The organism is Streptomyces sp. NRRL WC-3626 (assembly GCF_000718785.1).
Taxonomy (GTDB): Bacteria; Actinomycetota; Actinomycetes; order Streptomycetales; family Streptomycetaceae; genus Streptomyces; species Streptomyces edwardsiae.
The window spans coordinates 230,414-345,756 of the sequence record NZ_JOCA01000005.1 but is presented as its reverse complement, the minus strand read 5'-3'; the positions used below and the strand labels follow the sequence as shown (position 1 = coordinate 345,756).

Here is a 115,343-nt window from a genome sequence, read left to right as displayed (position 1 = left end):
ATCGACAGACCTTCCTGTACGGCGGAGTGCAAGACCATGGCATCATGATCTTGTATCATGGGATTAAAAGATTTACCTCTCCACATCGCCTTGAGTCTGGTCTGAATATCATCCACTCCTTCGGGGGTGGCGTCAGGACCCATTCGACCTTGCCGTTCCATCAGCCAGGCATTGACCCCCTCTGACGTGTGGCCACCTTCGAGCAGTTCACGGAACGCCTGTGGTGACAGAACGGGTGACCGGCCATTCAGGGCCGAATCCACTTCGGCAGTTCGTATCCCATTGAGGGCATCGGTAACAGGGTTCGTATCTACGGCGACATAATCGGGGGCCAGGCCAACAGAGTCGGTTCTGCTGTGCGGATTTTCGACATAGGTGGCGGGGTTCGGGGCAGCATTCAGACCCAGGGGGTCAGGAGTGAGGTACCGCGCTGATTCCGGGTCGTAGTGGCGGAAGTAGTTGTAGTGCAGGCCCGTTTCCGGGTCGTAGTACTGGCCGGGGAAGCGTAGGGGGGTGTAGGTCGGGCTGGTGGTGGGCCATGTTGTGGTGCCCCAGAGGGTGGTGCGGGTGCGCCACGCTATGTCGCCCCGTTCGTCGACGAGTTCGGTGGGGGTGCCGACCAGGTCGGAGACGATGGCGAAGAAGCGGGAGTCGATCTCGTCAGGAGCGGTGATGCGTTCCGTCTGGGTGATGGGGTGGAGGCCGCGGTGGTTCCACGTCAGGGTGACCGGGGCGGGGAGGGACGGGGATGTCGTCGTCTGTTCGCAGAGGGTCGTGCCGTCCCAGGTGAAGAGGACCTGCTCCACGACCGTTTCGCCGTCTTCGGCCAGGCGTAGTTTGGCCGTACGGCGGCCCAGGGGGTCGTACCGGTAGCGCCAGCGGGTGCCGTCGGGCGTGGTGACCGAGGTCAGGCGGTCTTCCGCGTCCCAGGTGTAGTGCCAGGTGTCCGGCTTGCGGGAGAGGCGGGGCTTCTGGCGGAGGGTGGTGCGGCCGAGGGCGTCGTGTTCGTAGCGGACGCGGCCGGCTCGGGTGATGCGGGTGCCCGCGTAATCCCGGGAACCGGTTGCTTCGCCGCCCGGATGCGACGTCGGCCACGACGCGGAGGTCTGGTTGCCGGCCTCGTCGTAGGCGTAGCGCTCCGTCCAGTTCGTGGCGTGTACGGCCGTCACACGGCCGGTCGAGTCCAGGTCGAAGCGGCGCGGGCCGGAGAGCTGGTCCTCGACGCCGGTCAGGTTGCCGTCGGCGCGGTACGTGTACGCGCGGTGCTGCGCCGTACGGCCGTCTCCGCCCGTGACCGACTGGCTCGTCAGGCGGCCCAGCGGATCGAAGGTGTGGTCCAGGGTGACCGTTTCGTCTATGCGTCGGGTCAGTTCCCGGCCTGCCGGGTCGTAGGTGAAATCGATGGTGTGGCCCGACGCCGTCATGGCCGTGCTGCGGCCCGTCGCGTCGTAGGCCCAGGTGGTGGTCGCACCGGTGGGGGTCGTACGGGAGGTGCGGCGACCGAGGTCGTCGTAGGTGTGGGACAGCGCGCGGCCGTCGACCGTTTCGGCGAGGACTCGGCCGTATGCGTCCCGGTCGATCGTGAGGGTGGTGCCGTCGGGGGCGGTGGCTGCGGCCAGTCGTCCGGTGGTGTCGTAGGCGTAGGTGGTGACTCCGTCGGGCGTGCGTTTGGTGGTCACCTGGCCCAGGGCGTCGCGTTCGTACGACAGGGTCTGGCCCAGTGCGTTCTCGCGGGATGTCAAGCGGCCCGCCGCGTCGTACGTGTACGTCAGGACGCGGTCGTCGAAGTCGGTTTCCGTGGCAAGGCGGCCGCCGGGGTCGTAGGTGTAGGTCCAGGTCAGGCCCTGCGGGTTGGTGACCTTCGTGAGGTTCAGTTCCGCGTCGTGCTCGAACTCGTAGCGCACTCCGTCCGGGCCGGTGCGGGCCGTCAGCAGGTCGAAGTGGGTGTATTCGAGGTGGGTGGTGCCGCCCAGTTGGTCGGTGTGAGTGGTGCAGTTGCCCTCGCCGTCGTACGTCCACGCCTCGGTCGTGCCGTCGGCTGCGGTGCGGCGGGCCAGGCGGCCCTCCACGGTCCAGGCCAGGCGGGTCGCCGCGCCCGTAGGGTCGGTGATCGTGACGGGACGGCCGAAGGCGTCACGTTCGTACGACGTGACGGCGCCCAGGGGGTCCGTGATGCGTACGGGGAGGCCGGCGTCGTCGTACTGGAACGTGGTGGTGTGGCCGAGGGGGTCGGTCATCGAGGTGACGTGACCCGCCGCGTTGTGCGTGAAGCGGGTCGTCAGGCCCGTCGCGGCGGTCACCGAGGTGCGGTTGCCCCGGTCGTCGTAGGTCTGGCGTATCTCCGTGCCGTCCGGGTTCACCATCCGTACCGGGAGCCCCGAGTCGTTGTACTCCGCCGTCGCCTCGCGGCCGTCCGGGCGGATCACCGAGGTCAGGTTGCCTTGTTCGTCGTAGCGGAAGCTCGTGGTGTGGCCGAGCAGGTCCGTCCGGGACAGAAGGCGGTGGTGACGGTCCCGGACGTGGCGGGTCGTCGCGCCCAACGGGTCGGTCTCGGCCACCACCTGGCACAGGTCGTTGACGAAGTAGCGGTAGACGTGGCCCGTGCCGGTGGTGGCGGTGGTGGTGCGCAGGCCCGTCTCCGGGTCCCGGTCGGTGTAGTCCAGACGCAGGCTCATATGGCCTGCGGCGCCGCCCTCGGCGACACAGCGGTCGCGGTCGTCGTACTCGTAGGTGTAGCCGCGGTCGTTGGTGTCCGTCCAGGAGGTGATGCGGCCCGCCTCGTCGTACGTGAACCGGAGCGGCAGGGCGGAGGAGTTGATCACCTCGCTGAGGTCGCCCGCGTCCGAGTAGCCGTAGCGGACCAGTTGCTGGTCGTCGAGGTGGAGGGCCGTGATCCGGTGGGCCTCCGTCGTGATGCGTATCCGGTAGCCGCCGCTGTGGGACACCCCCGTCGGGACGCCGTCCGTATCGTGTTCGAACGTGATCCGGTTGCCGTTGCGGTCCTCGATGTGGTCCAGCAGTGCGTGGTCGTCGGCCTGTCGGGAGAAGTGCCAGGTGCGTCCGGCGGCCGGGTCCGTGATCGTGTAGCCGTCGGGGGCCGTTCGCAGTGGCCAGCGTGGGCCCTCCGTCGGCAGGCCGGAGCCGCCCTCGGCCGGGTGGGGGTAGGCCAGGATGAGGCCGTCCTCGTGCACGAAGACGATCCGGTCGGCCTCGATCTCCAGCCGCTGGTCCACCGTCGAGGACCAGGAAGGACCGAACCAGCGGCCCGCACGGTAGCCGGATTCAGCGCGGCGTCTGAAGAGCAGAGGGAGCGCGCCGGGCAGGTACACGTCCGTCTGCGGCAGGTACATCCTGCCGGTGGCCAGGTCGACCGGGTCGGTGGGATTGTGCTGGGTGGCATGGCCGCCGGGGTCGCTGCGGCTGCCGGGGTCGCTGGCGTCGAGGTGGGCGCCGGCCGTGCCGAGGCCGGTCGGGCCGCGGCCGTCCATGTGGCGCGCCAGGCCGCCCGCTCCTTTGAAGGCCGCTCCCCCGGCCACACTCGGGGCCATGTGGCCGAGCATGCGGACCGGGTCCTTCTGGAACTCGTCCCAGGTGTTGGAGACGCCCTGGTAGACGTCCTTCGAGAAGCCGACCGGGTCCCTGACCGCGCCGACGACGCCGTCGATGACCATCGCCCCGTCGTGGAGGTAGGCCTTCGGTTCGGTCAGCAGGCGGCCGGGGTTGACGGCGAGCCCGAATTCGACGAGGTCGTTCCAGCCCTCCTTGGCGCCGTCGGTCAGGCGCTGCCAGCCGCTCGGGCGTTTCGGCGCCTTCTCGGCCGCCTTGTGCAGCGTGCGCTTCGCGGCGCCTGCCGCCTCCGCCACCTCGCCCTGCGCGGTGTTGATCCGCTCGACCAGTTCCGCCATCGCGGAGCGGCCCGGGTCGGTCTCGGGGGGCCGGGTGGGCAGGGTCGTGTCGCCGGCCTTGATCGCCGCGTTGTAGCCGTCCACGGCCTTGGCGTACTGGCGGGAGAGGTCGCGGGCGAGGGGCGCCTCGTGCTCGAGGATCCGCTGGGTGAGGCGCTGGGCTCCGTCGAGGATCTCGCGGTAGGCGAGGACCGCGACACCCGCCTCGACGAACGCGTCCATCGCGCCGTCGAGTTCCTTGGGGAGCTTCTTGACCGTCTTGCGGAACTCCTCGGCGGCCTCGCCCTGCCAGGGGTCGGTGTCGAGCTTGCGCAGTTGCTCGGCGCCCTCGCCGAAGTGTGCGGCCGCGCCGCCCAGTTTCCTGATCAGCCGGTCGAGCTCGGCGGGTTTGCCCGGGACCCAGTCCTGGACGGTGTCCGTGGGGGAGATCCATATACGGCGGAAGAGGAACCGTTTGTCCGTCATGCTGGGTGTTCCTGCTCCTGCCTCTACTTCTTGCCCGGGTCCACCGGCTCCATACGGGCGCGGAACTCCTTGCGTTCCTCGGCGATGCCGTGGTCCTCCAGGAATCCGGTGACCGGGTGGTCGTCCTCGAACCTCTGCTGCCGTTCGAGCATCATGGCCTTGTAGCGGGTCTTGGTCTCGGTGACGAGGAAGTCGTTGATCGTGGCGCTCAGCGCGGAGACGATCACGTCGGCGTCGTCGGCGATGCAGCCCAGACCGTGGCACCACCTGTCGAGGAAGTCCTCGACGGCCTCGGTGACTTCGGCCGTCCCGGTCTGGTCCTCGGTGACCTGGAAGGGGGAGTCGAGCGCGTGCTCCGCGCGTTCGCCTGCGATCTTCCGGGCGGCCGCAGTGGACTCTTCGAGGGGCCGGGCGATCGACTGGAGGAACTGGACCTCCCACGTGAACTCGCCGCCGTCCGCACCCAGCGGGATCAGCCACCCCTGTCCGCCGCTCATGCCGCACCGCCCCGGGGACGGTACGAGATGTGCAGCACCGGTTCCACGGCGACGGCGGCAGAGGCGAGTCGTACGGTGTGCTCGGCGGCCGGGTCCAGCCACGCGTCGACGCCCGGCGGGAGAAGGCCGAGGAGGTCGGTGCCCGTGGTCGAGAACCAGGCTCCTCCGCCCGTGAACAGCTGGAACTGTTCCAGCGACGTGAACACCGGCACCAGCCGGGCCTGGGGCGGTTCAGGGACGGTGGCGGTGGCGAGGTCGAGGATGCGGGAACGCGGCGAGGCGTCGGCTGCCGGGGAGTCCGGCGCGATCACCGTCAAGAAGCCCGGCACTTCGGGCCGTTCGCAATACACCCGGGTCCGGAGGAACGTGTCGAACACGTCCTGCGGCGATGCCTCACCGCACTTGGCCCGTCGTACGGTCTCCACCAAGTCGACATCACTGGTCGCTGTCATGTCGGCGCCGCCCCCGTTCGCACGCGTGTACTCAAAGATCACATACGCGGAGTGCCATGTGCGCCTTTGCCAACCGACATGTGGTCAGGCGCACATGCGGGGAGGCGGCCCGTCGTCGGGCCGCCTCCGTTCTCCGCTCTGCCCGGCTCAGCCCATCAGCATGCGGAAGCGGGCCGCGTTGCCGTGGTCGGTGTCCTTGTAGCCGATGACCGACTCGTCGAGGAGCTGGGCGATCCGGGCCAGCTTCTGGCACATCTGGTCCATCTCCGCGTTGCTGCTGCGCTGGATCTCGGAGTACGCGGTCTTCGCCTCGCCCTCCCAGGTCTCGGCGACGGCCTTGACCCTGCGCATGAGGATCTCGAGCTGCTCGCTCATCTCCCTGGCCGTCTTGCGCACGTCCTGCGCGGCCTGGGTGACGGTGTCGAAGTTGACCGCCGTGCGGTCGTGGCTGACGCTCACTGGTGTCTCCTGGGTGGCGGCGGTGTCGGTCAGGCGAGGTCGGTGATACGGCTGGTGACCTGGTAGGAGTTGTCCACCTTGCGGATCTCCGAGACGCGCTCCTGCTCGTGCGAGCTGAAGCCCTTGACGCTCATGCGCATGACCTCCTCCAGGTCGACGAGGTCGTCCTGGAGCTTCTTCAGGTGCTGGTTCACACCGCGCTGGACGCTGTCGAACTCCTTGCCCGCGGCACCCTGCCAGCCCGCCTGGATCATGTCGACGACGGTGTTGAGGGACGTCACCCTGCTGCTCACGTCCGTGTGGAAGTCACGGATCTTGTCCGCGAGGTCCGTAAGATCCGAGTCGCTGTAGTCGACGCTCATGGTCTCGTGCCCTCCTCATGAAGTGCTGGACGGATGTCCAGGCGTCCTGGCGGGCAAGAACCGCTGCCTCCCTGCGCGACGCGTGGTCGCAGCGCCGCGCCGCCCCCGTGCGGTACCACATGCATGGCACCCCGAGCCACATTAGTCACTTGCTGTGGGTGTTCCAACTGCAAAGCGGATACGAGCCAGTTCAGGGCGGGTAATCTCCGGCAGAACCGCGAGATCCGGTCACCGCCGCGGACGCCCTCCTCGGGGGGTGCCCAATACTGTGACCGAGGATCGTTCGTACGTCGTGAGAGGACACCGCTGCGCCATGGCTGAACTGCCCGACCGGGAGCGCGAGACGCCCGAGGAGATCAAGGCGCGCAAGGAGCGTGAGCGGGACGAGCTGTACGCGCTCGACATCTCGGGGGTCGAGTGGCACTCCGCTCCGGGCACCGAGGAACACGAGGAGCGGGTCGAGATCGCCTATCTGCCCGACGGTGCGGTGGCCATGCGGTCCTCGCTCGACCCGGAGACCGTGCTGCGCTATACGGAGGCGGAGTGGCATGCCTTCGTACTCGGCGCGAGGGACGGCGAGTTCGACCTCGAACCGTCGCCGGGGAACGGCGCGACGGGCGAGTGACGCCGGGGAACGCCCTGGCCGCCCGGTGACGCGAGGGGGCATCAGACCCCCCGCTCTCCCCCACGGCGCCGGCGCAGATCGCGCAGGGTCACGGCCGCACCGGTGATGACGGTGATCAGGACCGCGGTGATGCCCAGCGCGTAGGCCGCGCGGCGTCCGTCGCGTTCCGCCGGGGTCTCCGCCAGGGTGAACGGGGCCACGTCCGGGGCCTCGGCCCTGGGCACCCCGGGATCGGGCGTGGGCGACGACGGAGGATCCGCGAGGCCGGACTCCTGCACGGCCCGGACCGGATCGACCACGCCCCAGCCGACGAAGTCGTCGTGGCCGTTGACCGGGCGCTCCGCCGTCTGCTCGATCCGCGTGACGATCTGTGCCGTGGTCCAGTCCGGGTGCTTCTCCTTGAGCAGGGCCGCGACGCCCGCCACGAAGGGGGCCGAGAAGCTGGTGCCGCTGTCGGTGCACTGGCCGCCGCCTGGGACCGTGGAGACGATGTCGACGCCGGGCGCGGCCACCCCCACGAAGTCCCCGGCCTGGGAGAAGGCGGCGCGTTCGTTGTTCCGGTCCGAGGAGGCCACGGCGAGTACGCCGTCGAAGGCCGCGGGGTAGGTGTTCTTGACCTTGCCGTCCAGGCCGTCATTGCCCGCGGAGGCGACCACGACGACGTCCGCCGCGATCGCCTTGCGCACCGCCTCGGCCAGGGCGGAGCCGGCGGACAGCGGCTTGGTGGTGTCCTGCGAGATGTTGATGACGTCGGCGCCCCGGGCCACGGCGTGGTCGATGGCCCTAGCCATGGAGTCGGAGTCGCCGCTGCTGCCGGCGTCGTTCTGACGGATCGGGATGATGGTGGCGTCCGGGGCCAGGCCGACGAATCCGGTCCCTTCACGGGGCCGGGCCGCGATGATGCCGGCGACCTTGGTGCCGTGGCCGACCTCGTCGGTGGTGGCGTCGCCGCCCCTGCCCTTGGTGAGCAGGTCCAGTCCGGCCGCTTTGTCGACGGCGCCGGCAAGTTGGGGGTTCCTGTCGTCGACGCCGGTGTCGATGACGGCCACGCGTACGCCCTTGCCCTTGTCCGTGCCCTCCCACAATTCGTCCAGCAGGACCCGTTGCAGGGGCCAGGGCCGGGCCTTGAACTGCCGCTTGCCGGGATGGGCGCACTCACCGCTGCCGTCGAGGCGCAGGCGCTGCGGCGCGTCCTGGGCCGGGCCCAGTGCGGTCAGGAGTACGGCGGTGGCCAGCAGGGCGGCCTTGGTCGGCGACACCGGTGCGGTCCCTTCCTGTTGTACGTCTGCGTGGGCGGGCGGTCACGAACCCTGGGGCTGACGTGCGCCGTTGGTGTCGAGGCGCGGACCCTTGGCGAGGAACTCGGACCAGGCCAGCGGGATCCGTGCCGGACGGACGTTCTGGTAGCCGAGTTTGACCTGGGCCTCGCTGGGCTCGGGGGCCTCGGCGCCCTCGCCGGGGTCCGCGGCGCCGATGTCGGAGGTGTCGCTGTCGCTGTCGCCGTTGGCCTGGACGGCGTACCGCAGTCCGGTATCGGTCACGAGGAAGAGGGATCCGGCGTCGGAGGCGGTGCCCTGGATCTGGGTGTAGAGCTGGCCCGTTCCCGGGGTGACATAGGTGCTGGTGCCGTCGGCCGTGATGTCGACCGGGTAGCCGCTGCCCGCCCAGGTGCTGAGGACCGTCGAGTTGTCCCGGCCCACGTCGCGCAGCACGCTGCACACCGTGTCGCGGCCGCCGTCGGGCGAGTTGACCTGGCGGGCCCTGCGGTCCGGCCAGTCGGCGGGCTGGCCGGCGAACGGCTCGGGGGCGGCGGTGAAGTCCTGAAGGCCCACGGTGCGGGCCCTGCCGTTCATGTCGAGGGGGGCCGTCTGCGGCGAGGAGATCAGCAGCCAGGCGGTGAACTCGGTGACCGGCCGCACCTCGCCGGGCAGGACGACGTAGTACCGGGTGCCTTCGCCGGTCTCGGTCCGCAGGACCATGCCGACCCTGTTCTCGTCCGCGGACAGCTGTCCCGGGACGTTCGCCGGGTCGCCGACGCCGGTCGGCAGCCGGGGGAAGCGGATGGGGGCGCCCTCGTGGAGGGTGGACAGCCATTCCCTGGCGACGGGTTGGGGCTTGCGGGAGCCGACGAGCGCGATGGTCAGCGGGTCCGTCTCCGTGCCGGTGACGGCGTACGAGGTGCCGCGGGCGTCCACGAGATGCCGCTCACCGGTGCGGGTCCTCACGTACAGCGTGTCACCGCCGGACAGCCGGCCCTTGCCTTCGGTCTTCTCCCGGTCGGCACCGGCGAGCACGAACGTCGCCTGCTGGACCGTGCCGTTTCCGTCCTTGCCGCCGGGCTGCGCGCAGACGGCCCAGCGTTTGGCCCGGCCGGCCTCGTCCGCGGAGGGCAGCCGGTCGGGTGCGTAGGGGATGCCGAGGATCGGTCCGCGCGGCAGCTCGCCGGAGTCGAGGATCTTGTCGTCGACCTGGACGACCTTGTATCCCGCGTCCTTCATCAGCAGGCGTGCCGAGGTGAGGTTGAGCACCGGGTGCAGGCGGGTGACCCCGTCGGTGTCGAGCACGACGTAACGGGTCGTCGACTGCTTGCCGACGATCACCCGTGCCCCGGGCTCGTCCCAGCCGGGAGGGGCGGTGGGCTGGAACATGCCCCAGGCCCCGAACACGCCCAGTACCAGAGCGCCGACCACCAGACTGGGGACGACGGCCCGCAGCGGCCGCGGTGCTCCCTCCTCGGTGCCCGACGGCGAGGGCTGGAGGAAGGCGGCCAGCATGCGCCGCTTCGCGAACGTGTAGGCGTTGAGTTCGTCCCGCCGTGATGCCATGAGTGAGTACAGCTCCCCCGCTACCGCCCCCGGGGACCGAATCCCGGGCCGCCCGTTGTCGGACCGGCCCCCTACTATGCCTGGTGATCGCCGGTGCGTGTGGAGCAGGTAGGGTACGGGCTTTTCCGGGCCGTGGCAGGGCAGTTGCCCGGGCGGTGACCAGAGCGGGGGGATGGAGTGCGGGCTTCGGGGACGCGGGTGCGCGGGCCGGCGGGGGCATCGGCGGGCGGTCCGGAAGGCGCGGGCCGGCCGGCGGCGGGCGAGGCGCCCGTACGGGGTTCGCTGCGGCTCCGAACACGTCCGGGCCAGGGGGGTTCGTTCCGGTTGCAACGACTCGTGCTGCTGGAGATCGCCGCGGCCGTGCTACTGGTCGGCTGGGTGGCCGGTGCGGTGGTCCTGGTGCCGGCCGTGGTCGTCGCCGTGGTGCTGGTGGCGCTGGCCGTCGTCCGCCGTCGCGGTCGCTCACTGCCCGAGTGGCTGGCCACGGCACAGGCGTTGAAGGCGCGGCAGCGGCGGGCCGCGACCGCCGAGGTGCCGCCGGGGACCGAGCCGGGGCTGGCGCCGGTGCTCGAATGCGCCCCCGCGCTGCGGACGTACTCCCACGGTGTACGGGACCGGCGGCCGGTGGGGATCATCGGCGACGGCACCTTCGTCACGGCGGTCGTGCAGGTGGAGGCCGACTTCACCGCGCTGCGCGCGGAGCCCAGCCGGCAACCCCTGCCGCTCGGTCTGGTGCGGGACGCGCTCGAAGTGGACGGGATCCGGCTGGAGTCGGCGCAGATCGTCCTGCACACCCAGCCCGCTCCCGCGCCGCATCTGCCGCCGCAGTCCGTGGCGGTCGCCAACTACGCGCCGCTGCAGGAGCGGACGGAGGTCCCGGCGGTGCGCATCACGTGGATCGCGCTGAAGCTGGACCCCGAGCTGTGTCCCGAGGCCGTGGCCGCGCGCGGCGGCGGTCCGGTCGGGGCGCGGAAGTGTGTCGCCCGCGCGGCTCATCATCTCGCCAGCCGGTTGACGGGGGCCGGTTTCCGCACGACGGTGCTGGACGAGGAGGAGCTGATCGCCGCGCTCGCCACGTCGGCGTGCGCCAATCCGCTGGTGACGGCGGAGGCCGGGCGGGCCGGGACGAGGGAGCGGCGGACCGAGGAGTCCGGCCGCAGCTGGCGCTGCGACAACCGCCGGCACACGACGTACTGGATACGGCGCTGGCCCGGGACCGGTGGGAGCGACGGGCCGGCGCTGCCCCGGTTCGTCGCCCGGGTCACGGCCGTTCCGGCGCTCGCCACCACCTTCAGCCTCACGCTGGCGCACACGGAGGGCCAGGAGGTGTCCCTGTCCGGGCATCTGCGGGTGACCGGCCGCGCTGACGACGAACTGGTGGCGGCGCGCCGCGCGTTGGAGGAGTCCGCGCGGCAGGCCGGGGCGGGCCTGACGCGTCTGGACCGGGAGCAGATGCCCGCGATGCTGGCCACACTGCCGCTGGGAGGTACGCGGTGACGACATCGACCACGGCGGCGGCCGGTGGGCCGCCGGTACCCGGCGAGGGCGACGCGGGCCCGGGTGGTCGGGGGCCGGTCCGGCATCTGCTCAGCGGCTTCGGACCGGCCGGGCCCCGGCACGGACGGCACACGCTGTCCGTGGACCAGGTGGACGCGCTCGCGCTGCCGATCGGCGACGACGGGGTCATCGCGGGTGTCGACGCCCACGGCCGGCCCGCGGTGCTCGGGCTCAACCGGCCCACGCCGTACGACGTCGTCCTGATCGGCGGGCTGTGGACGGCGCAGGTGCTCGCGCTGCGGGCGGCCGCGACCGGCGCGCGGGTCGCGGTGGAGACGGGGCGCCCGCAGGCCTGGCAGCGGATGCTGCACGCCATGGGAGGCGGGCAGAACGGGCTGACGGTGTACGACGTGGGGCGCGTGCCGCCGCAGGGCGCGTCCGCGGGGACGCCCGTGCTGGTGGTGCGGGACTGCGGCATGCGGCCGCCCCGGGGGCGGGTCGTCTCGGGGCCCTGGCAGTCGCTGCTGACGCTGCTGCCGTATCTGAGCCCTGTCGCGCCGGGGCTGCTCCGGAAGGCGCGGCTGGCGGGCATCCAGCGGGTCTCGCCCGACGAGGCGGCGGAACTGGGCAGGACGATGGGCCTTCCCCGGGCCGAGGTGGAGTCGCTGCCCGCCCTCGCCGACGGGGTGACGCTCTGGTGCGCCGACGGCGACCGGCAGTATGTGACGACCCGTCCCACGGACGCGGAGACCGGTCTGCTGGGCATGCCCCGCCGGATGGACTGAGCGGGCCGGGTCGACGGGGGTGCCGTTTCGTCACCCGGCTTTCACTTCCTGCCCATATGGATGCCGTTGATGCCCGGTTTGCGGGTGGATGTCGGGCGACTGCCCACCGGTTGCGCCCTGTTGCGCCCTGTGGAGGGGGGCGGGCGGGCCTGCCACAGGGGGGCGGGTGGTGATTAGGCTGGGTGTGGGCGTGACGTCGGAACCCGTGAACCGGGCGGCGGCGTCCCGGGTGAGAGCGGGGGAGACCGATGGCATCGGAGGACCTCGCACGATCTCGAGCGGCTTCGGACCACTGCGAAGCACTACGGACGACAAACACGGTCGCCCCAGCGTGGCATGAGGGTGCACGACCAATCAGGAGGAACTGTGAGCAGCGATCGGGACGGGACGCGCGGGGGCTGGGCGACACCCGGCGATGACCAGCCCGACGCCGAGTCCGCCATCGAGACGACGGGCGAGTTCACCATCGACTACGCCCCGCCGGCCTGGTACACGCAGAACGCTTCGGGGAGTTCGGAGCCGGGGGGTTCGTCCGCTTCCTCCGGTTCCTCGGGTTCCTCGGACACGCCGCCGTCCACGCCTTCCGCTCCGGCCCCGGCGCCTTCGTCCGGCGGGCCGATTCCGCCGTTGCCGGGGCTGACTCCGCCGCCGCACGCCGTGGGGGCCGGCGGGCCGTCGGCGATTCCGGTACCGCCGCCCGCGCCCGCGCCGGGGACGCCCTTCACTCCGCCCGCGCCCGTGTCCGCACCGAGCGCCCCGTTCACGCCTCCGGCGCCTGCCGCGCCGTTCACGCCGCCCGCGCCGCCCGCACCGCCGTCGGGGGCTCCCGTGGCCGTGCCGAGGCTGCCGGCGGGGAGCGGGTTCGAGCCGCAGCGGCCGGAGGCGGCGGGCGAGCCCGCGGACTCCGGTGCGGCTTCGCCCTCGGCTGTGCCGGACGTCGCGGCCGGCGGGTTCGGGGACGACAACGGTGATCTGGAGAGCGGTGCGACGATCCGCTTCTCCGTCGCGGCGCTGAAGCGGGAGATCGCGGAGCGTGAGGCGGAGGACGAGCCCGAGGATCAGCCGAAGGCCGAGCCCGAGGCGAGCGCGGAGGCGGAGGACGACGTACGGCCCGAGCCGGCCGCCGAGGAGGAGGAGGAGGTCGAGAGCGACTCCCCATCCGACTCGGACTCGGAATCGGACTCCGAGGAGCCCTCCGGGGAGTCCGACGAGGTCGACGTCACCGACGCCGAGGACGTGGAAACCGGGGACGCCGAGTCCCCGGTGACCGAGGGGTCGGACGACGCGACGCCGGTGGAACCGGAGGACGAGCCGGAGGACGAGCCGGAGGACGAGCCGCAGGACGCTCCGGTGGCGGACGCATCCCCCGCCGGTGAGCCCGAGGACGCCGAGCCGGTGAACGACGCGGTGCCGGCCGACGAGGTGCCCGACGAGGCCCCCGAGGACAGCGCGCCCCAGGACGCCGTCCCTGCCGCGCCCGACGTCCCGCCCGCGTACCCCGCTGCCCCGGCGCCGGCCGGTCAGTGGCCGCCGCAGCCGCCGCAGGCCCCCGTGCAGCCGGCGGACGCGCAGCCCCAGCAGCCGCCGTTCCAGCCGCAGGCACCGCAGCCCGCGCCCGCCGCCTGGAACCCGCCCCCGGCCCCGCAGTCCGGCTACGGCTTCCCGCCCGGCGCCCCGGCGCCGCAGCCCGAGACCCCGCCCGCGCCAGCAGTCGGCGCCGAGACCAGCTTCTACCTGCCGCAGCCGGGCTCCGCCCCGACTCCCCCGGCCGGATACGGCTTCCCGCCCACCGGCGGCGCCCCCGGTGCCGCGACTCCGCAGCCCCAGCCGGGCACTCCGTCCACCCCCGACCCGCAGCCCAACGCAGGCTTCCCCCAGCAGCCCGCCGCGGCACCCCAGACTCCGCCACAGCCCACCCCCGGCCAGCCCGCCGGATACGGCTTCCCGCAGCAGGGTGCCCCGCAGCCTCCGGCGGGCTACGGCTTCCCGCAGCAGCCCGGTGCCGCGGCCCCACCCGCGCCCGGCCCGCAGGCGGACGGCTTCCCGCCCGGAGCCGTGCCGGCTCCCCCGGCCCAGCCCGCCGGGTACGGCTTCCCGCAGCAGCCCGGCGCGCCGGCGCAGCCGCAGCAGCCCGCCGCCCCCGGGCAGCAGCAGCCGCAGCAGCCGCACCCCGGTGTGCCGCCGCAGGGGCAGCCCCCTCAGCAGCCCGTCGATCCCCGCGCCGGTGCCGCCTGGCCGCAGCCCATCCAGCACGACCACCGGCAGCCCACCAACCCCGGTGCCGCGCCCCTCGGTTACACCGCCGCCGTGGAGCTGTCCTCGGACCGGTTGCTCAACAGCAAGAAGCAGAAGGCGAAGAGCAGCCGCCCCGCGTCCGGTGGTTCACGGTTCAAGCTGGGCGGGAAGAAGGAGGAGGCCGAGCGGCAGCGGAAGCTGGAGCTGATCCGTACGCCGGTGCTGTCCTGTTACCGCATCGCCGTCATCAGCCTCAAGGGCGGTGTCGGCAAGACGACGACCACCACCGCGCTCGGCTCCACCCTCGCCACCGAGCGGCAGGACAAGATCCTCGCGATCGACGCCAACCCGGACGCCGGTACGCTCGGCCGCCGGGTGCGGCGCGAGACCGGGGCCACCATCCGTGACCTCGTCCAGGCGATCCCGTACCTCAACTCGTACATGGACATCCGGCGGTTCACGTCGCAGGCGTACTCCGGGCTGGAGATCATCGCCAACGACGTCGACCCCGCCGTGTCCACGACGTTCAACGACGAGGACTACCGGCGCGCGATCGACGTGCTCGGCAGGCAGTACCCGATCATCCTCACCGACTCGGGCACGGGTCTGCTCTACAGCGCCATGCGCGGGGTGCTGGACCTCGCCGACCAGCTGATCATCATCTCCACACCGTCCGTGGACGGTGCGAGCAGTGCCAGTACGACGCTGGACTGGCTGTCCGCGCACGGGTACGCGGACCTGGTGTCACGGTCGCTCACCGTGATCTCCGGGGTGCGCGAGACGGGCAAGATGATCAAGGTCGACGACATCGTGGCGCACTTCCGGACCCGGTGCCGGGGCGTGCTCGTCGTACCGTTCGACGAGCATCTGGCCGCCGGTGCGGAGGTCGACCTCGACATGATGCGGCCCAAGGTGCGGGAGGCGTACTTCAACCTCGCGGCGCTGGTCGCCGAGGACTTCGTACGTCATCAGCAGTCGCACGGGCTGTGGACCTCCGACGGCAACCCGCCGCCGGTCGCCGCGCCGCCGATGCCGGGGCAGCACTTCCCCGGCCAGCCCGCTCCGGGCCAGGCGGGCGCGTATCCGCAGCAGCCGGCGCCCGGGCAGCCCTACGCCCAGCCGGCACCGCCCCCGGCCCAGCCCGGCCACCCGTACCCGCAGATGCCGGGCCAGGTGCCGGGGCAGCCGTACCCGCCCCACCCCGGTCAGCAGTAGGCCACCGCACCACCCACCGAAGCGGCCCCTCCCGAGGGGCCGCTTCGCGTCTGCCGGGTCCGGGCGGGCCCGTCAGGCCCTGGCCAGGAACGCGTCACCGGTCTCGACCAATGGGCGGGCCGCACGCCATCAACTCGGCGTTGTCGCAGGCCACATGGGGTCACATGCGCCGTTGACGGTCGCAGCCGCCGCTGATAGACACACTCATCACTCATCTGATCGACCCGCCCTTCCCGTGCGAGCGATGACGCGAGGTCAGCGACCATGGAAACGAACGATCAGTACAGCGGCCGTCACCGCGTCCGGCTCGTCATGGCGGGCGGTGCCGCCGCACTCACGCTCGGCGCCGGGCTCGCCACGCTCGGCCCGGCGCCGCAGCAGGCCCACGGCGCCGGCGACGGGAACAAGGTGCTCACCGTCGCGGTGGCGCAGAGCGTCGACTCGCTCAGCCCGTTCCTTGCGGTACGGCTGCTCAGTACGAGCATCCACCGCCTCACCTACGAGTACCTGACGAACTACGACGCCGAGGACAACCACGTCATCCCGGGTCTCGCCACCCGGTGGGAGTCGTCGCCGGACAAGCTGACCTGGACGTACACCATCCGCTCGGACTCGAAGTGGTCGGACGGCGAGCAAGCCACCGCGAAGGACGCGGCCTGGACGTTCAACACGATGATGAGCGACCCGGGCGCGGCCACCGCGAACGGCAGCTTCGTCGCCAACTTCGAGAAGGTCACCGCGCCGAGCCCCACCCGACTCGTCATCCGGCTGAAGAAGCCGCAGGCCACGATGACGGCGCTGGACGTGCCGATCGTGCCCCGGCACGTGTGGGAGAAGGTCGACGACTTCTCGAAGTTCAACAACGACAAGGACTTCCCCCTCGTCGGCAACGGGCCGTTCATCCTCACCGACTACAAGGCGGACAGCTATGTGCGGCTGAAGTCGAACAAGGAGTTCTGGCGCGGGGCACCGAAGTTCGACGAGCTCGTCTTCCGCTACTACAAGGACCAGGACGCGGCGGTGTCGGCGCTGCGCAAGGGCGAGGTGTCGTTCGTCGCGGGGTCGCCGTCCCTGACGCCCGCGCAGTCCGCCTCGCTGAAGCGCGACGGGAACATCCGCGTCAACGACGCCCCGGGCCGCCGCTTCTACGCCCTGGCCACCAACCCGGGCGCGAAGGCGAAGAACGGCGAGAAGATGGGTGACGGGCATCCGTCACTGCTCGACCAGCGGGTGCGGAACGCGCTGTTCATGGCGGTGGACCGGAGGACCGTCATCGACAAGGTGTTCCAGGGGCACGCCGTGGAGGGCGCCGGCTACATCCCGCCGCGCTACGCGCAGTACTTCTGGGAGCCGTCGCCCGAGCAGGAACTGGCGTACGACCCGGCGGAGGCGGCCCGGCTGCTCGACCGGGCCGGCTACCGGAAGAACGGCGACGGCGACCGCGTCGGCAGGGACGGCGAGCCGCTCAGCTACCGGGTGCTGTGCCACGCCACGGACCCGAACGACAAGGCGATCGGCCAGTACCTCGAGGAGTGGTGGGGCGACCTCGGCATCGGCGTCGAACTCAACTGCCTGGACAATGTGACCGATCCCTGGCTGGCCGGCGAGTACGACCTCGCCTTCGACGGCTGGTCGGTCAACCCCGACCCCGACTTCGTCCTTTCCATCCACACCTGCGCGGCCCTTCCGGCGACCCCGGAGGAGACCGGCGCGACCGACAACTTCATCTGCGACAAGACGTACGACGAGCTCTACGCGCGGCAGCTCGCCGAGTACGACGCCGGTGAACGGGCGGAGATCGTACGGCAGATGCAGTCGCGGCTGTACGACCTCGGGTACATGAACGTCATGGCCTATCCGAACGCGGTCGAGGCGTACCGTACGGACCAGATCGCGTCGATCACCACCATGCCGGCGAAGGCGGGCAACATCTACGGCCAGGACGGTTACTGGAGCTGGTGGTCGGCGGTGCCCGCGGACTCCGGTGACACGGGCGGCGGTTCGTCGTCGACGGGCGTGGTCATCGGGATCGTGGCGGGAGTCGTCGTCCTCGCGGGGCTGGGCGCGTTCATGGCGCTGCGGCGTCGCGCCACGGCCGAGGACCGCGAGTAGGCGGGGCGGGCGGGGTGGCGACGACCACGGACGCGGCATCCGCACCGGCAGGGGGCGCGGGGGCCGCCCGCAGGGCAGGCACCGCCTATCCGCGGTATGTCGCGGGCAAGGTGGCCGGTGCGGCCGTGTCCCTTCTCGCCGTCCTCGTCACCGGTTTCTTCCTCTTCCGGCTGATCCCGGGCGACCCGGTGAAGTTCATGACCGGCGGACGCCAGGTGTCGGCGGAGCAACTGACCGCGTATCGGCGGGAATTCGGGCTCGACCTGCCGTTGTGGCAGCAGTTCACCGACTACTGCGGCAAGGCGCTCACCGGTGATCTGGGGACCTCGTACCAGTTCAGCGCGCCGGTGGTCGACAAGATCTCGGAGGCGTTGCCGAACACCCTGCTGCTCACGGGGACCGCGTTCGTCCTCTACACGGCGCTCGGCATCGCCCTCGGCACCCGGTCGGCGTGGCGGCACGGGCGGATCGGGGACCGGCTCAACACGGGGCTGGCGCTGACGCTCTACTCCCTGCCGTCCTTCTGGCTGGGGCTGCTGCTGATCACCACACTGTCGGTGGGGATCGGTCCGGTGCCGGGACTGTTCCCGACGGGTGGCATGGAGTCGGGCGGCGGCGAGGAGGGCTTCGCGTACGTGGTGGACGTGGCGCACCATCTCGTGCTGCCCGTGGCGACGCTGGTGGCGGTGGAGTACGGGCAGACGCTGCTGGTGACACGGTCGGCGCTGCTGGACGAGATGGGCAGCGACTATCTGACGACGGCGCGGGCCAAGGGGCTGCGCGACGATCTCGTACGGCGCCGGCACGCCGTGCCCAACGCCCTGCTGCCTACCGTGACGCTGGTCTTCGTCAACCTCGGGCGGACGGTGGCCGGGGTGATCCTGGTGGAGACCGTGTTCTCCTGGCCGGGTCTCGGCGGGCTGTTCTACCAGGCGCTGAGCGTGCCCGATCTGCCGCTGGTACAGGGGCTGTTCCTGGTGTTCGCCGGAGCGGTGATCGTGATGAACACGCTCGCCGACCTGCTCTATCCGCTGTTCGATCCCCGGGTGGGCCGATGACGACCGAGCGGACGCCGGCCGCGCGCGGCCCTCGTGCCCTGGCGTGGCAGCGGCGCCGGGCGTCGGCGCTGCGGTTCTGGCGGCGGTACCGCACGCACCGGGCCGGTCTGTTCGGGCTCGCCACGCTCGCGCTGTTCGCGCTGCTCGCCCTGGCCGCTCCGCTGCTCGTCGGTTCCGACGTGGCCGATGTGACCGGGGCTCCGGGCAGCCCGCTGGAGCATCCGAGCACGCGACTCCCGTTCGGCGCCGACCGGTTCGGGCGGAACCTGCTCGGTCTGGTGATCTGGGGTGCGCGGGTGTCACTGCTGGTGGGGCTGCTCGCGGCGGTGCTGTCGGTGGCGATCGGCACGGTGATCGGGGTGACAGCCGGGCACTTCCGGGGCTGGTACGCGACGGTGCTGATGCGGATCACCGACTGGTTCCTGGTGATGCCGACGCTGGTGCTGGCGATCGCGCTGGCCACGGTGATGTCCCGGTCGCTGCTGACGATCGTGGTGGCGATCGGGGTGACGACCTGGCCGACGACGGCCCGCCTGGTCCGGGCGCAGACGCTGGCCGTGGAGACCCGGCCGTACATCGAGCGGTCGCGGGCGCTGGGCGGCGGGCACTGGCACATCATGTCCCGGCATGTACTGCCCAATGTGATGCCGTTGGTGCTGGCGCAGACGACCCTGATCATCTCCTCGGCGATCCTCGCGGAGGCGACGCTGGCGTTCCTCGGGCTGGGTGATCCGACGGTGGTGTCGTGGGGCGGGCTGTTGCAGGACGCCCGGGAGGCGGGGGCGGTGAGTGCGGGGCACTGGTGGTATCTGGTGCCGCCGGGCATCGCCGTCGCGCTGGTGGCGCTGGCGTTCACGCTGTGCGGGCGGGCCGTGGAGTCCGTCCTCGACCCCAGGCTGGGGGTGTCCCGTTGACCCTGCTGGACGTCAGGAACCTGACGGTGACGTACGCGGGCGGGGCGGCCGCCGTACGCGGGGTGGACCTGCGGCTGGAGGCGGGCCGCAAGCTGGGCCTCGCCGGGGAGTCGGGGTGCGGCAAGTCCACGCTGGCGCTGGCGCTGCTGCGGCTGCTGCCGGCGGGGACCCGGGTCGGCGGGGAGATCCTGCTGGACGGCGAGGACGTGCTGGCCATGAAGTGGGGCCGGGTACGGGCGGTGCGCTGGGCCGGGGCCTCCATCGTGTTCCAGGGGGCGATGCACTCCCTCAACCCGGTGCGGCGCGTCGGTGACCAGATCGCCGAGCCGGTCCTGCTGCACCGGAAGGCCACCCCGGCCGGGGCGCGGAAGAAGGCCGGGGAGCTGCTGGAGCACGTCGGGCTGCCCGCCGCGCGCGCGTCGGCCTACCCGCACGAGCTGTCGGGCGGTCAGCGGCAGCGTGTCATGATCGCCATGGCGCTGGCCTGCGACCCCCGGCTGATCATCGCGGACGAGCCGACGACCGCGCTCGATGTGATGATCCAGGCGCAGATCCTGCGGCTGATCGAGCAGCTCGTCGCGGAGCAGGACGTGGGACTCATCATGATCAGCCACGATCTGGCGGTCCTCGCCGGCACCTGCGACCGGCTCGCGGTGATGTACGCGGGCCGGGTGGTCGAGGAGGGGCCGGCGGCCCGGATCTACGAGGCCGCCCGCCACCCGTACGCGCAGGCCCTGTCGGCGGCGTTTCCCCGCATCGGCGACCCGGCGTCCCGCTTCGCCCCCCGCGGACTGCCGGGCGATCCCCCGGACCCTTCGGCACTGCCGCCGGGCTGCGCGTTCCAGCCACGGTGCCCGGTGGCGCTGACCTCCTGCGCGACGGAGGACCAGCCGCTGCGCGCCGCGGGCCCGCACCGGCGGGCGGCGTGCGTACGGGTCACCCCGGCGGCCGACGGCCCGGCTCCCCCGCGGGACGCTCCGGCCGAGGACGCGGCTGCCCCCTCCCCTGCGGGGCAGGACCCGGCGAACGGCGGCCGTGATGCCCGTGACGACACACCGGGCGACAGTCCGGCCTCCCGGCCGGATCCAGTGGATGCCGGGGAACCGGAGGAAGCGAGGCCCCGTCATCCATGACCCCTGCCCGTGTTCCCCTGCTCAGCGCGCGAGGCGTGCGTGTCGCCTTCCCCGGGCGGCGCGGGGCACCCGACGCCCGGGCCGTGGACGGTGTAAATCTGGACATCGGACCCGGTGAGATCGTCGCCCTGGTCGGTGAGTCGGGGTGTGGCAAGACGACGCTGGCCCGTGCCCTGCTCGGGCTGGTCGAGCCGACCGCCGGCCAGGTCTCCTTCGACGGACGGCCGCTGGAGTACTCCGGCCGCGCCCTGAAGGCGTACCGCAGGCGCGTACAGCTGGTGCTGCAGGATCCGAGCGGTTCGCTCAACCCCCGGCACACGGTGTACGACGCCGTGGCGGAGGGGCTGCGCATCCACCGGTTCGGCGGCGACGAACGCGCCGCCGTCGCAGACGCGTTGTCCCGCGCCGGGCTGCGGCCGCCCGAGCGCTTCTTCCTGCGCCATCCGCACGAACTGTCCGGCGGTCAGCGCCAACGCGTGGTCATCGCGGGCGCGTTGGCGCTGGAGCCCGAACTCCTCGTCGCCGACGAGCCGGTGGCCTCGCTGGACGCGTCCGTACGCGGGGAGATCCTGGCCCTACTGCTGCGGCTGCGCGACCGGCTGGGCCTGTCCGCGCTGGTCGTCACGCACGACCTCGGGCTGGCCTGGAACATCGCCGACCGGGTCGCGGTGATGTATCTGGGCCGGATCGTGGAGACCGGGCCGGTGGAGCGGGTCCTGACGGCACCCCGGCATCCGTACACGCGGGCGCTGCTGTCGGTGCTGCCCGAGGCCACGGGCGATCCGGTGATCCTCACCGGCGAGCCCCCGGACCCGTCCCGGGTGCCCTCCGGCTGCCGGTTCCACGCCCGCTGTCCGGTTCTGGCGGGCGGTGCGGCGGACCGGGCGGGGGTGGCGCGGGCGTGCCGGGAGCGGGATCCGGGGATGCCCGACGGGAGCGGTGCGGCGCAGGTGGCGTGCCACTGGGCGCACGCCCGCGAAGGCTGATCCGCTACGGCTTCTCGGCCGCCGCGACCAGTTCCCGGCAGCGCTGTACGTCGTCGGCCATCTGCACCAGCAGCGCGTCCAGCGTGTCGAACGTGGCCTGGCCGCGGACGAAGGCGAGGAAGTCGACGGCGACGTGGAGGCCGTACAGATCGAGGCCGACGCGGTCGATGGCGTACGCCTCGACGGTGCGCTCGGTGCCGTCGAACTGCGGGTTGGTGCCGACGGAGATGGCGGCCGGCATGGCCTCGCCCTGCGCGTGCAGCCAGCCGGCGTAGACGCCGTCGGCGGGGATCGCGGTGTGCGGGAGGGTCTCGACGTTGGCCGTGGGGAAGCCCAGGTCACGGCCGCGCTGCGCGCCCCGGACGACGACGCCCTCGACGCGGTGCGGGCGGCCCAGGATCTCGGCGGCGCCCTCGATCCCGCCCTCGGCGACCAGTCGGCGGGTGAGCGTCGAGGAGAACGGCTCGCCGCCGCCCGCCTCACCGGACACGAACAGGTCGACGACCTCGACGCCGAAGTCGTAGACCTCGCCCTGCTCGGCGAGGAACCGCACATTGCCCGCGGCCTTGTGGCCGAAGCGGAAGTTGGGTCCTTCGACGACCGCCTTGGTGTGCAGCTTGTCGACGAGGACCTTGACCACGAAGTCGGCGGCGGACAGCTTCGAGAACTCGGTGGTGAACGGCAGGATCAGCACCGCGTCGACGCCCAGCTCGGCCATGAGCTCGGCGCGCCGGTGGTGCGGGGCGAGCAGCGGGGGGTGGGTGCCGGGGCGGACGACCTCGCTCGGGTGCGGGTCGAAGGTGACGACGACGGCGGGGACGCCCAGGGCGCGGGCGCGGTCCACGGCATGCCGGATGATCAGCTGGTGCCCGCGGTGGACGCCGTCGTAGGAGCCGATGGTGACGACGCTGCGCCCCCAGTCCTGGGGGATGTCCTCCAAGCCACGCCAGCGCTGCACTGTGCCTGCTCCTTGTCGAAACCTTGTCGGACGAACCCGGTCCGTGGGTCTTCTCTGCGCAGCTCTAAGGGTGCCATGCCGGGTGCCGGGGGTCCGCATCGGCATGGGGACTGTGTGACGGGGCGCACGTGCCGGATGGCGGGTCAGGCGGTGACGGCGTTCTCGACGACGTCGCGGGTGGCGGGTCCGATGAGCGCGGCCCACTCGCGCGGGGCGTCCGCCAGCCAGCCGGCCACGGCGGTGGCGAAGCCGGGGACGTGATCCGCCAGATCGGCCAGGCAGCGGTCGAAACGGGCGGCGCCCTCCGTGGTGCGGACGAGGAGCAGCCCGGCGCGGTGGACGAGGACACGCGGCTCGGGGCCGGTGGTACGGGCCGCGGCGCGCAGGACCGCCTCCAGGACGGCGGGGTCGGACTCCCGGGCGAGCAGCACGTCCAGCAGCTCGCGGCGCAGCGGGCGGGAGGCGGGGGTCCCGGGGGCGGCGAGGACTCCGGAGAGGGCCAGCCGGAGGGGTTGCGGGCCGCCGTCGAGCAGGGCGGTGAGCAGTGCTCTCAGTAGGGCACGGGCCGCCGGGCCCGCCTCCAGCCGCCCGTCGGCGTACGCGGCGACATGGCCCGTCAGCTCCGGCCGCCGGGCCACCGCCTCCCGTACGAGCGTGGCGACCGTACGGGACGGGACGGGCGGGGTGGCGTCGGCGAGGGCCTCGAACGCCTCACCGGAGTCCGCCGTGCCCAGCCTGGCCCGGAAGGCGTCGAGGACGGGCTCCGGGTGGGTGTCGAGGGCGGGGGTCAGCGCGCTCGGCGGGAGGTGGGGATCGCCGGCCGCGAAACGCTCCAGGGCGCGTGGCAGATGGCGGTCCCTGCTGTTCGGGTCGCGCACGAGGAGGGCGAGGGCGCCGCCGTGCAGTTCGCGGTCGGCGGCGCGGACGAGGAGGGCGAGGGCCGCGTACCGCAGCAGGGTGCGGTCGGTGTCGTCGCGGGCGTACGGCGCGACCCGCAGGCCGTGGGTGACGGCGAGGGCGCGGCGGGCGGGCCGGGCGTCCTTCGCCCACCGGTCGACGGCCCGGCACATCACCGCGGGCTCCTCCTCCGCCAGTGCGGTCAGCAGTTGGCCGGCCAGCCGGTGCGCGCTGTCGGCGAGCGCCTCGGTCAGCGCGTCCGGGGCCGCGCGCCGGTGGGTGTGCAGCAGCGCCTGCGCGGCCGTCGCCACGGTCGCGTGCGGGGTGGAGGGCAGCGGCCGGTCGTCCTCGAACCAGCGGATGAGATACGTGAGTACGGCGACGGGGTCGCCGGTGAGCAGCCGGGCGGCGGCGTCGAGGAACCGGGGGCCGCTCTCGCACGGGGGTCCGTCGGCGTGGACGAGCCGCCGCAGCAGCGCGCACCGTGTCTCGAGCGGCAGCCGGAGTCCGTCCCAGAAGGCGGGCCCCAGCTCGGGCGGCACGCCCCGCGGCTGCTCCCGCCAGGCCACGAGACGGTCGGCCAGCAGCCGCAGTACGTCCGTGTACGGTGCCGCGTCGGGCACCCGCGCGAGGGTTTCGCCGAGCAGCCGGGCGGCCCACCAGGAGCCCGGATCGGCGTCGAGGGCGTGCACCAGATCCGTGAGCCGGGGGGACAGGCGCGGGCTCCCGTGCCGCCGCGCGAGAAACAGCAGCGCCTCGACGACCACGCCGATGCGGTGACGCGGGACGGGGCCGAGAGGGGGCGGGGCGGCGACGGCGGACGGTGCCGAGGTTCCGGCGCCGGCACCTCCGGGCAGCGCACGGCCGGCGGCGAGGGCCGCCGGGCCACCACCACCGGCCCCGGCGGGCGGCTCCTCCGTGAGGAGGTCCACGCCGGCGGGCCGGTACTCGGCATCGGCGACGGCCCACGGGTCGGGCCCGGCGACGGTCCAGGGATCGAGGACGGCAGCGGTCGGACCGGCCACGCCGTGCCGGCGACCGGCCGGCGGAAGGGGCCCGCCGCCGCCCCCGCCCGCCCCGGCATCGGGCAGCGAGCCACCCCCTGATGCCGTCCCCTCGGCCACCGCGTCCTCGTACCCGGATGCCGGGGCGGGCTGTGCGTACTGGTTCCGGTGGACCAGCGCGTGCAGCGCAGCGTCCACGTCGAGGTGGGTGCCCTGGAGCCAGTCGGCCAGTTCCTCGTCGGCGAACCGGTAGCCGGTCGTCCCGGACGGGACGAGGAGCCCCTCGGCGAGTACGGCGGACGCCCAGCCGGACTCGTACGGGAACACCGCGCCGAACGTGCCCGGGTCCAGCTCCCCGTGCCCGGCGCCGAGGCTGCGGCGGGCCGCCTCGTGCACCCGCCCCGCGACCCTGGCGGCCAGCCGGCGTACGGCGGTCCCCCGGGCCCCGCTCCCGTCGGCGAGGCGGACGGCGATCCGCAGGCACATCAGGTCCAGGTGGGCGGAGAAGACCTCGTCACGGCCGACGGGAGCGTCGAAGGCGGCGGCGGCCCGCAGCTCCGCGAGCATCCGCAGGGTCAGCGGGTGCCGGGCCACGGCGTCGGCCACCGCGCCCTCCGGGACGCCGTGCCGGGCGCGCATCTCCCGGGCCTCATCCGGAGTGAGGTCGCCGATGGTCACGCACGCGGGGAGGGCACCGGCGCGCGGCGGCTCCGCCGGGAACCCCCGCCCATCTGGGCGTGCCCCGCCGGTGCGCGGCGGCCCCGCCGGAAGGCCCTGCCCGGCGGGGCGTGCCCCGCCGCCGTACAGCAGCTCCGCCGGGAACCCCGCCCCCTCCCAGTACTCCGCCCGGCACGCCACCACCAGCCGTGCCCCCGTCGCCCGCAGCCAGTGCGCGGTGGCGGCGGTCCACGCGGCCGGCCGGTGGAGCGTGGCCTCCTCGGGCCCGTCGAGGAGCAGCAGCAGCGGCCGGCCCACCGTGCGGGCGAGCCCGGCCAGATGCTCCGGGCTCAGGTCCCCGAGCGCCTCCGGGGCCGCCGGGAACGGGACCCGGGACGCGGCGACAAGGGCGGCGGCCCGGTTCAGGGCCCGCCGGGCGGCGTCCGCGACCGAACCGTCGTCCGCGTACAGGTCGGCACCGCGCAGCCGGAGCGTGGGCGCCCCGGCGCGGTGCCGGCGGGCGGCGAGCGCCGCGAGCTGGGTCGTACGGCCGCTGCCGGGCGGTCCGACCAGGCCCAGCACGGCGGCCTCGCCCCGCTCGAACGCGTCGAGTTCCGCGCGTACGGCCGGCCGGTCGACAGGCTCGGGGTCGGCCGACGGGGCCGTGCACCCGACCTGCGCGGCGGCCTGGCCCCGCTCGAACGCGTCCGGTTCCGCGCGTACGACGGGCCGGCCGACAGGCTCGGTGACGGCCGTGAGCTCCACGAGTGCGGCGGCGTTGAGGTCGGCGCCGTAGGCCGGGACCGTCGCCGCGTTCTCGGCGAGCAGTTCGGCGAGCGGGCCGTCCCCGGTGCGCCCCGGCAGCGGCACGGCGAAGCCCGCGTCGCGGTCGTCCGCGCGCAGGGCGGTGCCGAGGACGCCGAGCACGGTGCCGGTGGTGGCGTCGAGGACCGGTCCGCCGACGGCCCCGCCGCCGAGCCGCAGCGCGTCCCGGCCCGCGGTGCCGACCGCCAACTCCAGGGCGGCGCCCAGGAGATGGGTGCGGTCGGTGGCGGTGTAGGTCACGGCGCCCGTGCCCAGCACGCGCGCCTCGCGCCAGCCTCCGGCGGGGATCCGCACATAGGTGCCGGGCGGCACGCCGCGCCGCGTGGTGACCGGCAGCGGCGGAACGCCGAGGCCCTCGCTGCGGACGAGGGCCAGGCCGAGGGCGGGCAGCGGGGTCACCGCGTCGGCGGTCACCACGCACTGGCGGCCCCCCGCCGCGTGCAGCACGAGCCGGGGCAGTCCGTCGACGGCCTCGTGACCGGTGAGGACCGTGCCGCGGTGATCGGCCACGAAACCGGTGCCGCGCGGCCGGCCGGCGAGGTCGTACAGGCGGACCAGGACGTCGTACGGCATCGTCGGACCCTCCCGTCGCTCAGCCGTGCCTCGCTGCGACAGTAGGCCCAGGATGATCAGCGGGACAGATCGTCCGGGGAACGCGCCCCCTTCCGCTCCCCCGGTTCACTCCGAGCGCCCGCACTTACGGGTGAACAGACGGGGGTGGATGGATACACCCTAGGGGTGGGGGAACCGAGGGGGACCGTGGAGCGGCGGCATGTCCATCCCCGTGGCGCCGCTCCACGGGCGGATCCCCAAAAGGAGACCTCAGCCGAAGACGGCGAGGCTCTTGGCCTTGCCCCGCTGTTCCTCCACGAGGGCCAGGAACCGGTCGTCGGGGCCGAACACGGCCACGGCTCCGGAACCGGCGTACTCCTCGGGCATCTCCAGCCGTACGCCGTTGGTGAGCAGTCCGGCCCGCCGGTCGTCGACGTCCCAGCGGGGGAAGGCGGCGGTGGCGGCCTCGGCGACCGGCATGACCGTCAGCTCCCGCTGGAGCTGGTCCAGCGTCTTCGCGGAGTCCAGCTTGTACGGGCCGACACGGGTGCGGCGCAGCGCCGTGAGGTGTCCGCCCACGCCCAGGCCGGCGCCCAGGTCGCGGGCGAGGGCGCGGATGTAGGTGCCGGAGGAGCAGACGACGGAGACCACCAGGTCGAGCACCGGGGTGCCGTCGTCGGCGACCGCCTCCCGGACGTCGTGCACGGAGAACGACGAGACGGTGACCGGCCGGGCCGGGATGTCGAACTCCTCGCCCTCCCGGGCCCGCTTGTAGGAGCGCACCCCGTCGATCTTGATGGCGCTGACCTTGGACGGCACCTGCATGATGTCGCCGCTCAGTTTCGCCACCCCGGCGTCGACGGCGTCGCGGGTGACCGCGGAGGCGTCGGTGGAGGAGGTGAGCTCCCCCTCGGCGTCGTCGGTGAGCGTGTTCTGCCCGAGCCGGATCGTGCCGAGGTACTCCTTCTCGGTCAGCGCGAGGTGGCCGAGGAGCTTGGTCGCCCGCTCGACGCCGAGGACGAGGACACCCGTCGCCATCGGGTCGAGGGTGCCGGCGTGGCCGACCCGCCGGGTGCGGGCGATGCCGCGCATCTTGGCGACCACGTCGTGCGAGGTGAAGCCCGACGGCTTGTCGACGATGACAAGGCCGTCGGGCGTGGTGTGCTTCTGGGTCATTCGGCGGTGTCGTCCGTCTCGTCGTCTTCCGGCTTGCGGTACGGGTCGGCGTCACCGGCGTACGAGGCGCCCGCGGACGCCTCGCGCACCTTCTCGTCGGACTGGCGCGCCCGGTCGAGGAGGTCCTCGATGTTGCGTGCCGTGTCCGGGAGCGCGTCCATGACGAAGGCCAGCGTCGGTGTGAACTTCACACCGGCCGCCCGGCCCACCTCGGAGCGCAGGATGCCCTTGGCGCTCTCCAGGCCCGCCGCGGCGGCCGTGCGCTCCTCGTCGTCCCCGTACACCGTGTAGAAGACGGTCGCCTCCCGGAGGTCACCCGTGACCCGGGTGTCCGTGATGGTGACGTGCGAGCCGAGCCGCGGGTCCTTGATCCCGCGCTGCAGCTTCTGGGCCACCACCTCCCGGATGAGGTCCGCCAGCCTTTTCGCCCGCGCGTTGTCGGCCACTGGTCCGTCTCCCGTTCTTTCCTGTCTGCGTATCTCTGGGCTGTGGTCGTCAGTCGTCTTCGCCGTGGAAGCGCCGCCTGACGGACAGCAGCTCCACCTCGGGGCGCCCGGCGACCAGCCGCTCGCACCGGTCCAGCACGTCGGTCAGGTGCGCCGCGTCGCCGGACACCATGGCGAGGCCGATGACGGCCCTGCGATGGAGGTCCATGTGATCCACCTCGGCCGCGCTCACCGCGTACTTGCGCTGGAGCTCGGCGACGATCGGGCGGACGACGGAGCGCTTCTCCTTCAGCGAATGTACGTCACCGAGGAGGAGGTCGAAGGACAGCGTCCCCACATACATGTACAACCGGTTCACCCGCCGGTACGGGATCGACGGCCCCGCCGTCCGTGGTGGGCGGGGACATCAGAACCGTACATCGAAGGGGGTGCGCCGATCGACGGATATTGTGTCCGCCGGCCGGCGCCGAAGGCCTGACCTGCGGGCCTTCACGCACAGACGCGCCGGCCGGCGGGACCCGGGTGGGTCCCGCCGGCCGGTACGCACCGTGGGGTGTTACACCCGCGGCTTCTCGCGCATCTCGTAGGTCGCGATGACGTCGTCGACCTTGATGTCGTTGAAGTTTCCGAGGTTGATACCGCCCTCGAAGCCTTCGCGGATCTCGGTGACGTCGTCCTTGAAGCGACGCAGGCCCACGATGTTGAGGTTCTCCGCGATGACCTTGCCGTCGCGGAGCAAGCGCGCCTTGGTGTTGCGCTTGACCTCGCCGGAGCGGATGAGAACACCCGCGATGTTGCCCAGCTTGGAGGAGCGGAAGACCTCGCGGATCTCCGCCGTACCGAGCTCGACTTCCTCGTACTCCGGCTTGAGCATGCCCTTGAGGGCCGCCTCGATCTCCTCGATCGCCTGGTAGATGACCGAGTAGTACCGGACGTCCACACCCTCGCGCTCGGCCATCTGCGCGGCACGCCCGGCGGCGCGCACGTTGAAGCCGATCACGATGGCGTCGGAGCCCATCGCCAGGTCGATGTCGGACTCCGTGACCGCACCGACGCCGCGGTGCAGGACGCGGATGTCGACCTCTTCGCCGACGTCCAGCTGGAGCAGCGAGGACTCGAGGGCCTCGACCGAACCGGAAGCGTCACCCTTGATGATCAGGTTCAGCTGCTGGACCTCGCCGGCCTTGAGCACCTTGTCCAGGTCCTCGAGCGACACACGGCGCGTGCGCTTGGCGAACGCGGCGTTGCGCTCACGGGCGGCGCGCTTCTCGGCGATCTGACGGGCCGTACGGTCCTCGTCCACGACGATGAAGTTGTCGCCCGCACCCGGGACGTTGGTCAGGCCCAGGACCTGGACCGGCGTCGACGGGCCGGCCTCGGCGACGTTGTTGCCGTTGTCGTCGAGCATGGCGCGCACCCGGCCGTAGGCGTCGCCCACGACCATCGTGTCGCCGACCCGCAGCGTGCCTCGCTGGACGAGGACGGTCGCCACGGCACCGCGGCCGCGGTCGAGCCGGGACTCGATCGAGATGCCCTGCGCGTCCTGCGTGGGGTTGGCCCGCAGGTCGAGCGAGGCGTCCGCGGTGAGGACGACGGCCTCGAGGAGGCTGTCGATGTGCAGACCCTGCTTGGCGGAGATGTCGACGAACATGGTGTCGCCGCCGAACTCCTCGGCCACCAGGCCGTACTCGGTCAGCTGACCGCGCACCTTGGTCGGGTCGGCACCCTCGACGTCGATCTTGTTGACCGCGACGACGATCGGGACGTCGGCCGCCTTGGCGTGGTTGAGCGCCTCGACCGTCTGCGGCATGACGCCGTCGTTGGCCGCGACGACCAGGATCGCGATGTCCGTCGACCGCGCACCACGGGCACGCATGGCGGTGAACGCCTCGTGACCCGGGGTGTCGATGAAGGTGATCCTGCGCTCTTCCTCGTTGACCTCGGTCGCGACCTGGTAGGCACCGATGTGCTGGGTGATGCCGCCGGCCTCGCCCGCGATGACGTTCGTCTTGCGGATGGCGTCGAGGAGGCGGGTCTTTCCGTGGTCGACGTGACCCATGACGGTGACGACCGGCGGGCGGACCACCAGGTCCTCCTCGTCGCCCTCGTCCTCGCCGAACTCCAGGTCGAAGGACTCGAGCAGCTCGCGGTCCTCCTCCTCCGGGCTGACGATCTGAACGGTGTAGTTCATCTCGCCCGCGAGGAGCTGGAGCGTCTCGTCGGAGACGGACTGGGTCGCGGTGACCATTTCGCCGAGGTTCATCATGACCGCGACGAGCGACGCCGGGTTGGCGTTGATCTTCTCCGCGAAGTCGGTGAGCGAAGCACCGCGCGACAGGCGAATGGACTCGCCGTTGCCGCGAGGCAGCATCACGCCGCCGACCGACGGGGCCTGCATGGCCTCGTACTCCTGGCGCCTCTGCCGCTTCGACTTGCGACCGCGACGCGCGGGACCGCCGGGACGGCCGAAGGCGCCCTGCGTGCCACCGCGGCCACCGGGACCACCGGGACGGCCACCGAAGCCGGGACGGCCACCGCCGCCGGCGAAGCCACCGCCGCCACCGGGACGACCGGCGAAACCGCCGCCGCCACCGGGACGACCGGCACCGCCACCGCCGCCACCCGGACGGCCGGCGAAGCCGCCGCCGCCGGGACGACCGCCGCCGCCACCGCCGGGACGACCCGCACCGCCCGGACCACGGCCACCGGGGCCGCCACCGGGACGCGGGCCGGCAGCGGGACGCTGCGGCATCATGCCGGGGTTGGGACGCGGACCGCCGGGGCCGCCGCCGGGACGGGGACCGCCCTGCGGACGCGGCATCGAGCCCGGGGTCGGGCGCTGCCCGCCCGGAGCCTGCGGACGCGGACCGCCGCCCTGGCCACCGGGGGCCTGCGGACGGGGACCGGCACCGCCGGGACCGCCGGGACCACCCGGACGCGCGCCCTGCGGGCGCGGAGCCTGCGGACGGGCCATACCGGTGGAGCCACCGGAGGTGAAGGGGTTGTTACCGGGACGCGGACCGGCCGGGCGACCGCCCGGACGCGGAGCGCCGCCACCGGCACGCTGACCCTGGCCGGCCGGACGGCCCTGACCGCCCTGGCCGCCGCCCTGGCCCTGTCCCTGACCGGGACCGGAGGGACGACCGCCGGGCTTGGGGGCGCCGGGACGCGAGCCGGCGGGCTTCGGACCGGCCGGAGCCGGAGCCTCGGCCGCCGCCGCGGGCGGGGCCTGGAACTCCGGGGCCGCCGGAGCCGGACGCGGCGCGGGCCGCGGGCCCGGACGCGGGCCGGAGGCCGCCGGCGCGGGCGCCGACGGGGTGGACGGAGCCGCCGGCGGCTGGGCCGCGGCGGGCTTGGGTGCTGACGGCGGCTTCGGGGCAGCCGGACCCGGACGGGCCGCCTGCGCCGGGGACGGCGCGGCGGGCCTGGGGGCCGCCTTGCGGGGCGCGCCGGGCTTCGCGGCGGACTTGCCGCTGCCCCCGCCCTGCTGGAAGGCGTCGGTCAGCTTGCGTACTACGGGCGCTTCGATGGTCGAAGACGCCGAACGGACGAATTCACCGAGTTCCTGGAGCTTGGCCATGACGGCCTTGCTCTCCACACCGAACTCCTTGGCGAGTTCGTAGACCCGGACCTTAGCCACTTCGCTCCTCTGAGGTCCGGGTTGCGTCCGGACCGTCGCTAGTTCATGGGCGTACTCATCGCGTACTCATCGAGTGCTCATCGCAATCTCGACCTGCTTTCGACTCGCGAGGTACCAGACCGCACGGCTTGTTCCGTACGGCATGTTCGTGCGTGTTGCCTGTCCAGCCGGCGTGAAGCCGCTGCTCAGCAACCTTGTGCCTGCTCGACGTAGTGGCGCAACGCCTTTACGTCGAGCGGTCCCGGGACGCGGAGCGCCCGTGGGAACGCCCTGCGGCGCACCGCCTGGTCGAGACAGACCGGGACGGGGTGCACATACGCACCCCGGCCGGGCAGCGTACCGCGAGGATCGGGGACGCACGCGTCCTCGATCACCACGATGCGCAACAGCTCGCTCTTGACCGCTCGCTCCCGGCACCCCACGCAGGTGCGCTCAGGGCATACGCCAGCACGTGTCCGGCCAGACACTGCTCAGTCTACCTCCCCGGACCGACCTCACCCCTTTGGGGCAAGAATCGAACACTTGCCGCGCGCAAAGCTGTCGTGATCTCAGCGAGCCGCGGCTTGGATCTATTCCCCGGTCTGTTCCGTGTCCGGGCGGATGTCGATCCGCCAGCCGGTCAGACGGGCGGCGAGACGGGCGTTCTGCCCCTCCTTGCCGATCGCCAGGGACAGCTGGTAGTCCGGCACGATGACCCGGGCGGAGCGGGCGGCCATGTCGACGATGTCCACCCTGGAGACCCGGGCCGGCGACAGGGCGTTCGCCACCATCTCGGCCGGGTCGTCGGACCAGTCGACGATGTCGATCTTCTCGCCGTTCAGCTCGCCCATCACATTGCGCACCCGGCCGCCCATGGGGCCGATGCAGGCTCCCTTGGCGTTCAGGCCCGAGCGGGTGGAGCGTACGGCGATCTTGGTGCGGTGGCCGGCCTCGCGGGCGATCGCGGAGATCTCCACGGAGCCGTCGGCGATCTCCGGCACCTCCAGGGCGAAGAGCTTCTTCACCAGGTTGGGGTGCGTGCGCGAGAGGGTGACGGACGGGCCGCGCACCCCCTTGGCCACCCTGACGACATAACTGCGCAGCCGCATGCCGTGCGGATAGGTCTCGCCGGGGACCTGCTCCTGCACCGGCAGGATGGCCTCCAGCTTGCCGATGTCGACCAGTACGTTCTTCGGGTCGCGGCCCTGCTGGACCACGCCGGTGACGATGTCGCCCTCGCGCCCCGCGTACTCGCCGAGCGTCGCGTCGTCCTCGGCGTCGCGCAGGCGCTGCAGGATGACCTGCTTGGCCGTGGTGGCGGCGATACGGCCGAAGCCGGACGGGGTGTCGTCGAACTCGCGGGCCTCCTGGCCCTCCTCGAGGTCGTCGGGGTCCTCCTTCGCCCACACGGTCACATGACCGGTCTCCCGGTCGAGCTCCACGCGCGCGCGGCGGCGGCTTCCCTCGGTGCGGTGATAGGCGATGAGGAGGGCCGACTCGATCGCTTCGACCAGCAGGGGGAGAGAGATCTCCTTCTCCCGCACCAAGAGCCGAAGTGCACTCATGTCGATGTCCACGGTTATGCCTCCTCTTCCTTCTCGTTGTCCTTGCGGTTGAACTCGACCTGTACGCGCGCGCGGGTGATGTCGGCGAAGGCGAGTCTGCGGGCGGTGGGCTTGCGGCCCTTCACCCCGGGCACCTCGAGGTCGAGGCCCTCGTCGTCGGTCGTGAGGATCCTGGCCGTCAGTTCGCCGCCCTCGGCGAGCTGGAACCGGACCAGGCGGCCGGTGGCTCGCGTGTAGTGCCGGTGCTCGGTGAGCAGGCGTTCCGCGCCGGGGGTTCCGACCTCGAGGGTGTACTCCCCGCTGCCCATGGCGTCCGTCTCGTCGAGCTTCGCCGAGAGCGCGCGGCTCACATCGGCGATCCGGTCGAGGTCCGCTCCGGTGTCGGAGTCGACGACGACACGCAGCACACGCTTGCGGCCGACCGCGTCCACGGCGATCTCTTCGAGATCCAGGCCCTGGGAGCTGACGAGCGGTTCCAGAAGTTCTCGAAGCCTCTCGCTCTGGGTGGTGCTCATCCGGGTGACTCCTCGGCCGCGTGTGCTGTTGTGGGACGGTGCGCGTGTCTGGTCAAAGGGTATCCGGTCGCGGAGGGTGTTGCCGTCCACCGGTCACGGAGGGTGCCGCTGGGGGCCTGCGCGCGGGCGCACGGGTACGGTGATCACGGGCCCCGGCCTCCTTTTCGTCGCTGTGTTCGTACGAGCCCCCCGAGGACGTCTGCCGTGTCGTTCCCCTTGTCTCCGCGCGCCCGTTCGGGGCCGCGCAGAAGGAGTCTGCTCGCCGCCGCCCCGGCGGCCCTGCTGGCGGCGGGCTGTTCCGCCGGGTCGGGGGATTCCGGCGCCCCCGCCGGCAGCGGTCCCTCGGCCGCCGACCGGGCACGCGCGCGTGCGGCCCGGGACAGCAGGGAACTGGCCGCGCGGTACGGCGCGGTGGTGGCCGCGCATCCGAAGCTGGCGGCGCGGCTCGATCCGCTGCGCGCGGAGGTCGTACGGCACGCGGAGGCGTTCGGGGACACGGCGCAGCCGTCGCCGTCGCCGTCCGCCTCCGCTCCGGCCTCCCCTTCTCCCGCACCGGTCGTGCCGGCGAAGGAGAAGGACGCCCTCGCCGGACTCGCCGCCGCCGAGCGGGAGATCGCGGGCCGGCGCGAGAAGGAGCTCCTCGACGCTCCGGGCGAACTGGCCCGGCTGCTGGCCTCGGTCGCGGCGGCCGGCGCCGCGCACGTGTATCTGCTGACGGAGGTATGACGGTGGGCGGGACACGCGAGGCGAAGGACGGGGAACTGCGGGCGCTCCAGGCGGCCCTGGCGGCGGAGCACGCGGCGGTGTACGGCTACGGCGTCGTCGGCGGCCGGATCGGCGAGGGGCGGCGCACGGAGGCGCGGACGGCGTACGACGCGCACCGGGCGCGCAGGGACGCGCTGGTCCGCGCGGTCGCGGACACGGGGGCCGAACCCGTCGCCGCCGCCGCGGGCTACGCGCTGCCGTTCCAGGTGACGGACGCGGCGTCGGCGGTCCGGCTGGCGGCGCGGCTGGAGGACCGCGTGGCGGGGGTCTACGGCGATCTGGTGCGGGCGAGCGAGGGTGAGCGGCGCCGGGGGGCCGCCGAGGCGATGCGGGAGGCGGCGGTGCGGTCGGTCCGCTGGAGCGGCGGGAGCGTACCCTTCCCTGGGCTCGCCGAGCGGAGCGGTACGGCTTCGGGGACCCCGGCGCCGTCGGCCTGACGGGGCGGGCCCCGCGTAGAGCAGGAAGGGAACGACTCGCGCATGGTTTTCGAACCGCCGAAGCGTCTGGTGAGGGCGCTCGGTGAGACGGCGCCGGAGGGCGACGACTGGCTGGAGAGGCTGCCGGAGACGGCGCGCGAGGCCGTGGCACAGCGCGAGTTGACCGTGGAGCGGGTGCAGGTGCCGGGCGGCCGCAGCAGCCTGGTGGTGCTGGTGCGTACGGCCGACGGCACGCCCGCCGTGCTGAAGCTGGCCCCGCGCCGGGCCCGCCCGGAGGCCGAGCGGGCGGCGCTGGCCCACTGGGGCGGCCGGGGAGCGGTGCAGTTGCTGGAGCCGGCCTCCGCCGCGGAGGGTGTTCTGCTGCTCGAGCGGCTGCATCCGGATGTGTCGGTGCGCTCGTTGCCGGAGGCGAAGGCGCTGCTGGAGGCGGCCGGGACGCTGCGCCGGCTCTGGGTGGACCCGCCGCAGGAGCACGGCTTCGAGACGGTGACCGAGCGCACGGAGCGGCAGGCACGGGCGATGCGGGCGAGCGCGGCGGCCGATCCGGAGGTGGCACCGCTGGTGGAGGCCGCGCTGACGGCCCGGGAGGAGCTGGTGGCGGCGCCGCCCGAGCACCGGCTGCTGCACGGGACGTTCCGGCAGAGCAAGGTGCTGGGCGGGGAGCGCACGCCGTGGCTGGCGGTGGGGCCGGATCCGGTGGTCGGTGAGCACGCGTTCGACCTGGCGCGGCTGGTCCGTGACCGAGTGGAGGACCTCATCGCGCAGACGTCGGGTGCGTCGACGACGCGACGCCGGGTGAAGCGCCTGGCGGAGTCCCTGGAGGTCGACCGCGAACGCCTGCGCGGCTGGACCCTGTTCCGCGCGGTGGAATCGGGTGTACGGGCCCGCCGCGTGGGCCGCGAACAGGACGCGGAACTGCTGCTGGAGTTCGCGGGCTGGCTGTAGGACCCAGGGGCGAGCTGCGGGCAACCGTGCCGCTGGGCTCCCCAGCTGCGGGCAATCGTGCCGCTGGGGCGGCACGGGTGGGCGCAGCGGCACCCGGCAAACGCCGGCGAGTGAACCCACCCCCGGCACCACGCCCCAGCAAGACGCCCGGCGTCGACGGGGCCCGCCCGTACGGGGCCCCGTCGACGCCGGGCGACAGGTCGGGTCAGGCCGTCAGGCCGTCAGGCGGGACACCGCCTCGTCGACCGTCAACTCCTCGCGCTCGCCGGTGCGGCGGTCCTTGAGCTCGACGACGCCCTCGGCGGCGCGGCGGCCCGCGACCAGGATCTGCGGGACACCGATCAGCTCCGAGTCGGTGAACTTCACGCCCGGGGAGACGCCCGCGCGGTCGTCGACCAGGACGCGGAGACCCGCGGCGGACAGCTTCTCGGAGACGTCCAGGGCCAGTTCGGTCTGCAGGGCCTTGCCGGCGGCGACCACGTGGACGTCGGCCGGGGCGACCTCGGCGGGCCAGCACAGCCCCTTGTCGTCGGCGGTCTGCTCGGCGAGGGCCGCCACCGCGCGGGAGACGCCGATGCCGTAGGAACCCATGGTGACGCGGGTCGGCTTGCCGTTCTGGCCGAGGACGTCGAGCTTGAGGGCGTCGGCGTACTTGCGGCCCAGCTGGAAGATGTGCCCGATCTCGATGGCGCGGTCCAGCCGCAGTCCCGTGCCGCACCGGGGGCAGGGGTCGCCCTCCCGCACCACGACCACGTCGACGTACTCGTCGGCCTCGAAGTCGCGGCCCGCGACCACGTTCTTCGCGTGGGTGCCGGCCTTGTTGGCGCCCGTGATCCAGGCGGTGCCCGGGGCCACGCGCGGGTCGGCGATGTACTTCACCTTGTCCAGGCCCTGCGGGCCGACGTAGCCGCGCACCAGGTCGGGGCGGGCGATGAAGTCCGCCTCGGTCACCATCTCCACGACGGCCGGGGCGAAGTGCGCCTCGACCTTGTCCATGTCGACCTCGCGGTCACCGGGCACGCCCACGGCGACGATCTCGCCGTCGACCTTGACCAGCAGGTTCTTCAGCGTGGCCGAGGCCTCGACGCCGAGGGACGCGGCGAGGGTCTCGATGGTGGGGGTGTCGGGCGTGGGGATGTCCTCGGCGGCCGGGACCCCGGCGGCGTCGACGGGCTTCAGCTCGTGGGCGACCGCCTCGGTGTTGGCGGCGAAGTCGCAGTTCGGGCAGTCGGCGAAGGTGTCCTCGCCGGCCTCGGCGGGCGCGAGGAACTCCTCGGACTTGGAGCCGCCCATGGCACCGGCGGTGGCCGCGCAGATGCGGTAGTCGAGGCCCAGGCGCTCGAAGACCCGCTGGTACGCCTGGCGGTGCAGGGCGTACGACTTCGCCAGGCCCTCGTCCTCGAGGTCGAAGGAGTAGGAGTCCTTCATCAGGAACTCGCGGCCGCGCAGGATGCCGGCGCGGGGGCGGGCCTCGTCGCGGAACTTGGACTGGATCTGGTAGAGGATGACCGGCAGGTCCTTGTAGGAGGACGCCTGGTCCTTCACCATCAGGGTGAAGATCTCCTCGTGGGTGGGGCCGAGGAGGTAGTCGCCGCCCTTGCGGTCCTGGAGGCGGAACAGCTCGGGGCCGTACTCGTCCCAGCGGCCGGTGGCGTCGTAGGGCTCACGCGGCAGCAGGGCGGGGAGCAGCACCTCCTGGGCGCCGATGGCGTCCATCTCCTCGCGCACGACGCGCTCGACGTTGGCGAGGACCTTCTTGCCGAGGGGCAGCCAGCTCCACAGGCCGGCGGCGGTGCGGCGCACATAGCCGGCGCGGACCAGCAGCTTGTGGCTGAGGACCTCGGCGTCCGCCGGGTCGTCGCGCAGCGTCTTCGCCATCAACTGGGACATGCGCTGGACCGGTGCTTTCGCCATGGCTCTCGTACTCCTGCTGCGTCTAGGTGATGGCAAGGAGGTTAGCCGGGCGGGACGGGACGGCGGAAATCGGTTAGCGGCTGTCCGCCGCCGGCCGGCCGCGCAGCAGGGGCAGCGGGGCGCCCATGACGGCGTAGGGCCGGGGGGCGCTGGGGAAGTGCACCTGGCGGGCGAGGTCCCGGTAGCCGAGCGAGCGGTACAGGTGCCGGGCGGGGCTTTCGATGTCGATGGCGGAGAGGATCGAGCGGGGCTCGGCGGCGCCGTCGGTGATGGTGGTGATCAGGGCGCGGCCGATGCCGTGCTTCTGGTGACGGGGGTGGACGTGCAGCTCGGTGATGACGAAGGAGTCGTCGAGCCAGTCGCCCTGGCCCTGGGCCCGCAGATACGGCTCGACGACGGTGGACCACCAGTGGGCGCGGTCGTTGGGCATGCCGTAGACGAAGCCGGCCAGCCGGCCCCGGACGGTGGCGCCGTAGGCGCGGGCGCCCGGGAGGGTCATGTGGCGCAGCACGATCTGGCGGCGTACGGCGACCTCGTCGGGGCCGAGTCCGAACGCCAGCGCCTGCACCGCCAGCGCCTCGTCGACATGGCCGGGGAGGTCGAGGGGGCCGATCACGATGTCGTCGGGCCCTGGGCGTCCGTGACCGGGAAAGCGCAGCATGCCGGGGAGACTACAGGCCGGGCCCGCTCAGAACAGCACGCTCATGAAGGCGCCCGACTCCTGGAAGCCCACCCTGCGGTAGGTCCGGCGGGCGGGGGTGTTGAAGTCGTTGACGTAGAGGCTCGCCACGGGGGCGACGTCGGTGAGGGCGTAGCGCAGGACGGCGGCCATGCCGGGGGCGGCGACGCCCCTGCCGCGGTGTTCGGGGGCGACCCAGACGCCCTGGATCTGGCAGGCGCGGTCGGTGGCGGCACCGATCTCGGCCTTGAAGACGACCCGGCCGTCGGCGTCGAAGCGGGCGAAGGAGCGGCCGGCGCCGACGAGTTCGGCGACCCGGGCCTGGTAGAGGAGGCCGCCGTCGCCGGCCAGTGGGGAGATGCCGACCTCCTCGGTGAACATGGCCACGCACGCCGGCATGATCGCCTCCAGCTCGTCCTTGCGGACGCGGCGGACGTACGGGTCCGGGGCTATGTGCTCGGACAGGCGGTCGGTGACCATGAGGGGCTGGTGGGTGCGGACCTCACGGGCCGGGCCCCACTGGGGTTCGAGCAGCCGCCAGAGGGCGGCGGTGGCCTCGGCGGGGCCGACGATGGAGGAGCAGCGGCGGCCGGCCCGGCGGGCGCGGTCGGCGAAGGCGCGGACGGCCCGGGGGGTGGCGCAGATGGGTACCAGGTTGGCGCCCGCGTAGCACAGTGACGTCAGTACGCCGCCTTCGTACCAGCCCCACATCTCGCCACCGAGCCGCCAGGGGTCGAGGCCCGCGATCCGGACGCGGGCCGTGACGAAGGCGTTCACGACCGGCTCACGGTCGAGGACGGCGAGGGCGGCGTCCAGGTCGCTCGGTTCGAGGACCCGGGATGTGGTCTGCGTCAACAAGTGCGGGGCCTCATACACGGGAGTGTCTGCTGATTTCTCCGCACTGTACCCGTGGAGTCCGGGGGCCGCCGCCCCCGGACGACCGGCCGATTCCGGCGTACGGGGTCAGCCGGCCACCGAGATCTGGGGCTCGCCGGACATCACGCCGTCCTTCTCCATCTGCTCGGCGATCTTCATCGCCTCTTCGATCAGCGTCTCGACGATCTTCGACTCGGGGACGGTCTTGATGACCTCGCCCTTGACGAAGATCTGGCCCTTGCCGTTGCCGGAGGCGACGCCGAGGTCGGCCTCGCGGGCCTCGCCCGGGCCGTTGACGACGCAGCCCATGACGGCGACGCGCAGCGGGACCTCCATGCCGGTGAGGCCGGCGGTGACCTCTTCGGCGAGCTTGTACACGTCGACCTGGGCGCGGCCGCAGGACGGGCAGGAGACGATCTCGAGGCCGCGCTGGCGCAGGTTGAGCGACTCGAGGATCTGGTTGCCGACCTTGATCTCCTCGACCGGCGGAGCGCTCAGCGACACCCGGATCGTGTCGCCGATGCCCTGGGAGAGCAGCGCGCCGAAGGCGACGGCCGACTTGATGGTGCCCTGGAAGGCGGGGCCGGCCTCGGTGACGCCGAGGTGGAGGGGGTAGTCGCACGATCGCGGCGAAGACGTACTTGGGCTGGAAGTGGATGTCGGCGATCACCGGGATCTGCGACTTGCGGGCGATGACCGCCAGCGCGTCCGCGTCGTCCTGGGTCGGACAGGCGACCCGCACGATCTGGCAGCCGGAGGCGGTGAGCTCGGCGATCTGCTGGAGGGTGGCGCCGATGTCGGACGTACGCGTCGTCGTCATCGACTGCACGGACACCGGGGCGTCCCCGCCCACCGCCACGGAGCCGACCTGGATCTGCCGGCTCTTCCGGCGCTCGGCGAGCTTGGTCGGAACGGACGGCATGCCGAGAGAAATCGCAGTCATCTGCTGTGCAACCCCAAGTCGTGGATCAAGGTCCGGCTCCCCGTGAGCAGCGGGCTCCGGGCTCCGAGATTACGGCACTGGCCAACGCTCCAGCACATCGCGCCCGTAAACCCACCCAAAGGGCGACGGCCCGCAACCCCAAGGGTTGTGGGCCGTCGTGAACGGCGGGTGTCGCCGCGCGGGCGTCTAGGAGATCCGCACCGGGTTCACCACGTCCGCGATCAGGACGAGGATCGTGAAGCAGACGAAGATCCCGGCCACCACGTAGGCCACCGGCATCAGCTTCGCCACGTCGAAGGGGCCGGGGTCGGGGCGGCGCAGCACCCTGGCGAGGTTGCGGCGCAGCGACTCCCAGAGCGCGCCCGCGATGTGTCCGCCGTCGAGCGGCAGCAGCGGGAGCATGTTGAACAGGAACAGGGAGAGGTTGAAGCCGGCGAGCAGCATCACGAACATGGCGAGCTGCTGCGTAGCGGGGATGTCCAGGGTGGCGATCTCGCCGCCGACCCGGGCCGCGCCGACGACGCCCATCGGGGAGTCGGGTTCGCGGGGACCGTCGCCGAAGGCCGCGTCCCACAGGGCGGGGATCTTCGACGGCAGGGCGGCGAGGGAGTCGACGGCGTCGCCGACCCGGTCGGTCATCCAGGTCACCGAGTCGCCGAAGTCCTGCCGTACGACTCCGGTGGCCGCGCTGAAGCCGAGGAAACCGGCCTTGACGTACTCGCCCTCGACATAGGTGCCGTTGCCGTCCTTCTTGGCGACCATGTTGGTGGCGATCTTCGCCTGGAGGGTCAGCTCCTGCCCGTCGCGTTCGACGACGATGGGCACGGACTTGCCGGCGCTGTCGCGGATGAGGTCGGAGAGGGTGGCCCAGTCGTCGGTGCGGACGCCGGCGAAGGCGACGATCCGGTCGTCGGCCTTCATCCCGGCGGCGGCGGCCGGGGACTGGGGGTCCGACTTCTTGCAGTCGTCGCGGGTCTCGGTCTGCGAGATGACGCACTGCGAGACGGAGCTGACGGTGGTGGTCTGCTGCTGGATGCCGAAGCCCATCAGCACGGTCAGGAACAGGACGGCCGCGAGGATCAGGTTCATGAACGGGCCGGCGAACATCACGACGACCCGTTTCCACGGCTTGCGCGTGTAGAACAGGCGTTTCTCGTCGCCGGGCTTCAGTTCCTCGAAGGCGGCGGAGCGGGCGTCCTCGATCATGCCGCGCCACGGTGAGGTGGAGCGGGCCTCGAGGCGGCCGTCGGGGCCGGGCGGGAACATGCCGATCATGCGGATGTAGCCGCCGAACGGGATCGCCTTGACGCCGTACTCGGTCTCGCCCTTGTTCCGCGACCAGATCGTGGGGCCGAAGCCGACCATGTACTGGGGCACGCGGATGCCGAACATCTTGGCCGTGGAGAGGTGGCCCAGTTCGTGCCAGGCGATCGAGAACAGCAGGCCGGCCGCGAAGACGACTATGCCGAGGATGAACATCAGGGTCGTCATGCACGCGCCTCCGCGCTAGCCGTCCGGTGGGTCAGTTCCCGGGCCCTCGTCCGGGCCCAGGTCTCCGCTTCGAGGACGTCCGACACGGTCAGTGGGGTTCCCGTCGCCGGGGTGCCGTGTTCCTCGACCACCCGGGTGACGGTCTCCATGATCCCGTTGAAGGGCAGCGTGCCGGCGCGGAACGCCTCCACGCACTCCTCGTTCGCGGCATTGAACACCGCCGGGGCGGTTCCCGCGAGCTCGCCGACGTGCCGGGCGAGGTTCACCGAGGGGAAGGCCTCGTTGTCGAGGGGGAAGAACTCCCAGGTGGACGCCTTGCTCCAGTCGAAGACCGGGGCGGCGTCCGGCACCCGTTCGGGCCAGCCGAGACCGATGGCGATGGGCCCCCGCATGTCGGGGGGCGTCGCCTGGGCCAGTGTCGATCCGTCCGTGAACTCAACCATCGAGTGGACATACGACTGCGGGTGCACGACGACCTCAATGCGATCGAAGGGAATGTCGTACAGCAGGTGTGCCTCGATGACCTCCAGACCCTTGTTGACGAGGGTCGCGGAGTTGATCGTGATGACCGGGCCCATGGCCCAGGTGGGGTGGGCGAGGGCGTCCTCGACGGTGACGTCCGCCAGCTGCTCCCTGGTGCGGCCGCGGAAGGGGCCGCCGGAGGCGGTGACGACCAGCTTGCGCACATCGGCGCGGGTGCCGGCGGCGAGCGCCTGGAAGAGGGCGGCGTGCTCGGAGTCGACCGGGATGATCTGACCGGGCTCGGCGAGCGCCTTGACCAGCGGGCCGCCGACGATGAGCGACTCCTTGTTGGCGAGCGCGAGGGTACGGCCCGCCTCCAGGGCGGCGAGGGTGGGGGCGAGTCCGATGGAGCCGGTGATGCCGTTGAGGACGGTGTGGCAGTCGGCGGCGGCGAGCTGTGCGGCCGCGTCCGGTCCGGCGAGGATCTCGGGCCGCGGCTCCCCCGTCCCGTACTGTGCGGCGAGCGCCTCGCGCAGCGCCGGTACGACGTCCTCGCGCGCGACGGCCACGGTACGCACCCGCAGCCGGCGGGCCTGCTCGGCGAGGAGCGCGACCCGGCCGCCGTTGGCGGACAGGGCGGTGACCCGGAAGCGGCCGGGGTGGCGCAGTACGAGATCGATGGCCTGGGTGCCGATCGACCCGGTGGACCCGAGAATCACCACGTCCTTCGGCCCGTCTCCCACCACGGGGTCGTAGACGAGGTGGGGGTCGGCGAGGGGGGCTGGAGCGTCGGTCATGGACCCCATTGTGTCGCCTCGCGCGCACGGCCGGGGCCCCGCCCCGGCGGGCCGGCCGGGCAGGGGAGCGGATCGTGCGACTGCCCTCCTGCCCGGTGGGCACCTCCGGGGTGGTGTGCGGACCGTGGGGCGCTCCCGGTTCAGCGGATCGGGCGATGGGCGTTCTGGTGTTCGGAGGGGCCCGGGGTGGCGTCGGCGATCCAGGGGCCGTCGTCCGAGGGGTCGATGATGCCCTGTTCCAGCCATGTGTAGGTGCCGGCGAGCACGTTCTTGACGACCTTGCGGTCCAGGTCGTCCGTGTTGCTCCACAGGCGGGTGAAGAGTTCTTCGACGCGGATGCGGGCCTGGCGGCAGAAGGCGTCGGCGAGCTGGTAGGCCTCGCGGCCGTTCTCGCCCCGGCCGCGCAGGAGTTCCGCGCGGACGCACGCGGCGCTCATCGCGAACAGCTCGGCGCCGATGTCGACGATCCGGCCCAGGAAGCCCTGCTTGGTCTCCATCCTCCCCTGCCAGCGGGACATGGCGTAGAAGGTGGAGCGGGCGAGCTTGCGTGAGGTGCGTTCGACGTAGCGCAGGTGCGGGGAGAGGTCGATGCCGTGCCTGAACTCGCGGTAGGTGCCGGGGAGCTGACCTGGTCCGGCGACGAGTCTCGGCAGCCACTTGGCGTAGAAGACACCGGCGCCGGCGCCCGCCTTCGCCTTGTCGCCGAGGGACTTCTCGGGGTCGATGAGGTCGCCGGCGACCGAGAGGTGGGCGTCGACGGCCTCGCGGGCGATCAGCAGGTGCATGATCTCCGTGGAGCCCTCGAAGATGCGGTTGATGCGCAGGTCGCGCAGCATCTGTTCGGCCGGTACGGCCCGTTCGCCGCGTGCCCGCAGGGAGTCGGCGGTCTCGAAGCCGCGTCCGCCGCGGATCTGGACCAGTTCGTCGGCCATCAGCCAGGCCATCTCGGAGCCGTAGAGCTTGGCGAGGGCGGCCTCGATGCGGATGTCGTTGCGGTCCTCGTCGGCCATCTGCGAGGAGAGGTCGACCACGGCCTCCAGGGCGAAGGTGGTGGCCGCGATGAACGCGATCTTCGAGCCGACGGCCTCGTGCAGCGCCACCGGCCTGCCCCACTGCTCGCGGGCCGCCGACCACTCGCGGGCGATCTTCAGACACCACTTGCCGGAGCCGACGCACATCGCGGGCAGGGACAGCCGGCCGGTGTTGAGCGTGGTCAGGGCGATCTTCAGGCCCTGGCCCTCCTCACCGATGCGGTGCGCGGCGGGGACCCGGACGCGGTGGAAGCGGGTGACGCCGTTCTCCAGTCCGCGCAGGCCCATGAAGGCGTTGCGGTTCTCCACGGTGACGCCCTCGGAGGCCGCCTCGACCACGAACGCGGTGATGCCGCCCCGGTGTCCCTCGGACTTCGGTACGCGCGCCATGACCACGAGGAGGTCGGCGACCACCCCGTTGGTGGTCCACAGCTTCACCCCGTCGAGGATGTACGCGTCGCCCTCCGGTACGGCGGTGGTGGCCAGCCGTGCCGGGTCCGAGCCCACGTCCGGTTCGGTGAGCAGGAACGCCGAGATGTCGGTACGGGCGCAGCGCGGCAGGAACGTCTCCTTCTGCTCGCGCGTGCCGAAGATCTTCAGCGGCTGCGGTACGCCGATCGACTGGTGCGCGGAGAGCAGCGCGCCGATCGCGGGGCTGGCGGAGCCGACCAGGGCGAGGGCCTTGTTGTAGTAGACCTGGGTGAGGCCGAGGCCGCCGTACTTGGTGTCGATCTTCATTCCGAGGGCGCCGAGCTCCTTGAGCCCGGTGATCACCTCGTCGGGGATGAGCGCGTCGCGCTCGATCCGGGCGGCGTCGATCTTCGTCTCGCAGAAGTCGCGCAGCTTGGCGAGGAACTCCTCGCCGCGCTGGACGTGCTCGTCGGCGGGCAGGGGGTGGGGGTGGATCAGGTCGAGCCGGAAGCGGCCGAGGAACAGTTCCTTGGCGAAGCTGGGCTTGCGCCAGCCCTGCTCCCGGGCGGCTTCCGCCACTTGGCGGGCCTCACGTTCGGTGACGGTGGGTCGGGACGGAGACCGGGATGTCTCGGGTGCTGCGGACATGAGGCTCACCTCGCCGCGAAGAGGACGGTGTCATGGCATTACCGACTGGTTCTACCCGTTCGTATGTACCCGATCCGTAGCCGCCCCGCCACCCTTCGTGCGGCCGTTCGGCCGAGACTCCCGCCCGCGGCGGGCACCCGGCGGTGAGGGACAATTCCTCCGGTGTCCACCCGGCCTTTCCCGAACCGGATCCAGGCCCTGAAAGAGATTGTCGAAGCGCTTCGACAGCCCTCTGGACACCTGTCATCCTGGGGGACTACTGTCGGACCACCCTCACCCACCCTTGTACATCGCACGCGCTGTCGAAGCGCTTCACAAGCCATGGAGACTGGATGGTCACCCTCGCCGAGGTCGCCCAGCACGCCGGAGTCTCCGCGAGCACGGTGAGCTATGTCCTCAGCGGCAAGCGCTCCATCTCCGTGAACACCCGGCAGCGGGTGGAGCGCAGCATCCGCGAGCTCGGGTACCACCCGAACGCCGGGGCGCGCGCCCTGGCCAGCAGCAGGTCGAACATCATCGCGCTGATGGTCCCGCTGCGTACGGACATGTATGTGCCGGTGATGATGGAGATCGCCATCGCGGTCGCCACGACGGCCCGCGCCCACGGGTACGACGTCCTGCTGCTCACCGGTGAGGAGGGCCCGGACGCGGTGCGCCGGGTCGCGGGGAGCGGACTCGCCGACGGCATGATCCTCATGGACGTCGAACTCGACGACGAGCGGCTGCCGCTGCTGCGGGAGACCGACCGGCCCGCCGTGCTGATCGGACTGCCCGCCGACACCGCCGGGCTGACCTGCGTGGACCTCGACTTCAAGGCCACCGGCGCCTTGTGCGTGGAACACCTGGCACAGCGGGGGCACCGGGACATCGCCGTCATCGGCGAGGCTCCCGCGGTCTACGAACGGCACACCGGATTCGCCGAGCGCACGCTCGACGGACTGCGCGGCCGTGCCCGGGAGCTGGGTCTCGGCCTGCTGCACCGGCCGTGCGAGGGCGGCTATGACGCGATGGCCGTGACCCTGGCCCGCATCCTCGACGAGCGCCCCGGCACCACGGGCTTCGTGGTGCAGAACGAGTCGGCGGTGGAACCGCTGCTCGCCCTGCTGCGCCAGCAGGGGCGGGCCGTCCCGGAGGACGTGTCGGTGGTCGCGATCTGTCCGGAGCAGGTCGCCGTGCAGGCGTCGGTGCGGCTGACGTCGGTCGCCATCCCGGCGCAGGAGATGGGCCGGCTCGCCGTGGAGCAGCTGGTCGCCAAGCTCGACGGCCGGGGCGGCGACGAGGTCGTGCTGATCGCGCCCGAGCTGACGCTCCGGGCCAGTTCGGGCCCGGCGCCCGCCCGGTAGCCACCCGTGAAGGGGCCGGTGCGGGACCGGCCCCTTCCCGTACGTGCTCAGGTCAGCCGCCGCTGACCGTCAGGTTGTTGGTACGGAAGTCCAGCCCGCCCGGCGACGAGGTGATCTCGTAGCCGAACTGCACGTCACCGATGGTCTCGTTGCCCATCCAGCCCTTGGTGTCCTTGATCCACTTGAGGATCGGGAGGATGTTGACGGTGCCGGAGTTCGAGTCCGAGGTGCGCAGGAACGAGAAGACCTCGTTGGCCCCGTTGTTGCCCTTGTACACGTTCCAGGTGTGGCCGCCGAGGCTCACGGTGCCCTGCGAGGAGCCGAGCGGGCCCACGGCTCCGTTGTAGTTCACCCAGAGCATAATCTCGTAGTCGTAGTCCGTGTCCCAGATGTCGTACGAGGTGTTGTACGCGCCGGAGGACGGGACGGTGACGTTGTAGCTGCTGGTGAGCGAACCGAGGGAGGTGATCGACTTGTTGATCACCTTCTTGGCGTTCGGGTAGGACTTGATGCCGCCGGTGCCCGGGTGGTCGGCCCACGCGCCCCAGTTGGTACCGGAGTTGGCCCAGACGCACTGGGCGCCGGCGCCGGAGCCCCAGATGTTGTTGTAGAGGGTGTAGCCGTTCAGGTTCGTGTTGCCCCACTGGTCGCAGGTGCTCCAGATGGCGGCGTGCGCGGGGGCGGAGGCGAGTCCGACCGTCGCGCCGAGCGCGAGGGCGGGCGCCAGCAGGGCCTTGGCGGTCCTGCTCAGGGTGCTTCTTGCCATGGTGTTCCTTCCATGGGTGGGGGGAATCGCGGGGGTCACCGCGTCTTCACCGTGAGGACGCGGTCTTCGCCGGCGACGAGGTCGAGCGGTTCGGCGCCGGCGGAAGTCCACAGGTCGATCCGGTGGGTGCGGGTGGGCCGCAGGACGGCGGTGGCGCCGTCCGGGGCCCAGGTGAGGTCGAGCGAGGCGCCGAACCGGGTGCGGATTCCGTTCAGTTCACCGCTCGGGTACTCCGGGAGGGGCGCCGGCAGCAGCACCAGCCGGCCGGGGGTGGACTGGACGAGCGCCTCGATCAGCACGGCCGGGAGCGTGTGGGCGGCGTCGGCGTTGTAGACATGCCGGTGGGGGTAGTGCGCGCTCATCAGGGAGGCGTGGAAGAAGTCGCCGTCGAGGACCTGGCCGAGGGCGTGGGCGACCCGCTCGCCGTCCCGGAGCCGGGCCGCGATCAGCGCGTGGTGCAGATGGCCGTGGGCGGAGTCGTTCTCGGCGCCGCGCAGTTCGAGGGCGCGGTGGGCGGCGGCGGCCAGTTCAGGAGTGTCGTAGGGGGTGATCTCGTCCAGGGGCCAGACGCCGTAGAGGTGGCTGAGGTGGCGGTGGTCGTAGGAGTCGTCCAGGCCGGGCCACGCCCACTCGGCGAGCGCTCCGTCGGCGTTGATCCGGTGCGGGGGCAGCCGGTCGGCGAGCGCCCGCCGGCGCTCGGCGTGCTCGGGGTGGTACGCGGCGGCGGTGCGCAGGGCGTGCCGGGCGGCGGACAAGTCCATGGCCGCGTTCACCGTGCCCCAACTCGCGTTGGCGGGACGGTTCTCGGGCGAGTACGAGGGGACGACGGCCAGTTGTCCCCCGTCGTCGGTGCGGGTGAGGAAGTCCTCGTAGAACAGGGCGACTTCGGCGAGCGCGGCGGCGGTGTCCGGGTCGCGCCCACCACGGGTCTCGTCGTGGTCGACGAGGGGTTTGAGCAGCCAGTCGGCGCCGGCCGTCCACAGGTGCAGCGGGTACTCGCGGCTGAAGTGGTACGAGTGCCCCGACTCGCCGTCGCTGTGGGCGGGTGCGACGGCGCCCCGGGTGCCGAAGACGGCGTGGGCGTTGTCCCGCCAGTCCGGCAGCTGGCTTCGGACCAGGGCGGCCAGCGCCTCGGTGACCTCGGGGAGGGCGGCCGCGGCGGCGGACGCGGTCTGGAGGTTGAGGTTGGCGTCGTGGGTGAAGGCGCCGGACCAGGCGGTGTCCCAGTCGCCGGTCCACAGTCCGGTGAGCCGGGGCGGGAACAGGCCGCTGGAGGAGAGCAGATGGTAGCGCCCGGCGGCGAAGAGCCTCTCGAGCAGGGCGGCGGAGCGCGGCCGGGTGAGCAACTCGGAGCCGGGCAGGGCGCGTTCGTCCGGGTCTGCGGCGAGATCGAGGGTGACGCGTTCGTAGGCGGTGCGGTGCGCGGCGGTATGGCGGGCGAGGAGGTCGTCGTACGAGGTCCCGGTCGTGTCGTCGAGCAGATCGCGCAGGGCGCGGCTCTCGGCGACCACGTCGGCCTCCCCGGTGTGCCGTCGCACCCGGGTGAGCAGCAGCACGGACCGGGCGCCCTCGATGCGCGCGCCGGGCGGGGCGAGCGCCGTCCTGCCGCCGCCGACGGCGACCAGGGTGACGCCGGTGACGGCGAGGTCGCTGCCGGGGTAGCGGGCGCGCAGGCTCAGCAGGGCGCCCTCGGGGGTGAGGACGGCTCCGTGGCCGACGCTCAGCCCGGTGGGGGCGTTCGGGAGGCGGTGGTCGAGGGAGATGTCGAGGGTGAGGCCGGGTCCGGTGAGGTGCTGGACGATCACGTCGTCGGCACGGGAGACGAAGACCCGGCTGGTCCAGCCGCCGTGGGCGGCCTCCGCGACGCCGGTGGCGAAGTCGAGCGTACGGCGGTATCCGCCCGGGGCCGGATCGCCGCCGTCCGGGCGGCGCACACGGAGCTGGAAGGCGGGGTGGAAGGGCCGTACCCATTGGAGCGGGCGGCCGTCGGTGAAGTCCTCGGCGGCCGTGAGGTCGCCGGACAGCAGCCGGTCCTGGAGGCCGGGCAGCTGATCGGCCAGCAGCGGCGGCCGCCGGCCCCCGTCGTCGCCCTCGCCCGGGCGGACGAGGGTGTGATGGGTGACGATGGTCCGGTCGTCGTTCGGATCACCGAACACGAGGACGCCGTGCCGGCCGTTGCCGCTCAGGAAGGCGTCCTCCCACCGGGCGGCGGGGCGGGGCTCCCAGGTTCCGTGGACGGGTCCGGTGCTCATGGCCTCAGCACCGCCGCTCCGTAGCGGCCGAGGGTGACGCGGTCGGTCACGGTCGCCTCCGTGAGCAGGTCGTGGTGGGTGCCGGGGAGGTCGACGGTGACCGGCTCGCGGCTGTGGTTGAGCAGGAACAGCAGGCCGCCGCGCCGGACCGCCTCCACCGTGTCGGGGAGTCCGTCGAGCACCGGCCGCACACCGGCGCCGGTGGCGACGCGGGTCAGCAGCGCGCGCAGGTCCTCGGGTCCGGGGAGTGTGGAGACGTACCAGGCGCGGCCCTTGCGCAGCACGGCGGGCAGGCCGTCGAGTTCCCCGCCCTTGTAGGGGACGGTCTCGTCGGCGGTGCCGTCGGGTTCCAGTTCCTCGGACCACAGGGTGCCGCGCAGTCCGCCCTCGCACTCGGCGGTCTCCCCCGGTTCCAGGGGCCACCACTCGTGCAGGGTGCGGATGCCGAACAGTTCGCGCAGCCGTGCGTCCATGCCGCCGGGCCGCACCCGGTCGTCCTGGTCGGCGACACCGGTCAGGAAGCCGCAGACGAGGGTGCCGCCGCCGCGTACGTAGGCAAGGAGGTTGTCGACGGCCGCGTCGGTGAGGAGGTAGAGCTGCGGGACGACGACCAGCCGGTAGCCGGTGAGGTCGTGTCCGGGGTGGGCGAAGTCGGTGGTGAGGTGGGCCTGCCAGAGCGCGCGGTGCCACGCGGTCAGGAGCCGCGGGTGGTCGACCTCGCGGGAGGGCCGGGCCTCCTGGTCGCCGGCCCACCAGGAGTGCCAGTCGTGCAGCACGGCGACCTCTGCGGTGATCCCGCCGCCGGTGACGTGCGGGCCGATCCGGGCGAGGTCCGCGCCGAGTTCCCTGACCTCCTGGTACGTACGTCCCCGCGCACCCGCGTGGCTCACCATCCCGGAGTGGAACTTCTCGGCGCCCTGCCGGGACTGGCGCCACTGGAAGTAGCAGACGGCGTCCGCGCCCCGGGCCACGGCCTGGAGGGACCACAGCCGGTTGAGTCCGCGCGGCTTGGGGTGGTTCACGCCACGCCAGTTGACCGGTCCGGCGGCCTGTTCCATGAGCATCCACGGGCCGCGGGCCTGGGAGCGGGTCATGTCCTGCACCAGGGCGCCGCCCTGCGCGCCGTGCGGGTCGCGGGGGTCGGGGTAGAGGTCGACGGAGACGACGTCTTCCTCCTCGGCCCAGCGCCAGGCGTCCTGACCGGCCCACAGCGGCATGAAGTTGGTGGTGACCGGGAGGTGGGGGGTGTGCCGGCGGACGATGTCGCGTTCGGCGGTGTAACACTCCAGAAGCATGTCGGACGTGAAGCGCTTGAAGTCCAGTACCTGGGTGGGGTTCTTCAGGTAGTGGGCGTGCCGGGGCGGCCGCACCTCGGCCCAGTCGCCGTAGCCCTGACTCCAGAAGGCGGTGCCCCAGGCGGTGTTGAGGGCGTCGAGGTCGCCGTAGCGCCGGCGCAGCCAGTCGCGGAAACGGGCGGCGGCCTCGTCGCCCCAGTCGTAGGTGCAGTACTCGTTGTTGACGTGCCACAGGGTGAGGGCGGGGTGGGTGGCGTAACGGGCGGCCAGGTCCTCGGTGATGGCGGCGGCGTACCGGCGGTAGGTGGCGCTGGAGTGAGAGAAGTGCTGCCGCCCGCCCCACCATTCGGTCCGCCCTTCGGCGTCCCGGGGCAGGGTGTCGGGGTGCAGGTGCCCCATCCAGGGCGGCGGAGAGGCGGTGGGGGTGGCGAGGACGACTCCGATGCCATGGTCGTGCATCAGATCCATCACCCGGTCGAGCCACCCGAAGTCCCGCTCCCCGGGTCGTGGTTCGAGCTTCGCCCAGGAGAACACCCCGAGCGTGACGGAGTTGACCCCGGCCCCCACCATCAGCCGGGCATCCTCCGCCCACACCTCCTCGGACCACTGCTCGGGGTTGTAGTCACCGCCATAGAGAAGGCGACCACGGACGACATCACTCAACCTGGGCAAGGGAACCTCTCATCGAGGGGCGAGCGGAGAAACCCGAAGGGGCGCGGGACTGCGTGTGACATGCGGCTCCGCCGCGGGGCGCGACCAGTCACGACGGCCCCGCGGCCACCACACAGGGCAGCCCCCGAAGGGGTCAGGGGCGTCAGCCCTTGACGGCCCCCGTGAGCATCCCCTTCTTGAAGTGTTTCTGGACGAACGGCGACAGCACGGCCACCGGCAGCAACGCCATCACCATCACAGCCATCTGCACGGCCAGCCCGGACAGCTCCCCCGTCTTGATCGCCTGGCCCAGCCCCACCGGCGCCTCCTGCTTCTGCACCAGCTGGATCATGACGTTCTGCAACGGCAGCATGTCCTGGTCGTTGAGATACAGCGACGCGTTGAACCACGCGCTCCAGTACCCGACCGCGTAGAACAGCGTGATCACCGCGACGACCGCGCGGGACAGCGGCAGCACGATCTGCCGCAGGATGCGGACGTCCCCCGCCCCGTCGATGCGTGCGCTGTCGATCAGTTCCTGCGAGATGCCCATGAAGAAGCCGCGCAGCACCAGGATGTTGAAGACGCTGATCGCGCTGGGCAGGATCAGCGCGAGGTAGCTGTCGGTCAGGCCGAGGGACTGGACCAGCAGGTAGGTGGGGATGAGGCCGGCGCTGAAGAACATCGTGGCCAGCAGCACCATGAGGATCCAGCGGTGGCCCAGCGAGCCGCTGCGGGAGAGTCCGTAGGCGCACAGCACCGACACCGTCATCGAGAACAGCGTGCCGACGAGGGTGACGCCGATGCTGACGAGCGCTGCCCGGGTGACCTGGCCGCCGCTGAGCAGTTCCTGGTAGGCGACGAAGGTGATGTCCGTCGGGATCATCACCAGTCCGCCGGCCTCGTCGATGGCCTTGCGGGTGGACAGGCTGGTGACGACGACGATCCACAGCGGGAACAGGATGGCGAGGCAGGCGAGGAACAGCACCAGCCCCTTGCCCGCGAGCCCGGTCCTGCTGGGTGCCTCCTCCCACACGGGCCGGGGCGGGGCCGCCCAGCGGCCCGGTGGGCGTGCGGGCTTGTCGATGACGGCGGTCACTTCTTGTACACCCCCTGCTCGCCCATGAGATGGGCCACCTTGTTCGCTATCAGGACCAGGCCGAGACTGATGACGCCCTTGACGAGTCCCGCGGCGGCCGCGTAGCCGAAGTCCTGGTTGCGTACGCCGTTCCACCACACGAAGGTGTCGAGGACCTCCGAGGCGCCCGGTCCGACGGCGTCGCGTTGCAGCAGGATCTGCTCGAAGCCGACCGTCAGGGCGTCGCCGACGCGCAGTACCAGCAGCAGGGCGATGACCGGGCGCAGCGCGGGCAGGGTGACGTGCCACATACGGCGCCAGCGGTTGGCACCGTCCATGGCTGCGGCCTCGTACAGGTCGGGGCTGACCGAGGCGAGTGCGGCGAGAAAGACGATGATCCCCCAGCCGGCGTCCTTCCACACGCTCTGCGCGGTGATCAGGAACTTGAAGGTCTCCGGGTCGGTCATCAGGCTGAGCCCGTCGTACCCGTGGTCGCGCAGGATCTGGGAGAGCAGTCCGGCGCCGCCGAACAGTTGCTGGAAGACGGCGATGACCAGCACCCACGAGAAGAAGTGCGGCAGGTAGAGGATGGCCTGCGAGATCGCCCGTACCCGGGGCCTGACCACGCTGTTGATGAGCAGCGCGAGCAGGATGGGGATGGGGAAATAGAGGATCAGCTGGAGGAAGAACAGGACCAGTGTGTTCTGGACCGCGTTCCAGAAGGCGCTGTCCTCGAAGATCCGCTGGAAGTTCTCCAGGCCGACCCAGGGGCTGTGCAGGATGGAGACGACCCCGTTGTCGCTGATGTAGGGGTCGTACTCCTGGAACGCGACGACGTTGCCGAGGATCGGCACATAGTTGAAGAGCAGGACCAGCAGGACGGCCGGCAGGGTCATCAGCAGCAGTACGCGGTCGCGCCGCAACCGCACCCGCAGGCCGAGCTTTCCGGCGGGTCTCTTCCCCGTGGCCCCGGTGGCGCCGCCGTGCGCCGCCGGGGGGTTCTCCTTCGGTTCGGCCTCGGTGTGGGTCCGAGGCACCGTGCTGTGGGACACGGCGGTTCTCCTTGCCTCGGTACCTGGTCAGCCGGCCGCCGAGCCGTTCTCGTCGAGGATCTTCCGGTACCAGTCCCGGAGTTTGTCGCCGCCCTTGCTCTTCCAGTCGGAGACGGCCTGCTGCACGTCGCCGACCTTCTTGCGGCCGCGGACGACGTCGTCCTCCAACTGCTCGAAGTCGTTGGAGAGGTTGGTCCAGCGGGCGGGTTCGGTGATCTGCATGCCGTAGAAGGACGGCTTCTTCGTGAAGGCGCCCATCCGCTGCTGCCACTCCACCTGGCCCTTGGCGACGTCGGGGAAGTCGGGGTGGGCGATGGTGGCGGCGGGGCTCGCGACCATCACATAGGCGTTCATCACGTCGATGTTGCCCTGGTCGGTCTTGGTGGGCACGCCGTCCTTGACGGTGTAATGGGTGCCCTCCACACCGTAGTTGGTGGCCATGTACTCCTTGGTGCCGTACGGCGCCGCGGTGACGTTGGCGACGGCCAGCACGTCGCGGATCACGGACTCGGGGGCCTTCTTGTTGACGAAGGCGAAGATGCTGGCCGGGTTCTGCGCCCACAGGGCGGGGTCGCCGCCGTCGTGGCCGAAGATGTCCATCCCCCAGATCCTGAACTCGGGGTTCTGGGTGGCCTGCTCGGCGGTGCGGCTCCACCACTGGGAGGAGTCCTGGTTGTAGATGAGGAACTCACCGGCGGCGAACTTGGGTCCGGGGTCGGCGGCGTTGCTCTTGCCGAGCCTGGCGTCGGGGTGCACCACGCCGGCGGCGAACAGCTTGCGCGTCCACTCCAGGGCCTCGAGGTACTCCTCGGTCTCGATGCGGTAGACGAGCTTGCCGTCGACCTCGTTCCAGCCGAGGGACTTCTCGTTGCCGGAGAGCACGCCGAAGGCGTTGAAGGCGGTCCACTTCATGTCCAGGCAGGCCCAGCGCTTGGCCTTGGCGTTGGTGGCGTCCTTGGCCAGCGCCAGGAATTCGTCGCAGGAGCGGGGGACTTCGTAGCCCTCCTTCTCGAAGATGTCCTGGCGGTAGAGCGGCACGATGCCGGTGACGTACGAGGACGGCATGGGCAGGCCCCGCAGCTTGCCGCCGAAGATGGAGCGCTGCCAGGCGTCCGTGGGGATGGCCGCGAGGTTCGGGTACTCCTTGACGGCGTCACCGGACAGATACGGGCCGAGGTCGGCGAACTTGCCGATGATGGCGCTGGGTATCTTGCCCGTCATGTTCCAGCCGGGCACGACCACCACGTCGGGCACCTCGCTGGAGGCGAGGACCGCGCCGAGCTTCTGGTCGTAGGTGTTGCCGTCCTGGTTCTGCCAGACCACGTCGACGCCGATGAGGTCGTTCATCGAGGTGTAGTAGGCGTTGTCGTCCTTGGGCGGGGAGCCCCAGAACGGCGACATGACCGTGACCTCGCCGCCCTTGCCGAGCTTCTTCGGCACCGACGTCTTCAGGTCCGCCAGGGCGAGCCTGCCGGTGAAACCGACCGCCGAACCGTTCTTGCTCGGGATGTCGGGCGTGACCACGTTGCTCGCCACGTACGCGGGGAGGATCTTCTTGGCGTCCTTGCCCGACGTGGTGCCGTCCCGCGAGCCTCCGTCGGACCCGCCGCACGCGGCGAGCAGCGGCATTCCCCCCGCCACCGCTGCGGTGGCGACCGCCGAGGAGGCGAGGAAGCTTCTCCGGCTCGGCCCGGAGGACGTGGAGGCGGCGTTCGGCGTCATTGCGTCAACCCTTCATGGCGCACCAGGACACCCGGCGGTGGCCGTCGGCTGCGGTGTCTTCAGTGGAACTGGCTGAGCCGAAGCGGTCGTTCGGCGGAAGGTGCGCCGGAAAGGCGGGCCTCGCAGTCGAAGCGCTTCGATGTGGTGCGAGGTTAAGTGAACACCCAGGGGCACACAAGGGTCAGATCCAAGATTCCTCGGATGTATGCGTGATCGCGACGCGGACATACCACAGGGTGATCGCACGCGAGGCGTCCGATCTGTTGCTCTCGAATCCCTTGACACCCGCCCCCGCCTCGAATGAGCATCGAAGCGCTTCGAAAGCGCCTCGTCGCTCCATCCCGAGGGGAACACCACGTGACCGCAACCACGCCGCCCACGCCGCCTTTCCGCGATACGGGTCTGCCGTTCGCGAAGCGCATCGACGACCTTCTGTCGCGGCTCACCCTCGACGAGAAGATCGGATTTCTGCACCAGTTCGGGCCGGCCGTCCAGCGGCTGGGCGTCGCCGCGTTCCGCACCGGCCAGGAGGCCCTGCACGGGGTCGCCTGGATGGGTCCGGCGACCGTGTTCCCGCAGGCCGTCGGTCTGGGCGCCACCTGGAACGAGGAGCTGGTGCGCCGGGTGGGCGAGGCGGTGTCCCGCGAGGCCCGTGCGATGCGGGTCCAAGACGAGCGCGTCGGCCTCAACGTCTGGGCGCCGGTGGTCAATCTGCTGCGCCACCCGCTGTGGGGCCGCAACGAGGAGGGGTACTCGGAGGATCCGAGGCTGACTTCGGCGATCGCCACCGCCTACACCCACGGCCTGCGCGGCGACCACCCGCTCTACTGGCGCACGGCCCCTGTGCTGAAGCACTGGCTGGCGCACAACAACGAGACGGAGCGCGACACCACGTCCAGCTCCGTCCGTCCGCGCGTGCTGCACGAATACGACCTGCGGGCCTTCCGCGACACCGTGGAGGCGGGCACGGTGGCCGGGGTGATGCCGGCGTACAACCTGGTCAACGGGCGTCCCAACCACGTGTCCCCGTATTTGCGGGAACAGTTGCGCACCTGGACCGAAGAGGACCTGCTGGTCTGCTCGGACGCCGGGGCGCCGTCCAACCTGGTCGACTCCGAGCACTACTTCGACACCCACGAGGAGGCCACGGCGGCGGCCCTGCGGGCCGGCGTCGACAGCTTCACCGATCACGGCACCGACAGCTCGACTGTCATCGGACGTGTGCGGGGCGCGCTGGAGCGGGGACTGCTGACGGAGGCCGACCTCGACACGGCCGTACGCCGTCAGCTCTCCGTGCGGTTCCGGCTCGGCGAGTTCGATCCGGGCGCCGATCCGTACGCGGGAAAGCAGCCCTTCGACACCCCGGAGCACCGGGCGCTCGCCCAGGAGGCCGCCGAGCAGGCGATCGTCCTGCTGCGCAACGAGGACCTGCTGCCGCTCGCCCCTGACACCCGGATCGCGGTCGTCGGACTGCTGGCCGACGAGTGCAAGCTCGACTGGTACAGCGGCAGCCTCATCCACCGCTCCACCCCGCTGGAGGGGCTCTACGAGCGTTTCGGCGCCGACCGTGTGGAGTTCGCCGAGGGCGTGGACCGGGTGCTCCTGAAGACCTCCGCGGGCACGTTCCTGCATGTCCCGCCGGCGCCCGAGGCCCCCGAGCCGGCCCGCGGCGCCGAGGGCGCGCTCGACCCGGCGCTGCTCGCGGGCCGCACCGACCTGCCACCGCTGACCGCCGGGGCGGCCGGCAGCGAACTCGCCCTGGCCGACTGGGGCGAGGGCGTGCTCACCCTGCGCGCGCCCGACGGCCGCTATCTCTCGGTCGCCGAGGACGGCTACGTCCGCGCCTCCGCCGACCAGCCGGGCGGCTGGGTCGTGCAGGAGACGTTCCGGCTGGAACCGCACGGGGACGGTCACCTCCTCAGGCATGTGGGGACAGGACGCCATGTGCGGGTCGCCGCCGACGGCGTGAAGGTTGCCGACGACGATCCGGAGATCTTCGAGCTGATCGTCGCCGAGCGCGGAGAGGACGCGGTCACCCGTGCGGCGGCCCGCGCCGACGTGGTCGTGGTGGTCGCGGGCAACGATCCGCACATCAACGGCCGCGAGACCGAGGACCGGACGACACTGCGGCTGCCCGCCCAGCAGGAGCGGCTGCTGCGTGCGGCCCGCGCCGCCAACCCGCGCACGGTGCTGGTGCTGACCTCCGCCTACCCGTACGCGGTCGACCCGGCGGACCTCCCCGCGATGCTGTGGACCGCGCACGGCGGCCAGGCGGCCGGCACCGCGCTGGCCCGGGTCCTCGCCGGTGACGTCTCCCCCGCCGGGCGGCTGCCGCAGACCTGGTACGCCGACGACGCGGATCTGCCGGACCTGCTGGACTACGACGTGATCGGCGGCCGGCAGACCTATCTGTACTTCGAGGGGACACCGCTGTTCCCCTTCGGACACGGACTGTCGTACGGGGCGTTCTCCTACGGGGAGTTGACGGCCTCTGTCGTCGACTCCGCGGTGCGGGTCTCGTTCACCGTCACCAACTCGGGGGACGTGCCCGCCGACGAGGTGCCCCAGCTGTACGTCCGTGCCGTGGACCCGTCGGTCCCGCGTCCGCGCCGTGAGCTGCTGGCGCACCGGAGGGTGGGGCCGGCGCCCGGGGAGACGGTGGAACTGTCCTTCGTACTGCCGCTGTCCGCGTTCGCGTTCTGGGATGTGGCGGTGGGCCGGTGGCGGGTGGAGCCGGGGGCGTACGAGCTGCTGGCCGGTGCGTCCAGCGAGGACGTGCGGTCGCGGGTCACGCTCACGCTGGACGGTGAACCCGCCGCAGCGCGTGCGGTGGTCGAACGCGGGCTGGACGGGGCCGACTTCGACGAGCAGAGCGGTGTCGAGATCGTCGACCGGGACAGGTCGGCGGGCGACGCGGTCACGGCCGTGGCCGGGAAGGAGGGGGAACTCCTCTTCCGCCGCTGCGACTTCGGTGACGGGGTGACGGGGGTCGCCGTGGAGGTGTCCGGCGAGGGGTCGGCCGAGGTCTCGGTGGGTGACGGGCCGGTGCTCGCGTCGCTGTCACCTTCGGCACCCACGTCGGGCCCGTACGACTACAGCACGCTCCGCGCGTCCTTCGCCGTCGTCGGCGGTGTGCACGACGTGCGGGTCCGACTGCGCGGGCCGCTGCGGCTGGCGCGGGTCGGCTTCTCCGGTTGAGGGTCCGGGGAGGGCCGGCATCTTGGGCAGGGGCCCGGCATCGCGGACATCCGTGCCGGGTCCCTGCCGGGGTCGCAGGAGTCGCCGCCGGCCCGGGGCGCTGATCCCCGGGCGGGCTCCTCGGGTTCCGTCCGTGGTCCGCCTTCCCGGCCCGACGTGCCGCTCAGCCGGTGCGCAGCCTGCGGCGGGCCTCCATCAGCGCGAACCCCAGCAGGTTCGGGCCCCGCCAGCGTTCCGGGTCCAGTGCGCCCTCGTCGCCGGCCGCGAGCCCGATGCCCCAGACCCGGTCCACCGGGCTGGCCTCGACCAGGACGCGGTCGCCGGTGTTCAGGAGGAACGCGCGCAGGTCTTCGTGGGCCGTGAACTTGTGCACGCTGCCTTCCACGACGATGGGGAGGCGTTGGCTTCGCCAGGTCGTCTCGTCGAAGCCGCGTACCTGGCGTCCCGCCTTCTTCGCCTGTGAGGGGTGTTCTGCGGCGAGGACCCGGCGCTCGCCCTCCGGGTCGTCGAAGAGGCGGGCCTTCGCGGCCATCATCCAGTGTTCGGCGGTCGCGTAGTGCTTGCCGTCGACGGTGAACGGGGACGGCCACCACTGGCTGAGGCAGGTGGGGCCGATGCGGCCGTCGGGGAGGGGGCGGTGGCCCCAGAAGTGCAGGTACTTGACCTTCTTGCCGGCCCGGACCGCCTCGATCAGGGTCGCGTGTGAGTCCATGGGTGCGCTGCCTCCGTGTCGTTCGGTCCGCCCCCGCCGCCCCTTCCCGTCCCGTCCCTGGGGATGCGCCCCAGACCCCCTGTCGGCCCTTCGGGCCTCGTCCTCAAGCGCCGGACGGGCTGGAAACAGCCCCTCCGGCGTTTGAGGAGCGGGGGTCCGGGGGCAGCGCCCCCGGTTCGGGACGGGAAGGGGCGGCGGGGGCGGAAAACCCGTCGTCTCCTCCGCGCCGGAGTCTCCCAGCAACCACCGACGCCCCGCCCGGCCATTTCCGTCGCCGCCCCCGACCCGACCAACAGATTCCGTCGCGTAACCAAAATTCAACAACGGAATCCCTTGTTGGACTCCCCTCCCTCTGCCAGGATCGGCACTCAAATCGAGCCGGCGCCACGCCGCCCCTCGCGCACGGAGGAGAGCGACATGCACCATCCGGACGGAGCCCAGTTCATCGCCGGCCGCCCGGCCAAGGGCACCTCGGGCCGTACCCACACCGTCGTGAACCCGGCCACCGGCCAGGACGTGTACACCTACGAACTCGCCGGCACGGCGGACGTGGACACCGCCGTCACCGCCGCACGCCACGCGCTGACCACGTGGGCCGCGGCCACTCCCGCCGAACGCTCGGACACCCTGCACCGCTTCGCCGCAGTCGTCGCCGACCGCGCGGAGGACTTCGCCCGCACGGAATCACTCCAGTGCGGCAAGCCGCTGAAACTGACCCGCGAGTTCGACGTCCCCGGCACCATCGACAACATCGCCTTCTTCGCCGGCGCCGCCCGCCACCTCCAGGGCCAGGCGGCCGGCGAGTACTCCGGCGACCACACCTCCTACGTCCGTCGCGAGCCCATCGGCGTCGTCGGCTCCATCGCCCCCTGGAACTATCCCCTCCAGATGGCCGCCTGGAAGATCCTCCCGGCGATCGCCGCGGGCAACACCGTCGTCCTCAAGCCCGCCGAGCTCACCCCGCTGACCTCACTCCTCTTCGCGCAGGCCGCGACCGACGCCGGCATCCCGGACGGTGTGATCAACATCGTCACCGGCACCGGCGGGGAGGCGGGCGAGCACCTGGTCGGCCACCCCGAGGTGGCCATGACCTCCTTCACCGGCTCCACCGCCGTCGGCAGGCGGGTCGCCGAGATCGCCACCACCACCGTCAAACGCCTCCACCTGGAACTCGGCGGCAAGGCACCCTTCCTCGTCTTCGACGACGCCGACCTCGACGCCGCCGTCAACGGCGCGGTCGCGGGCGCGCTGATCAACACGGGACAGGACTGTACGGCCGCCACCCGCGCCTACATCCAGCGTCCGCTCTACGACGCGTTCGTGGAGCGCACCGCAGCCCTGATGGAGACGGTCCGGCTGGGCGACCCCTTCGCCCCCGGCACCGACCTCGGCCCGCTCGTCTCGCACGCCCAGCGCGACCGGGTGGCCGGCTTCGTCGACCGGGCCCGTGCCTACGCACGCGTGGTGACCGGCGGCGAAACGCCTCTGGGCGAACTGGAGGGCGGCGCGTACTATCTCCCCACCCTCATCGCCGGCGCACCGCAGGACAGCGAGGTCGTGCAGTCCGAGATCTTCGGTCCGGTGCTGGTCGTGCTGCCCTTCGACTCCGACGACGAGGGCATCGCGCTGGCCAACGACACCCCGTACGGACTCGCCGCCTCCGCGTGGAGCAGGGACGTGTACCGGACGGGCCGCGCCACCCGCGAGATCAGGGCCGGGTGCGTGTGGATCAACGACCACATCCCGATCATCAGTGAGATGCCGCACGGCGGATACCGGGCGTCCGGCTTCGGGAAGGACATGTCCGCCTATTCGTTCGAGGAGTACACGCAGCTCAAGCACGTCATGTTCGACAACACCGCGGCGGTCCGCAAGGACTGGCACCGCACCGTCTTCGGGGACCGATAGCAGCCAGGCCGCCCGACCCGCGGCCATCTCCCGAAAGGGCACCACGCGCATGGAGCAGTACGAGCCCGACCGCCTCTCCCCGGCCCAGGTCGCCGCCATGCGGCGCAGCTTGCGCACCGGCAGGGCGGGCCTGTCCCGCCGTTCGCTGCTGCGCGCCTCCGCGGGCGGGGCGCTCGCGGCCGGCGGACTCGGTGTGCTGAGCGGCTGCGGCATCCCCGCGGCCGGCAGCACACAGGGCGGTGTCTCCGCGGAGGACCACTCGAAGGAGGAGAAGACCGTCAGCTTCTCCAACTGGACCGAGTACATGGACGTCGACGACAGCGGGCGCGCGCACCCCACGCTGGACGCGTTCACGCAGCGCACGGGCGTCAAGGTCAAGTACACCGAGGACATCAACGACAACACCGAGTTCTTCGGCAAGATCAAGCCGCAGCTGGCGGCGGGCCAGGACACCGGCCGCGACATCATCGTCCTCACCGACTGGCTGGCGGCCCGTCTGATCCGTCTCGGCTGGGTCCAGAAACTGGACCCGTCCCATCTGCCGAACGCCTTCACCCATCTGTCGGCCCAGTTCCGCAACCCCGACTGGGATCCGGGACGCTCCTACTCGTACCCGTGGCAGGGCATCTCCACGGTCATCGGCTACAACAAGAAGGCGCTCGACGGCGTGGAGGTACGCACCCTCTCCGACCTGCTGGACAATCCGAAGCTCAAGGGCCGGGTCGGTCTGCTCACCGAGATGCGCGACACCGTCGGCATGACCCTGCTCGACATGGACAAGGACCCGGCGAAGTTCGCCGCGGACGACTACGACGCGGCGATCGCCCGACTGCAGAAGGCCGTCGACAAGGGGCAGGTCCGCCGCTTCACCGGCAACGACTACACCTCCGACCTCGCCAAGGGCGACTTCGCCGCCTGTCTCGCCTGGGCCGGCGACCTCGTCCAGCTCAAGGCGGACAACCCGGACATCGAGTTCCTGATCCCGGACAGCGGCTACATGACGTCCAGCGACAACATGCTGATCCCCAACAAGGCCCGGCACAAGACGAACGCCGAGCGGCTGATCGACTACTACTTCGAGCCGAAGCCGGCCGCACGGCTCGCCGCGTACATCAACTTCGTCTGTCCCGTCGACGGGGTGAAGGACGATCTCGCGCAGATCGACGAGGACGCGGCGAACAACCCGCTGATCCTCCCCGACCGGGCCATGCAGGCCAAGTCCCGTGCCTTCCGCTCGCTGAGCTCCGAGGAAGAGACGGAATTCGAAGAGAAGTTCGCGAAGCTCACTGGGGCGTGACGAGATGAAGACGACCGAAGACACCAGCACGGCCGGCCGCGGCGGGGACGTCCGTCTCACCGGTATCGGCAAGACGTACGGCTCCTTCACCGCCGTACACCCCCTGGACCTGACCGTCCCGCAGGGCTCGTTCTTCGCCCTGCTCGGCGCGTCCGGCTGCGGCAAGACCACCACCCTGCGCATGATCGCCGGCCTGGAGGAGCCCACGTCCGGCACCGTCCACCTCGGCGACCAGGACGTCACCGCGCTGCCGCCGTACAAGCGGCCGGTGAACACGGTCTTCCAGTCCTACGCCCTCTTCCCGCACCTCGACATCTTCGAGAACGTCGCCTTCGGTCTGCGCCGGCGCGGCATCAGGAGTGTGAAGAAGCAGGTCGGGGAGATGCTGGAGCTGGTCCAGCTGGGCGAGCAGGCCCGTAAGAAGCCGCATCAGCTCTCCGGCGGCCAGCAGCAGCGGGTGGCGGTGGCCCGCGCGCTGATCAACCACCCGAAGGTGCTGCTGCTCGACGAGCCGCTGGGCGCCCTGGACCTGAAGCTGCGGCGTCAGATGCAGCTGGAGCTGAAACGCATCCAGACCGAGGTCGGCATCACGTTCGTGCATGTCACGCACGACCAGGAGGAGGCCATGACCATGGCCGACACGGTCGCCGTGATGAACGCGGGCCGGGTCGAGCAGCTCGGCTCCCCCGCCGACCTGTACGAGAACCCGCGCACCACGTTCGTCGCGAACTTCCTCGGCACCTCGAACCTCATCGAGGCCGAGGTCGACTCGGCGTCCGGCGGTGAGCTGACACTGAAGGCGGGCGGCGGCAAGCTGGTGCTCCCCGAAGCCCGCAACAGCGCGGCGACGACGACCGGCGGCCGGGTGCTGGTCGGGGTGCGCCCGGAGAAGATCTCCCTGACGCACGCCGACGACGCCGGCGAGATACCCGGGGGCCGCAACCGGATCACGGGGCGGATAGCCGACTCCAGTTTCATCGGCGTGTCCACGCAGTTCGTCGTCGACAGCCCGGTCTGCGCCGGCTTCGAGGTCTACGTCCAGAACATCGACCGCGACGTCCGGCTGGTGCCCGGCGCCGAGGTGGTCCTGCACTGGAATCCGGCGCACACCTTCGGTCTCGACGCCGGGCAGTCCCTGCTTGCCGGGACCGTGGGCTCCGCGGGCGTCGGGACGGTCGAGGAGGAGGTCGCCCGATGACGACGGTCACCGAGGCGCCACCCCCGGCGCCCGCCCCGCCGGAGGGGAAACCGCCGCGCCGGCGGGGCCGATGGACGCCTTACTGGCTGCTGCTGCCCGGTCTGCTCTGGCTGGTGGTGTTCTTCGCGCTGCCGGTGATCTACCAGGCCTCCACGTCCGTGCAGACGGGCTCCCTGGAGGAGGGCTACCGGGTCACCTGGCATTTCGCCGCCTACGGGGACGCGCTGTCCGAGTACTGGCCGCAGTTCGTCCGTTCGGTGCTCTACGCGGCCTCCGCGACGGTGCTGTGTCTGCTGCTCGGCTATCCGCTCGCGTATCTGATCGCGTTCCGCGCGGGACGCTGGCGGAATCTGATCATGATCCTGGTGATCGCGCCGTTCTTCACCAGTTTCCTGATCCGCACCCTCGCCTGGAAGACGATCCTCGCCGACGGCGGATGGGTCGTCGGCACCCTGGACACGCTGCACGTCCTGGACGTCACGGCGTGGCTGGGCTGGACCGTGGGTGACCGGGTGCTCGCCACGCCGCTCGCGGTGGTGTGCGGTCTGACGTACAACTTCCTGCCCTTCATGATCCTGCCGCTCTACACCTCGCTGGAACGCATCGACCCGCGGCTGCACGAGGCGGCGAACGATCTGTACGCCAGGCCGTCGACCACCTTCCGCAAGGTCACCTTCCCGCTGTCGATGCCGGGCGTGGTCTCCGGGACGCTGCTCACCTTCATCCCGGCCACCGGCGACTACGTCAACGCGGATCTGCTCGGCTCCACCGACACCCGCATGGTCGGCAACGTCATCCAGTCGCAGTTCCTGCGAATTCTCGACTATCCGACGGCCGCCGCCCTTTCGTTCATCCTGATGGCCGCGATCCTCTTCATGGTCACCTTCTACATCCGTAAGTCGGGGACGGAGGATCTGGTCTGAATGCCCTTCATCAACTGGCTGAAGCGCCGTCTCGTGGTGATCGCGGGGCTGGCCACCCTGGCCTATCTCCTGCTGCCGAACGTCGTCGTCACCGTGTTCTCCTTCAACAATCCGAAGGGGCGCTTCAACTACGAGTGGCAGGAGTTCTCCACCGAGGCGTGGCGGGATCCCTGCGGGGTCTCCGGACTGTGCGGTTCGCTGACGCTGAGCCTGCGGATCGCACTGTGGGCGACGCTCGGCGCCACCGTCCTCGGCACGATGATCGCCTTCGCGCTGGTGCGTTACCGCTTCCGCGCGCGCGGCGCGGTGAACTCGCTGATCTTCCTGCCGATGGCGATGCCCGAGGTCGTCATGGCGGCCTCGCTGCTCACCCTGTTCCTCAACATGGGTGCCCAGCTGGGCTTCTGGACGATTCTGATCGCCCACATCATGTTCTGCCTCAGCTTCGTCGTGGTCGCCGTGAAGGCACGGGTGATGTCCATGGACCCGAGGCTGGAGCAGGCGGCGCAGGATCTGTACGCCGGCCCGGTCCAGACGTTCCTGCGGGTCACGCTGCCGATCGCCGCCCCCGGGATCGCGGCGGGCGCGCTGCTCGCCTTCGCGCTCTCCTTCGACGATTTCATCATCACCAATTTCAACGCCGGTTCGACCGTCACGTTCCCGATGTTCGTATGGGGCTCCGCACAGCGCGGAACCCCCGTGCAGATCAATGTGATCGGTACGGCCATGTTCGTGATCGCCGTTCTGCTGGTGCTGGTTTCCATGGCTGTCGGCAATCGCCGCAACCGGCGGAAGGCGTGAAGCACCGTAGGGAGTTGACATCATGGCCGCTGACGCCATGAGCCGTTGGACGAAATCCCTTGCCGAGGCCCGGCCGTCCGCCTACTGGCTGGACGACCCCGGCAGGCCCGATCCCGAGCCTGCCCTCACCGGTGCCGAGACCTGCGATCTGCTGGTCGTCGGCGGCGGTTACAGCGGACTGTGGGCCGCGCTGACCGCCAAGGAACGCGACCCCGGGCGGGACGTCGTCCTGGTGGAGGGCCGCGAGGTGGGCTGGGCCGCCTCCGGCCGCAACGGCGGCTTCTGCGCCGCCTCCCTCACCCACGGCCTGCCCAACGGGCTCGCCCGCTGGCCGGACGAGATCCACACCCTGGAGCGGCTGGGCGCCCGCAACCTCGACGCCATCGAGGAGACGGTGGCCCGGCACTCCATCGACTGCGACTTCGAACGCACCGGCGAAATCGACGTCGCCACCGAGCCCTACCAGGCCGGACAACTGGAGGCCTGGTACGAGGAGATCCGCGCCAAGGGCCTCGCCGACGGCATCGAGTACCTGGACGCCGACGCCGTGCGGGAGCAGGTGAACTCCCCCACCTTCCGGGCGGGCCTGTACGACCGCCGGGGCGTGGCCATGCTCCACCCGGCCCGGCTCGCCTGGGGACTGAAGCGGGCCTGTCTCGGTCTGGGCGTCCGCGTGTACGAGCACACCCCCGCCCTCACCCTGCGGGCCTACGGCGCGGGTATGGCCGTACGCACTCCGTACGGGAGGATCCGCGCCCGTGCGGTGGCGCTCGGCACCAACGTCTTCCCCAGCCTGGTCAAGCGGGTGCGCTCCTACACCGTCCCGGTCTACGACTACGCCCTGATGACCGAGCCGCTCACCGCCGGCCAGCTGGCGTCGGTGGGCTGGAAGAACCGGCAGGGGCTCGGGGACAGCGCCAACCAGTTCCACTACTTCCGGCTGTCCGCCGACAACCGCGTCCTGTGGGGCGGCTACGACGCGGTCTATCCGTACGGCGGCCGGGTGCGCGCCGAGTACGACGACCGGCCGGAGACGTACGCCAAGCTCGCCGGGCACTTCTTCACCTGCTTCCCGCAGCTAGAGGGCGTGCGCTTCACCCACGCCTGGGGCGGTGCGATCGACACCTGCTCCCGCTTCTCGGCGTTCTTCGGCACGGCGCACGCGGGAAGGGTCGCGTACGCGGCGGGCTACACGGGACTCGGCGTGGGCGCGACGCGTTTCGGCGCGGAGGTGATGCTGGACCTGCTGGCGGGTGAGCGGACCGAGCGCACGGAGCTGGAGATGGTGCGCAGAAAGCCGCTGCCGTTCCCGCCGGAGCCCTTCGCCTGGACCGGTATCGCCCTCACCAAGTGGTCGCTGGCCAGGGCGGACTCCCATGGCGGGCGGCGCAATCTGTGGCTGCGGACGATGGACCGGCTGGGCCTGGGCTTCGACAGCTGAGCCGCGCGGGGGCTTGACAACCGAATTGGTCTGGACCAAATTGAGCGCACTCCGCCCTCCAACTCCCCCATGCCCGGAGGCCCTTGTGGAACGCTCCAGACCTCTCGCGCGCCGGCCCCTCGTGGCGCTGCTCACCGCCACCGCCCTCGCCGCCACCGGAATGACCGCGCTGTCGTCGGCCGCCCGCGCGGCCGACGCGGACCTCGCCAGGAACGGGGGCTTCGAGTCCGGCCTCGACGGCTGGAGCTGTACCGCCGGTGCGACCGTGAACTCGCCTGTGCACAGTGGCAGTTCGGCGCTGAAGGCCACGCCGGCCGGCTCCGACAACGCCCGCTGCGCGCAGACCGTCACCGTGCAGCCGAACTCCCAGTACACGCTCTCGGGTTACGTCCGCGGCAGCTATGTGTACCTGGGGGCGGACGGCACCGGCACCACCGACGTGTCCACCTGGACCCAGTCGGCCCCCGACTGGCAGCGGCTCACGACCACTTTCCGCACCGGCCCCTCCACCACCCGCGTCACCGTCCACACCCACGGCTGGTACGGCACCGGCGCCTATCACGCCGACGACATCACCCTGGTCGGCCCCGGCGGCGAGACCGGCCAGCCGCCCGCCCCGCCCACCGGACTGCGGGCCGGCACCGTCACCTCCACCAGCGTGGCCCTGTCCTGGTCACCGGTGTCCGGCGCCTCCGGCTACGCGGTCTACCGCGACGGAGCCAAGATCCGGACGGTGAACGGGACTTCGGCCACCGTGTCGGGGCTGTCGCCCTCGACGGCGTACGCCTTCCAGGTCGCGGCGGTGAACGACGCGGGTGAGTCGGCCCGTTCGGCCACCGTCACCGCGACGACGGCCACCCCCGACTCCGGCGGCGGCGACTCCGGTCTCCCGGCGCATGCCCTGGTCGGCTACCTGCACGCCAGTTTCGCCAACGGTTCCGGCTACACGCGCCTGGCCGACGTCCCCGACAGCTGGGACGTCATCGACCTGGCCTTCGGTGAGCCGACCTCGGTCACCTCGGGCGACATCCGCTTCGACCGCTGCCCGGCCGCGGAGTGCCCGGGGGTGGAGAGCGACGCCGAGTTCAAGGCGGCGATCAAGGCCAAGCAGGCGGCCGGGAAGAAGGTGCTGATCTCCATCGGCGGCCAGAACGGCCAGGTGCAGCTGACCACGACCGCCGCCCGCGACCTGTTCGTCTCCTCCGTCTCGAAGATCATCGACGAGTACGGGCTCGACGGCCTGGACATCGACTTCGAGGGCCACTCGCTCTCCCTGAACGCCGACGACACCGACTTCAGGAACCCGAGGACGCCGGTGATCGTCAACCTGATCTCGGCGCTGAAGACGCTGAAGGCCAGGTACGGCGACGACTTCGTGCTGACCATGGCCCCGGAGACGTTCTTCGTCCAGCTCGGTTACCAGTACTACGGCACCGGCAAGTGGGGCGGCCAGGATCCGCGCGCGGGCGCGTACCTCCCGGTGATCCACGCCCTGCGTGACGACCTGACGCTGCTGCACGTCCAGGACTACAACTCCGGACCGATCATGGGCCTGGACAACCAGTACCACTCCATGGGCGGCGCCGACTTCCACATCGCCATGACGGACATGCTGCTCACCGGCTTCCCGGTCGCGGGCGACGCCGACAACGTCTTCCCGCCGCTGCGCGCCGACCAGGTCGCCATCGGCATGCCGGCCACCGTCAACGCGGGCAACGGGCACGTGTCCCCGGCCGAGGTCACCAAGGCCCTCGACTGCCTCACGAAGCGCGCGAACTGCGGCTCGTACACGACCCACGGGACGTGGCCGGGGCTGCGCGGGCTGATGACGTGGTCGATCAACTGGGACCGGTTCGGGGGCTGGGAGTTCCAGCGGACGTTCGACGGCTACTTCGGCTGAGCGTGAGCCGGAGCCCGATCAGCAGCATCGCGCCGAGGCACCAACTGGCCGCCACGTCCAGCGGCCAGTGGTAGCCCCGGCGCACCAGCCCGTACGAGACGCCGGCCACCAGGACGGCACAGAGGACGACGAGCAGACGGCGGACGGCCGGTGACCGCAGCAGCGGAAGCAGCAGCAGCGTCGCCGCGCCGTACGCCACCACGGCGGTCGCCGTGTGCCCGGAGGGGTAGTAGCCGACCGCCGGGGGCACGGCGGGGGTGCCGGGCCGGTCGGTCCACGCCTTGAGGGGCACGACCAGTACGGGCACCAGCACCATCGCCAGCAGCCCGCCGGCGGGCGGCAGCCACCAGCGGTCCGCACCCGTGGCCCGGCCGTGCCGGGCGGCGTACGCCAGCGCGATCAGCAGGACCGGTACGGCGATCTGGACGTTGCCCAGGTCGGAGAGGAGTTCGGAGGCCCGGTCCGGGTGGACCAGCTCCCGGCTGAGCCGCTCGTCGAGGACCGTCAGCGGGCCGTCGGCGACGACCTGCCAGGTGATCAGCGCGAAGAGGACGGCGCACGGTCCGAGCAGCAGCATGCCGCACAGCATCTCAGGTGGGTTCGCGTACGCCGAAGGGCCGGCGCAAGGGGGGGTGAGCGCCGGCCCTTCGGGGAACGGCTTGCCGTGTCAGGTGCCCGGGTGGCCGTCCTGACCGGAACGCCGCGCGCCCCGGGGGGTTTGGGGCGGGCGACCGTCCGATCGTGAGGAGACCCGAAGCCCGTCGGGGCCCCGGTTTTGTGTGCGCGAGGCACGACCAGGTCGAAGCTGGGGAGGCCCCGGCCTGAACCCGTCCACAGTCCCCTGTGGACGGGGTGTATCTCTCATCCGCGGAGAAACCTACGGCAGGGGGTGGCCCCGCGACAGGCCGAACGGGCTCCTGTCATCCACCTCGCACACCTTCTTCACACGCTCTGCCGCTGACCGCTCCCCGCGGCCGTCCGGCGCGGCTCACCTGGATCGATACGGACTCAGATGCGTGTGAACGCCTGCTCGATGATGTCGAGGCCCTCGCCGAGCAGGTCCTCGCCGATGACCAGCGGGGGCAGGAAGCGCAGCACGTTGCCGTAGGTGCCGCAGGTCAGGACCAGCAGGCCCTCCTGGTGGCAGGCCTTGGCGAGCGCGGCCGTCGCCTCGGGGTTCGGCTCCTTGGTGTCACGGTCCTTGACGAGCTCGATGGCGATCATCGCGCCCCGGCCGCGGACGTCGCCGATGATCTCGAACTTCTCGGCCATGGCGGTCAGGCGGGCCTTCATGACGGCCTCGATCGCCTTCGCCCTCGCGTTGAGGTCGAGCTCCTTCATCGTCTCGATGGCGCCGAGCGCGCCCGCGCAGGCCACCGGGTTGCCGCCGTAGGTGCCGCCCAGGCCGCCGGAGTGCGCGGCGTCCATGATCTCGGCGCGGCCGGTGACGGCGGCGAGCGGCAGGCCGCCGGCGATGCCCTTCGCGGTGGTGATCAGGTCGGGGACGATGCCCTCGTCCTCGCAGGCGAACCACTGGCCGGTACGGCAGAACCCGGACTGGATCTCGTCGGCGACGAAGACGATCCCGTTGTCCGCGGCGAACTCGCTGATCGCGGGCAGGAAACCCTTGGCCGGCTCGATGAAGCCGCCCTCGCCGAGCACCGGCTCGATGATGATCGCGGCCACGTTCTCGGCGCCGACCTGCTTGGAGATCTGGTCGATCGCCTGCGCGGCGGCCTCCGGGCCCGCGTTCTCCGGGCCGGTGGGCCAGCGGTAGCCGTAGGCGACCGGGACGCGGTACACCTCGGGCGCGAACGGTCCGAAGCCGTGCTTGTACGGCATGTTCTTCGCGGTCAGCGCCATGGTGAGGTTCGTACGGCCGTGGTAGCCGTGGTCGAAGACGACGACCGCCTGCCGCTTGGTGTACGCCCGCGCGATCTTGACGGCGTTCTCGACGGCCTCGGCACCGCTGTTGAACAGCGCGGACTTCTTGGCGTGGTCGCCCGGGGTCAGCTCGGCGAGCGCCTCGGCGACGGCGACGTAGCCCTCGTACGGCGTGACCATGAAACAGGTGTGGGTGAAGTCGGCGAGCTGCGCGGAGGCACGGCGTACGACGGCCTCGGCGGAGGCGCCGACCGAGGTCACGGCGATACCGGAACCGAAGTCGATCAGGCGGTTGCCGTCGACGTCCTCGATGATGCCGCCGCCCGCGCGGGCGGTGAACACGGGCAGCACGGAGCCCACGCCCTGGGCGACCGCGGCGGTACGGCGGGTCTGCAGTTCCTGCGACTTCGGGCCGGGGATGGCGGTGAGGACGCGGCGCTCCTGCGGAAGTGCGGTCATGCGGGGCTCCTGGGGGGTGTTTTCCGGACGCTTCTCGTTCTTTTCTCGCAGGCTAGGGCCGCGGACGGGGGCTGGGCATGCTCCATGTGGGCGCTGTCCGGGGTTCCGCGTTGTCCGCGATGGACATACCCCGGCCGCAGGCGGTCGTGCCGCGCGGACACACCCCCGGCCGCGGGCAGTCGTGCCGCGCGGACACACCCCCCGGCCGCGGGCAGTCGTGCCGCAGGGGCGGCAGCCAGAGGAAAGCGCGATCCCCACCACGGGCAGTCAGGCCGCGCGGACGCACCCCCAGCCGCGGGCGGCCGTGCCCCGCGGACGCACCCCCAGCCGCGGGCAGTCGTGCCGCTGGGGCGGCACGGGTGGGCGCGGCGGCACCCGCGAACGCGGCCGGGTGAAACCCACCCCCGCCCGGCCCCCGGCCACGTAAGCAGTGAACTCGCCCTGTCGGGGCGTTAGATTGGCCGCTGACGGCGGAGCGGCAGCTCAGGGGGCAGGGCGATGAACGACGACGGTACCCAGGACGCGCGGGGCACGCACGCGAACCCCGTACCGCGCCCGGCCGGCCCCCCGGACATCCCGGCGACACCCCCACGCCCGCCGCAGGCGCCCCGCACGCCCCCGCCCCCGCCCCCGCGGCAGTCCCCCGTCACCGCCTGGCTCGACGAGGAGAGGCCGGAGGCCCGGCCGGGGATCTGGCGGTTCGGCTACCGCCCCAAGGAGGTCCGCGAACGCATCACCCCGGTGACCGTCGCCGGCATGTTGATCCCGGTCGTCCTGGCGCTCATGGTGTGGTCCCTCTGGAGCAGCGGCTACTTCCCGTACAAGACCACCTTCATGCGGGTGTTCACTCCGGACGACTGGTGGTACGAGCTCTCGCTGGTGCCCCGGCCGGTCGAGGGCCGGACCGTGACACTTCCCGGCGAGCACGCCAGGCTGGTCGCCGACGGCATCCTCTTCGGCGCGCTCGTCCTCGGAGTCGCCGTGCTCGGCAGCTGGCGTGCCATCGTCCGCCACTACCTCAACCGTCTGCCCCGCCCGACCCAGCTCCTGATCTCCGGCTGCCTCGCCCTCCTCACCCTCGGTTTCGTCTTCCCCGACGCGTTTCCCGGCCTCGGCTGGTTCGAGCTGCCGGTCGTGGTTCCGCTGCTCTCCCTGACGGCGCTGGTCACGGACAGCTACGAGCTGATGGCCTCCCCCTTCTTCACGTACTCGCTGTACACGGTCGTGACCCTGCTCGTGCTGTGGCCGTTCGCCCGCCTCGGGGGCTGGCTGCCGTACGCGAGGGAGCTGTTCGCCCCTCCCCCGGCGGACACCGCTGCCAGGACCGCACCCGACCGCCCCCGCTCCCAGTGGCCCGCTCTGCGCGACGCCGGACAGTACGAGGCCGCGGAGCTGCTCACCACCGAGGTCGCCGGGGGCCGTGCGAACGACGTCGACTGCGCCCGTGTCGAGCACGCCTTCGCCGCCGCCCGGCAGGGCGCCACCCTGGCGGCCTTCAGTGACACCGTCCTGCGCGAGGGCGGCGCGGCCTGGACGCATCCTTCCGGCGCCCGGGACCTGCCGCACCGGTCCGCCCGCCACGACCTGCTCGCCGGTCAGGTGCGCATCGGCCGCTGGGTGGCGGCCGAGCGTGCTCCCCAGCCGTACCACGACGCGGGCGCGGCCCTCGGCCCGGACGTCCTCGGCACCTCGCTGCTCGCCGTCGGCCCCTCCGGGTCCGGCAAGACCCGCAGCCTCGTCGAACCGGTCACCGAGGCGCTCGCGCTGCAGGCGCTCACCGGCCGCTGTGCCGTCGTCGCCGTCTCCGCCGCCGGGAGCCGGCTGGGCGCGGACGACAGCTTCGACGTGATCGTGCGGATCGGTGACGCGTCCTCGGTGCACGACCTCGACCCGTACGCCGAATCCGACGATCCGGACGAGGCGGCCGCGATCCTCGCGGAGGCACTGACGGGAGACCTGGACACGGCCGGCACGCGGGGCGCCGTCACCGCGCTGGCCCAGCTGCTCGGCCCGTTCCGGGCGGTACACGGGCGCTTCCCCACCCTGCCGGAGCTGCGAGAGCTGCTGGAGGGCGAGGAGGGAACCCTGACTCCGCTGCGGGAGCGGCTCGAAGCGGGCGCGAACCACGTCATGCTCCGCGAACTCGACGCGCGGATGCGGCAGACCGGTACGCCGGGCGACCCGGGCCGGGTCCTCGCCGACCGGCTGGCGCTGCTGAACCGGCCGGTGTTCGCGGACTTCTTCGGCGGGGGCGGTCCCGGACGGCCGTTCTCCCTGCGCGCGGTCGCCCACCACCCGCTGCGGGTACGGATCGACCTCCCGGAGCGCGGCCACGAGGAGGCCGGACGGCTGATCACCCGCCTGGTCCTCGCACAGTTCCACGCCGTCGTGCGCGAGAGCCGGCGCAGCCACTTCGTCTGCCTGGTCCTGGACGACGCGACGGGCACGATCACGGCGGAGTCGGTGCGCCGCGTCCAGCGGCTGCGGTCGCAGAACGCGGGCGTGGTCCTCGCCCTGCGTGCGATCGGTGACGTCCCCGAGGCGCTGCACGGTCCGCTCTACGGCGCGGTGGGCTGCCGTATGGCGTTCTCCGGCGTCACCACCTGGGACGGCAACCGGTTCGCGCAGACCTGGGGCACCGAGTGGGTGGAGACCACCGAGGTCGCCAAGCACACGGTCTTCGCGGACCAGCCGATGACCCGCTTCCTCCACGCGGTGCGCAAGCGGCTGACGGGCAAGGCGGTGACCACGGACGCGGTCACCGTGAAACAGGTCGAGCGCGAGCGCTGGTCCGCCTCCGAACTGGCCCACTCCGTGCCGCCCGGGCACGCCGTGCTGTCACTGACGACCGTCGAGGGTGATCACGCGCCGCCGCTGCTGGTGGATCTGCGGGGGTGAGCTGTCCGATCGGACGGCCCGGGACCGTACAGTGAGGCAGAATCGACACAGGCCGTTCATACGTGGCGGCCAAAAGATCACCGAGTTCTCACACACCCGACGCAGACCCGAAGGCTCAAGGCACCCATGCCCCCGACGCTCGCCTCGCTCGTCCACCACTCCGCGCTCAAGCTGACCGTGCGCGCGGGCGAGGACCGCCTCGACGTGCCGGTCCGCTGGGCGCACGCCAGTGAGCTCACCGACCCCGTGCCATACATGGAGGGCGGGGAGCTGCTGCTGATCACCGCGCTGAAACTGGACGCGGAGGACCGGGAGGCGATGCGCCGCTATGTGAGGCGGCTGTCGGCGGCGGGGGTCGTAGGGCTCGGTTTCGCCGTCGGCGTCCACTACGACGACATCCCCGACGCCCTCGCCGACGCGGCCCGCGCGGAGGGCCTGCCACTGCTCGAGGTGCCGCGCCGCACCCCGTTCCTCGCGATCAGCAAGGCCGTGTCCGCCGCGATCGCGGCCGACCAGTACCGGGCGGTGACGGCGGGCTTCGCGGCCCAGCGGGAACTGACCAGGCAGGCGCTGACGGAGGGCCCGGAGGGGGTGCTGGCCGCACTCGCCGCGCAGGTCGACGGGTGGGCGGCGCTGTACGACGCCTCGGGCGCCCTCGTGGCCACGGCACCGGAGTGGGCGGTGCGGCGGGCCGCGCGGCTCACCCCGGACGTGACCCGGCTGCGGGAGCGGCCGGCGCCCGCCTCCTCGGTGGTGGCGGGACCGGAGAACGAGGACCGGGTCGAGCTGCACTCCCTCGGCACCGGCCGGCGCCCCCGCGCGGCGCTCGCCGTCGGCACGGCGGCCGCCCTGGGCACCGCCGAGCGGTACGCGGTCCACTCGGCGATCGCCCTGCTCACCCTGACCACGGAACGCTCCCGCTCGCTGCACGCCGCCGAGCAGCGCATCGGCGCCGCGGTCCTGCGCATGCTGCTCGCCGGGGAGCCGGACCACGCCCGCGCGGTGGCCGGGGACCTGTACGGCGGACTGCTGGACGCGCCGTTCCGGATCATCGTGGCGGCGGGGGGCGAGGGGAACGGTGACGCCCTCGGGGTCCTCGCCGAGGTGGCGGAGTCCGCCGCCGCCCGTTCCGGGGAGGTGGTCCTGGTGGTGCCGGAGGGGGACCGGCTGGTCATCCTGGCGTGCGACGGCGGCGCCGCCGTGGCCGCCTGCTGCGACCACGCCGCGCTGCGGGAGACCTCCCGCAAGACGGACGACGACGAACTGGTCGTCGGACTGTCCGCACCGGCCGGGCCCATCGCCGCGACCGCCGCCTACAAGCAGGCCGGACAGGCCCTGTCGGTGGCGAGGCGCCGCGGCAGGGTGCTGGTGGAGCACGAGCACATGGCAGCGGGCTCGGTCCTGCCGCTGCTCGCCGACGACGCGGTCAGGGCCTTCGCCGACGGGCTGCTGCGGGCCCTGCACGAACACGACGCGACGGGCCGCGGCGACCTCGTCGCCTCCCTCCGCGCCTGGCTCTCCCGCCACGGCCAGTGGGACGCGGCGGCAGCCGACCTGGGCGTCCACCGCCACACCCTCCGCTACCGCATGCGCCGCGTCGAGGAGATCCTCGGCCGCTCTTTGGACGACCCGGACACCCGCATGGAGCTGTGGCTCTCCTTGAAGGCCACGACAACGGAGTAGAAACTCCCACTCGGCCCGTCCGGCGTCCGGGGACGAGGCCCGACGGGCCGGAAGGAAAGGGTCCGGGGGCGCAGCCCTCAGGGTCGGGAACGGGAAGGGGGCGGCGGGGGCGGCATCGAAGACCCGAACCCCACCCCGCCAATCCGTAGAACCCACCCACCCCCACCACTACGACTCGGCCAAACTCCAGCCTCCACCCCCCGCCCTACCGTGGACCCGACAACGCACACCCCGCCCGCGGAAAGGCCGGTCCCCGCACATGACCCCCACCACCCCCTTCTGGCTCGCCGGCCGCCAGGCCACCGGCGACACCACCCTCGACGTCACCTCCCCCTGGGACGCCCGCACCGTGGGCACGGTGGCCATCCCCACCCCCGCCCAGATCGAAGAGGCCGTAGCCACCGCCCACGCCGTCCGCGAGGACTTCGCCGCCACCCCGGCCCACACCCGTGCCGCCGCCCTCGACCACGTGAGCCGCCGCCTCACCGAGCGCACGGAGGAGATCGCCCGCCTGATCTCGGCCGAGAACGGCAAGCCGATCAAGTGGGCCCGCGGCGAGGTCGGCCGCGCCGTCTCCGTGTTCCGCTTCGCCGCCGAGGAGGCCCGCCGCTTCAACGGCGGCGACGCCCAGCGGCTGGACACCGACGCCGGCGGTCAGGGCCGGCTCGCGTTCACCCGCCGCTTCCCCAAGGGTGTGGTCCTGGGTATCGCGCCCTTCAACTTCCCCCTCAACCTCTGCGCCCACAAGATCGCCCCCGCGATCGCCGCCGGCGCGCCCATCATCCTCAAGCCGGCCCCGGCCACCCCTCTCTCCGGTCTGATCCTCGGCGAACTGCTCGCCGAGACCGAGCTGCCCGCAGGCTCCTGGAGCATCCTCCCGGTCCCCAACGACCGTATGCCGGAGCTCGTCCGGGACGAGCGCCTCCCCGTCATCTCCTTCACCGGCTCCGAGACCGTCGGCTACGCGATCATGGACTCGGTGCCGCGCAAGCACTGCACGCTGGAGCTCGGCGGCAACGGCGCGGCCGTCGTCCTCGCCGACTACGCGAGCGACCAGGACCTGGACTGGGCCGCACAGCGCATCGCGACCTTCTCCAACTACCAGGGCGGCCAGTCCTGCATCTCCGTGCAGCGGGTGATCGCGGACGCGTCCGTGTACGACCGTCTGCTGCCGCGCATCGTCGCCGCCGTCGAGGCGCAGGTCACCGGCGACCCGAACGACGAATCGACGGACGTCGGGCCGCTGGTCGGCGAGGCCGCCGCGCAGCGGGTGGAGTCCTGGGTCGAGGAGGCCGTGACGGCCGGCGCGAAGCTGCTGACCGGCGGCGGGCGCGACGGCGCCTCGTACGCGCCGACCGTGCTCACGGACGTACCGGCCGATGCGACGATCGCCTGCGAGGAGGTCTTCGGACCGGTGCTGACCGTGCGGAAGGTGGACGGCGAGGAGGCGGCCTTCGCGGCGGTCAACGACTCCAAGTACGGCCTTCAGGCGGGGGTGTTCACCCACGACCTGCAGACCGCGTTCCGGGCCCACCGTGCCCTGGAGGTCGGTGGCGTGGTCATCGGCGACGTGCCGTCCTACCGTGCCGACCAGATGCCGTACGGCGGTGCCAAGCAGTCCGGTGTGGGCCGCGAGGGCGTGAGGTTCGCGATGGACGACTACACGTACGAGCGCGTGATGGTCCTGACGGGCCTCGCGCTCTGACACACCCCGCCCGGGGGGTCAGCGGAGGACGGGAGCGGTGACGACCGGGCGATGGGCGCCGTAGTAGTCCTCGTCGTCCCCCCGGTCCTCCCCCTCGTTGATGGCCGCCGTGATGCCGATCGCCAACAGGATGATCACGGCGATGCCGAGGACGAGGCCGATGATGCCCATGATCAGGCCGGCCTGGGCCTGTCCGTGGTTGTCGGCCAGGCCTCGCTCGGCCTTCTGACGGCCCTTGACGCCGAAGACGATGGCGAGGACGCCGAGGACGACGGAGACGATGCCGTACAGGCAGAACAGGCAGCAGGCGAGGATGCCGAGCACCATGGCGGCGATGCCCATGCCGTTCTCCCGCTGCATCGGCATGCCGGGCCAGCCGTAGCCCTGCGGATAGCCGGGGTAGCCGTAACCGCCGGGCGCGCCGGGGCCGTTGGGCCCGACGGGCGGCGGCGGCAGGGCGGTGCCGGGGGCTCCGGGCGGTGTCGCCCCGGCCGGCGGGACGAAACCGGCGCCCGGCATTCCTATGACGGTGGGCTGGTCGTGCACGGACGGCGGCCGCGGCGCGGTGAGTCCGTCGGCGACGGTCGGCGTGGCCGGTGCCTGCGCCGGCCGTCCGCCACCCGCCGTACGGTCCTTGTCCAGTGAGGTCCGGTGGTCGGGGGCCGCCCAGGGATCGTCCGCGTTCGTGTCTCCGCCCGGCTGCGTCGCGTCGGTCATCTGGAGTTCCCCCCTGGCCCTCGATCGTCCGGCCATGCTACGGCGCCGTCGGCCCGCCCCGCCCCGCGCCCCCGCTCCCACCGCCTACGATGACCCGAGTCACCGATCAGCCGATCACCAGCGTCCCGCCGCGTCCGCGCGGTCGAAGGGACGCCGTTCCGGGGAGGAACCTTGACCGAACGTCTCATCGACCCGCGCGTCCCGCACGGCCTGCACGCCTTCATCGCCGGGCTGCCGAAGGCCGAACTGCATGTGCACCACGTCGGGTCCGCCTCCCCCCGCATCGTCTCGGAGCTGGCCGCACGCCACCCCGACTCCAAGGTTCCCTCCGATCCCGAGGCCCTCGCCGACTACTTCACCTTCACGGACTTCGCCCACTTCATCGAGGTGTACCTGTCCGTCGTCGACCTGATCCGCACCCCCGAGGACGTACGGCTGCTGACCTACGAGGTGGCCCGTGAACTGGCCCGGCAGCAGGTGCGGTACGCCGAGCTGACCATCACCCCGTTCTCCTCCACCCGGCGCGGCATCGACGCGCGGGCCTTCATGGACGCGATCGAGGACGCCCGCAAGGCGGCCGAGACCGAGTTCGGGACCGTGCTGCGCTGGTGCTTCGACATCCCGGGCGAGGCGGGTCTCGAGTCCGCCGAGGAGACCGTACGGCTCGCCACCGACGACCGGCTGCGCCCCGAGGGGCTGGTCTCGTTCGGTCTGGGCGGGCCGGAGATCGGTGTGCCCCGGCCGCAGTTCAAGCCGTACTTCGACCGTGCGATCGCCGCCGGTCTGCACTCCGTGCCGCATGCCGGTGAGACCACGGGCCCGGAGACGGTGTGGGACGCGCTCACCGAGCTGGGCGCGGAGCGCATCGGGCACGGCACCAGCTCCGCCCGCGATCCCAAGCTGCTCCAGCACCTGGCCGAACAGCGCATCCCGCTGGAGGTGTGCCCCACCTCCAACATCGCCACCCGCGCGGTGGCGAGCCTCGACGAGCACCCGATAAAGGAGTTCACGCGGGCCGGCGTCCTCGTCACGGTCAACTCCGACGACCCGCCGATGTTCGGCACCGACCTCAACAACGAGTACGCGGTCGCCGCGCGGCTGCTGGAGCTCGACGAGCGGGGTCTGGCGACCCTGGCGAAGAACGCGGTCGAGGCGTCGTTCATGGACCCGGCAGGCAAGGCGCGGCTGGCCGCAGAGATCGACGCCTACACCGCGGCCTGGCCCACCTCCTGATCACCCGCGAAGGGCCGCCATGCACGACGTGACCGCCGTGGCACACCGCGGCGACCCCTACCGCGTCCGCGAGAACACCCTCGCCTCGCTGCGTTCCGCGCTCCGCCTGGGCGCGGACGCGGTCGAGACGGACGTACGCCTCACCCGGGACGGTGTCCCGGTGCTGCTGCACGACGGCACGCTGAAGCGGCTCTGGGGGCACGACCGTCCGCTGTCGTCCCTGACGTGGGAGGAGGTGCGCGCGCTCACGGACGGCGGGGTGCCCACGCTCTCCGACGCGCTGGCGGCGACGGACGGCGGCCGGATGATGATCGACCTGCCCGGCACGCCGGACGTCCGCGCGGTGCGCCGCATCGTGGACGTCGTACGCGAGCGGGACGCGCGGGACCGGGTCTACTACTGCGCGGGCGCCGCCGCCATGCTCGCCGTGCGCGCGGCGGACCCGTCCGCCGAGATCGCGCTCACCCGTACGACGGTGGCGCCGGCCCGCGCCGGGCTGCTGGAGGCGATCCGGCCGCGCTGGCTGAACTACCGCTTCAGCCTGGTGGACCGCGCCCTCGCCGACCGCGTGCACGGCGACGGCCGTCTGCTGTCCGTCTGGACCCCGGACACCCGTCGCTCCATGCGCCGGCTGCTGTCCCTGGGCGTCGACTCGATCACCACCAACCGGATCGACGTGCTGTGCGCGCTGCGGGACGCACGGCGGGCACCGTAGGGGCGATCCCTGATCAACTGCCGTGCCATCACAGGGCAGTTGGTCAGGGGTACGCCAGGGCGGCACCCCTCCTCGACGACGATCCGGAGGCGTCCCGCACGGCCGGAGGATGATCACGTCCCTCCGTCGAACTCCCCCGAGGAGCAGCCGATGCACGCCCGCCGCCGCACCACCCTTCTCGCCGCCTCCGTCGTTCTCGCCCTGGGGGCGGGCCCGTTGGCCGCGCCCGCGTTCGCCGCCCCCGCACCACGCGCGCCCGTGTGCACCACCGCGCCGTCCCATCAGGCGCTCTGCGCGGCGATCGGAGGGCTCCCCGACGCGAGCACCACGGCCGCCCTGGTCCGGATGACCGACAACGGGGCTTCCTGGCAGGGAAGTTCGGGAGTGCGGGATCTGCGAAGCGGAAAGGCCGCCGACCCGGACGCGCGGTTCAGGGCCGGTTCGACGACCAAGGTGGTGACGGCCGCCGCCGTCCTCCGCCTGGCGGCGCGGGGCGACGTCGACCTCGACGCGTCGATCGAGCGCTACCTTCCCGGCCTGCTGGGCCCCGAGTTCGAGCAGCCCGTCACCGTACGGAACCTGCTGAACCACACCAGCGGCATCCAGCCCGGCGTCAGTTGGGGGAACACCTTCGAGGAGCAGTACGCGCACCGCTACGACACGCTCAGCCCGCGGCGGGTCGTGGAGTCGGCCGTCGCCCGGGGACCGGCGTTCGACGCCGGTGATCAGCAGCAGTACCTCAACATCAACTACACGATCCTCGGTCTGCTGATCGAGAAGGTGACCGGACGGCCGTACGCCTCCGAGGCGGACCGGCTCGTGCTGCGCCCCGCCGGAATGCGGGACACGTACTTCCCCGGCACCGACCCCCGTGTCCGGGGACCGCACCACCACGGCTATCAGCGGGTGGAGCGGCCGGACGGGACGACGCGGCTGGTCGACGTCACCGAGTGGAACGTGGCCGACCGCTGGGCGGCCGGGGACATGATCTCGACCACCGCGGACCTGGAACGGCTGATCACCGCCCTCTTCAGCGGAGAGATCGTGCCCGAACCGCAGTTGCGGGAGATGTTCACGGTCCCGGCGGGCATCGAGGGCGCCGCCCACAGCGCGGGCCTGACCCGGCTGGAGCTCCGGGGCACGGTCTACTGGGGCAAGAGCGGAGCCCGCCCCGGCTACAGCACACTGATCGCCGCGACCGAGGATCTGGGCTTCACCCTCGTGTTCTCGCTCTCCGACACCGACGCGAAGGACCAGTCCTCGAACCCGGTCGCCGACCGGATCAGGGAGGCCGCGCTCACGTGGCGAGGGCGGGTACGGGGTTCGGAGTGAGCGCCTCGAGACGCTTGATCTTCCGGCGTACGGCGTACAGCGGGATCACGCCGAACACCCCGAAGGCCATGTCGATGACGCTCCACCAGAAGGGGATGCCCCGGATCGGACCGCAGACGAGGGCGAGCGGGACGATGCCGGCGCAGGCGATCATGCCGAACTCGATGACCCAGATGTTGCGGACGGGGTCGCGGTAGGGGCCGTAGAAGGCGACGGCGATCACGAGATGCGCGAAGGCCAGCCAGTCGGTGCCGTAGAGGAGGAAGGGATGGTCGGCGTCGGCGGTGTCGAGCCCCTGCCGCACGCGCTCGATCCACTCCGTCAGGCCGGGCAGATACTCGGCCACCGACAGCGACCGCAGCAACTCCTCGGTCCAGCGCAACTCGTGCACCAGTGGAAACGCCGTCACCCCACTGAGCACCAGACAGACGACGAAGAAGACCAGCCAGCCACGAATGCCCTTGAGCAGGGCAGCTCTGTCGCTCATGGAAGCAGCGTACGCCAGAGTTGAACATGTTCAAAAACAAGGCGCACCTGAAGAGAAACGTTCCCCGCGCCCCCCTGAGGGGCGCGGGGAACTGCGCGCTCGGCCGCAACCGGCCCGCAGGGACCCACAACGGGCTGGGCCCACTGAGAAATCACGCATCCAGGGAGGTCATCACATGCTTGACACGCGTGTAGTCCTCGAACCCGTACGCCGACAGGTCCTTGCCGTAGCCGGACTGCTTGAAGCCCCCGTGCGGCATCTCCGCGACCAGCGGGATGTGCGTGTTGATCCACACACACCCGAAGTCCAGCCTCTTCGACATCCGCATCGCGCGCGAGTGGTCCTTCGTCCACACCGAGGAGGCCAGCGCGTACGCGACCCCGTTGGCGTACTCGACGGCCTGGTCCTCGTCGGTGAAGGACTGGACGGTGATGACCGGGCCGAAGACCTCCTTCTGGATGATCTCGTCGTCCTGGCCGAGTCCCGAGACGACGGTCGGGGCGTAGAAGAACCCCTTGTCGCCGACGCGCTTGCCGCCGGCCACCACGCGCGCGTGGGCCGGCAGCCGCTCGATGAAGCCCTCGACCTGCTTGAGCTGGGCCGGGTTGTTGAGCGGTCCGTAGAGCACGTCCTCGTCGTCCGGCATGCCGGTCTTGGTGTCGGCGGCAGCCTTGGCGAGCGCGGTGACGAACTCGTCGTGGATCGACTCGTGCACGAGGACGCGCGTGGCGGCCGTACAGTCCTGGCCGGCGTTGAAGAAGCCGGCGACGGAGATGTCCTCGACGGCCTTGGCGATGTCGGTGTCCTCGAAGACGACGACCGGGGCCTTGCCGCCCAGCTCCAGATGGACCCGCTTGAGGTCCTTGGACGCGGACTCGGCGACGGACATGCCCGCGCGCACCGAGCCGGTGATGGACGCCATCGCCGGGGTCGGGTGCTCGACCATCAGCCGGCCGGTGTCACGGTCGCCGCAGACGACGTTGAAGACGCCCTTGGGCAGGATGGAGCCGAGGATCTCGGCGAGCAGGACCGTGGAGGCCGGGGTGGTGTCCGAGGGCTTCAGGACGACGGTGTTGCCCGCGGCGATCGCCGGGGCGAACTTCCATACGGCCATCATCATCGGGTAGTTCCAGGGCGCGACCTGCGCGCAGACACCGATCGGCTCGCGGCGGACGAACGAGGTCAGCCCCTCCATGTACTCGCCGGCGCCCTTGCCCTCCAGCATCCGCGCCGCGCCCGCGAAGAAGCGGATCTGGTCCACCATCGGCGGGATCTCCTCGGTGCGGGTGAGCCCGGTGGGCTTGCCCGTGTTCTCCACCTCGGCGGCGATGAGTTCCTCGGCGCGCTCCTCGAAGGCGTCCGCGATCTTCAGCAGGGCCCTCTGGCGCTCGGCCGGGGTGGTGTCGCGCCAGCCGGGGAACGCCTCGGCGGCGGCCGCCATCGCGGCGTCCACATCCGCCCGACCGGACAGCGGAGCGGTCGCGTACGCCTCGCCCGTCACGGGGTTGACCACCTCGGTGGTCCGGCCGTCGGCGGCGTCCCGGAACTCCCCGCCGATGTAGTTGCGCAGACGACGCAGCTCGGTGCTCACTGCAGTCCCTCCTGGTGTTCCTTGTGGGTGTCCGAGGTGTCTGGGGTGTCGAGAATGTCGAGTGTCCAGCCTCTGAGACACCCACCCTAGACCGACGGCTGCCGTTTTCAACACCCCCACCCACTCCGCTCCTGCGAAATCCGCAAACAGAGGTGCCCCAGACAACGAAATTCATTGATTGAGCCTTGCGAAACTGTCGATACGTCGTGCACAGTGGCACCGTGGCCAGTCGAAGCGCAGACCCCAGGGACTCCCGCGAGTCCAAGAACGGCGGCCGTCCCCAGCTGGACGCCGTCTCCCTCGCCATCATCGAGCAGCTCCAGGAGGAGGGCCGCCGGCCGTACGCCGCCATCGGCAAGGCCGTGGGCCTGTCGGAGGCGGCCGTGCGCCAGCGCGTCCAGAAGCTGCTGGACCAGGGCGTGATGCAGATCGTCGCCGTCACGGACCCGCTCACCGTGGGCTTCCGCCGGCAGGCGATGGTCGGGGTCAATGTCGAGGGCGACGTGGAGTCCGTGGCCGACGCGCTGACCGCCATGGACGAGTGCGAGTACGTGGTGATGACCGCGGGCTCGTTCGACCTCATGGTCGAGATCGTCTGCGAGGACGACGACCACCTGCTGGAGGTCATCAACAGACGCATCCGGGCCGTGCCGGGAGTGCGCTCCACCGAGAGTTTCGTCTACCTCAGGCTCAAGAAGCAGACCTACATGTGGGGAACCCGATAACCGTGAGCAGCGACAGCACCGAGGACCTCGGCAGGTCCGCGTACGACCACCTGTGGATGCACTTCACCCGCATGTCCTCGTACGAGAACGCCCCCGTCCCCACCATCGTCCGGGGCGAGGGCACCCACATCTACGACGACAGGGGCAGGCGCTACCTCGACGGCCTCGCCGGGCTGTTCGTGGTGCAGGCGGGCCACGGCCGTACGGAACTCGCGGAGACCGCGTTCAAGCAGGCCCAGGAGCTGGCCTTCTTCCCGGTCTGGTCCTACGCCCACCCCAAGGCCGTGGAACTCGCGGAGCGGCTCGCGCACGAGGCGCCCGGTGACCTCAACAAGGTCTTCTTCACCACCGGTGGCGGCGAGGCGGTCGAGACCGCCTGGAAGCTCGCCAAGCAGTACTTCAAGCTCACCGGCAAGCCGACCAAGTACAAGGTCATATCCCGCGCGGTGGCCTACCACGGCACCCCGCAGGGCGCCCTGTCCATCACCGGCCTGCCGGCCCTCAAGGCCCCGTTCGAGCCGCTGGTGCCGGGCGCGCACAAGGTGCCCAACACCAACATCTACCGGGCGCCGATCCACGGCGACGACCCGGAGGCGTTCGGCCGCTGGGCCGCCGACCAGATCGAGCAGCAGATCCTCTTCGAGGGCCCGGACACGGTCGCCGCCGTCTTCCTGGAGCCGGTGCAGAACGCCGGCGGCTGCTTCCCGCCCCCGCCCGGCTACTTCCGGCGGGTGCGCGAGATCTGCGACCAGTACGACGTACTGCTCGTCTCGGACGAGGTGATCTGCGCGTTCGGCCGGCTCGGTACGACCTTCGCGTGCGACAAGTTCGGCTATGTGCCGGACATGATCACCTGCGCCAAGGGCATGACCTCGGGCTACTCCCCCATCGGCGCCTGCATCGTCTCCGACCGGCTCGCCGAGCCGTTCTACAAGGGCGACAACACCTTCCTGCACGGCTACACCTTCGGCGGCCACCCCGTCTCGGCGGCGGTCGGCGTCGCCAACCTCGACCTGTTCGAACGCGAGGGGCTCAACCAGCACGTCCTCGACAACGAGGGCGCCTTCCGCGCCACCCTGGAGAAGCTGCACGACCTGCCGATCGTCGGCGACGTCCGCGGCAACGGCTTCTTCTACGGCATCGAGCTGGTCAAGGACAAGGACACCAAGGAGTCCTTCGACGCGGAGGAGACCGAACGCGTCCTGTACGGCTTCCTGTCGAAGAAGCTCTTCGAGAACGGCCTGTACTGCCGGGCCGACGACCGCGGAGACCCGGTCGTCCAGCTCGCCCCGCCGCTGATCTCGAACCAGGAGACCTTCGACGAGATCGAGCAGATCCTGCGCGCGACCCTCTCCGAGGCGTGGACCAGGCTGTAACCGCTCCGATCATCCACTTGGATGATCAACACCGGCCCCGGTGCCGCCCGTTCGAGTGAGAAACGGGCGTCCGGGGCCGCGTGCTGTCCCGCGTCCCGCGATGGCCTGCCTAGCGTGCCCAGTGACCGATCGGCCCTGCCTTCGTTCCCCCGGACGGGGGATGACCCGAACCGCGCACGGCATTTCCGATCCGAACCGAGGTGTACGCCATGGTGGCCCCACCGGACAACGACGTGCTCTGGGCACGAGCCCTGCACTACCGGTACGACGACGGCTCGCCCGGCCTGAGCGGGGTCTCGCTCGGTGTCCGGGAGGGCGAGATCCTCGCCGTCGGCGGCCCGCGCGGCAGCGGCAAGACGACCCTGCTGCGCTGTCTGTCCGGCCTGGTGGCCGCGCGGAGCGGCGAGGTCTGGTTCAACAGCGTGCCCGTGCACACCATGAGCCCCGTCGTCCGGGAACGGCTGCGCCGGGACCGCTTCGGCTGGATCGACCCGGAGCCGGTGCTGGTGCCCGAACTCACCGTCTGGGAGAACGCCGCCCTGCCGCTGATGCTGCGCGGCACCGGCCGGCGCCGGTCCAGGACGGCGGCCCTGGAGTGGCTGGAACGCCTCGACGTCGGCGACAGCGCCCGCAGGCACCCCGACCGGCTGACGCAGGCGGAGCGGCAGCGGGTGTGCATCGCCCGGGCCCTCGCCCCGGCGCCCGCGGTGCTGTTCGCCGACGAGCCGACCGCCCCGCTGCACCGCGCCGACCGCGCCCATGTGCTGCGCACGCTCACCACGGCGGCCCGCTCGCACGGCATCACCGTCGTCCTCGGCACCCACGACGCGCAGACGGCGGCCCTCGCCGACCGCACGGTGTCGCTGCTCGACGGGCGCAGCGTGCGCACCGTCCATCTGCCGCCGGTCCCCGGGGCGGCCGAGTCGGAAGGCCGGGCGGCGTGCTCGCTCTCCGTCTGACCCGAGGCGCCCACCCCGCCGTCCAGCTGCGCCGTCTCCTCGTCGCCGCCGCGTCCGCGGGCACGGGCTTCCTGCTGCTGAGCGCCCTCGGCCACGCCATGGGCAACCCGGACCCCGCCGCCTCGGCGCTCCGGCTCGCCTGGTGCGCGGTGCCGCTGGCGGCCACCGTGTACTTCGCGGTCGCGGTCGCCCGTACCGATCCGGGCACCCGGCCCCGGCCCGGGCTGTCGGCGATCGGGCTCGGTCCGGCCCGGCTGATGGCGGTCTCCGCGGCCACCACGGCGCTGTCCTGCGCGCTGGGCTCCCTGCTCGCCCTGCTGGTCTTCCTCCAGCTGCGCGGCGACCTCGCGGGGACGTCGTCCGGCGCCGCGACGGACTTCCTCGCCGCGGGCCGGCCGCTGCCGCTCCCGGCCGCCCTGACCCTGCTGGCCCTGGTGCCGCTGAGCGCGTCGGCGGCGGTCGCGGTGGCGCTGCGGCCGCGTGAGCCGGTGACGGGCGCGGCCCGCGCGGTGCCGGCGTACGGCAGGTTCGGCGCGTGCCGGCGTACGCCGGTACGGGAGTCGTTCGGGGCGTACGGGCGGTTCGGGAGGCAACTCGGGGCGGCCGGGCGGAGCAGGCCCGCCACCCCCACGGTGGAGCCGGCCGAGGACGCTCCCGGGACGCCCGTCGAGGCCCCGCCCGCCGTGCCGCTCGCGCCGCCGTCGGGGCTGCCGTGGGGCATCGCGGTACTGGCGGTGGGTCTGGCCGTGGAGGCGTTCGCGAGCCGGACGGGCGTACCGGGTGACCGGCCGTCCGCGCTGCTGGGGCTGGCCCTGACCGCCGTCGGTCTCGCCCTGGCCGGTCCCGGCCTCACCCATCTGTGCGGCAGGCTGCTGCAGACGGTACGGCCGGGTGCGCTGCGGCTGCTGGCGGGGCGGGTCCTCATGACCGAGGCCACCCGTATCGGGCGCCCGCTGGGCGTGGTCTGCGCGGTGGTGTCGGCCGCGTACTCCCTCGCCGCGCTGCACGAGCGCGAGGACACCGCCGCCGGGCCGCTGGTCGCGCTCGGGGTGCTGCTGGTGACCGGCTGCACGGTGGCGACGCTGCTGACGGCAGCCGTCGAGGCCCGGCAGGCCCGCGCCTCCACCACGGCCGCGCTGCAGCGCCTCGGGGCGGCCCCGGGGACGCTGCGCAGGGCCGCCGCTCTTCGCGCGGGCGCGCTGCTCGCCCTGTTCGGGCCGCTCACGCTGATCGTGGCCGAACTGTCGGCGTGGCCGCTGGCCCGTTGAACAGGGCCGGGAAAAAGATCTCCGCGGACCGATGAGTTCCGTACGGGCCCCCGGTCTACCCCTCGAACGACACGGAACCGACCGGGAAAGGCCCGCCATGTACCAGCAGATGATCTTCGTGAACCTGGCCGTCGACGACCTCGAGGCCTCGAAGAGGTTCTTCACGGAGCTCGGCTACTCGATCAACGCGCAGTTCAGCGACGAGACCGCCGCGTCGGTCGTGATCAGCGACACCATCTTCGCGATGCTGCTCACCCGGCCGAAGTACGCGGAGTTCACCAAGAAGGAGCTCGTGGACGCCACCAGGAGCAGCGAGGTGCTGATCGCGCTGAGCGCCGAGAGCCGCGAGAAGGTGGACGAGCTGGTGGACCGGGCCCTCGCGGCGGGCGGCTCGATCGCCGGCGAGCCCCAGGACCACGGCTTCATGTACGGCCGCTCCTTCGACGACCTCGACGGCCACACCTGGGAGGTCGTCTGGATGGACCCGGCGGCGGTGGAGGGCTGAGCGGAACCCGGGCCTAGCATGGGCGGGTGCAGACGAGTCCCGCCCATGCCGTCCATCACGGAGACCGCGAGATAGAGACGCTCGAGGAGTTCGACGCGACCGTCTCGTCCCGCGGCACGCTCTCCGGATTCCGTGTCCAGTCCGTCGATCTGACCGACCGGACGCGGGAGTTGCTCACCACCGACACCGCCGGAGCCGTCTTCCTCGGCTGCCGGATGCGTCCCGACGCGACGGAGAAGCTCCGCGCCGACGGCGCCTTCGTCCTCCCGCCCGTCCCGGGTCTGCCCTTCGACCCGTACCGGGGCCGTCTCTACGCGCCCGGCGACCTGTTCGCCTCGCTCGACGAGGGCTACGAGGCGACACCCGACGCGCTGGCCTACGACTGGTTCCAGCGGACCAGGGCGGACGGCGACATCTTCGGTTCCATGCTGCGCGCGGTCCACGACGACTCCATGTCCGACGCCCTCGACGAACTCCTGCGCGGGGCACGGGTCGTGGGCGTGATGGGGGGTCACGCGATGGCCCGCGGCACCGAGGAGTTCCGGGGCGCCGCCCGGCTCGGACGGGCGCTGACCCACGCCGGCTTCACGGTGGCGACGGGCGGCGGTCCCGGTGCGATGGAGGCGGCGAACCTCGGCGCCTACGCGGCCCCGTACGACGACGCCATGCTGGACGAGGCCTGCGAACTCCTGTCGTCCGCCCCCTCGTTCACCCCGTCGATCACCGACTGGGCGCGTGCCGCCTTCGAGGTGCGCGGCCGCTGGCCGAAGGGCAACCACTCGGTCGGCATCCCGACGTGGTTCTACGGCCACGAGCCGCCGAACGCGTTCGCGTCGCACATCGCGAAGTACTTCGCCAACGCCACCCGCGAGGACGGGCTGCTGGCCCGCTGCAACGCGGGCGTGGTCTTCCTGCCGGGTGCCGCCGGGACCGTACAGGAGATCTTCGACAACGCGACGCCGAACTACTACGGGTCGCGCGGTGAACCCACTCCCATGGTGCTGGTGAACCGGGCGCACTGGACGGAACGGCTGCCGGCCTGGCCGTTGCTGACGTCGCTCGCGCGGGAGCGGTCGATGGAGGCCCGGATCGCCCTGGTTGACCGGATCGAGGAGGCTCCGGAGGCCTTGAAACGTCTGGCTGGTTAATAAGAAGGCAAAGCCCGGGCTCGCAGTAGGCATATGCGTTGACACTACTTATGCGCCGCTTATAGACCTGAGAGTCACATGGGAGTGCTGATGCTTCATCAACACTTCCTCAACCCCCCGCATTTGCGCTTTCCCGTAAAGGACAAACGTGGCAGTTCTGTCCGTATCCCGCCGCACCGTCGCGCGCTCCGTGCGCGCCCTCGGTGTCGTCTCCGCGTCCGCCGCGCTCGCGATCGGCGTCGCCGGTAACGCCGCGGCCTGCAACATCAGTGAGTTCACGGCCGAGGCCAAGTGTGACGGTGAGAAGGGCATCATCACCGTCACCGACAAGGACCCGGCCGGCGTCCCCGCCACCATCACGGTGTTCCTGCAGGACAAGCAGGTCGGCCAGCAGGTGGTCAAGGGCACCCGTGAGGGCACCACCATCACCTTCGAGGAGGACTGGAAGCCGAACGCCGAGTACCGCATCCACGTCGAGGCGAAGCCCTACGTCAACGAGGACATCAAGGGGAACCTGAAGACCCCCGACACGGGCTGCAAGAAGGACGAGGAGCAGCCGCCGTCCGAGGAGCCGGAGCCGACCCCGTCGCAGTCCTCGACCACCCCGGCCGAGGAGCCCGAGCAGCCGGCCCCGTCGGCGTCGGAGAGCGAGAGCACCGCTCCGGCGACGGAGACCTCGAACAACGCTCCCTCCCCGGCCGGTGAGTCGAACCTCGCCGAGACCGGTGCCGACTCCAACACCGGTCTGATCGCCGGTGTCGCGGCCGCCCTGGTCGTGGTCGGCGGTGGCGCGGTCTTCTTCGGCATGCGCCGCCGCGGGGCGAACAGCCAGAGCTGACGCCTCACGGAGACATCCGGTGGCCCGTCCCCTTCCCGGGGGCGGGCCACTGCCGTTGCCGGGCCGCTCAGCCGAACGTCGCCCGCTCCAGCCAGAGTTCCAGCAACTCCCGGTCGCCGTGCACCTCGAGGCCGGGGGCGTCCAGCGGCAGCCTGCGGTAGAAGGCGAGCAGTACGGAGGTGAGCGGGCCGCGCAGGGCGACGGTCGCCTTCTCGTGGCCGCGCCGCCAGGAGACGCCCTCCTCGCCCAGCTCGATCACCCACTCCGAGTGGACCTCCGGCCTGGTCTCCGTCGCGTGCAGATGGAGGGTGCGCCGGGGCCCGCGCAACTCGTGCACCGCGTCGTCCGGGAGCGTCCGCTGCGCCCACTCCACGATCTCCAGCCACTCGTCGACCGCGTCCGCGGCGATCTCGGGCGCGACCTCGTACGGCAGCCCCGCGGCCAGGGTGGCGTCCGCGCGGTGGACGGTCACCTCGTGCGTCATACGGCGGGCCCAGAACCCGGCGTTGTCGATCCCGGCCCAGCTCCACACCTTCGCGTCCGGCCCGGCCTTCCGCAGCGCGCCGACGACCAGCTCGCCCGACTCCGCCAGCCAGGCGTCCAGGGCCGCGGGATCGCCCCGCTCCCCGGGCCCGTCGGACCCCGGCACCTGGTCCTCGGGCACGTCGTCCTCCGCCCCGGTGCGGACGATGACCTCCACCCAGCGCAGCGCTCCGCCGACGTGCCGTACGAGCTGTTCCAGGGTCCAGTCGGGGGTGGTGGGCACGGTGCGGGACAGATCGGCGCCGGAGGTCACGACCGACCGCAGCTGCCCCACCTGGTGTGCGATCTCGTCGCAGTAACGGTCGTGCGTGAGGGGTGTCATGGCGCTCACCCTAGGCAGCCGCCCTCACCCCAGCACAACGATTTCCGCCGCGTCGAACTCCACACCGGCCTCGTCCCCGACCTCCGGCGCGGCACGGAGCGCGCAGGCCGCCTCCAGGCGGGGGGCGTCCTCGGGCTGCAGGCGGACGGCGACGTGCGTGCCGCGGAAGGTGCGCGCGGCCACCGTGCAGCGCAGGCCCTCACCGGCCGGGACCAGCCGGACACCCGCGGGCCGCACCAGCAGCGTCCGCGTGCCCTGCGGGGACCCCTCCGGCACGGGCACCTTGCCCCAGGGGGTCACGGCGACACCGTCGGCGACCGTCGCCCCGACGACGTTCTCGAAGCCGAGGAACCGGGCCACGAAGGCGTCGGCGGGACGCTGCCACACCTCGAGTGGCGTACCGGACTGGGCGATCCGCCCGTCCCGCATCACCACCACCCGGTCGGCCAGCGCGAACGCCTCGCCCTGGTCGTGGGTCACGGCGAGCACGGTGGTGCCCAGCCGGCCGAACAGCTCGCGCAGTTCGACGACCAGCCGCTCCCGGAGCGAACGGTCGAGCTGTCCGAGCGGCTCGTCGAGCATCAGCAGCCGGGGGCTGGGCGCCAGGGCGCGGGCGAGCGCGACGCGCTGCTGCTCACCGCCGGACAGCGCGGCGACGGCCCGCCCGGCCGCGTCCGGCAGACCCACCAGGTCCAGCAGCTCCCGTACGCGGTCCGCCTGTTCGCCACGCGTGGCGCCGTGCATCCGCAGGCCGAAGGCCACGTTGCCGCCCACGTCCCGCTGTGGGAAGAGCTGGTGGTCCTGGAACATCAGCCCGACGCCGCGCCGGTGCGCGGGCACGCCCGACTGGTCGTGTCCGTCCAGCGACACCCGCCCGGAGTCGAGGGGCTGCAGTCCGGCCACCGCCCGCAGCAGGGTGGACTTGCCGCTGCCGCTGGGGCCGAGCACACAGACGATCTCGTGCGCGGCGACCGCCAGGTCGACGGCGTCCAGCACGGCCCGCCCGCCGAAGCGGACGGTCGCGGCCTGAAGGCTCAGCAGCATCTAGAACTCCCCGGTCCGGTCGGTCCGCAGCCGCTCGAGCACGAGCAGCGCCACCGCGCACACGATCATCAGAATCGTCGACAGGGCCATCGCCTGACCGTAGTTGAGCTCCCCGGGCCGCCCCAGCAGCCGGGCCACGGCGACCGGCAGCGTGGGGTTCTCCGGCCGCGCGATGAACACGGTCGCCCCGAACTCCCCCAGCGACACCGCGAAGGCGAACCCGGCCGCGATCAGCAGCGCCCGCCGCACCAGGGGCAGGTCGACCTCCCGCCACGCCCGCCAGGGCGACGCCCCGAGCACCGCCGCCGCCTCCCGCAGCCGTACGTCCACGGCCCGCAGCACCGGCAGCATGGTCCGTACGACGAAGGGGACGCCGACCAGCGCCTGCGCGAGCGGGACGAGGATCCAGGAGGCGCGCAGATCCAGCGGCGGCTCGTCGAGGGCGATCAGGAAGCCGAAGCCGACGGTCACCGCGGACACTCCGAGCGGCAGCATCAGCAGCGCGTCGAAGCCGCGCACAAGCCGTCCCGCGTCCCTGCGGGTCAGCGCGACGGCGGCGAGGCCGCCGATCACCACGGCGATGGCGGTGGCGGCGACCGCGTACCGCAGCGAGTTGCCGACCGCCTCGATCGGCGCGACCAGGAACACTCCCCCGTCGTCGTGGGTCAGCTCCCGGTAGTAGCCGAGGCCGGCGGTGCCGAACGACCGCTGCACCAGCACCGCGAGCGGCAGCAGAAGCAGGACGGTCACGGTGGCGACGACCCCGCCGAGCAGCGCCCACTGCCCGGCTCCGCGCGGCCGGCGTGCGGTCAGCGAGGCGTCCACCAGCCGCAGCGCGGTCTCCCGGCGCCGTACGGTCCAGGCGTGCAGGGCGAGGATCGCGCCCACGGCGACGAACTGGATCATCGTCAGCACGGCGGCCGTGGACAGGTCGAAGATCTCGGAGGTCTGCCGGTAGATCTCCACTTCGAGGGTGGAGAAGGCCGGCCCGCCGAGGATCTGCACCACACCGAAGGAGGTGAAGGTGAACAGGAAGACCATCAGCGCGGCCGCCGCCACGGCGGGCGCGAGCGCGGGCAGGGTGACGGTCCGCCAGGCCGCGAACCGGGAGGCGCCGAGCATCCGTGCTGCCTCCTCCTGCCGCGGGTCGAGCTGCGCCCACAGTCCGCCCACGGTGCGGACGACGACGGCGTGGTTGAAGAAGACGTGCGCCAGCAGGATCGCCCACACGGTGGTGTCCAGACGCAGACCCCACAGCTCGTCGAGGAGTCCGCCGCGGCCGACCAGCGCCATGAACGCCGTGCCGACGACGACCGTCGGCAGCACGAACGGCACGGTGATCACGGCCCGCAGCACCTGCTTGCCGGGGAAGTCGAAGCGGGCGAAGACATAGGCGCCGGGCAGGGCGATCAGCAGGGTGAGGGCGGTGGAGGCGAGCGCCTGCCAGGTGGTGAACCACAGCACCTGGCGCACATCCGACTGCGCCAGTACGTCCCCGATCCGCCCGAGGTGCCAGGTCCCGCCGGTCTTCAGGCCGCGCGCGACGATCGCGGTGACGGGGTAGGCGAAGAAGACGGCGAAGAACGCGACGGGCACGGCCATCAGGCCGAGCCGCGCCGCGTTGCCGCGCCGCCGCGCCGCGGTGTGCGTCACTTCAGTACGAGCGAGGTCCACGACTTGACCCACTGGTCACGGTTGGCGGCGATCCTCGCCGGGTCCATGGTCTGCGGGTCCTTCGCCTGCGGCCCGAACTTCACGAACTCCTCGGGCACCTGGGCGGCCTCCCGCACCGGGTACACGAACATGTTGAGCGGCATGTCGTCCTGGAACGTCTTGCTGATCAGGAAGTCGAGCAGGGCCTTGCCGCCCTCGGGGTTCTTCGCGTTGCTCAGCAGTCCCGCGTACTCGACCTGGCGGAAGCAGGTGCCCTCGGCGACGCCGGTGGGCGCGGTCTGGGGCTTCGGGTCGGCGTAGATGACCTCGGCGGGCGGCGAGGAGGCGTAGGACACCACCAGCGGCCGGTCGGCCTCGGCCTTCTTGCCGCCGGCCGAGCCGGAGAACTCCTCGTTGTAGGCCTGCTCCCAGCCGTCGACCACCTTCACGCCGTTGGCCCTGAGCTTCTTCCAGTAGTCCGCCCAGCCGTCGTCGCCGTACTTGGCGGCCGTGCCGAGCAGGAAGCCGAGGCCGGGCGAGGAGGTGGAGGCGTTCTCGACGACGAGAAGGTCCTTGTACTCGGGCTCGACCAGGTCGTCGAGGGTCTTCGGCGGGGTCAGGTCGTGCTCGGCGAACCAGGCCTTGTCGTAGTTGACGCAGACGTCGCCGCTGTCGACGGGGGTGACCCGGTGCTTGTCCTGATCGACGCGGTACTCGTCGAGGATCAGGTCGGAGCCCTTGGCCTCGTACGACTGGAACAGTCCGTTGTCCAGGGCGCGGGACAGCAGGGTGTTGTCGACGCCGAAGAAGACGTCGCCCTGGGGGTTGTCCTTGGTCAGGATCGCCTTGTTCACGGCCTGCCCGGCGTCGCCGTCCTCGAGGACCTTCAGCGTGTAGCCGGACTGCTTCTCGAAAGCGGCGACGACGTCCTTCGACACGGCCCACGAGTTGTGACTGACGAGGGTCACGGTCTTGGACGCGCCGCCGCTGCCGTCGGCGTCGCCGTCGGACGACCCGCACGCGGACAGCGTGACCATGCCCAGCCCGAGGGCCAGGACCGTGACCTTCTTGGTGATGCCCACTTGATTCCTCCTGGAGGGACCAGGAAGAGACGCGGCCCCGCCCGGGACCCCTGTGCGGGGTCCCGGGCAGGGCGCAACAGCTCGAGTGATGACCGATCTCCCTACCCAGAATGACCTGGGCGAGGTTCGGAGGGTCTGCGGCCGGTGCCGCACTCTCAGCGCTGTGGCGCTCCCCTGTCGGAATATGAAGATGTGCTTACGCGAGTCACATTACCTCTCGCTCGCGGCGAGCTGACCACACGCCCCGTCGATCTCCTGTCCACGGGTGTCCCGGATCGTCACCGGCACACCGTGCGCGGCGATCGCCTCCACGAACGCCTTCTCGTCCTCGGGACGGGAGGCGGTCCACTTGGAGCCGGGGGTGGGGTTGAGCGGGATGAGGTTGACGTGCACGGGACGGCCCTTGAGCATCCGGCCGAGACGGTCACCGCGCCACGCCTGGTCGTTGATGTCCCGGATGAGCGCGTACTCGATGGACAGCCGGCGGCCGGAGGTGGCCGCGTACTCGAACCCGGCGTCGAGCACCTCGCGCACCTTCCACCGCGTGTTCACGGGGACGAGGGTGTCGCGCAGTTCGTCGTCGGGGGCGTGCAGCGAGATCGCGAGCCGGCACTTGAAGCCCTCGCCGGTGAACCGGTGGATGGCCGGGACGAGACCGACGGTGGACACGGTGATCCCGCGCTGCGACAGCCCCAGCCCGTCCGGCTCCGGGTCGGTGAGACGGCGGATGGCGCCCACGACCCGGTTGTAGTTGGCGAGCGGCTCGCCCATGCCCATGAACACGATGTTGCTCAGCCGCGCCGGGCCGCCGGGGACCTCGCCGTCCCTGAGCGCGCGCATCCCGTCCACGATCTGGTGCACGATCTCGGCGGTCGACAGGTTCCGGTCGAGGCCGGCCTGCCCGGTGGCGCAGAACGGGCAGTTCATGCCGCAGCCCGCCTGGGAGCTGATGCACATGGTCACCCTGTCCGGGTAACGCATCAGCACGGACTCGACGAGCGTCCCGTCGAACAGCTTCCACAGCGTCTTGCGGGTGGTGCCCTCGTCGGTCGACAGATGCCGTACGACCGTCATCAGCTCCGGAAGCAGCGCCTCCTGGAGCTTGCCGCGGGAACCGGCGGGGATGTCCGTCCACTGCTCGGGGGCGTGCGCGTAGCGCGCGAAGTAGTGCTGCGAGAGCTGCTTCGCGCGGAACGGCTTCTCACCGGCCGCGGCGACCGCCTCCTTGCGCTCGGCGGGCGTGAGGTCGGCGAGATGCCGCGGTGGCTTCTTGGCTCCGCGGGGGGCGGCGAAGGTGAGCTCACCGGGAACGGGACGGGCCACGGTCGGGCAACTCCTCAGAGAGACGGGGGCCGGCAACCCGTAGGGGCGGGGACGACGGCGACGCCGTGCCGGAGCCGGACAACCCCCGCAAGGGCGGGGACGTACGAAAGGGCCCACGGCCGGACGCCGCGAGCCCTTCCAGAGTACCTGTTCGCCGTCAACCCGATCCGACGAAGATCACCAGCAGCAGCCACACCACCGGTGCCGTCGGCAGCAGCGAGTCCAGGCGGTCCATGATGCCGCCGTGGCCGGGGAGCAGGGAGCCCATGTCCTTGATGCCCAGGTCGCGCTTGATCATGGATTCGCCGAGGTCGCCCAGGGTGGCGCTGGCCGCGACCGCGAGGCCCAGGAGCAGGCCCTGCCACCAGCTGCCGTCGTCGATCAGGTACTGCATGCACAGGGCGCCGGCGACCATGGCGAAGGCCACCGCGCCCAGCAGGCCCTCGCGGGTCTTGCCGGGGCTGATGCGCGGGGCGAGCTTCTTCCTGCCGAAGCGCCAGCCGACGGCGTACGCGCCGGTGTCGCTGACCACCGTCAGCAGCAGGAACGTCAGGACGCGCCAGGCGCCGTCGTCGGCGGTGAGCATCATCGCGACGAACGTCGCCAGGAACGGCACGTAGAACGCCGCGAAGACACCCGCCGTGACGTCCTTGAGGTAGCCCTCGGGCGGCGCCGTCATACGCCAGACCAGCACCGCCAGCGCGGTGAGGGCCATGGCGGTCCACGCGCCCTCGGCTCCCCAGGCGTACCCGGCGACGACCATGGCCGCACCGCCGAGCGCGAGCGGGACGAGGGGCGCGTCGATGCCCTTGCGCTCCCGCAGCCGCGAGGTCAGCTCCCACAGGCCCACCACGACGGCGACGGCGACGACACCGACGAAGACCGCCTTGACGACGAACAGCGACGCGACGATCACCACACCGAGTCCGAGGCCGACACCTATCGCGGCACCGAGATCGCGCCCCGCGCTCTTCTTCTGCGGTGCGGGTGCCGGCTGCGGGGCGTCGGGCATGGGCTCCGGATTCTGCGGCACCTCCCCCGGGAAGGGTCGGACCCGCGTCGGTTCGTCTCGGAACAGGGGGCCGCTCGGCCGAGCGGCCCCCCGGTCCACATCCTGGTCTCCGCCGTGTTCGGGTACGTCGGGCACGACGGGCATGGGGCGAGTCTGCTGCGCGTAAGGCGCATCGTACGCGGGCCCCGCCGGGGCAGCCCCCTGGCCGGGCCCATGGTCGGACGGTCCCCAGTACCCGGTCTGCGGCGTCCCCCAGGAAGAGTCGTTCATCAGACCTCGAGCAGCTCAGCTTCCTTGTGCTTCAGAAGCTCGTCCACCTGGGCGACGTACTTCGCGGTGGTGTCGTCGAGCTCCTTCTCCGCACGGCGGCCCTCGTCCTCGCCGACCTCGCCGTCCTTGACCATCTTGTCGATGGCGTCCTTGGCCTTGCGGCGCACGGCGCGGATGGAGACCTTGGCGTCCTCGGCCTTGGTCCGGGCGACCTTGATGTAGTCGCGGCGGCGCTCCTCGGTGAGCTCGGGGAACACCACCCGGATGATATTGCCGTCGTTGCTCGGGTTGACGCCCAGGTCGGAGTCGCGGATCGCCTGCTCGATGTTGCGCAGGGCGGTCTTGTCGAACGGCGTCACCACGGCCATGCGCGGCTCGGGCACGGAGAACGAGGCCAACTGGTTGATCGGCGTCGGCGCGCCGTAGTAGTCGGCCACGATCTTGTTGAACATCGCCGGGTGCGCACGGCCGGTGCGGATCGCGGCGAAGTCCTCCTTGGCGACCACGACGGCCTTCTCCATCTTCTCCTCGGCCTCGAGGAGGGTCTCTTCGATCACCACTTGCTCCTGCGTGTCTTGAGTAGGCCCGGCCGCGGTTCCCTGTCAGGAGCTGCGGCCGGCTGCGTCGCGTCTTCTTCCTGCACGGTTCCCGACCGGCAGGACATTGTCCATCCCCCGGTCAGTTGCGGCCGGCTTGGTCGCCCACCAGCGTGCCGATCTTCTCACCCTTGACGGCGCGGGCGATATTGCCCTCCTTCAGAAGCTCGAAGACGACGATCGGGAGGCTGTTGTCACGGCAGAGCGTGACGGCCGTGGCGTCGGCGACCTTGAGGTCGCGGGTGATGACCTCGCCGTAGCCGAGCGCGTCGAACTTCACGGCGTCCGGGTTGGTCTTCGGGTCGGAGTCGTAGACCCCGTCCACACCGTTCTTGCCCATGAGCAGCGCCTCGGCGTCGATCTCCAGGGCGCGCTGGGCGGCGGTGGTGTCGGTGGAGAAGTACGGCATGCCCATCCCGGCGCCGAAGATGACCACACGGCCCTTCTCCAGGTGCCGTACGGCGCGCAGCGGGATGTAGGGCTCGGCGACCTGCCCCATGGTGATGGCGGTCTGCACCCGGCAGTCGACGCCCTCCTTCTCCAGGAAGTCCTGGAGGGCGAGGCAGTTCATCACGGTGCCGAGCATGCCCATGTAGTCGGAGCGGGCACGGTCCATGCCGCGCACCTGGAGCTCGGCGCCGCGGAAGAAGTTGCCGCCGCCGATGACGATCGCGATCTCCGCGCCGTCCCGGACGACGGCCGCGATCTCACGCGCGATGGCGTGCACCACGTCGGGGTCGACGCCCAGCCCTCCGCCACCGGAGAAGGCCTCTCCGGACAGCTTCAGCAGAAACCGGCCGCGCACTTTGCCGTCGTCGCTCTTCTCAGCCTTGGTGGTCATCGGGATCCCGCCTCTTTCACGTGTTGCACATACGAAGAAGGCCATTGCCGGTGGGGTGTGCTTCGCATCCCATGCGGCAATGGCCTCCTCGTCAGATCTGCTGTCGTCCGGCACGCGCGCGTGCGTGGACGCGTATCCGAACGACTGCTGTCGACCCTATCGGGGTCGCGCGCCCGTCGCGGTACGGACTCAGATGCCGACCTTGATGCGCGTGAAGCGCTTCAGGGTGACACCGGCCTCGTCCAGGACCTTCTGGACGGACTTCTTGTTGTCCAGCGCGTAGGGCTGGCCGAGCAGCGTGGCGTCCTTGAAGAAGCCGTTGAGACGACCCTCGACGATCTTGCTGATCGCGGCCTCGGGCTTGCCCTCGGCGCGGGTGGTCTCCTCGGCGACGCGGCGCTCGGACTCGACGACCTCGGCCGGGACGTCGTCCTTGGCGAGGTACTTCGGCGCGAAGGCGGCGATGTGCTGGGCGATGCCCTTGGCGACGTCGGCGTTCGGCTTGTCGAACTCGACCAGGACACCGATCTGCGGCGGCAGGTCGGGCATCGTGCGGTGCATGTACGCCGCCACGAAGCCGTCGGCGAACTGCGCGAAGCGGTCCAGGACGATCTTCTCGCCGAGGTTGGCGTTGGCCTCGTCCACGAACGCCTGGACGGTCTTGCCGGCCTCGATCTCGGAGGCGAGCAGCGCCTCGAGGTCGGCCGGGGAGGTCTTGACGACGTGCTCGGCGATGGCGGTGGCCACGGCCTGGAACTTCTCGCCCTTGGCGACGAAGTCCGTCTCGCACTTCAGCTCGACGAGGACGCCGGAGGAGTTGTCGTCGGCGATGATCGAGACCACGGCGCCGTTCTCGGCGGAGCGGCCCTCGCGCTTGGCGACGCCCTTCTGGCCCTTGATACGGAGCGCCTCGACGGCCTTCTCGACGTTGCCCTCGGCCTCGTCCAGCGCCTTCTTGCAGTCCATCATGCCGGCGCCGGTGAGCTCCCGGAGCTTCTTGACGTCGGCGGCGGTGTAGTTCGCCATGAGTCTGTGAGTCTTTCTCGAAGTCTGGAGGTGCGGAGGTCCGCGGGTCAGGACCTACCCGAGGGCAGTCCCCCGACGCGCCGCTGACCTACGGGTGAACGGCGGGAGCGATGCACTTGTCACCGCTCCCGCCGTCATCAGCTCTGACGGAGCGGTCAGGCCTGCTCGGCCTCGGCGGCCGGGGCGGCCTCGGCGGCGGGAGCCTCGGCAGCGTCGGCGGCGGGGGCCTCGGCAGCGTCGGCGGCGGGAGCGTCGGCAGCGGGGGCCTCGGCCTCAGCCGGCTTCTCCGCCTCGGCGGCGGCCGGGGCGGCCTCCTCGGCCTTCTTCTCACCCGAGAGCAGGTCGCGCTCCCACTCGGCCAGCGGCTCGCCGGCGGCCTTCTCGCCCTTGCCGGCCTCGGCGGCACCGGAGCGGGACATCAGGCCCTCGGCGACGGCGTCGGCGATCACGCGGGTGAGCAGGGTGACGGAGCGGATCGCGTCGTCGTTGCCCGGGATCTTGTAGTCGACCTCGTCGGGGTCGCAGTTGGTGTCGAGGATGGCGACGACCGGGATGTTGAGCTTCCGGGCCTCGCCGACCGCGATGTGCTCCTTCTTGGTGTCCACGATCCAGACGGCGCTGGGCACCTTGGACATCTCGCGGATACCGCCGAGGGTCTTCTCCAGCTTGGCCTTCTCGCGGGAGAGGACCAGCAGCTCCTTCTTGGTGAGGCCGGAGGCGGCCACGTCCTCGAAGTCGATCTGCTCGAGCTCCTTCAGGCGCTGCAGGCGCTTGTAGACGGTCGAGAAGTTGGTGAGCATGCCGCCCAGCCAGCGCTGGTTGACGAAGGGCATGCCGACGCGGGTGGCCTGCTCCGCGATGGCCTCCTGCGCCTGCTTCTTCGTACCGACGAACATGACCGTGCCGCCGTGGGCGACGGTCTCCTTGACGAACTCGTAGGCGCGGTCGATGTACGACAGCGACTGGAGCAGGTCGATGATGTAGATGCCGTTGCGCTCCGTGAAGATGAAGCGCTTCATCTTCGGGTTCCAACGACGGGTCTGGTGACCGAAGTGGACGCCGCTTTCCAGCAGCTCCCGCATCGTGACGACGGCCATGGCCGTATCTCCTTGATTTTTCTCGGTTGTGCCGCGGATGCCGGACGGCTTCCGCGCCTGACGCCCACGACGCGCCGTTGCCACGAAGGACCGAGGGGCGCTGACATCGGGTCCGGCCGTGACCGGGTCCTGATGTCGGGGCGTGCGAAGTCGACCCAGTGACCCGGGTCGCCACCAGAAGTGTACGGGACCCGGGAGGTGCCGGGTGACGCCGTTGTCCACAAACCGGATGGCGGTCCACAGGTCCGGGCGGTGATCGCGGATGTCCGGAAGGCTCCACGGCATGCGAACGAGTGCATTCACGAGGGTGTGTACACGACTGGTCCTGCTGGTGGCCCTGACCCTGGCGGCGGCGCCCGCCCCGCAGCCGTCGCGGCCGGCGGCGGCGGGCGCGGACACGGCCGGGGTGCCGGCGGTCGGCCGGGCGTGGCCGGTGGGGGTACGACCGCGGGTCCTGCGCGGCTGGGAACCGCCGGCGACGCCGTACGGGCGGGGTCACCGGGGCGTGGACCTGGCGGTCGCGCCGGGCGCTCGGGTACGGGCGGTGGCGGCGGGCAGGGTGTCGTTCGCGGGCCGTGTGGCCGGAAGGGGCGTCGTCTCGCTGGAACTCGACGCCACGGGCGGCCCGCCACTGCGCACCACCTACGAACCGGTCCACCCCTCGGTCACCGAGGGCACGAAGGTGAGACCGGGTGAGGTGATCGCCACGCTGGCCCCCACCCCCACCCCCTCCCACTGCCCAACCCCTTGCCTCCACTGGGGCCTACTGAGATCCGACACCTACCTGAACCCCCTGGCCCTACTCCCCCCACACCTACTCCAGAAGGCCCCACCCAGACTCCTCCCGGTCCTGGGAAGCCCCCTCCGCCCCACTGCGGGCAGTCGCGCCTCCCCCCGTCCCTGAAAGGGCCTGGGAGGTACCCCCGGGGCGGCACGGGTGGGCGCGGCGGCGCCCCGCGAACGCGGGTGAGTGGAACCCGCCCCCGCCCGGCGGCAACCCACGCAAACGGGCGTCAGGCCTGAGCCCGAACCGGCCGTGCCGACGCGGACGCTCAGCCCCGTACGCCGCCCAGCGCCATGGAGACCGCCGCTTCCGTGATGGCGCCCGGCGCCTCCGCGGCCCCCAGCTCGAGCCGCCGGACGGCCGCGTCGACGACCCCCTGCAGCAGCATCGCCGCGAGCCGGGGCTCCCCATGCCCGAGATCGGCCAGCGCGTCGACGACCATCGCGACAAGCCCCCCGTGCGCCGCACGGATCTTCTCCCGGGCCCCCGCGTCCAGCTCACTCGCGGAGATCGCGACCACGGCCCGGTGCCGCCGGTCCCCGACCAGCTCCAGCTGCTTGCGGACGTACGCCTCGATCTTCGCGTCCGCTCCGCCCGCCGCGGCCATCGCCGCCTCGACCTCCGCCGCCCACACGGGGATGTCGACCTCGCACAACTCCTCGACCACGGCGGCCCGTGAGCGGAAGTACTCGTACACGGACGAACGCGCGAGGCCGGTGCGCTCGGCGAGGGCCGGGAAGGTCAGCGCCTCCGTACCGCCCTCGGACAGCAGGGAGCGTGCCGCGTCCAGCAGGGCGGCTCGCTGCATCGACCGGTGCTCGGCCACGGAGGCCGCTCGAATCCTTGGCACGACGTCCACTTTACGGAGCCCCGGCCCATGGCGGCCAGGGGACGGCCGTGCCCGGCACCGGCCGGCTCAGCGGCCGAAGGCCGCCAGCTTGGCCCGCAGCTGCAGCACGGACTTGGTGTGGATCTGGCTGACCCGGCTCTCGGTCACACCCAGCACGTTGCCGATCTCGGCGAGGGTGAGCCCCTCGTAGTAGTACAGCGTGACCACGGTCTTCTCCCGCTCCGGCAGGGTGTTGATGGCCCTCGCCAGGAACCTCCGCAGCTCCCGGTCCTCGGCGACTTCCACCGGGTTGTCGGCGGCGGTGTCCTCCAGGGTGTCCATCAGGCTCAGCCGGTCGCCGCCCTCGCCCCCGACGTGCAGCAGCTCCTCCAGGGCGACGACGTTCGCGAGCGACAACTGGCTGAAAACCGCGTGCAGCTCGTCCACGGCGATGCCGAGCTCGCCGGCGACCTCACGCTCCGAGGGTGTGCGCCGCAGCCGCGCCTCCAGCGTGGCGTAGGCACGCTCCACATTGCGTGCCTTCTGCCGCACCGAGCGCGGGATCCAGTCCAGCGCGCGCAGTTCGTCGATCATCGCGCCCCGGATGCGGGTGATCGCGTAGGTCTCGAACTTGATCTCCCGGTCGACGTCGAACTTCTCGATCGCGTCGATCAGCCCGAAGACCCCGGAGGAGACGAAGTCCGCCTGCTCCACGTTGGGCGGCAGGCCCACACTGACCCGGCCGGCGACGTATTTCACCAGGGGCGAGTAGTGCAGGATCAGCTGTTCCCGCAGCCGTTCGTCCCCCGTCGCCTTGTACGACCGCCACAGCTCGTCGAGCGTCGAGGGAGCTGGCGGCCGCACGCTGCCACCGTCGCGGGCGGCTGGGGGGATCGCCGCCCGGTCGGACCCGGAGGTGTGCTGGGGCATTCCTCGCCTAGTGCCGTTCTGCCGTGGACCGGTACTGCCTGGGTGTGCTGTCTGTCCGATGTCTGGATGCCTGTCCTCGCGTGCCTGTCCTTGCCTGTCCGTGTCGGGATCCTCGTGAGCGTAGCGTGACTGCGGCGTCGCGGTGTGCGAAGAAGCGAGGTCGGACCGTGCGCAGATTCGTTCCGGGTGCCGCCCCGGCGAGGCACGCCCGTCGCTCTGAGTGATCGACAGGTAGCCCAACTGACGTAATTTCCCTGGGGTGTCGGGGTTCCCCCGGACGGCCGAACACGCTGCGTCAGCGAGGTTCGGGGCCGCCCCGGGCCGAGATCATCGCCTGGCGCGTCAACTTCCAGCCGTCGCCGTGTCGTTCGACGTAACCAAGTGCTCGTAGTTCGTACAGTCTCGCGATCGCGTCGTCCGGGGTGGTCTGCGCCGCGAGCGCGATCTCGTCCGGCCGGGCCGTGCCACGCCCGGGCAGTGCCGCGAGGACCTGCCGTCCGGCCGGGTCGAGCAGGTCGCGGGGCAGCACCGGTCCCCGTCGCTGCGGAGCGAGTTCGCCCATGTCGCCGACGAGTTCGACGACCTCGGCGGCGTCGGTGACCAGCACGGCGTCCTGCCGGAGCAGTTCGTGCACCCCGGCGGAGAGCGCGCTGGTGGCCGGTCCGGGTACTCCTATCGTGTGGCGTCCCAGCCGGCGGGCCGCCCGGGCGGTCACCAGGGAGCCGCTGCGGTGGGCGGCCTCGACGACGACCGTGCCCCGGGTGAGCGCGGCGATCACCCGGTTGCGGAGGATGAATCTGCTCGGTGTCGGATGATCGCCGGGCGGCAACTCGCCCACGACCAGGCCCTGTTCCGCGATACGGCCGATCAGCCCGGCATGGCCGCGCGGATAGGGCCGGTCGACCCCGCAGGCGAGTACGGCGACGGTGGCGCCGCCCGAGCCGAGGGCGCCGCGGTGGGCGGCGCCGTCGACCCCGTAGGCGCCGCCGGAGACGACGATCCAGCCGCGTTCGGCGAGGCCGGCCGCGAGGGTGGCGGCCATGTGTGCCCCGTACTCGGTGCAGGCGCGGGCGCCGACGACGGCGACCGAGCGCAGCGCCCACATCCGCAGGTCCGCTCCCCCGCGCACCCACAGCCCGAGGGGCCGGGCGTCGCCCAGGTCGTCGAGCTGCCCGGGCCATTGGGCGCTGCCGGGGACCACGAAGCGCACCCCGGCGTCCCGCGCGACGGCGAGGTCCTTGCGGGGTTCGGCCCGCCCGGCCCGGGCGAGCATCCCGGCCCACCGCTTCGCGCTCGCGCCCGGCAGCGGCTCCCCGTGTTCCCGCAGCCGTCGCACCACAGTGTCCACGCCGAGTTCCCGCACCCACCGTCCGCCGGTCTCGTCGCCGGGCTCGATGACCCGGGTGAGGAGGATCCGGCCGAGCAGCCCCTCCTCGGGGCCGTACACGGCGTTCACACCCCCGCCCCGATCGCCATGGGCACGCCGCGCGGGACGCCGGTGCGCAGTTGCAGGGCGAGGGCGACGTCCGTGACGTCGGGCCGGTCGTGGCCGGCCAGATCGGCGACGGTCCAGGCGACCCGCAGCACCCGGTCGAGACCCCGGGCGGTGAGCACCCCCCGCTCCAGGCTCCGCTCGGCGTCGTCCATGGCCCCCGGGACGGCGTGCCAGCGGCTGCGCAGCTCCCGGCCGGGGACCTCACTGTTGCTGCGCCACGGGGTGCCGGCGAGCCGCGCCGCGGCACGGTCCCGGGCCGCGCGTACCCGGTCCGCGACCGCGGCGGTGGTCTCGCCCCGGGCACCCGCCGCCGTCAGCTGGTCGCGGGTGACACGGTCGACCTCGACCCGCAGGTCGACCCGGTCGAGCAGCGGCCCGGAGAGCCGGGCCTGGTAGCGGCGGATCGCGGAGGGCGGGCACTCGCACTGGTCGTTGGTCTGCGAGAACCGCCCGCAGGGGCAGGGGTTGGCGGCGAGCACCATCAGGAAGCGCGCGGGGAAGCGCACGACGCCCGCGCTGCGCGCGATGACCACATGGCCGGCCTCCAGCGGCTGCCGCAGGGCGTCCAGGGCCTTGCTGCTGAACTCCGGAGTCTCGTCCAGGAACAGAACGCCTCGATGAGAGAGGGACACCGCTCCGGGCCGGGCCGTGCCGGGGCCGCCGCCGACGAGTGCCTGCATCGTGGCCGAGTGGTGCGGGGCGCAGTAGGGGGCCGTGTCGATCAGGGGTCTGCCGAGGGGCAGCAGTCCCGCCACGGAGTGCACGGCCGTCACCTCGAGCGAGGCCTGCCGGTCCAGGGACGGCAGGATCGACGGCAGCCGTTCCGCGAGCATCGTCTTGCCGGCACCCGGCGGCCCTTCGAGGAAGAGGTGGTGTCCGCCGGCGGCGGCGACCTCCACCGCCGTCCGCGCCGACCGCTGGCCCACCACGTCCGCGAGGTCGTGGCCCTGGTCCTGCGCCGCCGCGCCGTGCATGCCGGTGTCCGCCCCGGTGCCGGAGGCCCGCAGCGCCGCCAGCAGCGGGTCGGGCCCCGTCCGCTCCTCGGTCTCCTCGGGCACGGGCTCGTCGGCGAGCACGGCGATCAGCTGGCGCAGGCTGCGGACACCCAGGACGGACACTCCCGGCACCAGTGAGGCCTCGGCGGCGGCGCACTCGGGCACCACCACCTGCTCGTATCCCGCGTCGGCCGCCGCCAGGACGGCCGGGAGGATGCCGCGCACCGGCCGCACCCGGCCGTCCAGCCCCAGCTCGCCGATCATGACGATGTCGCCGAGCACCCGCGGGTCGATCCGTTCGGCGGCGCCGAGCACCGCGCAGGCGACAGCCAGGTCGAACCCGCTGCCGGACTTCGGGACGGACGCCGGGCTGAGGCCGACGGTGAGCTTCTTCTGCGGCCACTCGCCGCCGGAGTTCACCACGGCCGCCCTGACCCGGTCCCTGCTCTCCGTCAGGCTCTTGTCCGGCAGCCCCACCAGCGTGAAGGCGGCGACCCCGGGCTCCAGGTCGGCCTGGACCTCCACGACCACGCCCTCGACGCCCACCAGCGTCACCGAGCACGTACGCGCGAACCCCATGTCAGGCCACCCCCCGGACATGCTCGACGACGGGCGCCCCGCGGGCCGGAAGCAGCACGCCGACCAGGTCGATGCGGACGCCGCCGGGCGGCGCTCCCCCGTGTTCCTGGAGCCATCGTTCGGCGAGGCCCCGCAGACGGTCGGCCTTGGCCGCGGTGACGGCCTCCATGGGGTGCTGGAAGGGCCCTGCCCTGCGGGTCTTCACCTCGCAGACGACCAGCGCGTCCCCGTCCCGGGCCACGATGTCGATCTCACCGGTCCTGCCACAGCGCCAGTTGCGCTCCAGGACCGTCATCCCGGCCTGGGCCAGCCGCCGTGCGGCCAGGCTCTCGCCGTACTTGCCGAGTGCGCTGTGTGCGCGATGTGCGTTCATGTCGGCACCACCTCCGGCGCCAACCGTCACGCATCCCGCACCATGAAGTGGATCTTGGTGCAGAACCCGGCGACTGTGGATAAACCGGTCACCCGCCGGGGAGTTCGAGGTCGCTCTTGTTGAGCTCCTCGATATTCACGTCCTTGAACGTCAGTACCCGTACCTGCTTCACGAACCGGGCCGGCCGGTACATGTCCCACACCCAGGCGTCCGCCATCGTGACCTCGAAGAACACCTCACCCTGGACCGAGTGCACCTGCATCTCGTAGTCGTTGGTCAGATAGAAGCGGCGCTCGGTCTCGATCACGTATTTGAACAGACCGACGACATCGCGGTACTCCCGGTAGAGCTTGAGCTCCATCTCGGTCTCGTACTTCTCGAGGTCCTCGGCGCTCATGGCATGTTCCCCTTCACCCGTGCGATCCCACCATTGTGCGCCAGTCCCGGGAGTCACCGGACGATTTCGGTGTCCAGGGTCACGGGTCGGGCCGGGGGACCTTCGTCGAGCAGTGTGCGCAGCAGCCCGGCAAGTCTGGTCGGATACACCGTCTCATGTGCCCGGGCGAGTTCCGTCCACGTCCACCAGCGTGCTCCGTCGACACTGCGCCGCTCCAGTTCGGTCAGCGCCGTGGGCGCGGTCGCCGTCCGGGTGGTGCGGGCGAGGTAGTACCACTCGTCCTGGTCCCAGCGGCGCCCGGCGAACGGGAAGGAGCACCGCCGCCGCCACAGCACGGGTCCGAGGTCGACCTCGGTGATGCCGGTCTCCTCGGCGAGTTCCCGCAGGGCGGCCTGTTCACGGGTCTCGTCGCCCTCCAGGCCACCCCCGGGTGTGAACCACCAGTCGTCGGCGGGGTCGTCCGGTTCATGGCCGTGCAGCAGCAGGACGCGGTCCCGCGGGTCGAGCAGGACGACGCGGGCGACCCTGCGCAGTCCGCCCGGGAGGGCGTCCCCGGCCGGCTCAGCGGGCACCGGCGGTCCCCGCGTCCGTCCGGGCCCGGGACGCCGCCGCCCGCTTGGCGAGGGGACCGTAGGCGGCCCCGCCGAGGATGAGCACGACACCGCCGATCACCAGCGCGACCACGGTCCGCAGCGGGCCCGGTGAGGAGAGCGCGCCGACCTCCTCGAATCCGGTGGGCGCCTTCAGCATGCCGTTCATCGGCCAGACCACGGCCTCGACCCTCGCCTGGACCGAACCGCGGGCCACGGTGCCGCTCGCCGCGTCCGTCAGATGGGCCGTGGAGTCCAGCGACCCGGAGCGCTCGTCACCGAGCAGGAACAGTCGCCCCTTCGGCACGGTCACCTCGGGGATGCTGCCGAACTCGGCCGCCTTGCCGTCGGCGAGATAGGGCTCGTCGATCTCCTCGCCGTTGACCTTCAGCTTTCCGTCCTGGCAGCAGGAGACGGTGTCGCCGCCGACGGCGACCACCCGCTTCACCAGGGGAAGGTCCGACCAGGCCGTGTCGGTGAAGACGACCACGTCACCGCGATGGACGTCACCGCCGTCGACTCGCTGGGCCAGCACCCGGTCACCGGCGCCGATCGTCGGCGCCATGGACGGAGTGGGCACGGTGTACGGCCGGTAGAGCACCGCGCCCCAGGCGAACCCGCCGAGGAACAGCACCAGTCCGAGTGCCACGGCCAGCCCGGACAGCCGCTGCCCGGTCCGCCCGCCACCCTCCCGGGCGGTGCCGCCGGGGACCGTACGCGTCGTGCTCTGACCACTCATGGGCGGCACCCTACCCGGCGGTACCGGACCGGGTCAGCCCTGCCCGCGGCCCTCACCGGCGCCGTACCGCCGGCGCCGCCAGAGCACCAGCGGCACCGCGCCGACGAGCGCGACACCCTGGGGCGCCGCCGTCAGCACGGCGGCGGCCGGCGACCCGGTGGCCAGGCCGGGCTGGTCGAAGGTGTCCGGGACGGGCAGGTTGTTCCAGCGGTTGATCGGCCAGGCGATGACGACGGCACGGCCGACGACCTTGTCCACCGGGACGAAACCGTCGTTCTTGTCGGCCTGGTTGTAGCGCGAGTCCCGGGAGTTCTGCCGGTGGTCGCCCATCACCCAGATGAACCCGTCGGGAACCTTGACCTTGAACTGGCCGCCCTGGTCGTCCTGGCTGCACGGGGTGTTGCCGGGGTACACATACGGCTCGTTCAGCGCCATGCCGTTGACCGTCAGCGGGCCGGTGCCCTTGCACTCGATCGTGTCACCGCCGACCCCGACGACCCGCTTGATCAGGTCCTTCTCCTCGGCGGACGGCATCAGACCGATCCAGCTGAGCACCTTCTGCAGGGGGTTCGGGTTGGGCGTCGGCTCGCCCGCCAGCCAGTTGTCGGGGTCGTGGAAGACGACGACCTCACCGCGCTCGGGCTCGGAACCGAACCAGGGGGTGAGCTTGTCGACCAGGACCCGGTCACCCTGCTGGAGAGTGTTCTGCATCGAGTCGGAGGGGATGGAGAACGCCTGCACCAGGAACGTCTTGATCAGCAGCGCGAGGACCAGCGCGATACCGATCAGGATCGGCAGCTCCTTCCAGAAGGAGCGGGGCGGCTTCGGCTGCGCCTTGGGCTCGTCGCCCTGGCCGTCGGGTGCCGTACGGTCCTCGCTCACCCTGCCGTCCTCGCCCGCCTGATCCTCACTCCCCGAGGGTACGGCGCCGTCCGCGGCCTGGTCGGCCGACTCCGCGGGGCGTCCGCGGTGCTCCTCGCCGCCCTGACCGGACCGTGCGCCAACCGCCACATCCCCCACGCCGACTCCTCACTCTCTGCCGCCGCCCGCGCCATGCCCGGCGCAGGCCCACCACTCCCATAACGAGCGGGAGTTCCGCAGGGCTCGGGAGTTGGACCATTCCATTGGGACCGTCCGGGGCAACCCTATGCGACGGCGGGGCCGCGGCGGTCGACCCGGACGCCGAGTCCGACACGGACGCGTAGGTCGTCGGCTCCTCCAGCGTGCTCCAGTGACCGAACGGCCAGGCGATGACCATGGCCCGGCCCACCACCTCGTCCTCCGAGACCGTGCCGCCGTAGTCGGTGTCCTGGTGGTAGCGGGAGTCGGCGGAGTTCGACCGGTGATCGCCCATCACCCACAGCCGCCCCTCGGGCACGGTGATGTCGAACGGCGTGAGGGACGGGACGTTGCCCGGATACAGGTAGTCCTCGTTCAGGGGGACGCCGTTGACGGTGACCCGGCCCTGTTTGTCACAGCACTGGACACGGTCGCCGCCCACGCCGACGACCCGCTTGATCAGGTCCTTCTCGTTCTCGGACGGCAGCAGTCCGATGAAGGTCAGGCCCTCCTTGATCTGCTTGATCCCGACGGGGTCGTCCTTCTTCGGCGTCGTCTGCTCGTCCTGCAGCCAGCCGCCGGGGTCCTTGAACACGACGACGTCCCCGCGCTGCGGCCTGGAGCCGAACCAGGGCGTGAGCTTGTCGACCAGCACCCGGTCGCCGATCCGGATCGTCTGCTCCATGGATCCGGACGGGATGACGAAGGCCTGGACGAGGAACGTCTTCAGCACCAGTGCGATGACGACGGCGACGCCCACCAGGAGGGGGATCTCCTTGACCGCGCCGCGCCGGCGGCGCCGCTTGACCTTGCGCTGCAGCTTGCGCCGGTCGACCCGGCTGCGTCCGGGACCCGGCCCGGTCGCCCGGCGGGATCCGGTGGGAAGCAGGTTCTCCGCCGCGCTCTCCGGGACGCCACGGGGCCTGCCGCGGTTACCCATGGCCGCCCTCCGACGCGTTCGTCTCCGTCGCGTTCGTCTCCGTCGCGGGCACGCGCGCGTAGGCGTCGGGCCGGTGCAGCCGGGTGGCGTGGCCGAGGGGCCATACGATCCCGTCGGCGCGGCCGATCACGTCGTCGGCCGGGACCATGCCCCCGCCGGGTGAGCCGAGGTGGTCGCGGGAGTCGCTGGAGCGGCTGCGGTGGTCCCCGAGGACGAAGAGACGCCCGTCGGGCACCCGGACGTCGAAGGGCACCGTGGAGGGGCTGTCTCCGGGGAACAGGAAGCCCGACTCGTCGACCGACCGGCCGTTCACCCGGATCCTCCCGTCCCTGTCGCAGCAGACCACATGGTCCCCGCCCACCCCGATGACCCGTTTGATGTAATCGGCCTCACCGAAATACCCGGTGCCGTCGAACACAATCACGTCACCACGCTGCGGCTCGGCACCGAAGCGGTATGCCAACTTATTTACGAGCACGCGGTCCCCGACCCTCAATCCGTGTTCCATCGATCCGCTGGGGATCTGGAACGGCCGCGCCACGAACGTGTTCAACGCCAGCACGAACAGCAGGCAGAGCAGCAGGGTCAGGGTAATCCGCCCGCCGGGCAGCCCTGCCGTGAGGTGCGACAGCAACGCGGAACGCGACCGCCCCTCCGGCCCCGACGTCCCCGAGGTGTGCTCGGGTCCGGCCGGGGGGAGGGAGCGGTCGCGCTCCGTCGGCTGTGCTTCGGTGTCCATCGGGGCCAGATGCTATCCGGCCGCGATATGACGCCGGTAAAGCGCTCAGTTCTCGCGCTTCTCCTTGATCTTCGCCGCCTTGCCGCGCAGCTCGCGCAGGTAGTACAGCTTGGCGCGGCGGACGTCACCCTTGGTGACGAGCTCGATCTTCTCCACGATCGGGGTGTGCACCGGGAAGGTGCGCTCGACGCCGACGGAGAAGGAGACCTTGCGGACCGTGAAGGTCTCGCGCACGCCGGCGCCCTGGCGGCGGATGACCACGCCCTTGAACTGCTGCACACGGGAGCGGTTGCCCTCGATGACGCGCACGTGGACGTTCACGGTGTCACCGGGACGGAAGGCGGGGACGTCGCTGCGCAGCGACGCGGAGTCGACGGTGTCGAGCAGGTGAGACATTTCGTCTGCTTTCTTCGCTGATGCCGCAGGTCATCAACGGCACTAGAGGCTGGGGATGTGAGCTGTGCGGTTCGGGGCGGGCGTCGTGTCCCCCTGCGGCAGGGGCGCACGCCGGACGACGCACAGCAGCGGCCTATTCTTCCATGCCGTCGGTCCTGCGCCAAAATCGGCCGTACGCCCGACCGGCGGGATCCGGCTCCCAGCCCAGGATGGACAGCATCTCGCGGTCCTTCTTGTCGAAGGCCTCCGGGTCGCAGCGCTCGATCAGATCGGGCCGGTTGGCGGTGGTACGGCGCAGCGCCTCGTCGCGCCGCCAGCGGGCGATCCTCCCGTGGTGGCCGCTGAGCAGCACGTCGGGGATGCCGCGCCCGCGCCACTGCGGCGGCTTGGTGTGGACGGGTCCTTCCAGGAGGCTCGCCATGGCCCCCGGTGCGAAGGAGTCGTCGCGGTGGGACTCGGCGTTGCCGAGGACGCCGGGCAGCAGCCGGGCCACCGCCTCGGTGACGACGAGGACGGCCGCCTCGCCGCCGGCCAGGACGTAGTCGCCGATGGACACCTCGTACACGGGCATCCGGGAGGCGTACTCGTCGACGACCCGGCGGTCGATGCCCTCGTAGCGGGCCGGGGTGAAGACCAGCCAGGGGCGCTCGGAGAGCTCGACGGCGAGTTCCTGGGTGAAGGGACGGCCGCTGGGGGTGGGAACGATCAGGGCGGGCTCGCGGGAACCGGTCTCGTAGCCGTCCGCCAGGACCGAGTCGAGCGCGTCCCCCCACGGCTCGGTCTTCATCACCATGCCGGGGCCGCCGCCGTACGGGGTGTCGTCGACGGTGTTGTGCCGGTCGTAGGTCCAGTCGCGCAGATCGTGCACGTGTACGTTCAGCTGTCCCCGCGCGCGTGCCTTGCCGACGAGGGAGACGTTCAGCGGTTCGAGATACTCGGGGAAGATCGTGACGACGTCGAGCCGCATTACGCCTCGTCCCCGGAGTCCCGGGACGAAGCGACCTCCGCGCGGTCGTCGATGAGTCCGGGCGGCGGGTCGATGACCACGCGCTGCTCCTCCAGGTCGATCCCGGTGACGATCTCCTCGACGAACGGCACGTACACCTCGGTGCCGTCGGGGCGCTCGACCACGAAGAGGTCCTGGCTGGGCAGGTGGGAGATCTCGGTGACCCGGCCGACCTCGGTGCCGTCGGCGGTCACCACGTCGAGGTCGATCAGCTGATGGTCGTAGTACTCGTCCTCGTCCTCGGGCCGCTCGTCCGGGTCGACGTCGGCGATGAGGAGGGTGTTGCGCAGGGCCTCGGCGCCGTTGCGGTCACGGACGCCCTCGAAGCGCAGCAGCAGGCGGCCGCTGTGGACGCGGCCGGTCTCGATGGTGAGCGGCCCGGCGGAGGCGGGGTCGGTGGTCAGTACGGCACCGGGCCCGAGCCTGAGCTCCGGTTCGTCGGTGCGGACCTCCACGGTGACCTCGCCCTTGATGCCATGGGCGCGGCCGATGCGAGCGACTACCAGCTGCACTGTGCTTGATCTCCTGTCGGACTGCGACGAGCCGGTCACGGCTCAGACGACTGCGGGCCGGGGACGGCCCAGTGGCCCTCCCCGGCCCGAGCCGGTGCTGCGTTTGGCGTCAGCGGACGTGGTCCACGTCGACGAGGTCGACGCGGACACCGCGGCCGCCGATGGCGCCCACAACGGTACGCAGAGCGCGTGCGGTGCGGCCGTTGCGGCCGATCACCTTGCCGAGGTCGTCCGGGTGGACCCGGACCTCGAGCACCCGCCCGCGACGCAGGTCGCGCGAGGCGACCTGCACATCGTCAGGGTTGTCGACGATGCCCTTCACGAGGTGCTCGAGAGCCTCCTCGAGCATGCTCAGGCCTCGGTCGACGCGGACTCAGCGGCAGCCTCGTCCTTCTTCTCGGCCTTCTTCTTCTGGGTGATGGCCTCACCCTTGCCCTCGTCGTCGCCGCCGAGCGCCTCGAAGGAGGGACGGGCCGGCTTCTCGGCCGCCTGCAGCAGCGGGGCCGGGGCGGGCTCGCCCTTGAACTTCTGCCAGTCGCCGGTCTTCTTCAGGATGGCGAGCACGGGCTCGGTCGGCTGGGCGCCGACGCCGAGCCAGTACGCCACGCGGTCGCCGTCGACCTCGATGACCGACGGGTTGTACGTCGGGTGGTACTTGCCGATCTCCTCGATGGCCCGGCCGTCACGGCGGGTACGGGAGTCGGCGACGACGATGCGGTAGTGAGGCGAACGGATCTTGCCCAGACGCTTCAGCTTGATCTTGACTGCCACGGGAGTGGGTTCTCCTGGATTTGACGTGGTTGGGCACGGCCAGAGTTGCCGCGTGGGGTTGCGGTACCCGAGTGCCCGACGGACGCGTCAGCCGGAGGAGAGAGGGGTCCTGTGCGACTGTCGAGTACAGCTAGCCATTGTGCCACACCCTGCGGGGCGGCGGACCGCGGGGTGTGGCACGCGGGGCGCGCCCGAGAGTGACCCGGCGGCGGTGCGGGCCGGGCGTGGTTCGCGCCGCTCGGCGCCTGCGAGGTACCGCCGCCCCCACCCGTGCCGCCCGGGGGGTACCTCCCAGGCCCTTTCGGGCCCTGGGGGAGGCACGGCTGCCCGCAGTGACGCGGCTGGGTGGGGCTCGGTGGACCCGGCATCCACGAGATGCCGGGGGTCAGCTTGCGGTGGCTACTACCTCCGGGATCTGGAAGGGCTTTCCGCAGCCGCCGCAGACGATGGGGGCCTGGGCGAGGACCGACGGGACCACGCGGACGTTGCGGCCGCAGTCGCAGACGGCCTTGACGCGGACGCCGCCCCCGGAGGAGCCGTGCCGTGCGGCCGGGCCGCGGAAGCTGCGGGCGGTGTCCCCCGCGGTCGCCGCGGTGTGGGCCTTCAGGGCACGCTGCAGGCGTTCCGTCGTCGGACGGTAGCGGCGCTTCGCCTCGGGCGTGAGCGTCACCAGCGAGAAACCGCTGCTCGGATGCGGCTCCTCGGGGTGGTCCAGCCCCAGTTCCTCGGCGATCGCGAGGAACCTGCGGTTGTGGTAGCGGCCGGCTCGGGATGTGTCGCGTACGCCGCGCGCGGCGGCGACGCCATGGACTGCCTCGTGCAGCAGTCGCTCGAAGGAGAGTTCGTGACCGCACGCGGACGACGACTCCCCGATCAGTGACTCGGGCGCGGCAAGATCGGGCAGCTCGGGGTGGTACCGCTGAATGTCGGCCCACGCCTGCGCCAGTTCTGCGGCGAGAACAGGTGGTGTCTGTGTCGTGCTCACGTAATGACAACGAGCCGGGGTGCCTCTGTGTTCCGATTCCGGGGCATCCCAAATAATTTGCACGTACCCGTCAGTTGTCACTGATGCGTCCTGACGAGTACGGGTGCGCTGATCTGCGGAGAAGCCTCGCAGCTCACCTCAAGGTGGTGCGTAGGCTGACGTACGCCCCCACGTGTAAGCGGTCTCCGCGCGCCGGTGCGCGTGGGATCCGCGGATG

96 protein-coding genes, 1 pseudogene and 1 riboswitch (1 of these 98 cut by a window edge) are annotated in these 115,343 nt (G+C 71.7%); of the genes and pseudogenes, 35 read left to right on the top strand and 62 right to left on the bottom strand.

The window, feature by feature from the left end:
• The 5 genes from IF28_RS0110570 to IF28_RS0110550 form a co-directional block, all read right to left on the bottom strand.
• A protein-coding gene (locus IF28_RS0110570) for a putative T7SS-secreted protein (RefSeq protein ID WP_234325087.1) crosses the window boundary here: on the bottom strand, window positions 1-4,370 show its 5' portion. Its footprint begins 67 nt before the window's first position; 4,370 of the gene's 4,437 nt are visible here — the first part of the coding sequence; its start codon is at window positions 4,368-4,370; its stop codon lies off the left edge, out of view.
• Between the two features lie 23 nt (window positions 4,371-4,393).
• Window positions 4,394-4,867, bottom strand: a complete 474-nt coding sequence (locus tag IF28_RS0110565) for a hypothetical protein (RefSeq protein WP_030216866.1) — start codon at window positions 4,865-4,867, stop codon at window positions 4,394-4,396.
• Window positions 4,864-5,319, bottom strand: a complete 456-nt coding sequence (locus tag IF28_RS0110560) for an SseB family protein (RefSeq protein WP_078621034.1) — start codon at window positions 5,317-5,319, stop codon at window positions 4,864-4,866. The genes IF28_RS0110565 and IF28_RS0110560 overlap by 4 nt, the downstream gene beginning before the upstream one ends.
• Window positions 5,320-5,466: 147 nt before the next feature.
• Window positions 5,467-5,778 carry a WXG100 family type VII secretion target gene (locus tag IF28_RS0110555; protein WP_030216861.1) on the bottom strand — a complete coding sequence of 104 codons (312 nt, stop codon included), beginning with the start codon at window positions 5,776-5,778 and terminating at the stop codon, window positions 5,467-5,469.
• A 29-nt stretch (window positions 5,779-5,807) separates the two neighbouring features.
• Window positions 5,808-6,140 carry a WXG100 family type VII secretion target gene (locus IF28_RS0110550; protein WP_030216860.1) on the bottom strand — a complete coding sequence of 111 codons (333 nt, stop codon included), beginning with the start codon at window positions 6,138-6,140 and terminating at the stop codon, window positions 5,808-5,810.
• A gap of 313 nt (window positions 6,141-6,453) precedes the next feature.
• Between IF28_RS0110550 and IF28_RS0110545 the strand changes: the two genes are divergently transcribed.
• Entirely contained in the window at window positions 6,454-6,765 is a 312-nt protein-coding gene (locus IF28_RS0110545; protein ID WP_030216859.1) for a DUF397 domain-containing protein, read from the top strand.
• Window positions 6,766-6,806: 41 nt separating this feature from the next.
• Here the strand turns inward: IF28_RS0110545 and mycP are convergent, their stop codons facing one another.
• Together mycP and eccB are read right to left on the bottom strand one after the other, a co-directional pair.
• Window positions 6,807-8,024 (bottom strand): type VII secretion-associated serine protease mycosin, encoded by a 1,218-nt coding sequence (mycP, locus tag IF28_RS0110540; RefSeq protein ID WP_030216858.1) that lies wholly within the window; start codon window positions 8,022-8,024, stop codon window positions 6,807-6,809.
• A gap of 42 nt (window positions 8,025-8,066) precedes the next feature.
• The gene (gene eccB, locus IF28_RS0110535; RefSeq protein WP_030216857.1) at window positions 8,067-9,590 is read right to left on the bottom strand and encodes a type VII secretion protein EccB; all 1,524 of its coding nucleotides are present in this window, start codon (window positions 9,588-9,590) and stop codon (window positions 8,067-8,069) included.
• A gap of 177 nt (window positions 9,591-9,767) precedes the next feature.
• On the opposite strand from eccB, the gene eccE reads away from it, so the two are divergent.
• The 8 genes from eccE to IF28_RS0110495 all read left to right on the top strand — a co-directional run bounded on the left by eccE (window position 9,768) and on the right by IF28_RS0110495 (window position 21,525).
• Window positions 9,768-11,087 (top strand): type VII secretion protein EccE, encoded by a 1,320-nt coding sequence (gene eccE, locus IF28_RS0110530; RefSeq protein ID WP_199808975.1) that lies wholly within the window; start codon window positions 9,768-9,770, stop codon window positions 11,085-11,087.
• Window positions 11,084-11,872 (top strand): hypothetical protein, encoded by a 789-nt coding sequence (locus tag IF28_RS0110525; RefSeq protein WP_030216853.1) that lies wholly within the window; start codon window positions 11,084-11,086, stop codon window positions 11,870-11,872. The genes eccE and IF28_RS0110525 overlap by 4 nt, the downstream gene beginning before the upstream one ends.
• Before the next feature lie 366 nt (window positions 11,873-12,238).
• Window positions 12,239-15,322 carry an SCO5717 family growth-regulating ATPase gene (locus IF28_RS0110520; RefSeq protein WP_030216851.1) on the top strand — a complete coding sequence of 1,028 codons (3,084 nt, stop codon included), beginning with the start codon at window positions 12,239-12,241 and terminating at the stop codon, window positions 15,320-15,322.
• 264 nt (window positions 15,323-15,586) lie between these two features.
• Window positions 15,587-17,434, top strand: coding sequence for an ABC transporter substrate-binding protein (locus tag IF28_RS0110515; protein WP_030216849.1), 1,848 nt, complete (start codon window positions 15,587-15,589; stop codon window positions 17,432-17,434).
• Between the two features lie 14 nt (window positions 17,435-17,448).
• Window positions 17,449-18,492 (top strand): ABC transporter permease, encoded by a 1,044-nt coding sequence (locus IF28_RS0110510; RefSeq protein ID WP_030216846.1) that lies wholly within the window; start codon window positions 17,449-17,451, stop codon window positions 18,490-18,492.
• Window positions 18,489-19,406, top strand: a complete 918-nt coding sequence (locus IF28_RS0110505; RefSeq protein ID WP_030216843.1) for an ABC transporter permease — start codon at window positions 18,489-18,491, stop codon at window positions 19,404-19,406. Before IF28_RS0110510 ends, IF28_RS0110505 begins: the two co-directional genes overlap by 4 nt.
• Complete coding sequence (locus tag IF28_RS0110500) at window positions 19,403-20,539, top strand: ABC transporter ATP-binding protein (protein ID WP_030216840.1); 1,137 nt, start codon at window positions 19,403-19,405, stop codon at window positions 20,537-20,539. The genes IF28_RS0110505 and IF28_RS0110500 overlap by 4 nt, the downstream gene beginning before the upstream one ends.
• Window positions 20,536-21,525, top strand: coding sequence for an ABC transporter ATP-binding protein (locus tag IF28_RS0110495; protein ID WP_030216837.1), 990 nt, complete (start codon window positions 20,536-20,538; stop codon window positions 21,523-21,525). The genes IF28_RS0110500 and IF28_RS0110495 overlap by 4 nt, the downstream gene beginning before the upstream one ends.
• Window positions 21,526-21,529: 4 nt before the next feature.
• Here IF28_RS0110495 and IF28_RS0110490 read toward each other — a convergent pair whose 3' ends face one another.
• The 9 genes from IF28_RS0110490 to rimP form a co-directional block, all read right to left on the bottom strand.
• A complete protein-coding gene (locus IF28_RS0110490) occupies window positions 21,530-22,483 on the bottom strand; it encodes a bifunctional riboflavin kinase/FAD synthetase (RefSeq protein WP_078621030.1) in 954 nt (317 codons plus the stop codon).
• Between the two features lie 143 nt (window positions 22,484-22,626).
• Window positions 22,627-26,439, bottom strand: a complete 3,813-nt coding sequence (locus IF28_RS39415; protein ID WP_037892940.1) for a S1 family peptidase — start codon at window positions 26,437-26,439, stop codon at window positions 22,627-22,629.
• Between the two features lie 249 nt (window positions 26,440-26,688).
• On the bottom strand, window positions 26,689-27,594 hold the full coding sequence (gene truB / locus IF28_RS0110480) for a tRNA pseudouridine(55) synthase TruB (protein ID WP_030216818.1): 906 nt from the start codon (window positions 27,592-27,594) through the stop codon (window positions 26,689-26,691).
• Window positions 27,591-28,040 carry a 30S ribosome-binding factor RbfA gene (gene rbfA, locus IF28_RS0110475; protein ID WP_030216815.1) on the bottom strand — a complete coding sequence of 150 codons (450 nt, stop codon included), beginning with the start codon at window positions 28,038-28,040 and terminating at the stop codon, window positions 27,591-27,593. Before rbfA ends, truB begins: the two co-directional genes overlap by 4 nt.
• Window positions 28,041-28,089: 49 nt before the next feature.
• A complete protein-coding gene (locus IF28_RS0110470; RefSeq protein WP_030216812.1) occupies window positions 28,090-28,383 on the bottom strand; it encodes a DUF503 domain-containing protein in 294 nt (97 codons plus the stop codon).
• A gap of 213 nt (window positions 28,384-28,596) precedes the next feature.
• Complete coding sequence (gene infB / locus IF28_RS37665; protein ID WP_078621028.1) at window positions 28,597-31,680, bottom strand: translation initiation factor IF-2; 3,084 nt, start codon at window positions 31,678-31,680, stop codon at window positions 28,597-28,599.
• A gap of 185 nt (window positions 31,681-31,865) precedes the next feature.
• Window positions 31,866-32,147, bottom strand: a complete 282-nt coding sequence (locus IF28_RS0110455; RefSeq protein ID WP_030216796.1) for a YlxR family protein — start codon at window positions 32,145-32,147, stop codon at window positions 31,866-31,868.
• Between the two features lie 102 nt (window positions 32,148-32,249).
• Window positions 32,250-33,236, bottom strand: a complete 987-nt coding sequence (gene nusA, locus IF28_RS0110450) for a transcription termination factor NusA (protein ID WP_030216793.1) — start codon at window positions 33,234-33,236, stop codon at window positions 32,250-32,252.
• Between the two features lie 2 nt (window positions 33,237-33,238).
• Window positions 33,239-33,739 (bottom strand): ribosome maturation factor RimP, encoded by a 501-nt coding sequence (rimP, locus tag IF28_RS0110445; RefSeq protein WP_030216790.1) that lies wholly within the window; start codon window positions 33,737-33,739, stop codon window positions 33,239-33,241.
• 204 nt (window positions 33,740-33,943) lie between these two features.
• Here rimP and IF28_RS0110440 point away from each other — a divergent pair, with 204 nt between their 5' ends.
• From IF28_RS0110440 to IF28_RS0110430, 3 genes are read left to right on the top strand one after another with little or no spacing between them, the layout of a single operon-like run.
• A complete protein-coding gene (locus tag IF28_RS0110440; RefSeq protein WP_030216788.1) occupies window positions 33,944-34,465 on the top strand; it encodes a hypothetical protein in 522 nt (173 codons plus the stop codon).
• Window positions 34,462-34,941: a ferritin-like domain-containing protein gene (locus tag IF28_RS0110435; RefSeq protein WP_030216785.1), complete on the top strand. Its 480-nt coding sequence runs from the start codon at window positions 34,462-34,464 to the stop codon at window positions 34,939-34,941. The genes IF28_RS0110440 and IF28_RS0110435 overlap by 4 nt, the downstream gene beginning before the upstream one ends.
• A 42-nt stretch (window positions 34,942-34,983) precedes the next feature.
• Entirely contained in the window at window positions 34,984-35,886 is a 903-nt protein-coding gene (locus IF28_RS0110430; RefSeq protein WP_030216783.1) for an aminoglycoside phosphotransferase family protein, read from the top strand.
• Window positions 35,887-36,099: 213 nt separating this feature from the next.
• On the opposite strand, the gene IF28_RS0110425 is transcribed toward IF28_RS0110430, so the two are convergent.
• The 7 genes and pseudogenes from IF28_RS0110425 to IF28_RS0110395 form a co-directional block, all read right to left on the bottom strand.
• Entirely contained in the window at window positions 36,100-37,800 is a 1,701-nt protein-coding gene (locus IF28_RS0110425; protein ID WP_030216781.1) for a proline--tRNA ligase, read from the bottom strand.
• 73 nt (window positions 37,801-37,873) lie between these two features.
• Entirely contained in the window at window positions 37,874-38,461 is a 588-nt protein-coding gene (locus IF28_RS0110420) for a GNAT family N-acetyltransferase (RefSeq protein WP_030216779.1), read from the bottom strand.
• Between the two features lie 27 nt (window positions 38,462-38,488).
• Entirely contained in the window at window positions 38,489-39,337 is an 849-nt protein-coding gene (locus IF28_RS0110415; protein WP_030216777.1) for a GNAT family N-acetyltransferase, read from the bottom strand.
• Between the two features lie 105 nt (window positions 39,338-39,442).
• Window positions 39,443-40,298: pseudogene (locus IF28_RS36275) on the bottom strand (flavodoxin-dependent (E)-4-hydroxy-3-methylbut-2-enyl-diphosphate synthase).
• Window positions 40,299-40,484: 186 nt separating this feature from the next.
• Complete coding sequence (locus tag IF28_RS0110405) at window positions 40,485-41,777, bottom strand: M50 family metallopeptidase (RefSeq protein WP_199808978.1); 1,293 nt, start codon at window positions 41,775-41,777, stop codon at window positions 40,485-40,487.
• Window positions 41,778-41,785: 8 nt separating this feature from the next.
• Window positions 41,786-43,048, bottom strand: coding sequence for a 1-deoxy-D-xylulose-5-phosphate reductoisomerase (dxr, locus tag IF28_RS0110400; protein ID WP_030216775.1), 1,263 nt, complete (start codon window positions 43,046-43,048; stop codon window positions 41,786-41,788).
• A gap of 140 nt (window positions 43,049-43,188) precedes the next feature.
• Entirely contained in the window at window positions 43,189-45,138 is a 1,950-nt protein-coding gene (locus IF28_RS0110395) for an acyl-CoA dehydrogenase family protein (RefSeq protein ID WP_030216773.1), read from the bottom strand.
• 332 nt (window positions 45,139-45,470) lie between these two features.
• Here IF28_RS0110395 and IF28_RS0110390 point away from each other — a divergent pair, with 332 nt between their 5' ends.
• Window positions 45,471-46,481 (top strand): LacI family DNA-binding transcriptional regulator, encoded by a 1,011-nt coding sequence (locus IF28_RS0110390; protein ID WP_030216771.1) that lies wholly within the window; start codon window positions 45,471-45,473, stop codon window positions 46,479-46,481.
• A gap of 52 nt (window positions 46,482-46,533) precedes the next feature.
• On the opposite strand, the gene IF28_RS0110385 is transcribed toward IF28_RS0110390, so the two are convergent.
• From IF28_RS0110385 to IF28_RS0110360, 6 genes are all read right to left on the bottom strand, one after another.
• Complete coding sequence (locus tag IF28_RS0110385; protein WP_030216769.1) at window positions 46,534-47,247, bottom strand: glycoside hydrolase family 12 protein; 714 nt, start codon at window positions 47,245-47,247, stop codon at window positions 46,534-46,536.
• Between the two features lie 35 nt (window positions 47,248-47,282).
• Window positions 47,283-49,499, bottom strand: a complete 2,217-nt coding sequence (locus IF28_RS0110380) for a glycosyl hydrolase family 95 catalytic domain-containing protein (protein ID WP_030216766.1) — start codon at window positions 49,497-49,499, stop codon at window positions 47,283-47,285.
• The gene (locus IF28_RS0110375; RefSeq protein ID WP_030216763.1) at window positions 49,496-51,466 is read right to left on the bottom strand and encodes a beta-galactosidase; all 1,971 of its coding nucleotides are present in this window, start codon (window positions 51,464-51,466) and stop codon (window positions 49,496-49,498) included. The genes IF28_RS0110380 and IF28_RS0110375 overlap by 4 nt, the downstream gene beginning before the upstream one ends.
• Before the next feature lie 142 nt (window positions 51,467-51,608).
• A complete protein-coding gene (locus IF28_RS0110370; RefSeq protein WP_030216756.1) occupies window positions 51,609-52,544 on the bottom strand; it encodes a carbohydrate ABC transporter permease in 936 nt (311 codons plus the stop codon).
• On the bottom strand, window positions 52,541-53,575 hold the full coding sequence (locus IF28_RS0110365; protein WP_030216751.1) for an ABC transporter permease: 1,035 nt from the start codon (window positions 53,573-53,575) through the stop codon (window positions 52,541-52,543). Before IF28_RS0110365 ends, IF28_RS0110370 begins: the two co-directional genes overlap by 4 nt.
• A 27-nt stretch (window positions 53,576-53,602) precedes the next feature.
• Window positions 53,603-55,297: an extracellular solute-binding protein gene (locus tag IF28_RS0110360; RefSeq protein WP_030216750.1), complete on the bottom strand. Its 1,695-nt coding sequence runs from the start codon at window positions 55,295-55,297 to the stop codon at window positions 53,603-53,605.
• Window positions 55,298-55,654: 357 nt separating this feature from the next.
• On the opposite strand from IF28_RS0110360, the gene IF28_RS0110355 reads away from it, so the two are divergent.
• Complete coding sequence (locus IF28_RS0110355) at window positions 55,655-58,495, top strand: glycoside hydrolase family 3 C-terminal domain-containing protein (RefSeq protein WP_030216749.1); 2,841 nt, start codon at window positions 55,655-55,657, stop codon at window positions 58,493-58,495.
• A 163-nt stretch (window positions 58,496-58,658) separates the two neighbouring features.
• On the opposite strand, the gene IF28_RS0110350 is transcribed toward IF28_RS0110355, so the two are convergent.
• On the bottom strand, window positions 58,659-59,207 hold the full coding sequence (locus tag IF28_RS0110350; protein WP_037892939.1) for an NADAR family protein: 549 nt from the start codon (window positions 59,205-59,207) through the stop codon (window positions 58,659-58,661).
• 417 nt (window positions 59,208-59,624) lie between these two features.
• On the opposite strand from IF28_RS0110350, the gene IF28_RS0110345 reads away from it, so the two are divergent.
• The 7 genes from IF28_RS0110345 (at window position 59,625) to IF28_RS0110315 (ending at window position 68,675) form a co-directional block, all read left to right on the top strand.
• Window positions 59,625-61,115: a gamma-aminobutyraldehyde dehydrogenase gene (locus IF28_RS0110345; RefSeq protein ID WP_030216738.1), complete on the top strand. Its 1,491-nt coding sequence runs from the start codon at window positions 59,625-59,627 to the stop codon at window positions 61,113-61,115.
• A gap of 49 nt (window positions 61,116-61,164) precedes the next feature.
• Window positions 61,165-62,412, top strand: coding sequence for a polyamine ABC transporter substrate-binding protein (locus IF28_RS0110340; protein ID WP_030216735.1), 1,248 nt, complete (start codon window positions 61,165-61,167; stop codon window positions 62,410-62,412).
• 4 nt (window positions 62,413-62,416) lie between these two features.
• A complete protein-coding gene (locus IF28_RS0110335; protein ID WP_030216733.1) occupies window positions 62,417-63,610 on the top strand; it encodes an ABC transporter ATP-binding protein in 1,194 nt (397 codons plus the stop codon).
• Entirely contained in the window at window positions 63,607-64,533 is a 927-nt protein-coding gene (locus tag IF28_RS0110330; protein WP_030216725.1) for an ABC transporter permease, read from the top strand. The genes IF28_RS0110335 and IF28_RS0110330 overlap by 4 nt, the downstream gene beginning before the upstream one ends.
• Window positions 64,534-65,334 (top strand): ABC transporter permease, encoded by an 801-nt coding sequence (locus IF28_RS0110325; RefSeq protein WP_030216722.1) that lies wholly within the window; start codon window positions 64,534-64,536, stop codon window positions 65,332-65,334. It begins immediately after the preceding gene.
• Window positions 65,335-65,356: 22 nt separating this feature from the next.
• Window positions 65,357-66,775, top strand: coding sequence for an NAD(P)/FAD-dependent oxidoreductase (locus tag IF28_RS0110320; RefSeq protein WP_030216720.1), 1,419 nt, complete (start codon window positions 65,357-65,359; stop codon window positions 66,773-66,775).
• An 85-nt stretch (window positions 66,776-66,860) separates the two neighbouring features.
• Window positions 66,861-68,675 carry a chitinase gene (locus IF28_RS0110315; RefSeq protein ID WP_030216717.1) on the top strand — a complete coding sequence of 605 codons (1,815 nt, stop codon included), beginning with the start codon at window positions 66,861-66,863 and terminating at the stop codon, window positions 68,673-68,675.
• On the opposite strand, the gene IF28_RS0110310 is transcribed toward IF28_RS0110315, so the two are convergent.
• Together IF28_RS0110310 and gabT are read right to left on the bottom strand one after the other, a co-directional pair.
• Entirely contained in the window at window positions 68,614-69,252 is a 639-nt protein-coding gene (locus IF28_RS0110310; protein WP_030216714.1) for a phosphatase PAP2 family protein, read from the bottom strand. The two genes, IF28_RS0110315 and IF28_RS0110310, sit on opposite strands and share 62 nt — an antisense overlap.
• 431 nt (window positions 69,253-69,683) lie before the next feature.
• Window positions 69,684-71,018: a 4-aminobutyrate--2-oxoglutarate transaminase gene (gabT, locus tag IF28_RS0110305; protein ID WP_030216711.1), complete on the bottom strand. Its 1,335-nt coding sequence runs from the start codon at window positions 71,016-71,018 to the stop codon at window positions 69,684-69,686.
• Between the two features lie 498 nt (window positions 71,019-71,516).
• Here gabT and IF28_RS0110300 point away from each other — a divergent pair, with 498 nt between their 5' ends.
• The 3 genes from IF28_RS0110300 to IF28_RS0110290 all read left to right on the top strand — a co-directional run bounded on the left by IF28_RS0110300 (window position 71,517) and on the right by IF28_RS0110290 (window position 77,304).
• Window positions 71,517-73,916, top strand: a complete 2,400-nt coding sequence (locus IF28_RS0110300; protein WP_030216700.1) for a hypothetical protein — start codon at window positions 71,517-71,519, stop codon at window positions 73,914-73,916.
• A 126-nt stretch (window positions 73,917-74,042) separates the two neighbouring features.
• Window positions 74,043-75,599, top strand: coding sequence for a PucR family transcriptional regulator (locus IF28_RS0110295; protein ID WP_030216698.1), 1,557 nt, complete (start codon window positions 74,043-74,045; stop codon window positions 75,597-75,599).
• A gap of 259 nt (window positions 75,600-75,858) precedes the next feature.
• The gene (locus IF28_RS0110290; RefSeq protein WP_030216696.1) at window positions 75,859-77,304 is read left to right on the top strand and encodes an aldehyde dehydrogenase family protein; all 1,446 of its coding nucleotides are present in this window, start codon (window positions 75,859-75,861) and stop codon (window positions 77,302-77,304) included.
• Window positions 77,305-77,322: 18 nt separating this feature from the next.
• On the opposite strand, the gene IF28_RS0110285 is transcribed toward IF28_RS0110290, so the two are convergent.
• A complete protein-coding gene (locus tag IF28_RS0110285; protein WP_030216694.1) occupies window positions 77,323-78,021 on the bottom strand; it encodes a DUF4190 domain-containing protein in 699 nt (232 codons plus the stop codon).
• Between the two features lie 171 nt (window positions 78,022-78,192).
• Here IF28_RS0110285 and IF28_RS0110280 point away from each other — a divergent pair, with 171 nt between their 5' ends.
• The 3 genes from IF28_RS0110280 (at window position 78,193) to IF28_RS0110270 (ending at window position 81,301) form a co-directional block, all read left to right on the top strand.
• Window positions 78,193-79,254: an adenosine deaminase gene (locus IF28_RS0110280; RefSeq protein ID WP_030216691.1), complete on the top strand. Its 1,062-nt coding sequence runs from the start codon at window positions 78,193-78,195 to the stop codon at window positions 79,252-79,254.
• Window positions 79,255-79,273: 19 nt separating this feature from the next.
• Window positions 79,274-79,969, top strand: coding sequence for a glycerophosphodiester phosphodiesterase (locus IF28_RS0110275; RefSeq protein WP_030216688.1), 696 nt, complete (start codon window positions 79,274-79,276; stop codon window positions 79,967-79,969).
• Window positions 79,970-80,119: 150 nt separating this feature from the next.
• Complete coding sequence (locus tag IF28_RS0110270) at window positions 80,120-81,301, top strand: serine hydrolase domain-containing protein (RefSeq protein ID WP_030216685.1); 1,182 nt, start codon at window positions 80,120-80,122, stop codon at window positions 81,299-81,301.
• Here the strand turns inward: IF28_RS0110270 and IF28_RS0110265 are convergent.
• Both IF28_RS0110265 and IF28_RS0110260 read right to left on the bottom strand, forming a co-directional pair.
• On the bottom strand, window positions 81,267-81,788 hold the full coding sequence (locus tag IF28_RS0110265) for a hypothetical protein (RefSeq protein ID WP_030216682.1): 522 nt from the start codon (window positions 81,786-81,788) through the stop codon (window positions 81,267-81,269). The genes IF28_RS0110270 and IF28_RS0110265 overlap by 35 nt on opposite strands.
• A gap of 151 nt (window positions 81,789-81,939) precedes the next feature.
• Window positions 81,940-83,379 carry a gamma-aminobutyraldehyde dehydrogenase gene (locus IF28_RS0110260; protein WP_030216680.1) on the bottom strand — a complete coding sequence of 480 codons (1,440 nt, stop codon included), beginning with the start codon at window positions 83,377-83,379 and terminating at the stop codon, window positions 81,940-81,942.
• A 206-nt stretch (window positions 83,380-83,585) separates the two neighbouring features.
• Between IF28_RS0110260 and IF28_RS0110255 the strand changes: the two genes are divergently transcribed.
• From IF28_RS0110255 to IF28_RS0110225, 7 genes are all read left to right on the top strand, one after another.
• A complete protein-coding gene (locus IF28_RS0110255; protein WP_030216678.1) occupies window positions 83,586-84,104 on the top strand; it encodes an Lrp/AsnC family transcriptional regulator in 519 nt (172 codons plus the stop codon).
• A 2-nt stretch (window positions 84,105-84,106) separates the two neighbouring features.
• A complete protein-coding gene (locus IF28_RS0110250; protein ID WP_030216676.1) occupies window positions 84,107-85,480 on the top strand; it encodes an aspartate aminotransferase family protein in 1,374 nt (457 codons plus the stop codon).
• 209 nt (window positions 85,481-85,689) lie between these two features.
• On the top strand, window positions 85,690-86,439 hold the full coding sequence (locus IF28_RS0110245) for an ABC transporter ATP-binding protein (protein ID WP_030216674.1): 750 nt from the start codon (window positions 85,690-85,692) through the stop codon (window positions 86,437-86,439).
• Window positions 86,421-87,707 (top strand): hypothetical protein, encoded by a 1,287-nt coding sequence (locus IF28_RS0110240; RefSeq protein WP_030216672.1) that lies wholly within the window; start codon window positions 86,421-86,423, stop codon window positions 87,705-87,707. The genes IF28_RS0110245 and IF28_RS0110240 overlap by 19 nt, the downstream gene beginning before the upstream one ends.
• Before the next feature lie 97 nt (window positions 87,708-87,804).
• On the top strand, window positions 87,805-88,212 hold the full coding sequence (locus tag IF28_RS0110235) for a VOC family protein (RefSeq protein WP_030216668.1): 408 nt from the start codon (window positions 87,805-87,807) through the stop codon (window positions 88,210-88,212).
• Window positions 88,213-88,238: 26 nt separating this feature from the next.
• The gene (locus tag IF28_RS0110230) at window positions 88,239-89,360 is read left to right on the top strand and encodes an LOG family protein (RefSeq protein ID WP_030216665.1); all 1,122 of its coding nucleotides are present in this window, start codon (window positions 88,239-88,241) and stop codon (window positions 89,358-89,360) included.
• 148 nt (window positions 89,361-89,508) lie between these two features.
• Window positions 89,509-90,198, top strand: coding sequence for an LAETG motif-containing sortase-dependent surface protein (locus IF28_RS0110225; RefSeq protein ID WP_030216661.1), 690 nt, complete (start codon window positions 89,509-89,511; stop codon window positions 90,196-90,198).
• 67 nt (window positions 90,199-90,265) lie between these two features.
• Here IF28_RS0110225 and IF28_RS0110220 read toward each other — a convergent pair whose 3' ends face one another.
• From IF28_RS0110220 to rpsB, 10 genes are all read right to left on the bottom strand, one after another.
• The gene (locus IF28_RS0110220) at window positions 90,266-91,063 is read right to left on the bottom strand and encodes a maleylpyruvate isomerase family mycothiol-dependent enzyme (RefSeq protein ID WP_030216658.1); all 798 of its coding nucleotides are present in this window, start codon (window positions 91,061-91,063) and stop codon (window positions 90,266-90,268) included.
• A 24-nt stretch (window positions 91,064-91,087) separates the two neighbouring features.
• Window positions 91,088-92,107, bottom strand: a complete 1,020-nt coding sequence (locus IF28_RS0110215; protein ID WP_030216655.1) for an ABC transporter ATP-binding protein — start codon at window positions 92,105-92,107, stop codon at window positions 91,088-91,090.
• Window positions 92,108-93,709 carry an ABC transporter permease gene (locus tag IF28_RS0110210; RefSeq protein WP_106982034.1) on the bottom strand — a complete coding sequence of 534 codons (1,602 nt, stop codon included), beginning with the start codon at window positions 93,707-93,709 and terminating at the stop codon, window positions 92,108-92,110.
• A 47-nt stretch (window positions 93,710-93,756) separates the two neighbouring features.
• On the bottom strand, window positions 93,757-94,842 hold the full coding sequence (locus IF28_RS0110205; protein ID WP_030216650.1) for a thiamine ABC transporter substrate-binding protein: 1,086 nt from the start codon (window positions 94,840-94,842) through the stop codon (window positions 93,757-93,759).
• Between the two features lie 80 nt (window positions 94,843-94,922).
• Window positions 94,923-95,028, bottom strand: a riboswitch (TPP riboswitch).
• A 24-nt stretch (window positions 95,029-95,052) separates the two neighbouring features.
• Complete coding sequence (rlmN, locus tag IF28_RS0110200) at window positions 95,053-96,165, bottom strand: 23S rRNA (adenine(2503)-C(2))-methyltransferase RlmN (protein ID WP_030216647.1); 1,113 nt, start codon at window positions 96,163-96,165, stop codon at window positions 95,053-95,055.
• A gap of 157 nt (window positions 96,166-96,322) precedes the next feature.
• Window positions 96,323-97,447 carry a phosphatidate cytidylyltransferase gene (locus IF28_RS0110195; protein ID WP_078621024.1) on the bottom strand — a complete coding sequence of 375 codons (1,125 nt, stop codon included), beginning with the start codon at window positions 97,445-97,447 and terminating at the stop codon, window positions 96,323-96,325.
• Window positions 97,447-98,004, bottom strand: a complete 558-nt coding sequence (gene frr, locus IF28_RS0110190) for a ribosome recycling factor (protein ID WP_030216641.1) — start codon at window positions 98,002-98,004, stop codon at window positions 97,447-97,449. Before frr ends, IF28_RS0110195 begins: the two co-directional genes overlap by 1 nt.
• Window positions 98,005-98,125: 121 nt before the next feature.
• Window positions 98,126-98,884: a UMP kinase gene (gene pyrH / locus IF28_RS0110185; RefSeq protein WP_030216636.1), complete on the bottom strand. Its 759-nt coding sequence runs from the start codon at window positions 98,882-98,884 to the stop codon at window positions 98,126-98,128.
• A gap of 189 nt (window positions 98,885-99,073) precedes the next feature.
• Entirely contained in the window at window positions 99,074-99,910 is an 837-nt protein-coding gene (tsf, locus tag IF28_RS0110180; RefSeq protein ID WP_030216633.1) for a translation elongation factor Ts, read from the bottom strand.
• A gap of 155 nt (window positions 99,911-100,065) precedes the next feature.
• Window positions 100,066-101,007, bottom strand: a complete 942-nt coding sequence (gene rpsB / locus IF28_RS0110175; RefSeq protein ID WP_030216629.1) for a 30S ribosomal protein S2 — start codon at window positions 101,005-101,007, stop codon at window positions 100,066-100,068.
• Window positions 101,008-101,290: 283 nt separating this feature from the next.
• On the opposite strand from rpsB, the gene IF28_RS37650 reads away from it, so the two are divergent.
• Window positions 101,291-101,911 carry a murein hydrolase activator EnvC family protein gene (locus IF28_RS37650; protein WP_078621022.1) on the top strand — a complete coding sequence of 207 codons (621 nt, stop codon included), beginning with the start codon at window positions 101,291-101,293 and terminating at the stop codon, window positions 101,909-101,911.
• A gap of 148 nt (window positions 101,912-102,059) precedes the next feature.
• Here IF28_RS37650 and IF28_RS0110170 read toward each other — a convergent pair whose 3' ends face one another.
• The 17 genes from IF28_RS0110170 to IF28_RS0110090 all read right to left on the bottom strand — a co-directional run bounded on the left by IF28_RS0110170 (window position 102,060) and on the right by IF28_RS0110090 (window position 115,126).
• Complete coding sequence (locus tag IF28_RS0110170; protein ID WP_030216626.1) at window positions 102,060-102,617, bottom strand: TetR/AcrR family transcriptional regulator; 558 nt, start codon at window positions 102,615-102,617, stop codon at window positions 102,060-102,062.
• A 90-nt stretch (window positions 102,618-102,707) separates the two neighbouring features.
• A complete protein-coding gene (whiG, locus tag IF28_RS0110165) occupies window positions 102,708-103,550 on the bottom strand; it encodes an RNA polymerase sigma factor WhiG (protein WP_030216622.1) in 843 nt (280 codons plus the stop codon).
• A 295-nt stretch (window positions 103,551-103,845) separates the two neighbouring features.
• The gene (gene dprA, locus IF28_RS0110160; protein ID WP_030216619.1) at window positions 103,846-105,006 is read right to left on the bottom strand and encodes a DNA-processing protein DprA; all 1,161 of its coding nucleotides are present in this window, start codon (window positions 105,004-105,006) and stop codon (window positions 103,846-103,848) included.
• Entirely contained in the window at window positions 105,003-106,619 is a 1,617-nt protein-coding gene (locus tag IF28_RS0110155) for a YifB family Mg chelatase-like AAA ATPase (protein WP_030216616.1), read from the bottom strand. The genes dprA and IF28_RS0110155 overlap by 4 nt, the downstream gene beginning before the upstream one ends.
• 1 nt (window position 106,620) lies before the next feature.
• On the bottom strand, window positions 106,621-107,022 hold the full coding sequence (locus IF28_RS0110150) for a YraN family protein (protein ID WP_078621020.1): 402 nt from the start codon (window positions 107,020-107,022) through the stop codon (window positions 106,621-106,623).
• 58 nt (window positions 107,023-107,080) lie between these two features.
• Window positions 107,081-107,389 (bottom strand): DUF2469 domain-containing protein, encoded by a 309-nt coding sequence (locus IF28_RS0110145; RefSeq protein ID WP_014675276.1) that lies wholly within the window; start codon window positions 107,387-107,389, stop codon window positions 107,081-107,083.
• Between the two features lie 53 nt (window positions 107,390-107,442).
• Window positions 107,443-107,961, bottom strand: coding sequence for an NUDIX hydrolase (locus IF28_RS0110140; protein ID WP_030216613.1), 519 nt, complete (start codon window positions 107,959-107,961; stop codon window positions 107,443-107,445).
• Complete coding sequence (gene lepB, locus IF28_RS0110135) at window positions 107,951-108,718, bottom strand: signal peptidase I (RefSeq protein ID WP_030216612.1); 768 nt, start codon at window positions 108,716-108,718, stop codon at window positions 107,951-107,953. The genes IF28_RS0110140 and lepB (IF28_RS0110135) overlap by 11 nt, the downstream gene beginning before the upstream one ends.
• Before the next feature lie 33 nt (window positions 108,719-108,751).
• Window positions 108,752-109,738, bottom strand: coding sequence for a signal peptidase I (gene lepB, locus IF28_RS0110130; protein ID WP_037892936.1), 987 nt, complete (start codon window positions 109,736-109,738; stop codon window positions 108,752-108,754).
• Window positions 109,626-110,717, bottom strand: coding sequence for a signal peptidase I (gene lepB / locus IF28_RS0110125; protein ID WP_030216610.1), 1,092 nt, complete (start codon window positions 110,715-110,717; stop codon window positions 109,626-109,628). The genes lepB (IF28_RS0110130) and lepB (IF28_RS0110125) overlap by 113 nt, the downstream gene beginning before the upstream one ends.
• Complete coding sequence (lepB, locus tag IF28_RS0110120) at window positions 110,710-111,456, bottom strand: signal peptidase I (protein WP_030216609.1); 747 nt, start codon at window positions 111,454-111,456, stop codon at window positions 110,710-110,712. Before lepB (IF28_RS0110120) ends, lepB (IF28_RS0110125) begins: the two co-directional genes overlap by 8 nt.
• A 45-nt stretch (window positions 111,457-111,501) precedes the next feature.
• Complete coding sequence (gene rplS, locus IF28_RS0110115) at window positions 111,502-111,852, bottom strand: 50S ribosomal protein L19 (RefSeq protein WP_010044485.1); 351 nt, start codon at window positions 111,850-111,852, stop codon at window positions 111,502-111,504.
• Window positions 111,853-111,985: 133 nt separating this feature from the next.
• A complete protein-coding gene (gene trmD / locus IF28_RS0110110; protein WP_030216608.1) occupies window positions 111,986-112,819 on the bottom strand; it encodes a tRNA (guanosine(37)-N1)-methyltransferase TrmD in 834 nt (277 codons plus the stop codon).
• A complete protein-coding gene (gene rimM / locus IF28_RS0110105) occupies window positions 112,819-113,370 on the bottom strand; it encodes a ribosome maturation factor RimM (protein ID WP_030216607.1) in 552 nt (183 codons plus the stop codon). Before rimM ends, trmD begins: the two co-directional genes overlap by 1 nt.
• Before the next feature lie 109 nt (window positions 113,371-113,479).
• Window positions 113,480-113,719: an RNA-binding protein gene (locus IF28_RS0110100; protein ID WP_005479813.1), complete on the bottom strand. Its 240-nt coding sequence runs from the start codon at window positions 113,717-113,719 to the stop codon at window positions 113,480-113,482.
• A 2-nt stretch (window positions 113,720-113,721) separates the two neighbouring features.
• The gene (gene rpsP, locus IF28_RS0110095) at window positions 113,722-114,141 is read right to left on the bottom strand and encodes a 30S ribosomal protein S16 (protein WP_030216606.1); all 420 of its coding nucleotides are present in this window, start codon (window positions 114,139-114,141) and stop codon (window positions 113,722-113,724) included.
• 385 nt (window positions 114,142-114,526) lie between these two features.
• The gene (locus IF28_RS0110090; RefSeq protein ID WP_004924857.1) at window positions 114,527-115,126 is read right to left on the bottom strand and encodes a hypothetical protein; all 600 of its coding nucleotides are present in this window, start codon (window positions 115,124-115,126) and stop codon (window positions 114,527-114,529) included.
• Window positions 115,127-115,343: the final 217 nt, after the last annotated feature.

What these genes read in the sequence shown, in the direction of transcription:
- lepB (WP_030216612.1), bottom strand. Translation starts at nt 108,718, where the DNA reads ATGAGTGGTCAGAGCACGACGCGTACGGTCCCCGGCGGCACCGCCCGG.
- truB (WP_030216818.1), bottom strand. Translation starts at nt 27,594, where the DNA reads ATGACCCAGAAGCACACCACGCCCGACGGCCTTGTCATCGTCGACAAG.
- IF28_RS0110215 (WP_030216655.1), bottom strand. Translation starts at nt 92,107, where the DNA reads ATGCTGCTGAGCCTTCAGGCCGCGACCGTCCGCTTCGGCGGGCGGGCC.
- IF28_RS0110270 (WP_030216685.1), top strand. Translation starts at nt 80,120, where the DNA reads ATGCACGCCCGCCGCCGCACCACCCTTCTCGCCGCCTCCGTCGTTCTC.
- lepB (WP_030216609.1), bottom strand. Translation starts at nt 111,456, where the DNA reads ATGGACACCGAAGCACAGCCGACGGAGCGCGACCGCTCCCTCCCCCCG.
- IF28_RS0110545 (WP_030216859.1), top strand. Translation starts at nt 6,454, where the DNA reads ATGGCTGAACTGCCCGACCGGGAGCGCGAGACGCCCGAGGAGATCAAG.
- whiG (WP_030216622.1), bottom strand. Translation starts at nt 103,550, where the DNA reads ATGCCCCAGCACACCTCCGGGTCCGACCGGGCGGCGATCCCCCCAGCC.
- IF28_RS0110220 (WP_030216658.1), bottom strand. Translation starts at nt 91,063, where the DNA reads ATGACACCCCTCACGCACGACCGTTACTGCGACGAGATCGCACACCAG.
- IF28_RS0110385 (WP_030216769.1), bottom strand. Translation starts at nt 47,247, where the DNA reads ATGGCAAGAAGCACCCTGAGCAGGACCGCCAAGGCCCTGCTGGCGCCC.
- IF28_RS0110505 (WP_030216843.1), top strand. Translation starts at nt 18,489, where the DNA reads ATGACGACCGAGCGGACGCCGGCCGCGCGCGGCCCTCGTGCCCTGGCG.
- trmD (WP_030216608.1), bottom strand. Translation starts at nt 112,819, where the DNA reads ATGCGGCTCGACGTCGTCACGATCTTCCCCGAGTATCTCGAACCGCTG.
- rpsB (WP_030216629.1), bottom strand. Translation starts at nt 101,007, where the DNA reads ATGGCCGTCGTCACGATGCGGGAGCTGCTGGAAAGCGGCGTCCACTTC.
- IF28_RS0110290 (WP_030216696.1), top strand. Translation starts at nt 75,859, where the DNA reads ATGACCCCCACCACCCCCTTCTGGCTCGCCGGCCGCCAGGCCACCGGC.
- IF28_RS0110565 (WP_030216866.1), bottom strand. Translation starts at nt 4,867, where the DNA reads ATGAGCGGCGGACAGGGGTGGCTGATCCCGCTGGGTGCGGACGGCGGC.
- tsf (WP_030216633.1), bottom strand. Translation starts at nt 99,910, where the DNA reads ATGGCGAACTACACCGCCGCCGACGTCAAGAAGCTCCGGGAGCTCACC.
- IF28_RS0110350 (WP_037892939.1), bottom strand. Translation starts at nt 59,207, where the DNA reads ATGGACTCACACGCGACCCTGATCGAGGCGGTCCGGGCCGGCAAGAAG.
- IF28_RS0110345 (WP_030216738.1), top strand. Translation starts at nt 59,625, where the DNA reads ATGCACCATCCGGACGGAGCCCAGTTCATCGCCGGCCGCCCGGCCAAG.
- IF28_RS0110325 (WP_030216722.1), top strand. Translation starts at nt 64,534, where the DNA reads ATGCCCTTCATCAACTGGCTGAAGCGCCGTCTCGTGGTGATCGCGGGG.
- IF28_RS0110335 (WP_030216733.1), top strand. Translation starts at nt 62,417, where the DNA reads ATGAAGACGACCGAAGACACCAGCACGGCCGGCCGCGGCGGGGACGTC.
- IF28_RS0110470 (WP_030216812.1), bottom strand. Translation starts at nt 28,383, where the DNA reads ATGTATGTGGGGACGCTGTCCTTCGACCTCCTCCTCGGTGACGTACAT.
- IF28_RS0110235 (WP_030216668.1), top strand. Translation starts at nt 87,805, where the DNA reads ATGTACCAGCAGATGATCTTCGTGAACCTGGCCGTCGACGACCTCGAG.
- IF28_RS0110390 (WP_030216771.1), top strand. Translation starts at nt 45,471, where the DNA reads ATGGTCACCCTCGCCGAGGTCGCCCAGCACGCCGGAGTCTCCGCGAGC.
- IF28_RS0110275 (WP_030216688.1), top strand. Translation starts at nt 79,274, where the DNA reads ATGCACGACGTGACCGCCGTGGCACACCGCGGCGACCCCTACCGCGTC.
- pyrH (WP_030216636.1), bottom strand. Translation starts at nt 98,884, where the DNA reads ATGACCACCAAGGCTGAGAAGAGCGACGACGGCAAAGTGCGCGGCCGG.
- IF28_RS0110330 (WP_030216725.1), top strand. Translation starts at nt 63,607, where the DNA reads ATGACGACGGTCACCGAGGCGCCACCCCCGGCGCCCGCCCCGCCGGAG.
- IF28_RS39415 (WP_037892940.1), bottom strand. Translation starts at nt 26,439, where the DNA reads ATGCCGTACGACGTCCTGGTCCGCCTGTACGACCTCGCCGGCCGGCCG.
- IF28_RS0110300 (WP_030216700.1), top strand. Translation starts at nt 71,517, where the DNA reads ATGAACGACGACGGTACCCAGGACGCGCGGGGCACGCACGCGAACCCC.
- IF28_RS0110495 (WP_030216837.1), top strand. Translation starts at nt 20,536, where the DNA reads ATGACCCCTGCCCGTGTTCCCCTGCTCAGCGCGCGAGGCGTGCGTGTC.
- IF28_RS0110155 (WP_030216616.1), bottom strand. Translation starts at nt 106,619, where the DNA reads ATGGGGTTCGCGCGTACGTGCTCGGTGACGCTGGTGGGCGTCGAGGGC.
- IF28_RS0110425 (WP_030216781.1), bottom strand. Translation starts at nt 37,800, where the DNA reads ATGGCGAAAGCACCGGTCCAGCGCATGTCCCAGTTGATGGCGAAGACG.
- IF28_RS0110340 (WP_030216735.1), top strand. Translation starts at nt 61,165, where the DNA reads ATGGAGCAGTACGAGCCCGACCGCCTCTCCCCGGCCCAGGTCGCCGCC.
- IF28_RS0110380 (WP_030216766.1), bottom strand. Translation starts at nt 49,499, where the DNA reads ATGAGCACCGGACCCGTCCACGGAACCTGGGAGCCCCGCCCCGCCGCC.
- IF28_RS0110420 (WP_030216779.1), bottom strand. Translation starts at nt 38,461, where the DNA reads ATGCTGCGCTTTCCCGGTCACGGACGCCCAGGGCCCGACGACATCGTG.
- IF28_RS0110195 (WP_078621024.1), bottom strand. Translation starts at nt 97,447, where the DNA reads ATGAACGACTCTTCCTGGGGGACGCCGCAGACCGGGTACTGGGGACCG.
- dxr (WP_030216775.1), bottom strand. Translation starts at nt 43,048, where the DNA reads ATGACCGACGCTCCAGCCCCCCTCGCCGACCCCCACCTCGTCTACGAC.
- IF28_RS0110430 (WP_030216783.1), top strand. Translation starts at nt 34,984, where the DNA reads ATGGTTTTCGAACCGCCGAAGCGTCTGGTGAGGGCGCTCGGTGAGACG.
- IF28_RS0110360 (WP_030216750.1), bottom strand. Translation starts at nt 55,297, where the DNA reads ATGACGCCGAACGCCGCCTCCACGTCCTCCGGGCCGAGCCGGAGAAGC.
- IF28_RS0110435 (WP_030216785.1), top strand. Translation starts at nt 34,462, where the DNA reads ATGACGGTGGGCGGGACACGCGAGGCGAAGGACGGGGAACTGCGGGCG.
- eccB (WP_030216857.1), bottom strand. Translation starts at nt 9,590, where the DNA reads ATGGCATCACGGCGGGACGAACTCAACGCCTACACGTTCGCGAAGCGG.
- gabT (WP_030216711.1), bottom strand. Translation starts at nt 71,018, where the DNA reads ATGACCGCACTTCCGCAGGAGCGCCGCGTCCTCACCGCCATCCCCGGC.
- IF28_RS0110245 (WP_030216674.1), top strand. Translation starts at nt 85,690, where the DNA reads ATGGTGGCCCCACCGGACAACGACGTGCTCTGGGCACGAGCCCTGCAC.
- IF28_RS0110145 (WP_014675276.1), bottom strand. Translation starts at nt 107,389, where the DNA reads ATGAGCGCCGAGGACCTCGAGAAGTACGAGACCGAGATGGAGCTCAAG.
- IF28_RS0110395 (WP_030216773.1), bottom strand. Translation starts at nt 45,138, where the DNA reads ATGTCCGCAGCACCCGAGACATCCCGGTCTCCGTCCCGACCCACCGTC.
- lepB (WP_030216610.1), bottom strand. Translation starts at nt 110,717, where the DNA reads ATGGGTAACCGCGGCAGGCCCCGTGGCGTCCCGGAGAGCGCGGCGGAG.
- rimP (WP_030216790.1), bottom strand. Translation starts at nt 33,739, where the DNA reads ATGAGCACCACCCAGAGCGAGAGGCTTCGAGAACTTCTGGAACCGCTC.
- IF28_RS37650 (WP_078621022.1), top strand. Translation starts at nt 101,291, where the DNA reads ATGCGAACGAGTGCATTCACGAGGGTGTGTACACGACTGGTCCTGCTG.
- IF28_RS0110285 (WP_030216694.1), bottom strand. Translation starts at nt 78,021, where the DNA reads ATGACCGACGCGACGCAGCCGGGCGGAGACACGAACGCGGACGATCCC.
- IF28_RS0110210 (WP_106982034.1), bottom strand. Translation starts at nt 93,709, where the DNA reads ATGGCCGTGCCCGTCGCGTTCTTCGCCGTCTTCTTCGCCTACCCCGTC.
- rplS (WP_010044485.1), bottom strand. Translation starts at nt 111,852, where the DNA reads ATGTCTCACCTGCTCGACACCGTCGACTCCGCGTCGCTGCGCAGCGAC.
- IF28_RS0110265 (WP_030216682.1), bottom strand. Translation starts at nt 81,788, where the DNA reads ATGAGCGACAGAGCTGCCCTGCTCAAGGGCATTCGTGGCTGGCTGGTC.
- IF28_RS0110515 (WP_030216849.1), top strand. Translation starts at nt 15,587, where the DNA reads ATGGAAACGAACGATCAGTACAGCGGCCGTCACCGCGTCCGGCTCGTC.
- IF28_RS0110550 (WP_030216860.1), bottom strand. Translation starts at nt 6,140, where the DNA reads ATGAGCGTCGACTACAGCGACTCGGATCTTACGGACCTCGCGGACAAG.
- IF28_RS0110405 (WP_199808978.1), bottom strand. Translation starts at nt 41,777, where the DNA reads ATGTTCATCCTCGGCATAGTCGTCTTCGCGGCCGGCCTGCTGTTCTCG.
- IF28_RS0110295 (WP_030216698.1), top strand. Translation starts at nt 74,043, where the DNA reads ATGCCCCCGACGCTCGCCTCGCTCGTCCACCACTCCGCGCTCAAGCTG.
- IF28_RS0110320 (WP_030216720.1), top strand. Translation starts at nt 65,357, where the DNA reads ATGGCCGCTGACGCCATGAGCCGTTGGACGAAATCCCTTGCCGAGGCC.
- IF28_RS0110560 (WP_078621034.1), bottom strand. Translation starts at nt 5,319, where the DNA reads ATGACAGCGACCAGTGATGTCGACTTGGTGGAGACCGTACGACGGGCC.
- IF28_RS0110310 (WP_030216714.1), bottom strand. Translation starts at nt 69,252, where the DNA reads ATGCTGCTGCTCGGACCGTGCGCCGTCCTCTTCGCGCTGATCACCTGG.
- IF28_RS0110100 (WP_005479813.1), bottom strand. Translation starts at nt 113,719, where the DNA reads ATGCTCGAGGAGGCTCTCGAGCACCTCGTGAAGGGCATCGTCGACAAC.